Below are 115,343 nucleotides of genomic sequence, written 5' to 3'. Positions count from 1 at the left end.
AATCAGGATACTCCTTCAGCAGAACTAGTATTTACTGGATAGTTTTACATCTTAATAAATATTTATCGAGTCTTTAAGACATGGGAGTTAATTGGTTTTTCTTTTCGGATTTATTTTATTTACTGTATAATTATCATTCTTTGTGATTTGAATGTCACTCAATTGCTTTGTGCGTGGGCTATATTAATACTATGCATAACTAAAAAGTCTCCAAAAGTAGAGAGTTATCATGCCATTTAAATATCGAGCAATTACAGCAAATTGTGGTAATGATACCATTGGTATTGATGCCAGTAGGGATCTTGCCGGGAAGATCCAAGAAGATCAGGCCGATTTTTATATTATCAACTGTCAAGAAACCCACTTTGAGAAAACTCAAAAACAACTTGAAGCGGTAATTGGCGAGGGCTATAAAGTACAGTGTTTGGGGCAAATGGCTACCCATACTAAAGTAGATACTCAATTTCATTCAAATACAGGAATAGCAAGCTTTATTGTTTATAAGAAAGAATTGGTTATAAGCGATATAAATTCAAGAGAAGCAAGACGTACTCCTGCAAGTGGTTTTTTGGAAAGAATCAGTAGTGGTGCAGGATTTAATAAAGGAGGATTGGTTACTAATTTTGCCATAACGCGTAACGATGGGGAACGTATTGATATACAAGCGTTAAGTGGGCATTTAGATGCAAGCAGTATGTTGAAGCGCAACCAAGATTGGCATGTGCTTCATAAAAAAACGATAAAAGATGTGCGCAATTGGGATGAACTTGTGGCGGCCTGTCCTAATTTAATGGTTTCAGGATATGATGCGAATACACGCAATCGACTTGATGAGAATAACAAAGAAATTAACATGTGGGAAAGTCCCGAGAAATATCCTGAAATACAGGCACTTGATCGTGTTTCTCTTGCGGCAGCTCGATATAGTGGTAAATCCACCTATGAGCATGCACCAGGCCCGGATCCCAAACGACCGGGTTATGCAGGAGGAGGTATGCTTGATTTTGTGACGATTTATGATGGGGAAATATCCGCAGGAAAGATTGTAACTGATGAGCAAGTTGTAAAACAGATCGAACCCGAGCCCAATTCTGAGCGAGATCATAATGTGATTATCAGTCCACTCCATACCAGCCATAATGTAAGCCCTTTTGAACGTGTTAGGAATCTAATGGCTTCTCGCTTAAAAGGTGTTGCGCCTCTCTTGGCTAAGGAAATTCAAAAAATGGAGGAGACTGAAGAGGGCGCTAAAGATCGATTAGTAGCAATTTATCAACAATATTTAGGCCCAGAGGGTTTTTTAGATAAAGCAATTGCTTTACATCAAAGCAAATTGGAGTGTGTTCAGCAGTTAAAGAAGCTTTCATTGGATGAGCGTTTGCAAGAGCAGGTTTCAAAGACGCTATTTGGTGAACTTGAATGGTGTGCTGTCGATCCAGAAGAATTAGCAGCAAAACAAGAATTAATGAAGGCATTTCTTACTTCACTAGCTGATTGTGAGCATGCGGTAGGAATTAAAGTGCGTTTGGATTGCTATCTTGAGTTGAAAGAAAAGATTGAGAGGAAGGAAAGAATAAATGCGGCTGAAGCGTTTAAAGATGCAGCAGTTCAAAAGTATCAAGAAATTTATATTAATTTTGCAAAAAAATTATATAGCCATACGGATTCGACACCAGAGCTTCAAGGTGCAATGGAGAACTTATTAAAACGACTTGATGCAATTGCTGATCATAGCGGTTATGCTGCATTGAAAAGTCTGGATCCAAAGAAATTGGATCTGTTGACTCATATTGTTGCACAGTGTGATGATAGCTTTAATCCGTCCCATAAAGTTGAAATCGAGGATATGGAAAAAACAAATGAGGAACTAGATAGACTTTCTCATGAGGCAATGGGCAGTTCTTCTCCGGTATGGCGGGCTTTGGCTGAGGCTGTGAAATTTTTTGTATCTATAGTTTCTAAGGTATCACTCGACTCAACGTTGGCTGAACAGGGAGAGCTCGTCAAGAGTAAACAATTATCGGATTCTATAAGACAGTATAGGACTGCTTTGCATGATATGCGCCCCCAAGAGAACAGCGGAAGCGATGACGAAAATATAATGACGTTGGATTGAGTTTTTAAATAAAATTACCGAGATATAGTTTATGGTTTGGGCAGATACCCTAAAAAAAATCAGCAGTAAAACAGCACTTCAAGCGGCTTCTCAATGGGTTGATCGAGCCAATAACCTGCAACTGATTAACAATCAAATCAATTGTGTTTATCGTTTTGAATCTGCGGGAAAGGGATTCTATTTACGCATGACTCATGAGCAGATTAGACCACAAAAAGAACTGCTCGCTGCCATCGATTATCAACAACACTTGCTTCAAAATGATGCTCCAGTTTGTGACGTTCTTGTGTCAAAGAACGGATCTTATATTGAAAGCGTGAGACAAGATGAACTCTTTTTCTGGGCCCAAGTATGCTCTGAAGTACCAGGGACAACCATGCATTTTGGATATCAAAATAAAAATACCTACTTTCTCTGGGGACAAGCTTTGGCGCGTTTACATCGTGCTGCGGGAACTTATCAGGCGAAAGAACATCATTTTAGAAGCTGGAAGGACTTGTGGAATGAAACAGCCGATTACCTTGTTGATGAGGAAACGGCGATTCAGGATTTGTTTCATACCCTTGACCAACGCTTTGAATGCTTGACTTCGAATAAGGTCAATTTTGGCCTCACGCACGGAGATCATCGTCCTGGTAATGTGCTATTTGACGGCAAACAAATCCATTTTATTGATTTTGATGAACCGGTCTATCATTGGTTTATCGCCGATATTGCAAAACCATTTTTAGACTTATGCAGTAGACCTTTTGCTGAATGGGCAGAAAAATTTGCATGGATGATTGAGGGGTATCAGAGTATTTTGCCTATAGACGCGCATTTATTGCAGTCGATTAATGATTTTAGCCAAATGAAGAGTTTGGATATTTATCTTTGGTGCAAATATAATTGGTTCGAACCTACAGCTCCAGGAGGAACGCCAAGAGCGCAATGGTTGAATGAATTGCGTCATATGGCGTTTACTCCCATATTCAATCTTAAATGATTTAACAATTACTTTTCTTACAGTTGCTGTTAGTCAATATTCTAAATTTTCAATAAATATTCCCTTATCTCCCCGCATACTTCATTATCTTCGTTCAACCATCCCATGCTCTTCATTATTTCCTGACTGCGTTTTCCAGTGCCTTGTTTGGAATGTCCTTGAGCATGATCAACTAACTCTTGTAAGGACATATCGTTTTTAACATAGCTGGTAGCAAAAAATGAATACAAACCACACCAGGCTTTTTTATCGGAGGTTAATTTTGCATTATATTTTTGCATAAAATTGCTTTTTAAACGTTCTACCACAAGATGACTATTTAAAAAGTCAATGTTGATAGGATTTCCATATTTTTTAGCTTCAGCCATAATTTGATCAATATGTTCTTGGGGCAAATCAATAGGATTAGGGTAGATCCTGAACGCACGCTGGAGTAAATCAGGCTCTTCAAGTGAGAGAGCCGACTTCATCAGTTCAACAAAACCAGCGGGAACTATATTTTTATTTTCAATATTGGTTAATTCATCTAAGAATCGAGTAAATAAAATAATGCCTTTCCTTTTTGCTTGAGTCAGGGCGATTTTAAGGGTTTCGTCATTGTTTAGTACTGGAATTAAATCCTCTTCAACTTCTCTTACAAAATCAAACCCATCTTCTTTTTTAGAAGACATTTCGTACATGGTACAAGCAATATTATTTGCTAAAAACTTTAATCCTCTAAGAGGGCTATAAAACAAGTCGGATTTGTTCCTGGTTCCTGATTTTAACTCTTCCAGAGTTGGAACATAGGGTAAACTTGTTCCTGAAAAATCTGAGACAACATCCCAAAACATGAAGCCTATTACTGGGGGCTCGGTAGATTGCTCTGGAGGTAATTTAAAATAAAAATGTTCGCTATCATCTATGTAACTCAGAATGCTAATGGGCAAGGAAAATGTAAATGCGGTTGCATATTCATTGATGATATTTTCTACCATTTTTAGCGCAAAACTCTTATCCTTCAAGCGTTCTTTTAAGGTAATAATATCTGGAGGTGTACCAATAACCTTTTGATCCCCTTTGGCGTTATAAATGACAATAGATTCTTCTTGGCAAAGACTTGTAAAATCCTTCGTTACAAGAACATTAATGGTATAGGTGGACTTGCCGGGTTCATGTATTTCGATAGGAACAATTTCAAATCGTTGTGTTTTTAATCCCAGGTCCGTGATTTGATCAAGCAGGAGTTTTTCCGCTTGAATTTTGGCATCCCAATTACCCCATCCTTTGTTTGGAATAAAAAAACATTGGTTTGTGCCTTTAATCTTATAAACATGTTTTTCGGAGCCCCCTCCAATTCGCTCACAATCCGTTTTTTTAAAAGTTTTACCGTTTATAGTTAAGGTGATGTTATGATTTTGTGTATAAAAAAGCTTTAACCATTCTCTCATTTGATGTAGAAAAAAGTTGATTTGCATGGTATTTTGCCATTTGATCAAAATAATGGCAATAATATTTATAAATTGATCGACCTTGCCGATTTTTCATCACATCTAAAATATAACCAAATTATATAGAGGCTTGATAGCCTGGTCTTCACAGAAAAAATACTTGATTTCTTAATTTAAATGAAAGCTATCAGTATCAAGAAAGGCCAAGCTGTGATTGTTATCTGGTTTAATACCAAAAATAGTTTGAGTATTTACCACGAGCAATGCTTGAGATTTGGCTTGCTTTAACTTCTCTGCTTCCTCATCAATTCTGAGATTGTCTTGAGCTAATGTTCGTGCTTTAAGGAGAGATTGTTCCACTTTTTCCCAATTTTTTTCCAGTCGATAACAACAGGCTATATTTAACCAAGCATCAGTTTGAACCTGTCTGTCACTGGTTTGCTCAAGAATCATGACAAACAATTTTCTTGCTTCCGTATACATCTCTTGTTTGAAGCAACACATACCAGCTTGATTGAGTGCAGGAATATGACTTTGATCTAATTCAAGAGTTAACAAATAGAGTTCTTGTGCTTTTAAATATTCTTCACTTTGATACAAATGATGCCCAAATTGAACACAACATTCAGTTAGATTTTCTGAAATCACTTTTTTAAATGCGCAATCCCCTCTAGGGCAATGAGCTAAGGCTTCACTATAATAGTGAATGGCACACATAAAGTGCACGCTGATTTCCTCTTGCATATATTTTCCTGTTGATGATTGATTTAATAGATGCATATATTGTTCATGCCAACTTGCGGCTGTATGTAAAAACTTAGGATTATCGCCACATAGTTCTAAGACTGAAATAAGTGCAATTTGTGCGTCCCTAAGTAAAATAAAACAATTTTTTAAATTGGACTTGAGATAATCTTGAGCTAGTTTCATATAGCTTAATCCCAAATTGTATCGTGCTGACACACAATTAAAGTCAGTCTCAATCGCAGCAAAGTAATAGGAAATTGCTACCTCATTCTGGTTGTTAGCCGCATAACATTGTCCTAGAAGATCAAATGCATCAGGCCAGTTTTCCCGATTTTTTGTGTTCATCGTTAATTCAAAAAATCGGTTCAAATAGGAAATCGCCTCGTTTTTTTCGTCAGACAAAAAACTTGTTTTACCCAGAAGAAAATAAATTTCTGGACTTTCATGATTTAGATTAATTGCTTGGAGGAATAGTTTTTTAGCTTGTATATACTCGCCTTTTTTAAAAGCTTCTACACCTTGTAAATGGAACGAATCAAACATTTTTCCGTCCTTAGAGTAGTTAAATGCTTTTATGTTTTATATGCCAAATACCAGATTAACCCCAAATTTAGAATATAATAAGCCGATGTTTTTGAATAGCCATTGAACTTATGAGGTTATCTAATGGTAATGATACTTGGTATTAGTGGGGTATCCGGTGCAGGAAAATCAACACTAGCTGCGACTCTGGCAAAGGATTTAGGTGCTGTACTCATCAGTTGGGATCAGTTTGATGCTATTTCAATCGCTCCAGAAGATTATGTTGATTGGCATCAACGTGGACGAGATTATCAAGAATGGAATTACTGTGAACTTGCTCAGGTTCTCCAGGTATTGAAGTCAGAAAACTCTATTGTGCACCCTATAACTCTTGAGGTATTGGGACCGACTGAGTTTATTATTTTTGATGCACCTTTAGGTCGTTTGCATCAGCAGACGGGACAATATATCGATTTATGCGTGCATATTGAAGTTCCTTTGGATGTTTCTTTATGCAGAAGAGTGTTGCGTGATTATTCAGAAGAAAATAAGGACAAAAAGGAGCTTTTGGAGGAGTTGGCGTTTTATTTAAATGAAGCAAGAACTTTATTTTTTGATGAAGAACTGAAAAAAAGAGCAGATCTTATTCTTGACGGCATGGCTAAAATTGAGTTTCAACTACAATTCGTTAAGAGTTTTTTAAGTCATGGGCAAAAGAAGTAATGCAATCAAATCTACTTTTTGAACTGAGGCTTTGGTAGGAAAATGAAGAGAATCAGGAGCCCCAAATCCAAATTATCTGGTTTTATTCTCTCCTGTATTAGAGATGGTGCTGCACCTAGTCGTTTTATTGCTATTCGCGACATTTCAGATGAAGGAATATTATCCTTTACGCAAAAAATCACGCGCAAAATAAACGAATTGAAAAATAGCATACTCAGATCTAATGAAAAGAAGTTAGATGAACCAAAGGGATTGATTCACCTAACTTTTTAATCCTTTATTTTCTCATAGGAGATGAAAATGAATTCTGCTCAACCAGCCTATCATAAGCTTTTATCAAACAATCGGTAGCGCATTGTGTCACTCGTTCATAGTCTTCAACAGTTAATACCGTTTCCAAATATTTGAATAGCTTTTCAATAACATCTTCAATTTCTAGACCTAAAAAGGACACACTCGATTGGTTTTCAGAAAATTGCATTCTTAAATGAAGAATAAATTTTTCAGGGGGGGGCGTATGGATAAATGAACGAACAAATGGTTTTAAAAGAATTGAATATTCTTTTGATAAGCTTTTTAGCTTTTCTGACGCCTCGAGAGTTGTTTGTGCATCCTTGGCACTTGCTAATAAAAATAGCTGTACTGCCATTTGAATGGCGGGATTAAATGGTTTCCCTTTATATACTGAACTTTCTTGTTGCAATTTCATGGCAGCAAACAATAAAGAATGGGCCATTTTTGCTAGAGATTTTTCAGCTCTTTTGCCATCTGAATATTCCCCTCTTGAATAAAAATATGCCTCAGCCCATTTTTTGAATTCAGTTAAAAACATTTCACTGTCTTCCCTCGCTTTGGCAATAGGTTGTGGCCAAAGAATTTGCGGCACTGGGCTAGGTTCTGGCATCGATGACACCAAAATAGGGTTATCATCCATCATCATGGGGGCTATTTCAGTGGCAGCGGTACTTAAAAGTTCTAAGCCACTCAATTCAAGGAGCGTATTTCCATTCTCAAAATGTATTGACTCCGAACTGGATGCACTTGTTTGAACCATTTTATCAGCCTTTTTCTTCTTTGTATCAGATAAATCTTCTGTATCTGCATGACTATCATCGGTTTCAAGGTGATGACGTTTTGCTGTTTGTTGTGGGGGTGGGCTATCGAGTAAATTTCGTGCTGATTTAAGCCCTTCCTGAATGGAATCTAGTAGTGTACTGTCAATTGAAAGTTGCTCTCGAAGAATGCGATCTTTGTATCTCTTGGTCAGAATTTTGTTAAACTGAGTATATTCAGCAATAATATCTTTTATTTCTTCTCGTACTGAGCTGGAATTTTGCAAGTTGTTCTTTAAAATAAAAAAGAGTCGCATCTCAGCTTGAAGAAATTTAATCTTATGCAGCTGAAAGTGTGCGATTAGCAGATGCTCTGACTGTTCTTTATTTAAGAGCGCAGGAGGGAGTAATTCAGTGGAATTAATAATTCTTTGAAAGCAAGCACTTGCTTTGCTATAAAGACTCAGTAGATTATCAAGATTTTTGATATTATTTTTTTGTGCAAGCGCATAATGAATGTAACTGGATGCAATGGTTAATAAAGCCTGGTTGTTTTCCAATAAATCAAAAGCAGATACTTTTTTGTAGAGTTTTCTTAAATAGGAGTTAGAGATCTCTTCAAATTGTTCAATATTTTCAGCCAATAAGTCTACTTGATTTGTATCAGCTAAATAATTATTTAAATTGGTGTGTATTTTTTTTAATATTTTCGTTAATTTGGACATGGGTTCCCTTCGATAAAATTGATATTATTTAAAGCCAACAGCACAAGGCTGTTTCACTCTGTTTTTATGAAGGGCGAATTATGAGGCAGAATGATGAAAAAAACACTATCAAAATGACACTTTTTTTGTGACATTGTTCAGTATATAGAATTTCAATGCAGGTTGAATTTTAGAACCCAACCTGTCTGAGCGCTTACATCCCAGAATAATTAGGCCCACCGCCTCCTTCAGGCGCATGCCAGACAATATTTTGTCGCGGATCTTTGATATCACAGGTTTTACAATGAATGCAATTTTGAGCATTGATTTGTAATCTGGGGCCATTTTCCTCTTCAATAATTTCATATACTCCTGCGGGGCAATAACGACCCTCAGGGAATGCATAAGTTTTTAAATTTAAATCTATTGCCAATTGAGGTTTTTTCAAGACAAGATGGCAGGGCTGATTTTCCTCATGATAGGTGTTGGTTAAAAAAACAGATGAAAGCCTATCGAAAGTAAGTACTCCATCCGGTTTAGGGTAGTCAATTTTCTTGGCTTTTCCCGCTGGAATTAAGGTATTGTAATCGGCATGATTTCTCAAGGTCCATGGAGAATAGCCTCGTGTGATATAAGTTTCCAGTGCGGCATTGAGCAAACCTGGAATCAAGCCGTATTTGAATCCTGGTCTTATGTTACGTACCGAATAAAGCTCTTTATTCAGCCAGGAGCTTTTGACTTTCTGGGGGTAGTCAGTAAGTTCAAATGGGGCGAGGTGATCTTGCTGTAATGATTCGAAGCATGCTTCTGCTGCGAGCATACCCGATTGCATGGCTGTATGAATTCCTTTAATTTTAGGAACATTAAGGAAGCCCGCCGCATCACCAATTAATGCACCACCAGGAAAAGTAAGTTTTGGTAGCGATTGCCAACCCCCTTCAATCAGTGCACGCGCACCATAGCTGATTCGCTCACCTCCGGTTAAAACAGGTTGTACCAATGGATGTGTTTTAAAACGCTGAAATTCAGCAAAAGGACTTAACCATGGATTTTTATAATCTAAACCCACTACAAAACCAATGGCAACACGATGATTAGACAAATGATATAGAAATGAACCACCATAGGTTGCGTGATCCATCGGCCAGCCTATGGTATGGATGACTTTTCCAGGTTTATGTTGTTCTGGTTGGACTTGCCAAATTTCTTTTATACCTAGACCATAAGTTTGGGGGTTGGCTTTATCCCTAAGGTGATAACGGGCCATTAGGCTTTGGCTAAGTTGTCCTCGACATCCTTCAGCGAGCAAAGTTTGTTTCGCAAGTAAATGCATTCCAGGTTGGTAATTGTTTGTTTTTTCTTTATTTTTGTCGATGCCTACACTCCCTGTTGCAACGCCAATCACTTGATTTTGATCATTATAAAGTGCTTGAACCGCAGCAAAACCAGGATAGATCTCACAACCCAGAGATTCTGCCTGTTGCGCGAGAAATATGCAAAGCTCACCTAGGCTAATAATATAATTGCCTTCATTATGCATAGGTTTAGGCGTTGGAAGTTTGTAGGCGTTTTTTTTAGTAAGAAAATAAAAAAGATCTTCAGTTACTGCAGTATCTAAAGGTGCATCTTGCCAGGTTTCTGGAAGAAGCTCTTTAAGACTTCTAGGCTCTAAAACCGCTCCAGAAAGAATATGAGACCCGACTTGAGCCCCTTTTTCTAGAATGCAAACTGATAATTCTTTTTGAGCGGCTAAAGCCAATTGTTTTAATTTAATCGCGGCAGATAACCCCGCCGGTCCTGCACCGACGATGATTACATCAAATTCCATGGTTTCGTATTCCACTCGCGCTCCTAACTCTGATTTCAAAAGATAAAATAATCGCTTTTCTATGCTTTAATATCAAGATTTATATTGAAAATTATGAAATCGAGAGTTTTAGTCAAGTGCAGCAGCAGAACCCTGGCTGTAGGGGATTAGGGGGCATACCACTTTATCGATAAATGAGAAATGAATCATCATCTTCACCACAATCAGTTGTTCCTGTAACTGCTGTAACAGTTGAGCGAGTAACGAGAGAAACAAGGCTATGAGGGATACTAAGAACGGTTAGTAATGCACCGGCAACAGTTCCAAGAAGTGTAAAACCTTCAAGACTGAGACTGTTTGCGATGCCTTCTAATGCTGTATTACGATGTTCAGCACTCATCATTATAATTGACGCTAGACCATACAATAGGAAGCCTACGAAATAACATGCAGCAATAACTGCGGTAAATGCCATAAGAGCTGTACCAATAGTAGAAGCTAAAGGATACCAAATCGGTGCCAGTAATTCTCCCGCAAACTCATTACCATTTTGATATCGAGTAAAGAACCCCGGACGTTCTCGATACTTACTTACCGCTCTGTTCATAATTCCCGAGAGGTAATTTTCATCTTCTGCTTCATCGTTTAAATCTAATATTTCGCTTATTTCAAACCAGCCAATTAAATTTAGCATAAAATTCTCTCGATGACTTAACTTTGCGCAGGGTAGCTAATTTTAAGAATACAGTCAATGAGTTATGATCATTAAGAATTTTAGCCTCCTTTTATCGTTTAGGTCAGCATCATTTTTAAGCAATGTATTACTCAGGATTTGATAATCACAGAATCTGCTAAAATAGGCTAAACTGATGGGTAGAATATCCAAAAGGAGCTGGTGAATGAAAACAGTACTTGGTTTATTGCTTCTCAGTTGTTCGATGATGACCTATGCAAATGATACTTCAACTATGGAAGTGAGTGCGAATAATCCTAATTTTGTAGTAACGTTACCTGCTAATCCAACTACCGGATTTCAATGGAAGGTAGTTAGTTTTGATAAAAATTTATTAATCCTCAGCAACAGTACTTATGAAAAGCCAAAGACTAATCTCATTGGGGCTGGTGGACAAATGCATTTCACTTTTGAATTACAGAAGGGGAAAAGTTACCCTGCAAGTACTATGATTGTACTTAAATATGCGCGTTCTTGGGAGCCTGATACTGCAACAGTTAAAAAAATTAAAGTGAATTTTGTAAAAAACTGATAAGAATAAATGCTGAGTTCGTTTCACTGGACATCCAAATTCTGTCAAAGAGAAATAAAAAAAATTTTATCTATTTTCTTTATCCAACGATGCCTCTCAACATGCAAGTGGCAACAAGAGTGTTTTGGGCTCTCTTGGACAAGTTCAGTCATGTTGAAATTTTTGTATTATTTAATACACTCTTAATTAGAATAGTTCGATTAAGAGTATTAACTATAATTATCAGACAATAAGAAAGAGATACTGGAAAATAATAATAATAAGGATGTTCTCTCATGAAAAAAATTATAGTTTGTGGCGCATTGTTTCATTTAAGCTTGGCTCAAGTATATGCCGCACAAACTCCAGCTATTCTTTCTGAAACAATATCTACGAATTCCAAATCTCATCAAGGGATACAAAAAGTAGAGACAACTCACCAAAAAAAGAACACGACCACAAAAACGCGACAATTAGTTGGAATCAATTGTGATTATCGGATTTCTGGTGACACTCAAAAAATTGATAAAGCCTTGGTTGTAAGCTGGGCCGAATATGCTGTACTCCATTCTTTTGATTTTAATTTTCAGTCTTTTGATACCCAGTTGAAAAATTTAAGAGCTTGCTATACTAAAAATGGGTGGGCTAGTTTCGTTAATGCATTACACGATTCAAAAAATATTAATTCAATTAAAACCAAAAATCTAATGGTGAGCAGCGCCTTAGATGGGGAAGTTCAATTTATTGATGCTCAGGAAAATCAATGGCAAATGAATGTGCCCATTAAAGTTCTTTATAAAAATGATAAAGAAGAGGTGACGCATTTTCTTAATGTTTACATAATTATCAGCTGGAGAAACGCATTTAAACTCGGTATAGCTCAAATTGTCGCAACACCACGTGCTACCCCGTTATCTCAAAAAGCAATAACAATAAGAGAAGCGATGAAAGGTTTTTCTTTGAGTGTTACTCAGCAAATGGATAATGTTGAAAACCTACAAAAAAAGGTTGCTTCGTTTCTCACCTCTTTACTCACCAGCGCTCCAATAAAATCTTTTTATGAACTAGATAAAGCGCTAAATCTGCCCGAATTATGTCTAAAATCAGTGCGCGATGATGCACAAAAGGCCCAGCCTTTAGTTGAAGTACAAAAACATCAGGTACAAAATCATAAGAAATCAATGGCAGCTCAGCCAGTAAATTTAGCTTCTAGTGATAAAAAATCTGAGGAAATAGTAGCGATTGAAAATCCCTCCAAAGCCAATGGATTTGAATGGGCTCAAAATCAATTCCTTGCTATTAAATCAGATTTCGTGGATACAAAATTGCCTCAGTTACTCACCTATTTCAAAGAGCAAGGTGCTGTTGGATTGAAGCTTGCATTAGAACATTTAGATAAAATAAAAACGCTGAAAACAGAAAATTTAGACAGCCAACAGAGAGACAGGAAACGTCAACTCGCCGAAAATAAAACAAATCAATGGCATATTAGTTTCCCCATGCAACTAGTCCACCAAAATGATACCAATCAAATTACTCAATTAAATGTAAATTTAACCCTAGGCAGGAAAAACAGTGGTGAGCTTGTCATTTTAAAAACGAACGCTATGCCGACGGTTAATTCCTCATCTTCCAATCATGCTGAAGCTCTGGTATCCAATGCGCATCTCCCTGCGAGTTACCAGCGAGCTGGTTCCATGCAACAGACTAATAAAATACAACCAGTACAAGATTTCGAACATTTGCAAGCCACTCAAGTCCCGAAAATTATTTTTAACACTACTTCTGAACTACTTAAGACTCCAGAAGCAATCAATTGTGATTTCAAAGTTCCGGACGGAATTACCAAGATCGATGAAGAATTGGTGAAAAAATGGGCGGAAAATGCCGCAATTCAATCTTTTGATTTTAACTCGGATTCTATAGATACTCAGCTACAGAAATTAAAGTCTTGTTATACAGCAAAAGGTTGGGAGCACTTTAAGAATGCTTTAGATAAATCAGGAAACATAGAGGCAATTAAATCACAAAAGCTTATTATGAGCAGTAAGGTGAGTGGTCAAACAAAACTCATTGCAACACGGAATAATCAATGGAATATGGAGTTACTTTTACAAGTTGTTTATCAAAACAAACAAATTAAAGTAATTAAATTTTTGAATGTTGACTTAAGCATGGAACGTAAACCTTCTGGCGATTTTGGTATTGCGCGAATTATTGCTACGCTTAATGATCCCGCTAACGCAAATACAGCAGTGACTAATTTATCCAATAAGAACATTGACTCAGTTCAAAAAACGCAACAAGCTCAAGCGGAACAACAAAGGAAAGCAGACTTTATTGATTGTGATTATAAAGTTTCTGCTGAAACTCCTGAAATCAATGAAAACATTATATCGGATTGGGCTCAGTATGCTGTAACAAAATCGTTTAATTTTGACTCCGAGGCCATAGATTTACAATTGAAGAAATTGCAGTCTTGCTATACGGATCAGGCTTGGTATGAGTTTATAAGTTCCTTGGAAAAATCAGGCAACATGAAAACATTCAAAACCAAAAAATTAAGGGCAACAAGCCAAATAGATGGAAAAATACAAATTGTTGAATCTAGAGACAATACATGGACACTAAGCCTTCCTTTAAAGATTAATTATCAATATGAAAATGGGAATGTAATCCAATTACTTAAAATTGATTTAACTATAGGTCGGAAAAACACTGGTGGCTTTGGGATTATCCAACTCAATTCTTCTTTAAGGGTTGCTTCAATTCCAAGGAGCATGGAGCTTCTTGCAAATCCTAAGTATGCATTCGGTTAAAAATGAGAGGAATGGGGTAGGGGGTATGTCCATCCCTAGTGCAGCGGGGGATCTCCTATTGTAACTACAGTGCTACAGCTTAGAGATCTCTCGTTGCACTTGGGATGATGTTGGCTTGTTGTGAACCAAGAATCAAGTTTTGCTGAATTTAAATGGCAAATATCTTGGTTCCCAAAACATATCTGCTACCAATTTTTCCAAATCTGCGTCATGGTTTCTTTGCGCAAGACCAGAATCGATTGCACAACGTGCTACAGCTACTGCTATTTCTTTAGCAACAGTTTGGGCATCATCTAGAGAAGGTAATAAAGGTAAATAACTTTCCTTTTTACTTGGGGCAAATTTACATAATGCATGTGCTGCAGCCAGAATCATTTCTTTGGTTAATTTTGTTGCATTAACAGCAAGTACTCCCAAGCCTATCCCAGGAAAAACCAATGCATTATTGCATTGGGCAATTTGTACCATGCGATTATGGTATTCAACAGCAGGAAAAGCAGTCCCTGTAGCAATTAATGCTCGTCCTTGACTCCATGTTAAAATATCTGCAGGTTTCGCTTCGCATCGTTCATCAGGATTTGATAATGGAAATATAATAGGGCGCTCACAATTAATGGACATCGTTTCAATGATGTCTTGAGAGAAGGCTCCTGGTTGAGCAGAACAACCGATAAGAATAGTCGGTTTAACATGTCTTACGGTATCAGTCAGTGAAGGGTGTTGTTTTTCATTGATAGCCCATGTCTCGATTTCTTTAGAGTTACGAGCATAGCATTTCTGTGCCTCAGTTAGGTCCGGGTCGGTATTGAGCAATAACCCTTGGCGGTCTATGAGCCAAAAACGTTGATAGGCTTCTTCAGGACTGAGTCCTTCGCGAACCATAGCGTCAATAATTTGATCGCTAATTCCTGTTCCTGCAGATCCCGCTCCAAATACCACAATACGTTGCTCATGTAATTTTGAACCGGTTACATCGCATGCCGCTAATAAAGCCGCTAATGTCACTGCACCAGTACCTTGAATATCATCATTAAAGGTACACAGTTGATCTTGAAATTTATCCAGGATGCGTCGTGCATTGCCTCGACCAAAATCCTCCCAGTGTAAAAAGGCGTTGGGGAATTGTTTGTGGATTTCATGAACAAACGTTGAAATGAATTCATCGTATGCAGCTGAATTAATTCGTGGATGGCGGCATCCCAGGTACATGGGATCATTAAGAAGCTCTTGGTTGTTTGTACCTGCATCAAGAAAAATTGGCAGGGTGCGGGTCGGCTCAATACCGCCACATAAACAATAAACCATCAGCTTGGCAACAGGAATATCCATGCCTCCAATCCCTTGGTCCCCAATCCCCAAGACACCTTCTCCATCAGTAACCACGATTACATCAATTTCAGGATTGGAACGATTTTTTAATATTTCATCGATCTGATTTTTATCTGAATGAGAAATATACAATCCCCTGGGCTGCCTGTACTCATGACTAAAGCGTTTTACTGCGGTTCCTACTATAGGGGTATATATTACAGGCAGCATTTCACCTAAATGCCGATTGATTAATTTATAGAAAAGAATCTGATTTTTATCATGTAAGTTATTTAGATAAATATTTTGTTGTAACCTTGTGGTATAACTTGAATATTGTAAGTAGGCGCGTTTGACTTGTTCATCCAGTGTTTCAACCCGATGAGGAAGTTTACCTAACAGTCCAAACTCTTTTCTTTCTTCATTAGTAAATGCTGTACCCTTATTTAATTGGGGCGTAGTGAGGAGTGGTTTACCACAAAGAGAAGTTTCAATATATTGTTCTCCTGTTTGCGGATCACGTAGCAATTTAAAATCAAGCATGGTTATCTCATAAGATGGCGTTAGCAGTTGTCTAATGATAATATCGCTTTTTTGTAGTTTATAATAGGTTGAGTATGAATAAATATTTGGCAGTGCTATTCGTAATTTTAGGACTAACATCTTGTTCGCAAGACAATGAACATTATTACAAATCGCACCCCAATGAGTTGCAACAAGCGATAAAGAGTTGTCCACAAAGACAACCACGGGGCTTGACTTGCGACCAACTCGAGGCCCTTGCCAATCGGATGAACCAACTGGCGTATCAATTACAGCTTAGTCCCCAAGGTTTTGGGAAAAAAATACTGGTCTTGCAGGAAACCATTGCAAAGCAGCAGAACCAATTAAAAACTGAGGCTACTAATGCCAATTTACAAGCCGAGTTAACTAAAAACAAAAGTGACTTAACGGATCATTTGGCAGTAGTAAAATGGTTTGAATCACCAACGAGTTAAAAATGAATGTATTGATAAGTAATGATGATGGGGTTTTTGCACCCGGAATTAATATTTTGGCAAAAGAATTGTCAACTTGTGTGAATGTTGATGTAGTTGCGCCAGATAGAAATCGAAGTGGTGCAAGCAACTCTTTGACTCTGTCTCAACCAATAAAAGTCAAAAAACTGGACAACGGTTATCATAGTGTTGAAGGCACACCGACTGATTGTGTCCATTTAGCAATAACCGGTCTTTTAGAGACTCATTTTGACATGGTTGTTTCTGGAATAAATGATGGTGCTAACTTAGGGGATGATACTCTTTATTCGGGCACTGTAGCTGCCGCAGTGGAGGGGCGCTATTTGGGTTTGCCTGCTCTTGCGATTTCTATGGTGGGAGATAACATTCAACATTATGAAACAGCCGCTATTATTGCCAAACATTTGGTGATGAAATTGAGCAAACACAGCCTTCCTTCACAAACTATTTTAAATATTAATGTTCCTGATATGCCATTACATCAATTAAAGGGTTTGCAGGTAACTCGCTTAGGAACTCGGCATAGCGCGGAACCTATTGTGAAAGACCGGGATCCTAGAGGACGTCCTATTTACTGGATAGGCTTGCCCGGACCACAAGCAGATGCAGGCCCTGGAACTGATTTTTATGCAATAAGCGAAGGGTATGTTTCCATTACACCACTTCATTTGGATATGACGAATTACAAAATGTTTGATCAATTAGCCAATTGGCTCAATGGGATCCGCATCGAATAAAACAATTGTGTTTGAGGTAATAAATGATAGGTACATTTTGCAAAAGATTATTATGTCTTTTCCTCGTCATCACCTTAGTTGGATGTGGTAGCAATTTAGCTCCTGTCACGGAGTTAAAATGGAATCCCTGGCGCCAACAAAAAGTTTATGTTGTGAAACATGGAGATACACTCTTTTCCATCGCGTTTCGTTATGATACGGATTATAGAACTCTGGCACGCTTGAATCATATAAGTCCCCCCTATTCATTAAGGGTTGGGCAGGTAATCAACTTACAAGGTATTATACCAAGACATAGGCAAACAGTTCGTCGAAGCGTTCCAATGAGGCATTACTCTATCAAACCTCAAATAAGACCTTCAGTGATTCGTTCGCCCGCAAATAGATATGCCCGTTCTCCTTCAGGATGGTTGTGGCCTGTTAGTGGACATGTGGTTACCTCCTTTGTTCCTGAACAAGGTAAAAAGGGCATAAATATTGCTTCTAGAAAAGGAGAGAAGGTAATCGCTGCGGCAGCTGGGGTAGTCGCCTATGCTGGAAGTGGCTTGGCTGGTTATGGTAACTTAATTATTATCAAACATAATTACGGCTATTTAACTGCTTACGGGAATAACTCAAAAATTATGGTTTCCGAAGGACAATATGTAAAAGCAGGGCAAATTATTGCCGAAGTTGGGGTTGTAGATCGTAAATATACTGGTGTTCATTTTGAAATCAGAAAATCGGGTATACCAGTCAATCCTTTGAATTATCTACAAAAAGGTTGACAGATAGCTTATAGTTATAGCAACAATAATCTTTGTTTTGAAGTATAATGTAGTTATGGAATAAATTTCGCAACATGACTAACACTATAGGTGAAAAAGAATGCACGAAGACGATGAGTCAATTAAAGAACCGGAACTTAAGGATGGGGAATGGACTGAACCAGACGATGAATCGCTCTTAATGGCTGAAGACATTGATTCGCTTCTTGAAAAAGATGATGAAGATGAAGAGCTTCATGATTTTACAGATGATATCGCATTTCCTACTTTTCGTGGCAAAAATGCACTCAAAATGATGGATGCGACTCAACTGTATTTGAGCGAAATCGGATTTTCTCCTTTACTTAGCGCTGAAGAAGAAGTGCATTATGCAACCCTTGCTCTGAAGGGGGATGTTGCTGCTCGAAAAAAAATGATTGAGTCCAATTTACGTTTGGTCGTTAAAATTTCACGTCGTTATCTTAATCGCGGTTTGCCACTTCTTGATTTAATTGAAGAAGGCAATTTGGGGTTAATGAAGTCCGTAGAGAAATTTGATCCGAAACGTGGTTTTCGATTTTCAACTTATGCCACGTGGTGGATCAGGCAAACGATTGAACGTGCTATCATGAATCAAACCCGAACAATTCGCTTACCTATCCATGTCGTTAAAGAGCTGAATGTGTATCTTAGGGCGGCAAGGCAACTTACGCAAAAATTAGATCATGAGCCTTCACCCGAAGAAATTGCAGAAATGGTTGATAAGCCTCTGGAAGATGTACAAAAGTTGCTGGGGTTAAATGATAAGGTAACTTCTGTAGATACCCCCATAGGCTTTGATGAAAATAAATCACTATTGGATACGATCGCTGATGAAAACAGTGTGAATCCTGCAGAACTCTTAACCAATGAAAATTTACGCCTACATATAGAATCTTTATTGGATAAATTGACTGAAAATCAGCAACAGGTTATTGCAAGAAGATTTGGCCTGAGGGGTTTTGAAAAAGCAACTCTTGAGGATGTGGGTAAGGAAATTGATTTAACACGAGAACGTGTTCGTCAAATTCAAGTTGAAGCATTAAAGACATTGCGTGGTCTATTGGAAAAAATGGGATTAACGCAGGAAGATTTGTTTTAAACTAAATTTTTTATTTTAGCCTGGGCAAAACGAAATAACTTGAGATGTTTTTAGTTTTATTTCGTTTTACTCAGGCTAATTTATTTTAAAAGCTGAAAATAAGGAGAGTAAGCTAATGATAAAAATGATTATATCTGCATTATTAATCTCATCATCAGTAGTCCATGCAGAACAATTAACAACTTTTACAGACATCGCTGATTCAATATCTCAAGGTAAAAAAATTACATTGGTAATGAATATTCAAGAATGCAATGCAGAAAAATTATCTTCGAATTCTATTATAGCCTCAGTACAACCTAATGCCTTTCTTGTTATTGATAACAATCGAATTGCTGCATCAGTGAAGCATTTTACTTTGGATAATCCTCTTGCTCGTGGTAATCCTGTATTTGAATTTGTTAAATACAATATCAATTCAGATGGAAGTGTTTCTATCAAAAAAACCGTAATGAATGCTAATAATTACCAACAATTAGCTAGTTTTCAAATTGAGTGTGCTCTAAATAAGGGATTTAAGGCGTTTTATTAAATCCTACTCAGTAATCGGGTTACAAACCGATGTAAATTTTCTAAAAACCCCTCACTCTAGCCCTCTCCCCAAAGGGGCAAGGGCGAGGGTGATTTACGGACACTCAAAATTTGCTTTAAGCCCTTGCCAGCAGTTTGTGTACTCTTTTTGCATCTGAGGAATACGCATTGCTTGCTCCGTAACTTGCCATACATCCTTTGTTTCAAACATAAAGGCTAAGGTATTTAAATAAAGCTCAGGTTTAAGTTTTTGTGTTGCAGCCTTTTCATAACTTATTTGATCCGGCCCATGGGGTGTCATGCAATTATGAATACTTACCCCACCGGGTAAAAATCCCTCTTTTTTTGCATCATACTCACCTCGAACAAGGCCCATGAGCTCATTCATGTAATTGCGATGGTAGTAAGGCGGTCTAAATGTATGTTCAGCAACCATCCATCGAGGAGGGAAAATGACGAAGTCTAAATTAGCTACGCCGGGTGTATCACTATCTGATGTTAATACTGTGAAAATACTTGGATCTGGGTGATCAAAGCTTACCGAATTAATTGTATTGAATAAACTCAAGTCATAACAATAGGGTGCATAATTACCATGCCAGGCTACTACATTAAGGGGAGAGTGATTGCATTTTGCTGTCCATAATTTATTTTGATACTTACAGATCAGAGTGGCCTCAGTAATACCTTGTTCAAATGCAGCAAGTGGATATTGAAAATGTCGAGGGTTAGCTAAACCGTTTGCGCCTATAGGTCCTAACTGGGGCAGAGTGAGTGGAGTACCGTTGTTTTCACAAAGATATCCTTTGGTTTCAGGACCAACAAGCTCCATTTTGAATTTAACACCGCGGGGAATGACGGCTATCATCCCCGGACATATATTTAATTTGCCAAACTCAGTGTGTAAATTAATTTCGCCAGAGTAAGGAACAAAAAGCATTTCTCCGTCATTATTAGCAAAGTATTTGTTTTGCATGGATCGGGTACAATGATAAAGATATGTATTCACATGCTGACTTCCAGCAAGATGGAACATTCCTTCTACAAAATCAAAATCCTCTTCTTTAAATAAGTCTATGGGAGACCAACGCAAGGGATTAGGTGACTGTTCTGCATGATAGGGTTTAAACAGTTCCATTTCATAGGCTTGATAGTTGCCTTGAACTACAGAAGGTAGTATTCGATAAAGCCAGCTGTGCAAATTATTTTGCCTTGGACGAGTAAAGGCCGTTCCACTTAATTGTTCAGCATAAAGTCCTAAGTTACAGTGTTGTGGTGAATTTTGGCTACTGGGTAAAGCACCTGGAACTGCTTCAGTTTGATGATGATTACCAAATCCTTGCAAATACACTGTTGATCTCCTTTAGCGTTTATGATTCATTGAATAGCTTAGGTGTTTGTACTCGTCATCCCAACTCAACGAGGAAACACCACAATGTAATTCGGGATGATAGGAGCAAATAAAGCACCAAGGCTAGATTTCAAAAATTAAAAACTTAATGTTGGTGGCTACTATAGTCTAAAAAAGTTAAAAATGTCGAGCCTAAATGAAAGTTAAGTTATTCTTTTTAACAAAAGAGCATGTATAATTTATACAAAATTAAATAAGGTTTTGAGGTAGTATTATGGCAGGTCATAGTAAGTGGGCAAATATTAAATTCCGTAAAGGGGTTCAAGACGCAAAACGTGGAAAAATATTTACTAAATTAATTCGTGAGATTACCGTAGCTGCACGTATGGGAGGAGGGGAAGAGTCTTCCAATCCGCGATTAAGAGATGCGGTTAAAAAAGCGCTTGGTGCGAATATGAAGCGTGATACAATTGATAATGCCATTAAACGTGGTGTTGGCGGACTTGATGGTGAAGCAATGACTGCTATGCGTTACGAAGGTTATGGACCTGGCGGCGTTGCGGTTCTCGTAGATTGTTTATCTGATAATAAAAACCGAACTGTCTCCGAAGTGCGTCATGCCTTTACGAAAAATGGTGGCAATTTGGGAACGGACGGTTCAGTATCTTATCTCTTTACCAATCAGGGAGAGATTTTGATGGCATCTGGTCAGTCTGAAGAACAGGTTATGGAAATTGCCATCGATGCAGGAGCCAGTGATGTTTCTGTAGATGAAGGACAAATTGAAGTAATTACTCCTGTTGAGGCCTATCATAGTGTATTAAATGCGCTAACCGAGGCTGGTCTGGAAATTGAACAATCTCATTTAACCATGCGGGCACAAACTTTAGTCCCTATCGACGATGATTCAGCGGAAAGTCTTTTAAAGTTAATTGATATGCTGGAAGACCTCGATGATGTGCAAGAGGTATATAGCAATGCTGAATTTTCAGAAAAATTATTAGAATCAATCAATTAATGAGCATTATTTTAGGGATAGACCCTGGATCAAGGATAACCGGATACGGTCTGATAAAAGAATCAGACCGTAAAATCGAATACATTGATAGTGGCTGTATACGTACTAATCCAGATAGTGAGTTAAGTCAAAAATTATTGCAAATCTATGATGGTATTTGTCAATTAATGGACCATTATTCACCTGCCGAAGTAGCGATCGAACAAATATTTATGCATGAAAATCCTAATTCAGCTTTAAAATTAGGGCATGCTCGTGGCGTGGCGATGGTTGCTGCAGCATCACATCGAGTGAAAGTAAGTGAATATTCAGCGCGTGAAATCAAGCAAATGGTGGTTGGTTATGGGGCTGCAGAAAAAGCTCAGGTAAGCCATATGGTCGTACATCTTCTTGCATTGAATAAGGCACCACAAAAAGATGCTGCGGATGCGTTGGCTATAGCAATATGTCATAGTCATATGCGTCATAATTTATCATCTGTAATTGGCAGACGAGGATTGAGGAGACGGAAGAGATGATTGGTTGGTTGGATGGGCAGATTATAGATAAACATCAACCAGGAAAATTGGTTCTTAATGTTCATGGCGTTGGATACGATGTTGAAACTTCATTAAATACCTTTTTTCAACTAGAAAGCATGAATGGTTCTATTGGATTACACATACATACTGTAGTGCGTGAGGATGCTTTATTGTTATATGGTTTTCTAGAGCGACAAGAAAGAGAGTTGTTCAGAGCGTTAATTAAGGTAAATGGCATTGGCCCCAAAGTCGCTATGTCGATACTTTCTAGTACTACTCCGAATGAGTTTATACAATGTATTCAACAGGAAAATGCCTCTTTTTTAATGAAATTGCCTGGTATAGGTAAAAAAACTGCGGAGCGTTTGGTTGTTGAAATGCGTGACAGTATAAAACAATTTTCTGGATCCGTTTCTAACTCACAGAGTAAGACGATTCCTCTGATGAATGGACCAGATGAAGCAGTGAGTGCTTTAGAAGCTTTAGGCTATAAGCCTCAAGAGGCGTTAAAAGCAGTGAATAAAATAAATGATGGCGCTAAAAGTTGTGAACAGTTAATTCGTGATGCACTACAAATTTTGGCAGTTCGATAAGGTAACAAATGCTTGTTTAGCTGTTTTGTGGCCCGGATTACGCTACGCTAATTCGGCTACAGAAAATAAAAGGTTCGCCTTATTTTTCTTCAATGGGCACAAAAAATCTTACAATTAAACCGGTGCCTTCTTTTGGAGTATCCAACATGAGTCTTCCACCATGTAACTCCGCAATCTGTTGAACTATTGCCAAGCCAAGACCACTACCAGGGCTCTTGTTTCCGAGAACGCGGAAGAAACGTTCAAAAACACGCGATTGCAATTCTGAAGGAATACCTGGCCCATTATCACTGACCTCAAGCATTATTTCATTTTTTAGTTTAGCTAAACGTACTATAATCCGACCATGTTCATTACAGTAGCGTATTGCGTTATCTACAAGATTACGAATTAATATTCCCAGCGCAGTTGAGTTACCATAAATAATTAAATTTTCAGCATCGCTTTCGAATTCAAGGTCAATTTGTTTTTCCACGGCAGCTGGTGCGAGCATGGCGAGTATTTCGCGGGTTAGCCTGCTTAAATTGACTTCATCCTTCTCTTCCATATGAGCCGCTTCGGGTACAAGTCGACTCATAGTAAGTAATTGTTGGACTATATGGGTACTGCGATTAACGCTTGCAATAAGTTTTTGTAATGCCTGGTTTTTTTCTTCCACGTCATTAGAATGCAATGCAACTTGTGCTTGTGTTTTAAGTGCAGCAAGTGGGGTGCGTAATTCATGTGCTGCATCAGCAGCAAATCGTTTTTCGCGTTCAAATCCTTCTTTAAGCCTAAAGAACAATTTATTTAACTCGTCGATCACCGGCTTAATTTCTTCAGGTACCTCATGCAAATCAACCGGTTCAAGATGGCTGGGAGCTCGGTTGGCTACCTCTTCGGCCACTTTATCTAAACTATCTAATCCTCGACCAATAATAATCCAAATTAGCAAACCAGATAATGGAAAAGTTAAAAGCATGATGTAGAGATCATCTTGCGCGATTCGATGACCCAGTTCATTTCGTGTATCGTAACGCTCGGCTAAAACAGTACGGATTCCTGCTTTATCATTGTAGGTAGTGAAAACGCGCCAATCTTGTTTTGATATTTTTTTATCACTAAACCCATCAACTTCAGAGGTTAAAGGAATTTTGGGGGCTGAAGACGAGTGTAACAATAATTTTCCACCATTGGTCCAAACTTGAAAATTAAACTTATCCAGGTAGTTTTCCGGCGGTTCTTCATTCAAAAATCGTTTTTGATAGTAGGTATCAATTTTTTGAGGGATCGTTTCAAGTGCTTCTTGAATTTTAGAGAGAGGACGCTCATGGAGATCATCACCTAATAAGGCTTGATATGAAAGAGCTGAAACGGCCATTAAACTATCTAAGTGATCTTGGATGTCTTTTTGATCTAGGTAATAGTTTCCTATAGCAGTTAATGTGGTCGTTATAGTAATGGCCAACAATAGATTTATGAGAAGAAATTTTCTTATAGATGATTTCACGATACAGCTATACCATCATTTTTTTCTGCCATATACCCAACACCTCTTATCGTCCTAATAAAGTTGGCATTAAGCTTTTTACGTAAATTATGGATATGAACTTCCAACGCATTACTGTCCACATCTTCTTCCCAGCCATAGATACTTTGCATCAGTTGTTCGCGCGATAAAACTTGACCGCTGTTTTCGAGAAGCTTTTGTAACAGTGCGAACTCTCTGCGTGGCACATTAACTAAAACATCATCAACGAATACTGAGTGGGCAGCCGGATCCAGAGTAATATTTCTATATTGCAGCACTGAATCAGCTCGACCTTGTGAGCGTCTGACTAGAGCTCTGATTCGTGCACTGAGTTCATTGAGGTCGAAGGGTTTGATCAGGTAATCATCTGCTCCACTATCCAAGCCTTTTACCCGATCCTCGACTGACTCGCGAGCAGTTAGAATAATCACGGGAGTAGGATTACCATCATGGCGTATACTTTGTAATAATGCGAGTCCGGAGAGTTTAGGTAAGCCTAAATCTAAAATAATTAGCTCAAATGACTCAGATTTTAAAGCAGCACGAGCGGCTTCACCATCTTTAAGCCAATCTACAATATAGCCAAACTGGGTTAATCCAGTTTTGACCGCATCACCAAGTAACTCGTCATCTTCAACTAGCAATAGTCTCATTCTTGCTCCTATTGTTTTTCAAGGCCGGTTTCATCCATATGTTTTGTAAGATAAAAAGCTTGAATTAACACAAAAAGCAGAGTAAAGCCAACCCCACCAAATAACTTAAAGTTAACCCAGGCATCAGTATTGAAGTTATAGGCAACATAAATATTTACTGCACCCATTAAAAGGAAAAATAATACCCATGCCATGTTAAGCCTATGCCATATTTTTCCAGGGAGTGTTACATTGGCTTCCATCATTTTTTGGATTAATGGCTTACTTCCAATATAACCCGAGCTGAAAAAGGCAAGAGCTGAGAGCCAATAAATACCTGTTGGTTTCCATTTAATAAACCAGGGGTTGTGAAAGAAAAGCGTGGCCCCTCCCAAAACCATGATAATGGCGAGGCTTATTAAATGCATTTTTTCATAATGTTGGAATTTTAATCTATAAAAAGCTACCTGACTTACAGAAGCAATCATCGCGATAGCTGTCGCGGTATAGATACCAAAAAATTTGTATACTATAAAAAATAAAACTATAGGAAAAAAATCAAATAGTAATTTCATATATCTTAAATACAATAAAATAAGTTACTTTGATTATAACACAAGTTTTTGTGCTCTCCTCCTTGCTTTATACCAGAAATGAAAAATAATTGTTAATAACGTACAACTATGGAGTTCATAAAAACGATCCGCCTATTTCTGGAACAGAATGATAGAAGCCTAAAATCAAACTCAAATCCTCATCATACTCCAAGGACAAAACTAACCAACGAACAATTTTTGTCCAGAATACAATGGGTCATTCCGCTTAAGTCCGGGGTTTAATGCAATAATACGTTCTATGCTGGTTTTATGTTGTTGGGCAATGGTGCTTAAGCTGTCGCCTTTTTTTACAATATATTGAATGGGTTGATTTACTTTTTTCCATATCACAAGTTGTTGCCCTTTTTGTAATGGTTGATTGCTTGCTAATTTATTCCATATCTGTATCTCTTGGGGACTGACACCATAAGTTTTGATCAGTTTTTGATACGTATCATTTTCTTGAACAATGTGAATGACACGATGATTTCGTACCGCTGTTATTTGATGTTCTAAGGGCATGGTCGCAGCAGCCGGTTCTTTTTTGACAACAGCAGGAGCATTTTTGGTGCTGGGGATTAAAATGGATTGATTGGGACTAATGTGATCAGTTGTTAGCTGGTTTAGTTGTTTGATTAAACTAACTGTTGTGTGATACCGAACCGCAATGTTGTCTAGGCTATCTCCTGGCTGTACGATATGCTTTTCCCAGCTTACCCTTTTGTCCTCAGGAAGATTGGCAAGATTTAAAATAAATTGGTGTACTTTCTCCGCGGGAATAAGCAATTTAATCGGTTTGTGGGGATCAGTGGTCCAACGATTAAATCCCGGGTTTAATTTAATCAACTCTCGATAGCTAATCCCCGCCATTTTTGCAGCGTGGTTCAAATCAATTGGACTTCCTATATTTACTTCCTGGAAATAAGGAACATAGGGGATTTCAGGCAATATTAAGTGATATTGACCTGGATTTTTGATGATTTCCGCTAAGGCAAACAGGCGTGGAACATAAATTTGAGTTTCACTTGGAACTGGTAATTCCCAAAAATTTACTGAGCGACTCCCTGTGCTTTTGATCGCCCGATCAATCGTTCCTTCTCCGGCATCATAAGCTGCTATGGCTAATACCCAATTGCCATTAAAGAATTTATTGAGATACTGGAGATAACTGAGTGCGGCATCAGTTGATGAGCTGATGCTACGTCGGGCATCAAACCACCAATCTTGTTTTAAGCCTAAACCTGCTCCTGTACGTGGCATTAATTGCCATAATCCAGCAGCACCAGCCCCAGAGTATGCAAAAGGGTCAAAAGCGCTTTCAATCATTGGGAGCAGGGCCAATTCACCAGGAAGCTTTCTTTTTTTTACTTCAACAACAATATGATAAATATAGGGTTCGGATTGACGACATACTTTATGGAGATAGCTCGGATGAGCTACCAGCCATCTAATTTGCGCTTGCACTTCAGCTCGTGACGTTTCATGATTTAAAGTGAATTCATTGCGCAATACCACCCATACATCTGGCGCTGCAAGTGCTAATGACCCATTAGTAATAGCAAAAAAAATGAGTAAACAGAATAAAAAGTCTTTTATTTTGAAAAACTTAATTTTCAATGGCTATTACCTATCAATATTATTGGCTATCGAGTTTACTAAAATTAGTTATAGGATTAAACCCTTTTTGCACTCACCTAATCCATAAAGAACGAAATTAATTCTTTCTGGTTAATTATTTGAATGAGTTTTTTTCTTCTCTTAAAACTCTAAATATTTCTAATGAGCTATTTGATGTCGCTCCATGTGTTAATGCGTATTTTTGCACTTCTGCTTGATCAGTACGTAAAAAGGGATTAATTAATAATTCTTGTTCTAACGTTGACGGAAGGGTACAGGAAATGGGGGAGTTTTGTATTTTATCCAAGTATTTTTGAATAGTAGAGTTATTAGGTTCTACTGTATGTGCAAAGCGTAAATTTTGTTGGGTATATTCATGGGCACAAAATATTTTTGTAGTGAGAGGTAATGTTTTAAACAGATTTAGTGATTGGTGCAATTGCTCTAAAGTTCCATCAAAAACACGCCCACAACCCGCTGAAAAAAGTGTGTCACCACAAAACAATAATTTTTGCTGGGGTTCATAATAGCTAATATGGCTTGAGGTATGTCCTGGATTGAGTAAAATTTTGAAAACACATTGTCCCACGTTAATAATTTGATTCTCTTGCACAGTACTATTTATATTGGGAATGCGTGGATCACTTGGACCGTACACTGTGCATGAGCGATAGGCTTTGAGTAATTGACTTACACCACCAATATGATCTTGATGGTGATGAGTTAATAAGATGGCACGCAATTTTAGCTGATTTGCCTGAGCAAATTGCAATACTGGCTCTGCGTCGCCTGGATCAACGCAGTCAAATAAGCCTGTGGTTTTGTCAACAATCGACCAAATATAATTATCTGAAAAAGCAGGGATAGGAAAAATGGTCATGAATGGCTCTCAATAAGGTAAGAGGAAACTCCTGGATTAAAATATACTTTCAGTGAGTTTAATACTATTTGCATTTCTTCTGCTAAGGTAAAAGGAGGATTGATTATCCATAGACCACAACCGCTCATACCCTCTATTGAGTTTGATGTCAGACTAAACTCAATGTGTAAACTATTTTTGGCGTTAATTTCTTTCATACCTCTATTGAGTTTATCCGTTAACTTTTTATTGACCAATGGATACCAAAGGCAAAACACTCCTGTAGCAAAACGAGAATAAGCATGTTTTATTGCCATGGGAATTTCTTTATATTCTTCTTTTACCTCAAACGAAGGGTCAATAAAAATCAGTCCTCTCTTTTCTGGCGGAGGAAGTAATGCGTTCATCGCTACTATGCCGTCAGTATTGCTAAAATGTACCTTTTTATTCAAGCGATGCAATTGGTTCAGTGCTTCAAATTCCCTAGGGTGAAGCTCGCAAAAATACATCCTATCTTGTACCCGTAATTTATTTATGGTTAAAAAAGGCGAACCGGGATAGGATCTTAAAGCATGAGTAGGATTAAGCTTCTTAATGACTTGAATGTAGTCTTGAAAAACAGGAGGAAGTGAATCTCGTCCCGACCAGACCAATTCAATACCCTGTTTGTATTCTTGTGTTTTTTCAGCTTGTTTGTTTTTTAAATCATATAACCCTTTTCCTGAATGCGTCTCAAGATAAAATAGGGGCTTTTCTTTACGAATTAAGTAGTCCAGAAGACGTGTTAAAGCAATGTGTTTGATTACATCTGCAAAATTTCCTGCATGATAGCCGTGTTGATAACTGAGCATGTGGTTCCTAAAACATTTTTAATGATTGTCTACTATACTCTTTTTAAGAGAGTATAAAAGGGGAAAGCTATGGGACTTCACGAAGATTATGATGACCAATCATTCTCTGATTATAATTATGATGATGATATTGACTCTTCAACTCATCGAAAGAACGTGAGACGTATGCTCGAAGAAAAGCTAGAGCGTAAACGTTTAAAAGAGGAGTTTAAAGATGATTTTGATGAGTTGAGTGGAGATTTTGATTGGGATATTTTAGACAAATAATTATTTTAACCCGGGCCTAGACGCTAAACCCAGGGCAAATAATGTTTCAGTGCTTGATTTACATGCTATCTATTTCTTAGAGTTGCGGCTTTAAGAGTATTTTCAAGCAATGTCACTATAGTCATAGGCCCTACACCTCCAGGTACGGGTGTAATCCATGAAACTTTGTTTACTGCATTTTTAAAATCTACATCGCCGCGAATACTGCCATCTGCTAATCGATGAATACCCACATCGATGATTATGTGATCTTTATGAAGCCACTCGGTATCAAGAACATCCATTTTCCCTGTTGCTACGATAACCAAATCAGCGATGTGTACCAATTTTTCTAATTGTTGGGTGAATTTGTGGGCAATTGTGACTGTTGCTCCTGCCAGGAGTAATTCTAAACTCATAGGCCGACCAACAATATTCGATGCGCCAATCACAAGCGCATGCTTTCGTTTAACCTCAATCTGATAATGTTTCAATAAGTTCATGATGCCCAGCGGGGTGCATGGACGTAATAATGGATTACGCTGAGCGAGCCGTCCTAAATTATAGGGGTGGAAGCCATCAACATCCTTTTCGGGTTTGATGTGTTCAATAACGACACGTTCATTTATATGTTTGGGCAATGGAAGTTGGATGAGAATTCCATCAATGTGATCAAAGTGGTTTAAATCATCGATAAGCTTAAGTAATTCTTCTTGAGTTGTTTCTTCAGGTAAGTCAAAGGAGTGTGAGCTAATACCCACCTCAGCACACGCTTTACGCTTGTTCGCTACGTAAACAGTGGAAGCAGGATCGTTGCCAATAAGAACGACAGCTAGGCCAGGTGCTCGATGTGTTTTTTTTAAAAACTCGCGTACGTGTTCTTTTAATATATCTCGACGAAGAGAAGAGACGACTTTTCCATCAATTAGAGATGCTGACATAGTTACCCAGAAGAAAAGCAAGGTAATAAATTATGAATTAGAGGGGTTGGTAATGCAATAGGATTAATGGGGCTAGCGTAATTCATCAAAGCCCAATCATTTCATACATAGCGTGGTGCGCTAGCTATTAAGCCTGTGTCTCAATAAATTGTAGGCCCAGGCTACGATATAACTTCCAACGAAGGTACTAACCGATACGGTTATTCCAGCCAGCAAGCATTGGAGAAAAGAAAAATCATAGGTAATGTATATTGCTCCCATCGTGCCATTAAAGGGCTTGCCTGTATTAAAAATTAAAATCATCAATCCCATAAAAAAGGTAGATGTTCCAGAGAGAATGCCAAGAGATACACCTAAAGAAACGGGATCTATTTTCCCAAATGCCATGATAATTACCTTATGTTTTATAATAACCAATTCCATTATTAATCATTATCCTAGTCATGGGAAGTGGTTCAATAGGTGGGATAAATTAAAAATATACATTCATTAGGATGAAATGTTGTAATTGCAAAGAGAAGGAGCATAAATGACGCAAAAGGTTTACTGAAGCAGTATCATTGACTCATGAGCTTGCTGTGTCTATACTGGAAAATCATTGATTTTATGGTAAATATCGTGGATGAACTGACTGAATTACTTAGACCATCTTGGGGTGCTGAAAAATGGATTTTAGAAGGGTGGAACAAGATTACTGCAGATGAGAAACAACTCATTAAAAATAGGATAAATGAGTTATTTTCCGATGGTTTACCTTTTGAGCTTCAATCTGACAAACTTTTTTATATTTATACATTCTCACTTTTAGCACAGCTCGAAGTTTTGGCCGTTCAAATTCCTCTTAAATTTGAATCCAAAATGTCTACTGAGGAATACAGAGAACGCATGCGTCAACAATTACTTGACGAAATATTTCATGGTTTAGTATTTACTAAAATAGTTTATATGCTGTGTGCGCCTTATGCCTCTCCACCTCCATACAGTCCCCAGATCGAAATTATTTGTAACTATATCCGAAATGAGACGTGTCCCAAAGTAGCGATTATGTTGCTTAACCTTATTGGTGAGGGATGGATCGAAGAAATTTTTGAGAGTTTACATCGATATGGAGTAGCACCAAAAGTATTCAAAACAATTCTAGAAGATGAACATCGCCATGTTTGCGAAGCAGATTTATATCGTGATATCGGATTGCCAGACGTTGACCAAATAAGGCCAAAAATTGCTTATTTGGAAGAACAATTGATAACCAATATTTTTATGCAATATAAATATATGTCGTCAGTATGTGCTTTATTGGGCGTCGAAGGGGTCATTTATTTTAAAGAGTCTCTCAATAAAAAACATACGCAGCAACTCAGTAAAGTGAATCTCCAGCCTAGTGAAAATTGGAAAAACTTTATTGAATTTGCCGATGAGGTATTACCAAGAGTTCAGAATTATACCGAATCAAATCGGGAAGTGGAAATGACCCCCATTCGAAAAGTCTTTATGACTCAGTGGGATGGTCCAAGTGATCCAACCATGACAGGGCAGTTTAGTGTCGATATCTCCTGCCTCGATTTTTTTAATAAAAAATTCGCTTCAGAGACTTTGACTACGTTAATGTTGCAGGCTGTTAGTTCCTGGATGACATTATCCGATCATCATAGAAATTATTTGAGTTTTAGAAAAATCTTTCAAACGAAAGAAGCCTATGTTGGTCTGGTTGTCATGTTACCAGGCTGTGGTGATCATCTAGGCACAATTGTTTTTGAAAATTGTCATAATCTTAGTTTTTATGAATTATCCGCAAAAATTCGAACTATAGTGTCTATGATGGTTTATTGTTATAAGAAGCGCGAACAACTAGAAAAAACAAATCCCCGAGTACAACAGCTCATGAAAGATATGGTTTATGAATATGCTTATAACACTTATCCATATCCACTTGCAGGAACTCCTTATATTACGCTAAGTAATATTGGAGTGTTTGGCTATACCCAATCTATGGCTCCTCTTCGCAAAACCGAGGCCATGAGATTTACAATAATGGAAGTTGACCGAAAACTTGTTTGGCAAAAAGATACCCAATCATTCGAACCTAAAGATATGTTGCCGGTATCCATCAGTGCGGACCATCGTATTTTTGATGGTAATTCTACGGTTCCTAGAATGGTAGAAGAAAGGTTTCAGACTATGTTTGCCAAAATGTGTAAAGAAAAACCTAAAGCAAAACAACCAATACATCAGCAGGAGCAATTACAATTACTTTTAGATCAACTCATTGCAACAAATATTGAAATGGGATACAAGACTTTAATGTTATTGCAAACTTGCTGGTATGATTTTATTTCGATAGAAGAGTGTTATGTAGCGTCCAACTATCATGGTATTGCACAAAACCAGGATCAAACTCGGGAAACGACACTTATCTAATGTAATCAAGTAGAAAGTTGTATATCCATGCAACAATATAACTACTAATGAAAGTGTTCATGAGTACTATAGCTGCACCTAGTGCAGCATTACCCATAGAGGGATTATAGGATAAATACATCGTTCCAACCATGCCTACAATGGGTTTATCAGCAAAAAAAACAAATGCTGCTAGACCCATAAAAAATGAAGCAATTGCTGATGGAATACTAATAGAGATTCCCAGAGCAAGCGGATTTATTTTAGTGAATTCCATGATTTTTTATCCCTATTTTCAATAAGTAATTCATTCTATTATTAATCATTCTTCTTGAGATGGGAAGCTCATTTTTGTCAGAAATTTTAAAGGAGTAACTCAACTATTTTGTTGAAAAATAGGAATAATAAACGATTATTTAGAAAAAGGAGTTTACCATTGAAATATTTCTAGATTAACTGTTCAATAAAGTTCTAATTGCTTGAATAGATTAGGAAATAATGTTAGTTTTTTTAAAAACCAATTTCCTTTCTTCAACCCGCCAAGGGCATGGAGCTCTGATTGAAAAAAACTGCTTTATTTTCATCCTTATTTTCACTGACGGTGCCTGTATATGTTTATGCTCTCGGTTTGGGTGAAATGAAAGTAGAGTCAGCTTTGGGCCAGCCTTTTCTTGCTGAGATTACGCTAATTGATTCCCATAACATTTCTTTGTCGAATATCAGGGTGGGGCTTGCTGATCCACAAAGCTATCAAAGTTTAGGGATTGAGCGCTCTGAAGCTGTTGGTGCTCTTTTTTTCGATGTGAGACAAAATAAACATGGATTTGTTATACAAGTTCATTCCAACGAACGGATGACAGAACCTTATATGCAGCTTATTGTGGACTTAAACTGGCCTAAAGGACAAATCTTTAAAGTTTATACTGTTTTGTTAGATCCACCAGGTTATAAATTAACGAGTACTATGGCGCAAAGTGGTCTAACTTATCAGAGGAAGTTCTCAAATTATCATCAGAATACAAAGGCTTCTTCTGGAGAATATCAAGGTGAGTCTGGGGGGACAAAGAAAAAAGCAATTTATGGTCCTACGGTGTCCAATGAAAATGTATGGCAAATTGCTCAAAGATATAAAACTTCAGACGCAATTTTACCGCAAATTGTTCTTGCTATTGTGGGAGCAAATCCTGGGGCATTTATTGATGGGAATTTAAATGGATTAAAAACGGGTGTTCGTCTTAAAATTCCTTCTGCCAAGGAGTTCCTTGAGGTACCAGCTGATTTAGCTACAGTTGAAGTAATGGCTCATGATAAGTCATGGAATGAAAAAACAACGATCAATCATGTGTTGGCTCCACCCTATATGACAGGACAAACATCCAATGCTGCAACAGTTGAGTACTCTCAAATACCCCCTGTGCCAAAGTTTTCTGAGACCGAAGCTTCTATCCCAGATCATATTCTGTCTTCAATTCCGTCTTTGGTAGCTCCGAAACAAGTAAGTCCAGAACAAAATAGGACACTCAAGGCTGAAATATCAATAACAACTGCTGCAGTAGATTCCTTACGAGAGTCTAATGCTCTGTTGACTGAACAATTGAGTTTTTTACAAGCACAAAATACAAAACTGCAAAAGCAATTGGATGAACGTGATAAAGAACTTCGATTAATACATAACCAAATTCAATCCATGATGAAAGAGCGAATGGCAATTTCAGGACAAGCAAGTTCCATGGACTCAGCCAACAATTCATCTTCCGAATTTTGGCTTATATTCATGCTGTTACTTATTGCTGGAGGAGGTGGTGGAGTTGCTGCTTATTTCTATTTAAAACGATCGGAGCAAGCAAAAAGAAGAGTAGGCTCATCTTCAGCAACCGATACTTCAACCTTAACATCCTCTTCGACCCCGCCCATTATTAGTCTGAAAGAAGGGATGGTTACTCAAGAACCACTGCATGATGTAAAGCCAGAAACTAAATTAAAACAGTCTGAGTTAACTCCTAAGCCTGAGTTACCCCCTGAGCCTGAGTTAATCCCTGAGCCTGAATTAACCCCTGAGCCTGAATTAACCCCTGAGCCTGAATTAACCCCTGAGCCTGAATTAACCCCTGAGCCTGAATTAACCCCTGAGCCTGAATTAACCCCTGAGCCTGAGTTAACCCCTGAGCCTGAGTTAACCCCTGAGCCTGAATTAACCCCTGAGCCTGAGTTAACCCCTGAGCCTAAGTTAACCCCTGAGCCTAAGTTAACCCCTGAGCCTAAGTTAACCCCTGAGCCTAAGTTAACCCCTGAGCCCAAGTTAACCCCTGAGTCTGGATTAAATATAGAGCCTGTTGATGAGTTTGCAGAACAAAATTCTCTTGCGATTGAACCTCAATCCACCACAGCAAATGATGAGCCATTATTGGAAATTATCCCGACTGAAAATGAAAGTAAACCACCTTCTCAAACTAATGAAGACAAAAACTCCAGTGGTGATATAACTCAGGAAGATAATCTTTTGGAGTTTGAATCTGGTCTACACCATGTACTTACAACGAATCCAGCTCCCAAAGAAAATAATTTTCAAGAGCAAATCGGTGAGGATGGAAATAGTGTGGAGTTTGTTCCTTCAGTCCCTGTCGATTTACCACTACAAAAAGAGGATGAAACCAAAAATCTTTCCCCTTTAAAGAACAAGAAGGCATTAGATACACTCTTAGCTCTAGCCAGAACTTATATAGGTATGGAAGATATAGAATCTGCACTGCATTCTTTAAATGAAGTCCTGGAACACGGAAGTCAATCACAAAAAGAAGAAGCACAAAGCTTAATTGATGAGATCAAAGGGAAATCCTAATTTTGCTGTTTTCTTTTCCCAATGCGCTTGGCATCTCCCATCGTAACAGCGTGCTACTGCATATCGATACTTTACTACTCTTAGGATGACGATGATTTACGCTTTGTCTTTACAAGGCTACGCCACAAAGATAATTTTGCTCGCATTTTTCTTGTTTAAAAAATAATCATTTTAAAATATGAATGTACTATAATTACAGGATGGATGAATGATTTTTTAATTTTATGGTGAGGGAATATCATGAGAGCAAAATTGCAGCAGATTGATAGGTTCAATTTGGAATTGCGAGACTTGCAAGAGCGGGTTAGAACCTTGAAGGGCACCTTCTACGAAACATACATGAGAACAGAATTAGAGCCAGACACATATAAATTTAAACAGGAAGTTGATCCCAATGCCCCTGATGAATTTAATCTTGAGCCGGATACATGGAAGGAAGTAGAAAAACAGATATTCGTGCCTCGTGATCCGACTATGGGGGAAAAGAATCAACTTGCAGATCTGGCACAACAAATTAAATTTAAAGAAAGGCAAATCAGTCAATTACAGGATTCTATACAGGTAGCCAAGGTTATGGAAACTGTTTCAGATGTTATAAGTTATCTCGATCCAAAAACGCATAAAAATGACATTGCCAATTTGAAATACTTACAAGAGCAGCATTTTTCTGATTTGCACGCACTCAAAAGTCATATTTCTGGATTGTCACGTGGTCAATCTAGCGTAACACGAGAACTATATGAAGCAATTCAGAAGACCAAAGGAGCTGATATTGATGACCAACTCAGTAAAGTTTCTGAGAAAATAGAAGAAAGAAACAATGTTCATAAAACTGAAAGGTCATTTAACTTTAAATCATTTAAAGAGCAATTACCGCGTGTAAATATTGATGAGGATTCGAGTAACGAGAACAATGATAATTTCACTTTATAACAACATGAGTGATTCTATAGTATTTCTCTACCTCAGGAATATTTTAGAGTTAGAACCTTTGCTGTCATCCCAGGTGCAACTCGGGATCTCGCATCATAGCAACCTGCTACTGAGCGGAAATCCCTCGCTATGCTTGGGATGACGGGAGCTGCGCTAATTCCGCCTACGAAGCCCCCTGACAATTAGCATTCTATTAATCAAAATAGGTTTCGTTTGAAGACTGTATCTGTAAAAGAAGTTTTATCCATAAAAATCCCCATTATTTTTTATTAGCGGTTATTTTATAAAGGGTTTTTCTGCACCAAAAAGATACGTTGCGGTGACTAAAACCTCGTTTGATCGATAAGATCCAGGATTTAAGGATTGTTCTGCCCATGTATTAATCCCATTACCCGAAGAAATAGGGCCTAAATCTTGATAAATATAACCTACTGAAAAAATAAGTTGAGGGAAAAATTGCACATCAATACCTGCACCCACGTTATATGCAAATTCACTGCTATTCGAGTCCCTAAATCCAGGACTGACTCTTGGAGTAACGTTAGTAAAAGCTTCTTCACGATAGTTAGAGACTCTGTTGAATGAACTTCCTATTCCTCCATTAATGTAGGGTGAAAATGCCCCATATCGAAACAGATTAATTTTTCCTGATGCTAATAAAAGATTGGAAGTAAAATCCAAGTTATAAGTGTAGTTAGTAAATTCGGGTAAGGAGTATTGTGTAATTTCACCTTGGATTTGAGTTTTAAAAAAATACTGCCAGAAGACACTTAATGAGTAGGAAGGAAACCAGAAATTACTAGTTTGCCAACGTCGACCGCCAGATGCAGCAATAACTCCTCCATTATTACTACCGACTGAGAGTCGATCATAATCAAAGGGGGAAGGAAACTCTGAACCATTATTTAATTTCATATGAGAATGTAACTGAGGGAATTGGGCTCCTCCTCCAAGAGCTAAAAACCAATTACCTTGAGCATTGAAAATAGATTGTGGTAGTGGATTTTGTATGCTTTCAATATTCTTAGAAAAAGATTGGCTATGGCAGACAAATAATAAAGCGGTGATACCTGGATAAAATAAATTCCATTTCATAATGAGTCTCAAAATTTAAATAATCGTTATAGTAAAGACAGGCACAATTATTGATAATGATTAATTGCAGCATGAGAAAGTATCATGATTGAATGAAATAAATCAATAAAATGGTTAGAAGTTAATTAGGTCTAAAACAGGCTATAGATTGATTCGCAAGTACCCTAAACAATAGCATAATTATTAAAAATCAGAATTTAGACCAAGAGAAATTACTATAATAATTAATAAACTTGTAAATCAATTATGTTAAGGTATAGACAAAACATATACTGTATTATAAATTGGCCCTTTTATCAGGAATAATCAATGCGTATTGCCTTGGTGCTTGAGTACGATGGTAGCCAGTATCATGGCTGGCAAGCACAAACAGGCTTGCATACAGTGCAACAAGCCGTAGAACATGCTTTATCAAAAGTAGCAGATAGTCCTATTTCTGTCGTTTGTGCAGGAAGGACAGATACTGGTGTACATGCTACTAATCAAGTAATTCACTTTGACTGCGATAAGGTACGTAGCATCCGAGCATGGATTCATGGTGCAAACTCATTCCTACCTAAAGATATTTGCGTCAAGTGGGGAAAAGAGTTGTCGGAAGAGTTTCATGCAAGGTATTCTGCTACTGCAAGAAGATATCGTTATGTCATTTATAATGGCGCTATTCGACCTGCTTTATTCCGAAGTAATGTTACTTGGCAATACAGGCAATTAGATCACCGACAGATGCACCAGGCAGCTCAGGTTTTATTGGGAGAGAATGATTTTACTTCATTTCGTTCCGTTGAGTGTCAGTCGAATACCCCTATGCGGAACATCCACAAATTACAGGTTAGCCGTATGGGTGATTTAGTAATAATTGATATTACTGCCAATGCTTTTTTACATCATATGGTGCGAAATATTGCTGGTGTATTAATTGCGGTAGGCTCAGGAAAACATCCTGTATCGTGGGTAGATGAGGTATTAAAAGCAAAAGATAGAAGATTAGGCGCTGAAACTGCCCCTGCCTATGGATTGTATTTAGTGCAAGTGACTTATCCTCAGGAATTTTCTATATTACAGAATAATCCAGGGCCTTCTTTTCTTTTGGAGAAATAATTGAATTTGGCACGTGTACGAGTCAAAATGTGTGGAATGACGCGTAGAGAAGATATCGCACATGCTATTAATCTAGGTGTTGATGCTATAGGGTTGATTTTTTATTCAAAGAGCGCTCGTTGTGTTTCTATAGAACAAGCCAAATTATTATTAAAAGATCTTCCTGCATTTGTAAACTCGGTTGCTGTTTTGGTTAATCCTGAGCAAGATTTTGTTCATCAAATACTAGAGGAATTGCCAATCCAATTATTGCAGTTTCATGGTGATGAAACCGTGGGTTTTTGCCAACAATTTAAGAAACCTTATATTAAAGCCATACATTCTGATTCAGCGGAGCACATTCATCAAGCTGCTCAAAATTTTGTGTCAGCACGTGCCTTATTGTTGGATACACCTTCTGAGACTGTTAGGGGCGGGACTGGAAGTGTTTTTGATTGGAATATTATTCCCCAAAAGGTAGAAAAGCCTTATATATTGGCTGGTGGATTGGATGAGTTTAATGTACTTGAGGCAATTAAATCATGTCACCCTTATGCGGTAGATCTGTGCAGTGGTATTGAGATGTCGCCTGGAATTAAAGATCATGGCAAAATGACTCGATTTATGCAGAAATTATTACAGTAGCCTGGGGTAGCGTAACCTGGAAAATTAGTCCTCTGAACCCGGGTTATGCTGCACCGAAACAACACTTTTGAGCAGTTAATGAAGGTAGATTCATGAATAAAAAAGAGCTTCCTGATGAGCGCGGGCATTTTGGTCCCTATGGTGGTATTTTTGTAGCAGATACTTTGATGTATGCATTAAAGCAATTGGAAGAGGCTTATGCAAAATATCGAAAAGATCCTGATTTTTTAGCTGAGCTTGATGCTGAATTAAAAGATTATGTAGGACGGCCTAACCCCCTTTATCATGCACAACGTTTAAGCAAGGAAATAGGCGGTGCTCAAATTTACTTAAAACGAGAAGATTTGAACCATACTGGGGCACATAAAATTAATAATACGGTAGGGCAAGCGCTACTTGCCAAACGTATGGGAAAAACTCGTGTCATTGCCGAGACAGGTGCAGGTCAACATGGCGTTGCCTCGGCAACAGTAGCTGCTAAATTAGGTTTAGAATGTGTCGTATACATGGGTGCTGAAGATATAAAGCGTCAATCATCTAATGTGTATCGCATGAAATTGTTAGGTGCAGAAGTTGTTCCGGTCACCGCAGGTTCACAAACATTAAAAGATGCGTTAAATGAAGCCATGCGTGATTGGGTAAGTCATATTGATGATACTTTTTATATTATTGGAACGGTTGCTGGACCACATCCTTATCCTCAAATGGTCCGTGATTTTCAAGCGGTCATTGGTATTGAGGCTCGAGCTCAGTTTTTAGAAAAAACAGGACATTTACCTGATGCTTTGGTGGCCTGTGTCGGTGGTGGCTCTAATGCAATCGGTTTATTTTATCCTTTTCTGAATGATTCAACTGTTGCTATCTATGGTGTTGAAGCTGGAGGTAAGGGTTTAGAAAGCGGCCAACATTCTGCTTCATTAATTGCTGGAGCTCCCGGCGTTTTACATGGTAATCGGACTTATTTGCTCTGTGATGAGTACGGTCAAATTAAAGATACTCATTCTGTTTCGGCAGGTCTTGATTATCCTGGTGTAGGTCCAGAACATGCCTACTTAAAAGATACTGGTCGCGTCATTTATGAAGCAATTAATGACGACGAAGCATTGCATGCATTCCGTACCTTAACGCAGGTAGAAGGAATTATCCCCGCTCTGGAATCCAGTCATGCAATTGCTTATGCAATGAAACTTGCTAAAACCATGTCAACGAAGCAAAGCATTATCGTGAATTTATCTGGTCGAGGTGATAAAGACATGCATACTGTGGCTCAAATTGATGGAATTACCGTATGAATCGAATTGATAAAACTTTGATGCGCCTTAAATCTCAAGGCAAAAAAATGCTTAGTCCTTATATTACAGCTGGAGATCCTTATCCAGAGGCCACGGTTAAACTGATGCATGAATTGGTAAGGTCCGGAGCTGACATTATAGAATTGGGTATTCCTTTTTCTGACCCCATGGCAGAAGGCCCTGTTATCCAAAGAGCAATGGAGCGTGCACTTGCTCAAGATGTGCATTGCCATACCGTATTGAACATGGTGAAAGAGTTTCGATTACAAGATCAAGAAACACCCATTGTTCTAATGGGCTATTTAAATCCTATTGAACATTTTGGTTATGAGCTTTTTGCACAACAAGCATCAGAAGTGGGTGTGGATGGAACCATTCTGGTAGATTTACCCCCAGAAGAAGGTGAAGAAGTAGCAAAAGTCTGGCAAAAATATGGTTTATACAGTATCTTTCTGTGTTCGCCTACGACTTCAGATGAGCGAATGGCATTAATTAATCAATATGCCAAAGGATATTTGTACTATGTGTCTTTAAAGGGTGTTACTGGATCGGATCTGGATGTTTCATCTTTAAAATCGCAATACCAACACCGAAAAACACAAACCACACTTCCTTTAATGGTGGGGTTTGGTATAAAAACACCTGAAATGGCTGCAGAGGTTGCTAGTTTTGCAGATGGTGTTATTGTGGGGGCAGCCCTCATTACGCGAATTCTGGAAGCTTACAATACGAATAATGATATATTGCAAGCGGGAGCAGATTTAATTTATTCCATGCGACATGCTATGGATGATTTAAAATGATGGCTTTATGAGTAGGGGCTATCATCAATTCGCCATTTTGACCAGGATAGTAGAATGGTCAACAGACCCTAATAACTGTGGTGGAAAATCTAATGACAGAAATAACTGAAAAACGAGCTCATTTTATAAGACAACTGATTACTGATGAACTGGCGAGTGGCAAACATAAGTCTGTAGTGACTCGTTTCCCTCCTGAGCCAAATGGGTATTTGCATGTAGGTCATGCTAAGTCTATATGCTTGAATTTTGGTTTGGCGCAGGAGTTTAACGGTATTTGTTATTTACGTTTCGATGACACCAACCCCATTAAAGAGGAAGAAGAGTACGTCAATGCGATTATTGAAGACGTGCGCTGGCTCGGCTTTGAATGGTATGCAATGACTCATTCTTCAGACTATTACCATGAGCTTTATGAGTTTGCAGTATTATTAATTAAAAAAGACTTGGCCTATGTTGATAGCTTAAACATGGATGAAATTCGGGCTTATCGAGGAACTTTACAAGAGCCTGGACGCGAAAGTCCTTACAGAAATAGACCAATCGAAGAAAGTTTGGATTTATTTACGCGTATGAAAGCAGGGGAGTTTCCTGATGGTACTCATGTGCTAAGAGCAAAAATTGATATGCAATCAGGTAACTTAAATATGCGTGATCCTGTGATCTATCGTATTCGACATGCACATCATCAACGTACGGGAGATGAATGGTGTATTTATCCTATGTATGATTATGCTCATCCTATTTCTGATGCGCTAGAAAAAATCACGCATTCTTTATGTACATTGGAGTTTCAAGACCACCGCCCACTTTATGATTGGTGTGTTGATAATTTACCGTTACCTGCAAAGCCGATACAAACTGAGTTTGCTCGATTAAATTTATCGCACACAGTCACTTCAAAGCGAAAATTACGTACCTTGGTTGAAAAGAAGGCTGTTTCCGGATGGGATGATCCACGTATGCCTACAATCAGAGGGATGCGTAAACGTGGTTATCCTGCTGCTGCAATTCGTCAATTTTGTGAAGTAATAGGAATATCACGTAGTGATTCAGTAATTGATATGTCCCTGTTAGAGGAATGTGTTCGTGCTGAATTAAACAGAACAGCGAAGCGTGCTTTGTGTGTTATGGATCCTATAAAAGTAGTTATAGAGAATTATCCTGAGGGTAAAGTAGAAATGCTAAAGTCTGCGTACAATCAGCAAGATCCAGATGCAGGCATAAGGGAACTACCTTTTTCTCGAGAGGTCTTTATTGAGCGTTCAGACTTTATGGAAGAGCCACCTAAAAAATACTTTCGGCTATCTCCTGGTTCTGAGGTGCGCTTACGTCATGCCTATGTGATTAAATGTCATGAGGTTGTTCATGATGAACAGGGCAATATCATAGAATTACGTTGTACCTATGATGAAAAAACCTTAGGAAAAAATCCGGAAGATAGAAAGGTAAAAGGGGTTATTCATTGGGTGTCATGTGCACATGCTTATCCTGTAACTGTACTGGAGTATGACCGTCTATTTAACGATCCTAATCCTGGTCGAGAAGAGGATTTCTTCCAATTTTTAAATCATGATTCATTGAAAATAAAACAAGCCTATTGCGAGCCTGCTCTAGCAAATCAGCAATTAGGAGAAGTATTTCAGTTTGAGCGTTTAGGATACTATTGTGTTAATGAATCAAAGGAAGGTCGTGTTTGTGCATTTCATCGTGTCGTTGATTTGAAAGATACTTGGGCAAAATAATAGAGTCTGTTGACAAATCAAGAGCGAGTCAAAATGACGATTTAGAGCCCTAAAAATCCGGGTCACCCTTAGAATAACGAGGGATGAGGTAGCAGTAGTTTCCCTTGGATTTGGGCCAAGATCGTAGAATTGTCAATAGAATCTGAATGAAGGGGCTGATATGTTGCATTTATATAATTCTTTAACCAGAACTAAAGAACCATTTGTTTCCATTTCTCCCGGAAAAATTGGCCTCTATGTTTGTGGTATTACCGTATATGATCGTTGCCATATAGGCCATGCCCGCTCAATGGTTTCTTTTGATGTCATTGTTCGATACCTCCGCTCTCAAGGCTATGACGTTAAATACGTACGTAATATTACAGATATTGACGATAAAATTATTGCGCGCGCGCATGAACGTGCCATACCAATCGATGAGTTGACCGCTCAGTATATTGCGGCAATGAATGAGGACACACAAGCGCTAAAGATTTTGCCTCCGGATGTAGAGCCACGTGCCACAGAACATATCGCGAGTATTATTCAATTAATTGGACGATTACTTGAGAAGGGAAGCGCCTATCTTAGTGAGAATGGCGATGTATGCTATCAAGTTGATTCGTTTGCTGACTACGGTAAATTATCCCACAAAGATCTTGAGGGATTAGTTGCGGGAGCACGAGTAGAAATTGTTAAGGAAAAGCGTTCCCCACTAGATTTCGTTTTATGGAAAAAGGCAAAACAGGGTGAACCAAGTTGGCCCTCACCATGGGGTGAAGGACGTCCAGGTTGGCATATTGAATGTTCTGCTATGGCTATGAGTGAATTAGGTGAGCAATTTGATATTCATGGGGGAGGGTTGGATTTACAATTCCCGCATCATGAAAATGAAATCGCACAAAGTGAAGCGGCTACTGAAAAGCCTTTTGCAAACTATTGGCTGCATGTAGGGATGCTACAGGTTAATAATGAAAAGATGTCCAAATCATTAGGTAATTTTTTTACGATAGCTGATGTTTTAGCCAAACATCATCCAGAGGTTGTTCGCTATTTCCTTTTAAGTAGCCATTATCGCAGCCCATTAAATTATTCCGAAGAAAATTTAGTCAATGCTAAGAAAGCCTTAACACGCTTATACCAGACAATAAAAGACAGTCATAGCATCGCTGATGGTCAATTAGATAATCATTGGATCAATGAGTTTAATCAAGCGATGAACGATGATTTTAATACGCCTGTCGCCCTCTCTGTTCTGTTTCAACTTAGCCATGAAGTAAATAAGAGTCGTTCACCTAATTTGGCTATTACATTGAAGCATTTAGCAGGGGTCATGGGGTTATTACAAGAAGACCCTGAATCTTTTTTACAATCTGGGTTTGCTGAAGAAGACAAGACTGAAATTGAACAATTAATTGCTGAGCGACTTCAAGCTCGTGCTGATCGAAATTGGGGGCGTGCTGATCAAATAAGAGCAGACTTGTTAAGTCGCGGAATTGAGTTGGAAGATGGACCAAATGGGACTACTTGGCGTAGGATGGAATAAGTAGTTTTTTAAATGATACTTCTCATACGAAGCTTGGGTTAGCGTAGCTTAACCCAAGCTACAGTCTTTTTATGGAATACCTTCATCTAATAATAATTGCTTGTCTTTACTTGCTTGAGTCCGGCTTTCTCTAGCACGTAATAAAAAAATAACAATTAAAAGAAATAATAAAAGAAGAACCATCCAACCCATGAGATAAAAACAATCATCTAACGCCAAAGCAGTGGCTTGTCGCGTAAGATAAGCATTTAATTGAGCAGAAGCGTGTTTTCCTTGGAGATGGAATAATTTTGCTCGTTCAAAAAAGAGTTGTGTTTCATGGGAAAAAGCAGTCAAACGACTTCCCAAGCGAAGATGAAAAAAAACTTCCCGTCTATGCCATAATATAGAAAATAAAGCCACTCCTAATCCACTTCCAAGTAATCTTGAGACATGGAAGAAACTGATGCATTCAGCACGCTTTGTCTCAGGAAAGGCGTTTACTGTCAATTGAAAGAGTGGTGATAAAAACAATGCAAGTCCTATACCGGCCAATACTCGCGAAAAAGCTATCCGCCTAAAATCAATTTCCACATTGAAATAAGTGGTATAGAAGCAGGAAATGGCAAAAAATAGTAAGGCGATGAATAATGGGAAAAATGGGTCATATTGTTTCTTATTGATGAGTACAGGGATCCACCCACAAAATGCCATAGTTCCAATGATTAGCGCGATCCAATCAGGAGTATAATTAACATAAAGCTTCAACCATAATGACAATAAGATCACCATTCCAAAATAAAGTGCAAAAAATAAAATGATATAGATCATAGCAAGTGAAAAATAAAAATTCTTAAGCAATTTTAAGTCGATGACCGGATGTTGCGCAGAGCAACTCCGTAAAATAAAAAATATAAAGCTGATGAAACCAGAAAGAAGTAAAAAAGTGATAAAAGGGGAGCGAAACCAATCTAACTCCTGGCCTGTTGTTAAAGCGCTTAAAATAAAAACCATGCTGATGCAGTAATAAAAATATCCGAGCGTGTCAAAATAGGTTTTTTTTACTGGTTCATGATATTTTCTATAGCCATAACCAACATATACAATAAAAAACAGGCAAATCGGTATGTTCGAATAAAAAAGAAAACGCCAATCGTAGATGTAAGCAATCCAGGCGCCATATGAAGCACCAAGTACAGGAATTATTGACAGACAAATCAACACTAAGGAAACGATAAAGACATTATCTTTATTCGTTGAAAGTAAGGGAATGAGTGTATAGGTAATAAGAAGAAACATTGGTCCTGAAGCAAATCCTTCTAAAAACCTAAATAGGATAAAAGAAAAAAAATCACTAGCAGTAGCGCATTCCCATGAGAATAAAGCAGTAAGACTAAGACATACCACATAAAGTTGAATGGGGCTTAAGCGAGTCACAGCGGGTTTGCCTAACGGCACCCCGAGTAAGTTGCCAATACAAAAGAAACTGACAGTATAAGATGTCATATAGGGACTACCGCCCAGATCACTGACAATATAGAGACCCGCCATTATAGGTAAAGTCAGATTTAAAATAACCGCAGCCAATGATAAGAGTAAGATATAGAGAATCATCATTACTTTCCATTTAAGACAACTTGATTGAGCATCAGCGGAGCATTGGCGTATTTCTGAAGATTAGGATCTAAATTACTCTGAATAATATGCGCGATAAGATGCTCATCGCCTATTTCTTCTTTTTGGAAAATATCAGTGACGTAATGAGGCGAACCAGCAGTGGACGTGGGTACCAATGGTCCATCCTGATTCGACAGATTTGCTGTGACCTCAAGGGAAAGACCGATTCGTAATGGAAATTTTTTTAATTCGTCTTGATTTAAAGCAACACGAACAGGCAGTCTTTGTACGATTTTAATCCAATTCCCAGAGAGATTCTCAGGAGGTAATAGTGAAAAAACATTACCTGCGCCTCCTGGTAAACCAACTATTCTACCGTGGTAAACAACACTTGATCCATAAAGGTCAGAAGTAAAGGTGACGTTTTGACCGATACGCATTTTTTTGAGTTGTGTCTCCTTAAAGTTGGCATTGACCCATACTTGATCCAAAGGAATAATGGCCATGAGGGGTTCTTTAGGTGAAATCCACATACCCACTTGAATCGTCCTTTGTGCTACAAGTCCATCTACTGGGGCATAAATTTTACATCGATAGAGCTGGACCCAGGCATTACGTACCTCTTGTGCAGCGGCCTGAACCCAAGGATGTTCGGCAATGGACGTTCCTTGTACAAAAGCGAGCGCTTTTTGGTAATTGTTTTTAGCGCTTTTTAATGCAGCTGTCGCGGCTTTAAGATCATCCTGAGCGTTTTGATAGTCTTCCAAAGAAATCGCTTTGGCGCCAATGACATCATAACGATGTTTGAGGTTTTGCTGGCTTTTTAAGAGTACTGCTTTTCTCACTTCAATTTCTGCAGCTAATACAAATACATCATGGAATGCTTGGCATACATCTCGTACTGTTTTGGCAAGTTTCTTTTTTGCTTTTTCTAGAGCAATAAGAGAATCTGTTTCATTTAATGAAACGAGAAGTTGTCCTTTTTTTACTAGAAAACTATCATCTGTATAAATGCCTGTGACAAATCCTGGTTTTAATGATTTGATGTAAACCTGATTTCCCTGTACGTAAGCATCATTGGTATAGACTTCGATTCTCCATACAAAAAGCCAATACAAAAAAAGGAAAATTAACAGAGCGATGACCATGATTGTAACATAAAAAGAAGGGGACTTTTTTTTCATGAGTTTTTCACCAAGGGTATGGTATTTTGATAGTAACCTCCTCCCAAAGCTTTGGTTAATTTGATCGAGGCAAGGTATTGGTTATAAAGTAAAGCCACATCAACAAGTCTTTTTTGAATCACATCTTCTTGTAACAAATAAACATCAAGTACACTATCTAAACCTTTTTTCTGACGTAAATAACTTAATTCATAACGTTGTTTTGCATACTCAACCACTTGATTTTGTTCCTTTTTTTGTTGATAAATGTCTTCAGCAAATGCGAGTACATCAAGAACTTCTTGAGTACTGAACAGCAGTAAATTATTGTATGCAGCAATTGCTGCATCAAATTGCGCTTTATTTGCTTTGATATTTGCCCGTATGGCACCTGCAGTGAAAATAGGTAAATCAAGCGCGGGTCTAATCGCTGCTGTGCCACTTGATATATCCAAAAATTTTCTCCAACTGGTACTTTCAAGGCCAACAAGGCCAATTAGGTTTACATTAGGATAATATTCTGCCATGGCTGCCCCGGTTTTATAGGCTAAGGCTTTGGCTCGCCAAATTTGCGCTATGAGATCCGGTCTGCGAGCTAAGAAATCTAATGGCAATATTGGAGGAATTTTTAGAGTTTGGGGTAATTTGGGAAGCGCTGAATCAATCGATAGGGGATTATCCGGACCGCGTCCTGCTAGGGTATTAATTAAATGTTTGTTAGCAGAAAGTTCATCATTAATGCTTGATAGTAATTTTCGGGCTTCAAGCAATTGTTCTGAAGTTTCTAATGCAGGTATTTTTGAAGAGAGCCCTTTTTGTACTAATAATTTTTGTAATGTTGCAATTTTTTGGCGTACATTGATTAACTGCGTGAATAATTTTTTTCTTGTAAGATTGGTTTTATATGCAAAAAAAGCTTGAGCGATTGCAGTACTTGTTATTAATTCCACGTCTGCTGCTTCGGCTTCTTGAGCCTTTGCTTCTCCTAGCGCTGCACGGAAAAGATTTCGGTTTTTTCCCCAAAAATCAAAATCATAATTAAATGAAAGTGAGAGATCTAAAAGTGTCGCATTTAAAGGAAATCGATGATTGAATGCCCGATATAATCCGTTTTGACTTATATATTGGCGGTTTTCATCTGCATCAAAAAATATTAAAGGAAATAATAGAGATCGCGTAACCCTTGCTTGCTGCTTAGCAACCGCAACTCGGCTCTTGACCTCTTGAATTGAAGGATTATTCATTAACGCTTCTGTAATCAAAGCATTCAACTCAGGCGTATTATAAGCCACCCACCATTGTCTATTAGGCCATTTTCCTTTGGAAAAAATAGCTTTTTTTTGCAGGTTTTTTTTAATGGAATGTTCCATATTTGGAACGGGTTTTATATTTTTAACTTGGCTTTGTTGCGGTAGCGAGACAGTGCAGGATGCTAATGAGCATAAACTAAAACCAATAAATCCTTTGAACCAAAGCCGCATAAGAAGTCCCTGTTTATTTGGCAGCACATCTTGAATATTTAAAAACAGATCCATTAATCTGTTCTTAGTATTGAAGCCATCTATATCTTATATAGTAACCATTAGTATTTGATTTTCATAGGAGTTTTCTATTGATAAATAGGAAACAAATTTTTTCAGTTTATGTTATCTATTTTTCCAAAAGTGTATCAACTAACTTTGCGTTGTTACCCGAAGAATTTCGGCAAGGGAGGTGTCTCCGATGAGCACACGCTTAAATCCATCATCACGAATATTGGGAGTAGTCGGACGTAGGTAATTTTCCATCGTTTGTAAATTTTCATTGCGGTGGATCATTCCCCTTAAGGTCTCATCAACAGGTATCAATTCATAAATCCCAGTTCTGCCTTTATAGCCTAAGTGATTGCAGAAGTCACAGCCTTTAGGTTCAAAAACGTTTGAAGTGTCTGCGTCAGGTGCTAGTCCCATAAGTTCTTTTTCATCGTCTCTTAATTGATGTGGTGTCTTACATTGGTGACATAATTTTCTGACCAGTCGTTGCGCGATAAGTCCAACAATACTTGATGAGAGGAGAAAGGACTCAACACCCATGTCACGTAAACGAGTTAATGCACCTAGAGCACTGTTTGTATGTAAGGTTGAAAGTACTAAGTGTCCTGTCAGACTTGCCTGAACTGCAATTTCAGCTGTTTCCAAATCACGAATTTCTCCGATCATGACCACATCTGGGTCCTGTCTGAGAATCGCTCTTAAACCTTTAGCAAAGGTCATTTGTACTTTAGTATTAACCTGAGTTTGTCCAATTCCTTCAAGATCATATTCTATGGGATCCTCAATGGTTAGAATGTTACGTGAGACTTCATTTAACTCCGTCAACATGGCATATAAGGAGGTGGTTTTTCCTGAACCAGTGGGTCCAGTAACTAAAATAATGCCATGAGGCTCAGCGATCATTCGTCGCATGGCTTTTACGGTTGGTTCAGGCATACCTAAGAGATTCAAATCCAATTGGGCCGCTTGTTTATCCAGAATTCTTAAAACAACACGTTCACCATGGTTAGAGGGAAGGGTAGAAACCCGAACATCAATATTATGTCCACCAATACGCAGTGAAATACGACCATCTTGTGGAATACGTTTTTCTGCGATATCTAGTTTGGCCATAACTTTAACTCTCGAAATCACTAGAGGGGCTATGGCACGTTGAATTTCTAAAACCTCATGTAACACACCGTCAATTCGATTACGTACTAATACGCGATCTTCATAAGTTTCGATATGAATATCAGAAGCCTTTTGTTTTATTGCTTGAGTAAATAATGCATTCAATAAGCGAATTATTGGTGCATCATCCTGATTTTCTAATAAATCTTCACTCACTGGTAGCTGGCTTGCCAGTAACGAAAGATCCATATCATCCTCCATACCTCCGGCAGCTTCTAATATGGATGATTTTGATTGATAGACATGGGCTAAATGTTGTTGAAATGCAGATTCATCGACTTGCTTTAAAGTAAACTCGCATTGTAATAATCGTTTTATTTCGGCAAGTGCTTGCAATGGGGTATTTGGTAAATAATAAACAAGGACATGGTTATCGCTCATTTCACTGGCAACAACAATCCCATGGTTTTTTGCAAAACTGTATGGGATTTTCAGTGATTTATCTTCATTTACCATAGTTTATTTCGTTGCTAATAAAGGTGGACGATTAAACGGTTTAGGTAATTCTGCCCGTTTTAAAGCAGGCATTACCGTAGAGTTATTACTTTGTACAAATGCATCTTGTGATCTGACCCAATCGAGTTCGTATTGACGAACATTATTATATTTTTCACCCGTCATATGCATCGTATCGCGTTCATTACGTAAAATAATGGGTTTTATAAAGACCATAAGTACACGCTTTTCACGAGAATTAACATTACGTCTAAAGATGCGACCCACACCAGGTATATCACCCAACACAGGTATACGATTATTGTCATTACCAAGACTGTCTTGGGTTAAACCTCCTAGAACAACGATGTCGCCACTATCAACATGAACCGAAGTGACTATACTACTAATTCTAAAGGTAGGGGTAGTTGAAGTCGGAGCAACAACAGGCGGATCCAAAGTGTCATTACCTTGATCGATTTGCATTTGAATGCCTTCGCCACGCGTAATTTGGGGTCTGACATAAAGATGCAATGCAACATTAACCCTATCAAAGGTTGTAAATGGACTCGCTACGGTTGTACCGCCAGCATTATTAGGATAATTAGTCGATGCCACTGAAACCTGCTTACCTACCAATATTTTGGCTTGGCGATTATCAAGAACTACTACCGAAGGTGTTGATAAAATGTTCGCTTTATTTTCTCTTGCCAAGGCATAAATTTGCGCTTGAAAATCATCAAGTCTGGTTTTGCTATTAATTATAGCAAATCCTGGTCTAAAGCTTGCTGGTTTTCCTGTTTGTTGATTGCTACCCCATTCTATGCCTAAATCGTTGACATCTTCTTGATTTATTTCAGCGACCAAAGCTTCAATGAGAATTTGTGCGGGTTTAATATCCAATTGGGAAATTACTCTTTTTAGAATCCGTATTACAGAAGCGGGTGCATTAAGAATAATGGAATTTGTATTGGGCTCAGCAATTATTTGCACTGATGGTTTTGTGGTGCCTTCATTCTGTGAGCTTGCTGAGGTAGTATTTGCAGTGGCCCCAGGTGATGTCAGAGAGGGACTGCCAGCTGGATAAAGAGAGGTCGCCGGACTTTGGGAGTTAGAGCTGTTATTATTACTTACAAGATTAGAAGCAGGATTAGTGCTGTCTAAAGCCGGTCGAGTGATGGTTCCAATGGTTGTCCCAACATTACCGCTGAAATTTGCCTGAGCGATACCGGCAAGAATTGGCACCAGGTCTTCTGCTCGAAGATAGTTCAGATAAACGACTTGAGTATTGGAGTTAAGGCCTGCAGAGCTTTCCTTATCTAGCTTTAATATTAACATCCTAATGCGGATTCTATCCGTTTTAGAACCACTGATTAATAGAGAGTTCGAACGATCATCAGCAGCAACAGTTAATTGCGTGCGTGCTGCGCCCATACTGGGTTGGGTTTTTACTAAATCTTTTAGCGTAGCGGCAATGTCCATTGCTAAAGAATGTTTTAAATGGACCATATCAATACCATTTGCAGATGAGTTATCTACTTGCCTGATAATGTCTGCAAGACTATGAATATTATTCGCTCTTCCTGACAGGATGAGCATATTTGATGGGGCATATGCAGAGATACTACTCCATTGGGGCATTAATGGACGCAAAACAGGAACTAACTGCTCTGCTGGAACATAATGAACCGCTACAACAGCCACCATCATATCATCGCCTTGTGGTGGATGTTTCAGTTCGTTCAGAAGATCGGGTGATTGGGTTTTGGCATCAATATTAGGAATAATTTTAATGACTGCACCACTGGGTATGGCGGCATAGCCGGACACTTGTAAAACTGAAAGGAAAACCTGATAAAGTTCATTATTATTCATTGGAGTTGACGACACAATCGATATTTTTCCTTGAACTCGAGGATCTATCACAAAATTTTTACCAGTAACCCGTGATACTTCAGCGATAACCGCTCGAATATCCGCATTTCTTAAATTCCATATTTGGCCATTCTGAGGGAGTGTTTGTGTTTGCTCAGCTGCGCTCTCATTTTCAGATTGATTCGTTTGTATTGGAGAGGGAACTTGATTGTTATTTTGTTGATTTTTTTTGGCACTGAGCTGTAGGGATATTTTATTCTGCAACTCACGCGCTGTAAGATAATCGCTAATAGGACCTATCTGCACAAGATAAAGTTTTTTATCGGATAGGTTCTTAATTTCTACATGTTCACTAACAAGAGCAGACAATTCCTTTTCACGCTGTTTTGCATCTTTTTCTAAATTAAACGCTCCTGCTTGCAGGTAAAAAGTAGTATTCCCGTTCTTCGTTGTAGTGGAAATATTAATTTCGTTTGCGTGAGTTAACGCAGAGCAAATAAATATTAAAATTATAATTACTATCGAGCGCATTGAAAAACCGCAAAATCATAAGTAAATAACATAATAACTAAATTTATAAACTTACCATAGCTTTTTTGGCGAGTAACGGAAGGTATTTTGAAGCAATTTTCTATTTTGCTTTAAGATTATCTTAATTGTTAATAAATTAATGAAATACGTTGAGTTACTCTTTTATTTTCCTCTGGGATAAATAAAGTTGGATTAAATACCTTATTAGTCCCGGACCATATGACGCTATCCGGGACCTCATTTTTGCTAGGGATTGTAATGTGTATGAGTGTGTGAATCATGGTGCTGGTGTTGATGATGTTGATGTTGATGCTGTTGTGGGTGTTGGTAGGGATGATGTACATGGTGATGAGTAGCGAAGAAACCATTAGGGTGGTTTGCGTGTACGGGATTTGTAACAACTACTGTAGTTTGTGGTGGTTGTGTTGTGGATGGGTGATTGTGTTGGTGTGCGTTTTGCTGATGCCCGTGCGTTCTTGAATTATTCATATTTTTTCATCCTAATTAAATAAAGAATTAATGACGCCTAAGATGATAATGAACACTTAATTGTACATTTTAAATATCATCTTAACGCATTATATGCAGAGAGTTTGGTAAATGTATATGTTTTTCAAACAATTCAAATTTTAAATAATATCACGGCATTAACCTGATTTAGGGCATTGCCTTCTACCCTAATTTTGCAGAAGGCTCTATCCTATTCTAGGGAAGGATTAAGGACAATAAATCGTGTCTATCACTTCTACGAGATCTGCATTGCTCTGATCCTTTAAATCAAAATTACCATGGAGTTCTTCTCCTGATGAACTGATGTAATGTCGTTCAAAAAATCGTGATAATGCTGCGTTTTGTCTCCGAAGTACAAGAGCTGCAGGCATTTCATCAGAATCCGGTAATTGCTCTAACGGATTTTCTGATAAGTCAGCTTCATTTGTTTTTCCTCCGGTAATGAATAAGGTTCTTGTTTTTCTATCGAAAAATTTAGTCATGCGAATCTCCAGGTGAGTGAGTTGGTGATTACATACAACAATTCAGTTGAGCTGATATGGCAGAGCAAGCTCAATAGAGTCTGTTTACAATTCTACTGTCTTGGACAATCCAGGAATTATAAGCAGGCCCTAAACTTTTCTACACGAACGAGACTGTCCCGTCAACATCCTTAGTTGAATAGGTTTTATTATGTAACGTGTTAGTGCTGTGAATACAGTATTTCAATTGGACAATACCGCAGCCAATATTCTTTGTCTCTAAAAGTTCCAGTTCGACATCCTCTTTCAGTGGACCAAATAATGATCGACCCGAACCAAGTAAAACAGGAATCAATGTAATTGTTAATTCATCAATGAGATGCTCAGCAATGAATTTTTGAATAGTGATTCCTCCATCAATATAAAGATGTTTCATTCCTTGATTTGCTAAGCGTTGAACGAGGGCAGTGGGAGATTCAGACGATGAAGAAACGTAATTTTGCAGATGCTTAGGAATATTTACTCCCTTACTACTCATGACTATTACTGGGAGTGTTCCATATGGCCATTCATCAAATGATAATACTTGTTCAAAAGAATGCCGGCCCATGATCAATCCATCAACTGACGCAATAAAGGATTTATAACCACCATCCTCACCTTCGGGTACAAGAGAATTAACTTTCATGAGCCAATCAATAGATCCATCATGGCGTGAGATAAATCCATCAACACTGGTAGCAATAAATACAGAACATTTTATGGACATAACAAAAATATCCTTGTGATTATTTTTGCAAAACATACAGGAAAATGAATTCCACCTGTTTTAACTAACCAGGAAGAATATTACAAATACAATACTCAATATAAACAGTAAAAAATTAATTTTTTGTCGGGTTAATAGTTTTAACAGCGTATAAAGAATTATCCCTCCACCAATTCCATCTGCAATCGATGCAGTAAAGGGAATCATCATAATTGTAACCATACAGGGAGCAGTTTCACTAACATCCTGTAATTTCATATCAGTGAGGTGTTTCATCATACAACACGCTACATAAAGAAGCGCAGGACCTACAGCAAAATTAGGGATCATTCGCGCTAAAGGAGAGAAAAAGAGCATGAGGATAAAGCCGATTGCTATGACGATTGCTGTGATACCACCACGTCCGCCTGCTTCAATACCTGCCGCAGATTCAATATAGGGAGACGTACTCGCTGAACCCAGTAACCCTGCCACAGCAGAAGCGGCTGCATCCACTGTTAAACAGTTACTAAGACGTTTCGCATAATTTTTTTGTTGTTTGAATACAGACGGATTCAATAAACCGATTAATGTGCCTGTTGCATCAAATACAGCAATTAAAAAAAAGGTGAATGTGGCTTTTATGGCGAGCACAGTATTGAGGCCGGAAAAATCAAGCTTTAAAAAAGTAGCCTGCATGGAAGGGGGCATGGAAATTAAACCTTGCCAGGTAGATAAACCCATTAACAAACTTAAAGCAGTAATACTGAGTATTCCGAGGATAATAGCCCCAGGTATTTGAAAAAAATCCAGAATGAGTATCAGAAGAAAACCTAAGAAAAATAATCCGGTTTCAGGACGATTGATTTCGCCAAGACGCATTAAATTATGATTGTCCGCGATTATAATTTGATTATTTTCTAAAGTAATTAGCGCAATTAACAGACTTATCCCTATTAAGATAGCAATTTGTAAATTGTAGGGAATGGCTTCAATTAAAAGACGTCGTAGACTAGTGAGCGACATTAAAAAAAATAAAACACCGGAAAGAAATACAATCGCCAAGGCTTGCTCCCAAGGTATGCCCATTCCTTGTACTACTGTATAGGAAAAAAAGATATTTAAAGCCATACCAGGGGCAATGCCAATGGGGGTGTTGGCAAATAGGCCAGCAAGAAGACAAGCAAAGGCAGTAATAAGGCATGTGGCCGTAAATACGGCTCCTTGATCCATCCCTGCATCATGAAGGATGCTTGGGTTAATGAACGCAATGTAAACCATTGTTAAAAAAGTGGTGATCCCCGCAATGACTTCAGTTCTCAGTGTAGTGTCTTTAAGAAAATAGGCTTTTAACCGTTCCATAATATTTTATTCTTCTATATAAAATTAAATTTTAAGACTAAGCGTAATATGTACTTCTCTTTAAACATACCAAAAATTCAATCCAAAGTATCTATGACTAGTTGATAATTTATAAGTATGAGGGTAATGAATAAATATAAATTATCTATGTGAGTACAGTAATATTAATTGCTGCTAACGTAGGCATCTATTAATAATCTTTGTTTTTGATTCATGCTACAAAGCCACTTTGGAGTCGTATTTTTACCCAGCTTATTTATTATTTGGCTGTTGGCGTCAATTTTTTTATCATCCTATAATTTATAAATTTTGTGCCACACATTTCTTTGGTTTGTCTTGCTTCCGTAATGTAACCACGATGATCAAAAAATGGTTTCGCTGTAATGCTGACATCAGAGAAGAGTTCTGGGATTCCTAAAGCCAATGCTTTATGCTCACGAGCCTCTAGTAAGGCTTTCCCAATCCCTTGATTTTGATAGTCTTTATGCACATACCCGCGATTGAGATAACCATTTTCTTCTAAGTCTGAAAATCCAACAATCTTGCCACTTTCTATATTAATTGCGACAAAGGTATAGTTTTTAGTAAGAGATTTTTGCCACTCAATCAAATTGGGATTTTTAGGGGCCCATGCATCCAGTTGCTCTTGGGTATAATCTTTGCAGTTGACATAGTGGACCGTATCATAAAAAAGCTGGTAGATCTCAGCTTCATCGCCTGGTTCAAAAAGTCTAATATAAAATTTTTGATCGGATGCTCTAAAGGCAGGATAAAATTCTAGGGGTTTTGCACCAGTCCAATGTTTTTTAATTTCAAAGAGTATGCACTCTGCCATTTGTTTTAAATGAGGTAATAAGTTATTCCTGGATGCAACATGAATAAATGCTTGCAAACGTGATAAAACTCTTGGTCTTACCCAATTTTCTTCGCCATTCCATAATGAGTTTTCTGGAGTAGGGCCTGAAGGACCCACTCTGTCTTTTTCTAGAGTGGAATTAAGAAAAGGGAGTGTTTGTTGTAATAACCAAAAACCACAGGCTTCAGTATAAGCCTTAGCATAAGCCAAATCATCTGATGCCGCAGGGATAGTTCGTTTAAGTTCCTCTCGATAAATAATCTCGAGAAGGGATATGGCATCCTCGGGGATCGCTTTAGCACACCAACATGTTGGCATGCTCATTCTAAGATAAGTACCATCCAATAGGGCATTGCGCACAAAGGCCCATTCAAAATCAATCAGTTGTAAATCACCCGTTACTTCATGGTCGAAAACATTATCGGGACAAATATCCCCATGAGTTAAAACAGTAAATGGACCCGGTTTAAGTAATGATTCAATCAGCGAGGTAGACTCATTGATGCATTCTGTAGTTAAAGTCAGATTGAGATTTTTATTCGTTGTACGTAGTTTCTCGATTAAATCAGTACAAGTGAAATCTAAATTTTCCTGCCGCGTTTCGGCGCTCCCATGAATGTGATTTAAAATAGCTTCGTATCGTGCTGTCTTAGCAAAACCTGCCGCATGGAAGCTTCCTAATGCTTTCATAAAACGTCTTAATGCCAGAATTGCCTTATCTCTATACGGAAGTGTTAATGTGTCAACTAAACTTATATGCCGCTTTCCTAAATCTTCGATAAGAATAAATCGATGTTCTTTATCACCCCCATAAAAGTGTGGAACATTATGTATGCTTGGGTGAATTTGATTGGCGAATTCCAGACCGGCCCAGTCGCGGGCAAATCGCGCATAGGCATCTTTGTCATCTGTCTCTGAGTTCTCAGGTAATGATTGTTTGAAAATAATGCTTTTGGGGATGGTGCTCATGTTGCTGTTCAGCATAATTCGTAACACAATATTTCGACGATCTGGTTCACTTAAAAACTGTAATGAATCAATTTCAATTTCTGCCATAAAAACGTGTTGAAGCATTTGGGTGACTTTTTGCAGTATCACTGGATTGATTGTTTGTTGTGTACTCATATTGTATCGCCCCTTAGCGTAACGTTTTCAGCAGAAGCAGATGATGTTTATCCTCACTATACTTAGTGGGTTTAAATCCCGCCTTTTCATAACAGTGAATCGCTTGGTAATTATTAATTTCAGGGTCAACGACAGCAGCACAAAAAGTATTAGCCAGGTTCTCTGTAAACCTATCTAAGATTTGTCTACCTAATCCTTTACCGCGAAGATCACTTGATGCAATAAAGAGATCCAAGCCGACCAATTCATTCAGTTGATATATATCAAATAAGGAATTTTTAGGATGCAAAACACCTTCAGGCAAATGATCTTTGAAACAATAATATTGAATAAAGCCTATGGCTTGTTTATCTAAGTTAATTATAAAACTAGGAACATTATCTTGACCATGAATTCTCGGTAAGTATTTCGTTTTTATTGCCTCAAGTGACCAAGTCGTTCCCCGAGCATACCATTGATTAATGATAGGTTCTTGGAACCAAAAGTAAAGACGGTTGATATCATGTTCACATAAAGGCTTGAAATGGAGTGATTCGCGATGATTCATAATATTCGATTTAACAAGTTACTTTTTAATAACGCGCTTCTTTTTAGACATCGGTACTTCTAGTGTTGTAATTTTAAAGAGATGGGTCAACCATTCGCTTTCATCCCATAGTTCAGCAGAGATGAATAAATAGGGTTTTGCACCTGGATAGGGAATGCCTTCTTCATAGTTACTGATAAATGCCTTGCCCGCATGAGTCGGTTTAACAAATAATTGATCATCACAAACTAAAGCAATTACTTTGTTATCGCAATAAATAGCATATTCGCCAAACATCTTTTTCGCATAGACACAGCCAGCTTTTGCGGTTTGATCCATGATAAAATCGACAGTACTTTGTTTGGAGGCCATTGCTTATTCCTTTGCTATCTCATTTATAAATTCTAAATAAATAACCTGATAATTGGTATTTGCTATTAATTTTTTCTTTGAAATAAAGGGATTGTTAATTTTAATTTATTGATTCTTAGCCAGCAAGGGGAGAGGATAACGTTACATAACTATTTGATTTAATGGTGGCTATGGGTGGACTCGAACCACCGACCTCAGCATTATGAGTGCCGCGCTCTAACCGGCTGAGCTACATAGCCACAAGACGCGTGATTTTGTCGTTTTAATGGAAAATTGTCAATACTGTTATCTTATTTTTTTGGATTTTTTTCATATTATCTCTAAGCTTTTCTATTATCTACCTCTATTAATCACTCTATTTCATAAATTAACTTATGTACGAAAAAAGCAATTGAATGATTATAAAACAAAAGAATAAGGAATAAATATGTGCTTAGGTTTGTTAGCTGTATCCATAACATAGACAGGTTATAAAAAATAGAACAAATAGAATAGGTGCATTCTATATCAGCTTATTGAGCAGGAAAGATTATTTGAGGAACACTTATGGTGAAGTCCTGGGCTCAGCTGCGCTTCACCCAGGCTACATTGTCTTGAGAAAGTTAGATGATAAGTAAATACATAGCACCTGGTCCACGTAATACTTGAACCAATAACTCTTGTTTTTTCTGTTGAGCAATTTGTTGTAACGTTTTAACGTCTTTAACAGGAGCTTTATTTGCAGAGATAATGATGTCTCCGGGTCTTAAACCAGCACGCCATCCTGCACTTGTTTCTGAAGCACCGACAACTTGTACGCCAACGACGTTTCCATGAGGTGGTGTCTCTTGCTCAAAGTTTCTTAATGCCAGTCCGTAAAGGAACGGATTTTCTGATTGCATTTTTTGTTCATGGGATTTAATGTCAGTGACGACCGCATCCAGTGTGATTGTCTTTCCATCACGCTGAACAACCATTTTAACATTGGAACCGACACGCAATAGACTAATGGTAGTCTTTACCTGAGTTGCCTGGGTGATTTTTGTGTTGTTAATTTGAGTAATGATATCACCTGATTTTAAACCAGCACGTTCAGCAGGGGAGTTTGGATTAACTTGTGATACCAATGCACCTTGAAAATCTTCAGGATATCCTAATGAATGAGCAAGCTCTGGAGTTAAATGTTGAACAAATATGCCCATTAAACCTCGATGAATTGAGCCAAATTTGATTATCTGTTGGGCAACATCTTTTGCCATGTTAATGGGGATGGCGAAACCAATTCCCACATTACCACCATAAGGAGAAAGAATTGCAGTATTAATCCCAATCAATTCTCCTTTTGTATTAACGAGTGCACCACCAGAGTTACCAGGGTTAATTGCAGCGTCGGTTTGAATAAAGTTTTCTACACCTTCAATATTTAAATCACTGCGTTTTAAGGCACTGACAATACCAAATGTTGCAGACTGACTATTACCAAAACTGTTTAAACCAAAAGGATTACCAATTGCAACAACAAAATCACCCACTTGCAGCTGATCTGAATCACCTATAGGTAAGGATTTTAAATTGGTAGCATTAATTTTTAATATAGCTAAATCAGTTTCGCTATCACTGCCGATAAGTTTTGCTTTTAAACGTCGACCATCTTGCAACGTAATTGTGACCAGTTCTGCATGACGGATTACGTGATCATTCGTAATAATGATCCCATTTTGTGCATCCACTATGACACCGGAACCTATGCTTTCAAATTTACGTCCTTTTTCGGCATTGGGTTGCTGGCGCTTTTTGTTGTTTTGCGCTTCATCATCAGTGCCAGGTGGTGTTGTATTTGCAGGCAAATAGCCCTGTACTGCAACATTTACAATGGCTGGCATGATGTTTTTCAATGCTGGGGCCAAACTGGGCATAGGAGTAGGGGCTGCTTCATTAGCCGCATAACTGAATGAGGCTGTTATAAGAAGCAGGGTACTTATAATGAACTTGATATGTTTTATCATAATTATTAGTCCTGAGGTTGATCATTAAACCAGATTAAGGTAGCTATTCTACCTGTTTGTGATGCTCTTCGATAGGAATACAACTCATTTTTTAACTCAAAAGTGCATAATTCAGACTGATACACTGCTTTTACACCCTTTGAAGTCAAAATAATTTCAGCAATTAGAGGTAAATTAGCCAACCATTTTCCATTAACAGGCTTGAATGCTTGTTTACTTAAAGGATAATTATCGGCAAACGTTTGGTATACTTCTTCACCCACTTCATAACAGTTTTGACAAATTGATGGTCCTATCCAGGCGAGTACATCGGATGTCAAGCTGTTCATTTTATCAAATGTATTTTCGATAATACCATGAGCTAATCCTTTCCAACCAGCATGAATTGCGGCAATTTCATTACCTTGTACGTTACAAAGCATTATGGGCAGACAATCGGCGGTAAGGATTGCTAAAGGATGATTCATGGATCGGGATATAGAGGCATCCGCATTTCTATTGGGATCCTCTTCAGCAATAACACAATGCGTACTATGCGTTTGATTTAGCCATTGGGGTTCGCCGGGTAAGTGCAACAATTCCACAAGTTGTTGTCTGTTTTGCAACACGTGTTGTTCATTATCACCCACATGCAAGCCCATATTATTGCTGTCATAGGGGGCCTGGCTATACCCGAATAGACGAGTTGTGCTTAAGGCAGTAATATTCTTTGGCGCTGGCCAATTTGCTAGGTTATTCTTCATAATGCTCGTCCAATGTGTTAAGAAGAAATTGAAAGTCATCAGGTATTGGAGCTGTAAACGTCAACTCATTTTCTGTTTTTGGATGATACAATGAGAGCGTACGTGCATGCAGTGCCTGTCGTTTAAAATCTTGGAGTAGAGTTCGTAACTGTTCTGATGCATGGGCTGGAAATCGCATTCGACCTCCATACAACGAATCCCCAACAACAGGATGATTGATGTAAGACAAATGAACCCTGATCTGATGAGTTCGCCCAGTCATTAGATTGACATCCAGTAAAGTAAAATCCTGGTATTGTTTTTTTACTGAGTAATGAGTTATTGCTTGTCGGCCTTGCTCTTGCACGGCCATTTTTAATCGATTCCGTGGATGTCGTCCAAAGCCGGTGTCTATCGTTCCGCCTGAAATAATATGGCCTTGTACTAACGTAATATAATGGCGTTGAATCTCGCGAGCCTGCATTTGACGGATTAAAGAAGTATGTGCAGGTAATGTTTTTGCTACGATTAACAGCCCCGTTGTATCTTTATCTAATCGATGAATAATGCCTGCTCTAGGTAAGTGCTGTAAGGATGGGGCATGATGTAACAAGGCGTTAACCAAGGTATGTTCTTTATTTCCCGCTCCAGGATGAACGACCATGTTTGCAGGTTTGTTGAGTACTAAAATGTCTTCATCTTCATAAACAATATTTAAAGGAATATCTTCAGGGGCACAATGATTGAAATCTTTATCCATTAAAGTGAAATCAACATTGATCTCAATCAAATCACCATCTAAAGTTTTGTCTTTAGGCTTACAGGGTTTATGATTGAGTGTTATTGCGCCGCTTTTAATCCAATTGCTGATTTGTGAACGCGAGTAATCGGGAATTAAGTGCGCGAGTACACTATCAATACGTTGATTATGGTACTCGCGTGGAACAGTTAATTGTTGGTGAATGTGCTCAATCATCAAATTGTTTCAATCTCAACTTCAATGAGACGTCCTCGTAAGGAATTAGGTAATGCTTCATTGATTTGAACAGTGACGAATTGGCCTATTAAATGGGCTGGACCATCAAAATTCACTACTCGATTGCATTCAGTACGACCGGAAAGCTGCTGGGAATCTTTTTTAGCATGACCTGTAACTAATATTTTTTGTGTACTTCCAACCATCGATTGACTGTAACGAGAAGCGTTTAGTAACAGTCTATTTTGCAATATCTGCAGTCTTTGTTTTTTCACTTCCATAGGCGTGTCATCTGGCAAATTCGCTGCCGGAGTACCCGGTCTTGGGCTATAGATAAAGCTAAAAGAGGTATCAAAACCAATTTCATGAACCAAATCCATCGTGTCTTGGAAATCTTTATCTGTTTCTCCTGGGAAACCAACAATGATGTCGGTAGATAAACGAATATCCGGGCGTACCTTACGTAATTTCCTGATCTTGGATTTGAATTCCAAAGCGGTATAACCGCGTTTCATTAAACCTAAAATACGATCAGAACCACTTTGTACCGGTAGATGCAGATGATTAGCCAATTCCGGTACTTCTGCATACGCATTAATTAAATTATCTGAGAACGCCAAAGGATGTGACGTTGTAAAACGAATTCTGCCTATCCCTTCTATAGCAGCAAGATAATGAATTAAAAGAGCCAAGTCAGCGACATCACCATTTTCCATCATACCACGGTAGTCATTAACATTTTGTCCTAATAAATTGATTTCTCTCACGCCTTGGGTTGCTAATTGATAACATTCAGCCAGTACATCATCAAAAGGACGACTAATTTCAGTACCACGGGTATAGGGGACAACACAGAAACTGCAGTATTTACTGCAACCCTCCATAATCGAGACAAATGCAGTTGGACCTTCAGCTCTCGGGGCGGGTAGGTGATCAAATTTTTCTATTTCTGGGAAACTGATATCGACTACTGGCTTTTTCTTTTCCATGCGCGCATTGAGCAATGCTGGAAGTCGGTGTAATGTTTGTGGGCCAAAAACGATATCGACAAAAGGAGCTCTTTTAATGATGTCTTCACCTTCTTGACTCGCAACACAGCCACCTACACCAATCACTACGTGAGGATTTTTGGCTTTATATTCACGCCATTGTCCTAATTGAGAAAAAACTTTCTCTTGTGCTTTTTCACGAATAGAGCATGTGTTGAGTAATATCACATCTGCTTCTTCAACGTGTTCGGTTTTAACTAAGCCATGTGATTGCAGCAAAACTTCTGCCATCTTAGTTGAATCGTATTCATTCATCTGGCAGCCGTTGGTTTTGATGTATAGTTTTTTAGCCATATCAAATCTACTTTAAAAATGTATCTGAGTGTAGCAAAGCAGTCTTGTTTATCCTTCTCCTCCTACGAGGAGAAGGGGCCCAAGAGGGCGGATGAGCGAATAACTAGGATTAGCCTCAATCCTAACCCTTACCCGAAACGGGAGATGGGATTTTAAAATAAATAACAAGACTGCTTTGCTGTACCCAGGTTACTTTATTCCAGGAAGTGTCGTATTATTTCATTAATGTACACTTTGGCAATAAGTTTCTTTAATTTTTGGTAAAATAATTAAAGCAATAAGCATTCCTATTGGAAGAATAGCAAGTCCGGTATAGTACGCTTCCAATGGATATACCCGAACATTCCCATTCAGTTCACCTTTCCACATTCTATCAAGGATAAAACCAATCAGTGGTTGTGCCAGTGCAATACCTATCATATTCATCATGTTCATAAAGCTTAAGCCCGTAGCAACATATTTTCTATTGCATAATTCTTTTGCTACAGTAAATGCAGGTAAAAAACCTGCGGAAAATATACCAAATGCGAACAACAACAGTTCCATATATATTTCGTTACTGATTGGAGCAAAAATGAAAATCGTAGAACAAATAAGTGCACCGATGCATCCGATGTACATAGGTGGTTTGCGTAAGCCAATGCGATTTGAAAAAATTCCCCACAAGGGGCTAGCAATCGCCCAACCGATAAACACTAAAGAAATATAATTTGCAGCGGTCGTCTTGGTGATCTCCATTTTAGTCATCAGGAAGGGAACACCCCATAGGCCGCAAAAAACTGGGGTTGCCATATACATCAGGCCGCCATAGCAAGCAACTAACCAAAGTTGTTTATTTTTTATGAGCGACAGTAAGCTGGGTATTAAAGGTTCTTCCTCAATAGGATGATGATGAGTGATTTCATGATTCTGAGGAGTATCTTTAGCAATGACACTGATTAGGACAGCAAGAACAAGACCAATGGTGCCCATAATGAGCATGCTTTGACGCCAACCAAAACCATCAATCAATAATGCTAAGGGTGCTTCACCACCAATGGCTCCTAACATTCCTATGGTAACCATAAGACCTGTAAGCAAGGCAAAGCGTTGTGAAGAAAACCAATTTGCAGCGAGTTTCATGGTACCTACGGCTGCAAAGGCTGAACCAAAACCTATCATCAATCGGGCGACACAGGCCATAAAAAAGTTATTGGTCATACCAAAGGCAATGGTACTTACGGCACAAACAATAGTAGCTAGGGTTAATAATCGTTGCGGACCGAAATAGTCCATTAATACACCGCCAGGTAATTGCATTGCGGCATAGGAATAGAAATAGACACCCGACAGAATTCCCAATGTTTGGCTGGTAACTGCAAAATCCCTCATGAGTTCATTACTCATAACGCTGGGTGATACTTGTAAAAGACATTCGTAAAAATAAAATAAACAACCTAAGCCCCATACCATCCAAGGCATTATCGATTGAATCCTAAAACTAATTATTGATTCGGACCGTGTATTGTATTGTTCCATGCTTTTATCATTCTCCAAATTCATTTATATGAAATTGATTTTGTATCTACTACTTCAATCATAAAGTAAGAGTTGAGTCTGACTTTGGTCAAGTATTCTGAGGCATTCTTCAATTTAAAGAGGCTCATCTGTAGGCTTACTCCACCTTACTTTTCTGACCATAGCGTACTCTAATTTACTTTGTGAGTATGCGAAGTATGTATTTTGAATAAAAACTGGGAATAGCTCCGTGGGTTAGATTATTAAAACCTCGCGTCACTTGTAAATGCAGTTTTTTAAATTACAAAGTCAACCGGCAACGTTAACACACAAATATATAAATTTCACCATATAAAATATTAACAGTTTGTTTATTATTTGTCTACTGTTCGTTTGGGTCATCAGGGGGTTCAATTACTACACGAGTACCTTTCATGCCATCACCAGGAAGATCAATAAACTCTTCATTAAGCCAACGTGCGTCTTCAATAAACATTCTGACACAACCGTGACTTGCTCTGAAACCTGGTACATCGTAACTTCCATGCAATGCATAGCCTCTAAAAAAATGCATGCAATAGGGCATTAAAGCCCCTCCGTCGTTACCATCAGCTCTTCTTGGGAACACAGTGGACACACAGTCTATATCTTGTTTGCGAATAATTCGAAATGAACCTGTGGGGGTACTACACCCCCCTATGACACCAGGACATTTTCCTATTCCCGATGAAATTGGCCCCCACCAGAGTAACTCTCCATCTTGATCATAGGCAGCCCAAGCTAATTTTTTTTGACTCACATAAATTGCTTTTTCTCCTGTAGATTCAATATATCTCGGAAAAGGAGAAACGTCATAAATTGTTAGTCGATCGATGTTTTTGGGTACAGCGATGGTCATTCCTGGACGCAATGAAGTATTCATGCGGTTAATTCGTCGTACCATATCTTGTTCTTCGGCATTAGGAAATAGTTTTTCCCAACTTTCACCACTTTTTATTTTCATGCAGAAATAATCAGGTGAATTGCATAAAGTCTCACCATACCGTGTATAGGCAAGAGCGAGCTGACTGAATGTTAGTAAAGCAATTGAGACGGTCATTGATATCATATTCTTCATAAATGATCTCAATTAGGGTCATTGTATTCTCTATAGCGGCACTTTAAAAAATAACTTTAAAATGAGATAAGCTTTTATTTGATGCGAATAAATTCAGTAGAAAAAATATTGGGCAAATGGATCTAGTGTTTATACGGAGGAATACTAAGGATAATCCTAAGTGAAAAAAAGGGAAAAGTTACTTATGATTAAATCGGTGCCAAGATGTTAGAAAAGCAGCGAGGTTATATAAAACACAAATCCTCGTAAATTCTTGAGCCACTGAGCTGAAGCTTTTGACCTAAAATTTATATGAGGATCTGTGTTTTTAATTATTTACTAACCTAGAAAGGGTAGAATTGCAAAGTGTCTCATAATTTCCTCTGCTCTGATTCCATATGAACCTGAAGCACCGGGAACACCTACAGTAGTTAGAGCACCATTTGCTGTGTCAAAAACTGGAGCAGATGCTGCACCTACACCCCAGGCTGTTGCAGAGGCTGTAACAGCAGAACTTGGAGTTCCAGTTCCAGTGACAATAAGTGCTAAGTTAGCATAAGCAGTTGTTGGAGGCGTAAAGGTTGTAGCTGTTGCTGTAGTTGCAGGGACTGTTGTTGTGGTTACAGAGTCATAAACTACTGTTGAAACAGTTCCAATTGATGTTTTAAGCGGTGTTACTGCTACAGAGCTAATACCAGTACATGAAGTTGAGCTGTGTGTATTTGAAGCAGCCCATTTGACAGTTACAGTACCATTATAAGCAACGGTTGCAGTAGTTGAGCATGGTCCAGTACTGTCTGATACTACAACAGAAATACTTGAAGCCGTACTTCCAGCGTTGCCTGAAGTAGAGTCCACATTGCCAAGGCCATTAATAATGACGAGTTGTCCACTTGTAACCCCAGCCGCAAAAGCGGAGCTTGATGCGAATAAGGCAATTGCAAGGGTAGATTTTAAAAAGGTATGTTTTAATTGTTCCATTTAAATATTCTTCCTTTGATTAATGATTAAACAACAAAACGTGGAATATACTGCAACCACTCGTGGTAAAGTCTAGCATAAAATTGTAAATCTGTAGTAATTTTCAAAATAAAGTTTTTTCAATTATTTCAGTGAGTTGACAATTAATTGAAATGAGAACAAACACGCGTTGATTCAATGCCCAATGATGGCGCTTGTTTGAAAAAAAGAGAGTGGATAGCGCTCGTCATCCTGAGTACAGCGAGGGGTATTTTCCCCATCGTAACACCATAGCTACAACACGAAAAGTTTCTCGTTGTGCTCGGGATAATTTCCCTGCGCTGTTTATGGCTACATTGATTATCTGTCAAGACGGGCGTGATGAATCCGATTCTGGATGAGCAGGACTAACTTTTTGCCACGCATCATGCAATTGCGCAAGCAATGAATTAGATTGTGCTAATAGTTCTTTGTCATTATTAAGATTGGCTTTTAATAACAAAAATTCGATATGTCCATATAACTGGAGTAAGTTATCTGCTATTTCCCCACCTTGATCACGGTTTAAGCTGTTTTTTAAACCTTCAATGATGCTTAATGCTTTACTGATATGCTCTCCCTTTTCTTGTATTTCCTTGCGTTCAATATTACCTTGTGCTGTAGCAATATGAGTTCGGGCACCTTGTAACAACAAATTAATTAATTCATGAGGAGAAGCAGCATCAATACGAGTTTGTAGTTCAATTGTTTTATATTGATTTATAACTTGTTGATAAGGTTTTTTCATTAATCATGCTCCAATTTATTTGTTGTTATTCAATTTGGGAAGGTTCGACAAGATTTGAGTCAGCGTATTGCTGGTGTTTTGCATCTCTGAAATTAAGAGATCCACGGCGTTCCATTGTTTATAATATCTTTTTTCTAGAGTAATGCTCCGTTCATTAATGCGCTCTTGGATTTCATCTAATTGTTTTGCCTGACTATTTAATCGGTCTATTCTTTCTTCAATTTCCCCATCTTCGTCCACTAAGGACTCCAAATAGCCATCAATCAACGAGGCTAAACCATCACTAATGATAATTTGGCCTCTATTTCCAGCTTGTCCTGCGAGCACATCAATCGATAAGGTACTGTAATCCCCTGTGCCATTTAGAGTAATTCCATCTGTTGAATTAGCTAAAATACCACCTATAGTCCCTGACATACTCACTCCAGGAATATATTCACCTAATATGACATCATATGCTCCTGCTGCGACTTCAGTATCCATGGAATTGATCTTGATGTTTGGATCAGTAGCTGTAATTTTTTTTGCAAATAGATTACCTATTGATTGATAATTAGTATCGATAGCCTTATCCAACATTTCTGGGTCGATTTCTAATAAGCCATGCTTATCCGTGGTAATACCCAAGTCGGCGAGACTTTGAATGGGTCCAACTGGAGTTAATGGAGTGGTGGCCAAGTTATATAGGTTGGTTTTCAATTCTCTAAGTTTACTGTCGCCTTGCAGCACCCCTTTTTTTCTGGTCTCCATATCGAAACCCGTTAAGTTGGTTAGGAATTTCATAAAATCATTATATTTTTTGACGAAATCATTAATTAAACCCTTCGCATGTTCTACATCTTTTTCCAAAGTTAAAGTGATAGTCGTTGCTGGATCAGCTTGTTGTAGATCGAGTGTGACGCCTGTTATTGCACCTTCAATTTGGTTGCTGCTCTCGTTTAGTAGTAATCCATTAATTTTTACCAGGCTATTTTGAGCTGCCATAGTTTGGGTTAAAGGAACATTATTTGTTGTAGGATCATAATTGAGTGCAGCCAGGCTACCGGTAATTTGCATCGCGTAATTTTCACCTGTCTCTGCTGAGGTCAAGGTTAATCTTGAACCTAGACTATCTTGTACAATGGACGCTGTTACGCCTGCATTTGCGGCATTTATTGCATCGCAAATCGCAGTAAGACTGTCGTTTCCTGAAGTAATATTAATTGTTACTGGGGAGGCTGCAGTATTTTGTGTGAACGTTGTATTGTTATTACTGTATGTTCCGAAGTTAATGGTCATACTGCCACTACCCACTGACGTACTGCTGTTGGTGAAATAACCACTGGCGAGACTTTGTGCTTGAGCTAATTGTTGGACTTGTATTTGATATAAGCCTTCAATTGCCTGCCCTGTACCAGTGATGGATGCAGAGACATATCCAGGTTCATTAATTAGGCAATTCATTTGATTAAATTCGCTAATAAAAGATAGAGAATTAAGTGTTGCTTGAAAGGTTGATATAGCACTTTTTAATTGTCCAAAAGCAGACAACTCGGTATTAACAGAATTAAATTTTTTATCATGTTTTAATTGTAATGGCATGAGATCAGCCTTTACCAGGCCTTCAACCATTGATTTAATGTCTAAACCTGAGCCAATACCTGGAGTTGATAGACCCATAATATTCCCTTATCTGTTGGGTAATTTCCTGCGAAATTACTTTATCCATAAATTGCATCAAACATGTTTATCTATAGAACCACTAATTATCCCATCAAGCAAGTTTAGTAAATGCAAATATTCGTCTGAGGGTATTTTGCGAATTATCTTATCCGAGATTTTGTCAGTGACTATAGTTTGCAGAAGACCTGTGGCATGATCGATAGCTTGTTTCGAATCAGTATCCAAATTGAGATCCGATGTGGCACATTTGGTCACAGGCTTAATGTTTTTATCCTTTAGTTTGACTGAATCTGTCTGTAGCAATTTATTATTCGCTGGGGGAATCGATTCCATAGTCATTTTTTTACTCCTTTCCCTTGATTGGTACCATTAATCATTGGGATACAAATAAGCCGAAAGCGGCCAAAGCCGCATTTCGGTTTTTACTTCTTTTTTTACAACTATCCTAACAAGGATAGAACAGATTGTGGCATCGCATTTGCCTGAGCCAACATGGCTGTTCCAGCTTGTTGCAGGATTTGGTTCTTAGTTAAATTAGCCATTTCTGCAGCATAATCAGTATCTTGAATACGGCTACGTGCAGCAGACATATTATCGGATACGTTTTCCAGGTTATTTACTGTTGCATCAAGTCGGTTTTGCAAAGCACCTAATGAAGAACGGTTGGTGGTAATACTGTCCAAAGCAGCACCAATTCTCAATATGGCTTTTTCTGCACCAGCTTGAGTAGTAATATCGATTATATTAACTCCATTAGTATCCAAGCTAATACTTGATAAACCGATATCTGCTGTTGTTCCACCCACAGTAATGGCTTCAGGAGCACTCATAGTGATATTTCCTCGTAATGTTGAGGCAAATGATCCACCGGTGACGCTTAATCCATTAGTACCGGCAGTGAATCCAGTACCACTTTCTGTAACGGAGATATTTCTTCCATCTGCTGCAGTTAAACTCATAGTTGTACCATTGAGTGTGGCCACAACACCTGTTTGTTCGCTAGATGCATTGATTGCATCCAAAAGGGAGTTGTTGCTTAATGCAGTAGAGACGTCTTGGTTAATAAATATGTTAACACCATTAATACTCAGGTTATAAGTATCACCGGCTGCACCACCGATCGCACCAACAGTTGCGCTACCAGTTGTTGAAGCAGTTACTGTCAGCCCAGAGATGCCTGCTGCGTTTAGGGCAGCTGCTTTAGCAAATGCTGAAGAGCTGTCTTGCCCATTTGCTGCACCAACATAGTTTGCAGAAGAACCAATACTCACTGCTGCACTAGAACCAAGAGCAATAGTAATATCACTTGCAGCACTGGCGCTTACTGTGCTTCCTGTTTGATAAGCAATATGACCTATATCTGCAGATGCAATACTGTTTATCGAAAATGTGATTGTTTCACCAGAGTTAGCACCAACTTGAAGTGAAGCATTAGTATATGATCCATTCAATATGGTTTGGCCGTTGAATTGGGTGTTGTGAGCGATATCATCCATTTCACTCAAAAGGTTGTTTACTTCATTTTGTAATGCTTCACGGTTTGCTTGGCTATAGGTTCCGTTTGCAGATTGAAGTGCTAACTCTCTCATGCGTTGTAAGAGGTCAGTTGATTCTTGCATCGCACCTTCAGCTACCTGAGCAAGTGAAATACCGTCATTAGCATTTTTCACAGCTTGATCCATACCGCGGATTTGTGAGGTCATATTTGTTGCAATTGCTAATCCTGCAGCATCATCTTTAGCACTATTAATTTTTAGACCAGATGATAATCTCTGTATCGCAGTAGCCATAGCACTACTGGATTTAGATAAGTTACGCTGCGCAAGTAACGAAGGTACGTTGGTATTAATAATTTGAGCCATAATTATAGTCTCCTCAGACCTGAATCCCTGGTTTGGGACATTTGTTATTTGGCAAATTCCTTTTTTACATGCAAATTCACCGTACGCAAAAAGGTTATCGGACACAAGGCAAAAAACTTTAGGCTTATACCTATTTTTTTTCAAAAAAATGGAAAATTTGTTTATTAAAATGAATGAGTTGTATTTTTGTTCAATTCGTGTTTGTTTCTATTATCTAGTTGTTTTGTTGTTCCCAGAGCGATTTGAAGAGGTAACCTTGATAATAGGCCATCCACCACCCATTTTTTTAAGAAAAGAAGCAGGCATACTTGATATGGATTTAAGAATATTTTTTTCTGTGTATAATATTGTGATTCTATAATATTAGGTTCCAATTATGAGTTGGTTTAAAAAATTATTGCCTTCAAGAGTGAGTACTGACTCTTCCCAAAAAAAAGGAGTTCCTGAGGGTTTATGGCTTAAATGTTCAGGTTGCAATGAAGTTCTCTATAGTACTGAATTAGAAAGAAATTTAATGGTCTGCCCATCCTGTAACTTTCATCACAGGATTTCCGCACGTGTCCGAATCCAACAATTCCTCGATGAGGGTGGCCAAGAAGAAATCGCCGCATCATTGGAACCACAAGACCGCTTAAAATTTAGGGATTCGAAAAAATATAAAGATAGAATTTCACAAGCTCAAAAAGCAACTGGTGAGAAAGAAGCTTTGATAATTGTCAAAGGAACCTTGTTGCAGCAGCCTGTTGTTGTTGGTTCTTTTGAGTTCAATTTTATGGGGGGCTCCATGGGGGCTACAGTAGGGGAGAAATTTGTTCGTGCAATTCAAGTAGCAACAGCAGAACAAAGACCCTATGTTTGCTTTACTGCAAGCGGTGGCGCACGAATGCAAGAAGGACTTTTTTCTTTAATGCAAATGGCTAAAACTTCAGCTGCTCTGGCAAAATTTGCAGAGCTTGGATTACCTTTTATTGTGGTTCTAACTGATCCAACAATGGGAGGGGTTTCTGCAAGTTTTGCAAGTCTTGGTGACGTGATCATTGCTGAACCGAATGCATTAATTGGTTTTGCTGGCCCAAGGGTTATTGAGCAGACCGTAAGACAAACATTACCTGAAGGGTTTCAGCGAAGTGAGTTCTTGTTAGAACATGGACATATTGACATGATTCTTGAACGGAAAGATATCCGTCCAGTTGTTGCAGAGTTGATATCTAAATTAACGCGCAAAGGCGCAGGTGATTCAGTTGCCAAAGCTATCTCATATTAGACCCCTTACAGTGTTTCAAAAGAAATCTATCGACGAGTGGTTATATGATTTAGAAACTAGAAATACACAAGAGATACAACTTGGTTTAAAACGTATTATGGAAGTTGCGCAAAAATTAAGCCTGCAACTTCCAGGTTGTCCAGTGATTACTGTTGCTGGGACTAATGGAAAAGGTTCAACGGTAACATCTCTTGAAACAATTTATCATGTTGCAGGATATAAGGTAGGTGCCTATACCTCACCTCATCTTATTCAATTTAATGAACGTATTCGTGTTAATTTAACTCCCATTTCTGATGATGATTTATGTCAGGCTTTTAGTGTTATTGAAGAACTTCGTGGAGAAGTTCTTCTAACTTACTTTGAAATGACTACTTTGGCTGCATTGTGGTATTTCAAAAAAATGGACTTGGATGTTGTAATTCTTGAAGTTGGATTAGGGGGGCGCTTGGATGCTACGAATATTGTTGATGCAGAATTGTCCATCATTACTACAATCGATTTTGACCATCAAGATTATTTAGGTACTACGCTTGACGCGATTGGTTATGAGAAGGCAGGGATACTCCGCACTGGTAAACCGTTTATTTATGCGGATATTAGTCCACCTGACTCAATCATTGATGTCGGGATGCAACTTTCTGCACCTGCTTATTTTCTTGGACAAGAATTTTCGATTCAAGAACAAGAGTCTGTCTGGAGTCTTCATTTTAATGAACAACTTAAACTCGCTTCTGTTTCTGGATTGCCTAAACCTTCAATACAATTGAAATCAGCAGCAGCTGCAATTACTGCCTGTCTGTTGCTATCACATGATTTGCCAGTGACGCATAGCCATTTTCAAGTTGCGATGCAGCGTATTTTTATTCCTGGACGTTTGCAATTGCATAAGGACACCGTGAGTACTTTATTTGATGTGTCTCATAATCCTCAATCTGTAAAATTGCTAGCAGATACTGTATGCACATTAAAAAAAGCAAAAGTACATGCGGTATTCTCAGCTTTAAAAGATAAAGATATTTTGGGTTTGATTCGACCATTAAAGGATTGCGTTGATTGTTGGTATCCTGCACAATTGGATGGCAAACGTGCTGCCAGTGCGGATTTGTTACTTACATTTTTTAAGGATGCAGAAATTCCTGTGGATATTTGTTATAATAATCCACTTGTAGCTTTTGAAACTGCATTGAAGCAAGCTAAACCTGGTGACTTAATTGTTGTTTACGGGTCTTTTTTTACTGTGAGTCATGTTATGGCTAATAGGAGATTCAATGAAATTAGTAATTGATGAGAAGCTAAAGCATCGTTTAGTTGGTGTGGCTGTTGTTTTATCATTAGGAGCAATTTTCCTACCTGCGATGATGAAGAAGTCGAGCCAACGTCTTGAAAATAATTTTAGTGTTAATGTGCAGTTACCCCCCAAACCAACAACTCCTAATGTCGTAATGACAAATGAAAAGGAGATGTTTAAAACCATAAAAGTGGCTAAGATTGAAACTCCTGATTTAGGGAAAAAAGGCTCCGATCTTGGTAAAGAAGATTTTATTCAATCCATTCAAGTTGCTGATAATGCAGCTGTGGATGCTGCTGTTCCTGTTGCCAAAGCAGCGTCAATGCCTAAGGTCGCATCGACCCCTAAAGTGGATTCAATAGCAAAACCAATTGAACTGGCATTGAGTAATGCAGCAAATAATGTAGTTAAAAAACAAGTCAAACCCGTGCCTAGTAAACCGGTTCGGCCTGTTGCACGAGTACAAGTACAGCCGAAAAATAAACCCAATGTAGCAAAGGCAAATACCACCCGTTTAAATAAGAAAGATATTTATGCAGTTCAATTGGCTTCGTTTTCACAATTGAATAATGCCCAAGCTTTAGTTAATAAATTACGCAGCAAGGGTTATAAAGCAAACTATATCAAAACTAATGGAAGACAAGGGGCTATTTATAAAGTCTATGCAGGACATTCACCGGTTAAAAGTGACGTCATGAAATTAAAAAATCAATTAGCAAGTGCCATGCAGCTGAATGGCTTTGTGGTTAATACCGGGGTGAGCTAATGCAAGCACAATGGGTTGATATTATTTTAATAATAGTAATTGGCTTATCCACTATAACCGGCTTACTCAGAGGATTTATTAAAGAATTTATTGCCTTAGGAGTATGGGTTTTAGCTATTTGGGCAGGCTATAACTACTCAAACGCACTTAATCCTTATCTGCAACCTTATATTCAAGATCCCTCCATTCGTAGCATAGCTGGTTTTGTTATCATTGTTCTTGGTGTTTTAATTACAGGCGGTATCGCTAATGCGATACTGGGCCTCTTTTTAAGGGGTAGTGGCCTGGGGGCTATGGATAAAGTTTTAGGTGGAATGTTTGGTTTTGCTCGCGGGGTTCTTATTCTTTCCCTTGTCTTCGCAGTGCTCAGTATGACCTCGTTGCCTTATCATCAATATGTTCAGACTTCCAGGGTTTATAATCAACTGTTACCTGTTATAAACTGGATTTCTGGATATTTACCAGGACTTATAAATAAAGCCAAACAGACAGTATCGGTAAATGAGTCCTTTAAGCTGATTGATATAGTCCCTGAGACTTAATGTATTCATAGACTGCTTCAGGGAGCTTGTTTTTTACATCAGCTCCCTTTTTTATTTCTTCACGAATGGACGTGGAAGAAATTTCATAGTGGCCCGCATCAAATAAAAAAACTCTTCCAGCATGAGTGCTTAAAAGGTCATGTTGGTTTTTAACTTCATACTGTTCCAAAAATTTTTTCATGATTACCGGAATGGGTTGATTGGAAAACTCAGTTCGATTGATTACCAATAAGTTAGCTAAAGTAATAATTTTCTCCCATTGATACCAATTGGGTAATGAGATAAAAGCATCATAGCCAATAATTAACGTTATGGATGAGTTAGAATATTCCGTCCGGAAGCTTTTCAATGTTTCAACCATATAGGATGGAGTATCTCGTTCTACTTCACGTAAATCGAGTCTAAAGTAAGGTATTTTTTTTATAGCCAATTTAATCATTTCTATTCTTTGATTATTATTGGCGAGAGTAGGGGGCTTTATCGTTGGTGTTTTACAAGGAAGAAAAATATAGGAATCAAAATTAAAATGCTTTTGGATTGTCATGCTGGCCTGTAAATGACCATTATGTATCGGATCAAATGTACCTCCCAAAATAGCTATGCTGTGCATACGTCACCTGTTAAATTTCCCAGACAGAGTGATAGAGCAGCATTTTCAAGAGAACTCCATACTAGAGTATTGAGATTTGATTTAATTCGTTCGTCTATGGAATAACAGTAGCGATGAAGTTGTTGTAACATGGTCTTATTGAGTCGATTAGAACATGCTTTATAAAGATTAACGCGCTGAGGCCAAATTTTAAGTTGAGTGCAAGCACTTTGAGCATCAATTTTTTGTTCCATTAAATAGGACAATTGCATGATTAGGCGTATTTCTTGACTGATTATCCACAGAACTAAAGTGGCTTCGGTCTTATTATTTGCTGCATGACGTAAAATCTGAATCGCTTTATCGCTTTGGCCAAGCAGACATGCATCAACCAGTTCAAAAAGATCATGATCGCATTGATTGGATAAATGCTCTAAAGCTTGTTGTGTATCTACCTTACTGTTGGGAGCACAAGATAAGGCTATTTTTTCAACAACCTGGGAACAAGCCAGCATATTTCCCTGAGTGTATTGATGAATTAATTCAGGAACCTGAGGATCATAGCTCATTGAGTTTTTCTTTAATTGTACGGCTATCCAACTTTTGATTGCCTCTGAATTCAGTGGGTAGGCTAGTGTAAGAATGGCCTGCTCATGAGAAGATAACCATTGCAATTGCTTCGCAGGTACATTGGGTGCCCTAATAACAATAAAGCAACGGGAATTTACCGAATTAAGGTATTCAGAAAGAATTTTTTTTCCAGTAGCATCTATTGATTTCTTATCATAGAAAATGTTTAAGAGTACTGTCTCTGAAAATAAGGAGTAACTGTTCGCCTCTTCCTTTACAATACTCCAATCGTCCACTGATTGGATAGATATGATTTTTTCATCATAATTATAATTTTTTTTAATTGCTGATTTTATGGTTATTAAAGAATCTTCTAACAAGTAATTATCCTGCCCAATAATTATGTAGAGCGGTGCAATTTTTTTTTGTACTTGTTGGGCAAGCAATTGTTGTCTGATTTGCATGATAATTTAGCTTAAGCCTGTGTATGTGATATTGGATAAAGAACAGTGTGCGACTCATGGTGATAGCGTAGTCTGGAAACTTTTGCCACCATCCTGAGAGCAACGAGGGATCTCCATGCTATAGCAGAGTGTTACTATAGCAGATCCCTAGTTCCAGTTGGGATGACGTGAATTTCCGTTCGCTGCACCCAGGCTACAATACTCCAATATCTCCTGTGGTACTTCTCTCCTCTTCAGACTAATTTATTTATCTGGGCGGAGGAGGGGGCAAATGACCAAGTCGATAAATGATTTGGGTCACTGCATCTTGCTTCATTTCTCCAATCAAAATACTTTCTTCATCTTTAGAGCCAAGAATTCGGTCATTATTTAATGTAAGTTCTCGAGAAATATTGATTTGACCAGGAACCGTTACAACCTGGCCTGCGCGTGTTTTCAAAGAAAATAATACGGTTAGGGTTAAAGTATATTGCCTAGGATTCGTGCTTGCTCCAACACTGATAATCTGTTGTTGCAGGTTTACTTCATTAATCATCAGCCAATATTGCGCACGAGAAGGATCCGAATTAACTTCAATTTTTGATCCCTCAAGTCGGGACTCGAGTATTGAGATAAATTGCTTGTCATTATTCTCAGAAATAATGGCTACATTATTAAGCCAACTCGGTGCATTGCTTATCCCTCGTAAATGAAAGCCACATGCCGAGAGTAATAAAACGAGTATAAAAGGAACTGTACTGCGTAAGGTTGAAAAGGGTCGTATTTGTTGCTTTTGATGTCCCGCGGATTGTTCTCGAAGAAGATACGGGACATTGGAAGAAGAATCAGAATAATGAGGCTTCATTAGCTAACAACCAAGTTAATTAATTGTCTATGTGCCACAACAATTGCTTTTTTTACTGTTTTATCAGCAAGAAAATCTTTTGCATGTTGTTTTGCTGCAGCAATTAAAGCCTCTTCTGTCGCATCAACGCTGGCGGTAAATTGAGCTCTTAACTTTCCGTTAACCTGAACTACATAATCCACTTCATCAGTTTTTAAAGCACCTTTATCAACTCTAGGCCAATTAGCGTCAATAATTGCTTTTTCAAAGCCTAATTGTTGCCAGATGTGATGTGCAATATGTGGTGTTATAGGAGCCAATAATCGCAACAGAATACTTAGACTGGAATGAATAAAGAACTTATCTTCTTCGGTTTCTATTGCGTAATTGGATATTTCATTAAACAGTTTCATACAACCTGAAACTACTGTATTGAATTGATTTCGATCATAATCATGCGTTGCTTGGGCAAGAATTTGATGCACGACATGACGTGATTTTTTTAAGCGGCTTTCTGCTTGTTGCCAGTTCACATGTCCATTGCCACTCAGGATGATATCATTCACTTCAATGAACATATTTTGGTGCTGGTAAGCAAAAGCCCAAATTCGTTTTAAGAAACGATGAGCGCCTTCCACAGCTGTATCTGACCATTCCAACGATTGCTCTGGTGGGGCTGCAAACATAACAAATAATCGAGCTGTATCTGCACCATAAGTATCAATCAGATTGTTTGGATCGACGACATTACCTACGGATTTAGACATTTTATGTCCGTCTTTTAAAACCATGCCTTGGGTTAGTAGGGCTTTAAATGGTTCGTCTGAATTTACTAAACCTTCATCACGCATTAATTTATGAAAAAAGCGGGCATAGAGTAAATGCATCACAGCATGTTCAATACCACCAACATATTGATCTACAGGAGTCCAGTATTTTGCTCGATCATCAAGCATTGCGTTTTCCTGGCCTTTACATGCAAAACGGGCATAATACCAAGATGACTCAACAAAAGTATCAAAGGTATCCGTTTCACGATATGCATCCTGACCACATTTAGGGCAGCTTACATTGACGAATTCTGGGCATTGAGCTAATGGTGAACCGGTTCCCGTAAATGTCACGTTTTCTGGAAGAACCACGGGAAGCTCTTCATCTGGAACAGGAACAGTACCGCATTGGTCACATAAAATCATGGGAATAGGTGTTCCCCAGTATCTTTGTCTCGATACACCCCAATCACGTAATCTGTAGTTAATCGTTGCTTTACCTACATCATGTTCTTCAAGGTAGCTGGTTATAGTTTCTACTGCTTGAGAAGAACTTAAGCCATCGAACTGACCTGAATGAATCAATGTACCTTCTCCTGTATAGGCAGATGCATTGAAATCATGTTTTGTATCATTTGCAGGTTTAATGACTTCCTTAATGGGAAGTTGGTATTTACGTGCAAATTCCCAGTCTCTTTGGTCGTGTGCTGGGACCGACATTACTGCTCCCGATCCGTATTGCATGAGTACAAAATTTGCAACCCATATAGGGAGTTCTTCACCGGTTATGGGATGGATTGCTGTCATGCCTGTAGCCACGCCTCGTTTTTCCATGGTAGCAAGTTCCGCTTCAGCCATTTTGGTGCCTTGGCAGCTATCAATGAATTCTTTGACTTCTTTACGGGTACTGGCTGCTTCTTTAGCAATGGGATGATCGGTTGCTATGGCAAGATAGGTTGCACCCATTAAGGTATCAGGACGTGTTGTGTATATTTTTAAGCGTTTAGGATAATTATTAACGTTAAAATGAATTTCAGTCCCGGTGGAACGACCAATCCAATTGCGTTGCATTTGTTTTACTTGTGCCGGCCATTCGTCCAATGTATCCAGTGAGCTGAGTAACTCATCAGCATAAGCCGTGATTTTTATAAACCATTGAGAAATTTCTTTTCGTTCAACAAGCGCGCCAGATCGCCAGCCGCGTCCATCAACGACTTGTTCATTTGCCAAAACAGTTTGATCTACTGGATCCCAATTCACTACCGCATTTTTTTTGTAGACTAAACCTTTTTCAAATAATCGAATGAAGAACCATTGTTCCCATCGATAATATTCAGGTGAACAAGTACAAATCTCACGTCTCCAATCATAAGCATTGCCTAGACGTAAAAATTGCTTTTTCATAGACTCTATATTTTTTCTGGTCCATTCAGCCGGTGGAATTCCGTTTTTGATGGCCGCATTTTCAGCGGGCAAACCAAAAGCATCCCAACCTATTGGTTGAAGTACATTTTTGCCCAAAGCACGCTGATAACGAGCAATAACGTCTCCAATGGTATAGTTGCGAACATGGCCCATGTGCAATGTTCCACTCGGGTAGGGGAACATGGATAAACAATAAAATTTCTCTCTGTTTAAATCTTCTGAAACGTTAAATGATTGTTTTTTATGCCAATACTGTTGAGCTTGTTCCTCAACTTCTTGTGGTATATAGGTATTATCCATAGTCCAGTTTTTTAAGTGACTCTAAATCTGCTAAGGATAACTCCTCTTGTGTCTGCCAGCAATAGATTATTATTCGAATAAGCGACGAAGTTGAATAAAAAGTATAAAAATAATGAAAAATGCACAAAAAATGAGGGATGGGTACTCATGCCATATAATCCAAGGAGTCAAACCTTCTGCAGGGAGTATACTGCTTTGTAGGACACCAGGACTAAATGGAGGAAGACTTTCTATTATATCTCCACCTGAGTCAATGACTGACGATAGTCCATCATTATTGACGACTACTTGATATCGTCCTGTAAGCAGAGAAAGCACTTGGGCCATTTGTAGTTGTTGGTAACTGGCTAATGAATGCCCAAACCAACCATTGTCACTTATTGAAACAATCCATTGAGCTTTAGGCATTTGTTCGCGCAATAGCTTGGGGTAAGCAATCTCATAACAAATGAGGCTTGCTATGGGATGATTTTCAATTCGAATCAGGGATTGTTTTCTTTTTCCTGGTAATAAATTAGGTTCAGGTAAATGAAACCAATGATTGATTCTAACCAAAGGTTTTGGAATATATTCTCCAAAAGGAACAAGTTGTCGTTTAAGTTTTTTACCTTTGGCTTGCCCAAGCGTAATCACTGCGTTGTAATAATTTGTTTCCCTATCATTTGTAGGTTGTAAAATACCTAACATAAGTGCGCTTTTTGCTTTTAATGCTTTGTTATTCAGCCTAAGTAAATATTTATCCAAATAACTTGCGGGAAGTGGTATGGCAGACTCGGGCAAAATAATTAATTGTTTTCCTAGGAGTTTGTTGATTGCCTTTTCATAGTACTCCAGCAGGTTCCAAAATAAGGTTTCATCCCATTTATCGCGCATGGATAAATTGGCTTGAACAGCACCAATACTTATAGGTTCTTGTTTGACTTTTGACCATGAAATGTTTTTTAACAGCATTGGACTGATAAGAATCAGTACAATGGCAATTAAATAATGGTAACGCCTCGGAGAGTTTTGTGACACCGCTAAGGTGAGTAATGCTGAAATGAGGACACAAACTAAACTTAGCCCATAAATTCCTAAAATGGGAGCAATATATTTTATTGGTGTATCAATAAGCGGTGTTCCTACTAACAACCAAGGGAAGCCGGTAAATAAATTAGCACGGCAATATTCACTCAAACACCATAAGACACAAAATAAAACTAGAGACAACAACTTCCGATTTTTGAGTTCAAACACTTTATATAGGTAAGCAACTAAGGCAGGGAAGAGCGAAAGATACATAATGAAAATTAATGTAACCAATCCTGCAAGGCAATAATTGAGTTGACCATAATCATGGATACTGACTATGACCCAAGAAACCCCAAATCCGAAATAACCCATCCCGAAAAAAAATCCTAGAGAAAGGCCTTGTTTTCTAGAGCAATTTTGGAGGCTCGAATAAAGAAATGCCAAACTCAATAGTGTCAGCCCTGGTATATGAAAAGGAGCAAAACCAAAGGGTGCCAGCAGACCTGCTATAAATACAAAAAAGTATTTAATAGAGCCAAGACGAATTGAGGAGTTTAATGGGATAGAATTGGCTAAAGCAGTTTGCTTCATGAGTTGTAAAAAAAATATAAAAAGATAAGATAATGTAGTCCTCTGCTCAGGTCAAGGATTAGTGGAGTATTTTAGTAACAATTCACATCAGCTCACTGAAAAGTCATGTATGCCTCATTATTGTTCAATTTGGGGTTCAATCAGGCTTTTCGCCAAGATTCATAAATGTCGGAAATAATTGCATATTTTAGAATTCCGGCTGAATTTTCATCTCCAGCCATTTGGGTTATTTTTTTAAAACATAAGTCCCCGGTGCATCACAAAGTGGTCTTATATCTTTTGCAGGATTACCGAAATCAGGCGGTTTCTTTTTGGAGCTTGAGAGATCTGCAAGCCATTTTTCCCAAGCTGGCCACCAGGAATTTTTAAAATGAGGGGCTTTTTCCAACCAAACGTCAGGTGATAAATGTTTGTCATCGATCTTATGAGTTAGCATCTGATAGCTTCGTCCTGATTCACCAGGTTTATTAACAATGCCAGTATTGTGTCCGGCGTTAGTCAATACAAAGGTAATATCGCTATCAATGAAGTAATGAATTTTATAAACAGATTTCCAAGGTGCTATGTGATCTTTTATGGTGCTTACGACAAAAGTTGGTACTCTGATGTCGGCAAGATTGATCGTGTCATCAAGTATTTTAAAACGTCCCTCAACTAAGTCGTTATTTAAAAATAAACTACGTAAATACTCGCTATGCATTTTGTAGGGCATTCGTGTAGTATCATAATCCCATGCCATTAAGTCACTGACCTCCTGTCGTTTACCCAATAAATAATCATAAACCAGACGAGACCAAATGAGATCTATAGACCGTAACATACTGAACGCCCCAGCCATTTGAGACCCGTCCAGGTAGCCTTTTTCCCACATAATGTCCTCAATGTAAGTAAGTTGGTTTTCGTCAATAAATAACTGCAGTTCACCTGCATCCTGAAAATCAGTTTGGGCTGCGAACAAAGTCATTGTTTTTAATCGATCATCTTCCTTTGCGGCCATTTTTGCTGCAACCATGGATAATAAGGTTCCTCCAATACAATAACCTACTGCATGGATTTTTTCTTTTGGGATAATTTGATTAATTGTATTTAATGCATCCATCACACCATGTATTGCATAATCTGAGAAATCCAAGTCCCGATCTTCAGACGTTGGATTTTTCCAGGAAATCATAAATACAGTGTGCCCTTTATCCACTAAAAATTTAACCATGGAATTGTTAGGTGAAAGATCGAGTATGTAATACTTCATAATCCAGGCAGGGATGATTAATATGGGTTCCGGATAGACAGTGGATGTTGTTGGCGCATATTGGATAAGCTCAATTAATCGATTTCTATAAATAACCTTTCCAGGTGTTATCGCTATGTTTTCTCCCACTTTATAGTGTTCACTACCTGCAGGCGGTAAATTATTTAGATTTCTGGTCACGTCATCAATAAAATTATTCCATCCGTTGATAAAATTCATACCTCCTTCATTAAGTGTCGCATTGATTACTTCAGGATTCATTCCAGGAACATTTGAGGGCGCACAGACGTCCAAAAATTGACGTGTGACAAAATTAACAATATTTTCGTTATGCTTGGAAACCCCACGAAGATGTGTAGTGGCATCATCCCACCATTCTTCAGTTAATAAAAAAGATTGAGCATATACGTTGAATGGAAATTGAGACCATAACTCATTTTGAAAGCGATAATCAGTTTGACGCACTTCGATACAAGGTTTGTTTTCATCCTGGCTCTGTTGCTGTATGTATAACAATAAATGGCCCAATTTTTTGAGTGCTTCTATATTTAAGTTGCCTAGTTTTGCTGGTGAAAAATATAAATAAAGTAACCAATCTGCAAAAGACAGCAAGAGCGTAGCAGGTGATAACCAGTTGCTGAATCGGCTGATTGCCGCATGGAATAGTCTATCGTAACTAAGTCCTGCATAGTCGCATTTTTTTTCTGATTCAGTGGATAGAGGGGCTTGCATATTTCCAACTGATTTTGGATGCTGCTTTTTTGATTTATTCATGACAAGTTCCTTTTGCCAAATCTAAAAGTATTTTAAATATAGTTTTTTTCTAACATTATGCATCAAAAATTGAATTAACTCGATTTTAAAAATAGCATTTTGGAGTTTCTTGGGTATCGATTAGAGAATACTATCCAATTCCCAATATTTTGTGTAGGATGATTGCGTTTTATAATGGAGAGGGATTAAATGTATAATGTAATGATTACTGGTGCAGGGAAAATTGGTAGCTTAATCGCTTGTTTATTATCAGACAGTGGTTCTTACCAGGTCCATTTAGTTGATATAGATTTTAATGGATCAGATGTGAAAAGACTGTTGGAAGCAGTACCCAAAATTAAAACAGTCGCCTTAGATGTTAAAGATCAGCAGTCAACTCAAGCTTATATGGAAAAGCATGATATTGTAGCTGTTATCTCGAGTCTTCCCTATTTTTTAAATACATATGTTGCTGAGGCTGCAAAAGCTGCTAAAGCACATTATTTTGATCTTACGGAAGATACGGCCGTTACAGAAGCAGTAAAAGCGATTGCTCTTGATGCAGAAACTGCCTTTGTGCCTCAATGCGGATTAGCCCCTGGATTTATCAGCATTGCCGCGAATAGTCTCATGCAGGAGTTTGAAGAGAGTTTTCATGTGAAATTACGTGTAGGTGCTCTTCCACAAAATGCAAACAATGCACTTCAATATTCATTAACTTGGTCTACTGATGGCGTGATCAATGAATACGGTAACCCTTGTTACGCAATTAAATATGGAAAAGCTGTAACTTTAGCACCTTTGGAAGGATTAGAAACCATTCAAATTGATGGTTGTGAATATGAAGCGTTTAATACCTCTGGTGGTCTGGGAAGTTTGGCAGAGATGCATGCTGGTAAAGTGCAAACCATGAATTATAAAACAATGCGTTATCCAGGCCATTGTTCTAAGATGCGTTTATTAATGAACGACTTACGATTAAATCAAGATAGACCTACTTTAAAACGCATTTTAGAAAATGCCATTCCCAAAACTTATCAAGATCTTGTGATAGTTTATGTTTCTGTTGAAGGAATGAAACGTGGTGAGTTGACAGAAAAAAATTACGTGAAAAAGATTTATCCCGAGGAAATTTGTGGTTTGGAATGGTCCGCAATTCAAATAAGTACCGCTTCAGGTGTTTGCGCGGTGGTGGACTTGGTGCTGGGACAATCTAATGAATATAAAGGCTTGGTATTGCAAGAAAAATTCCACTTGTCTGCAGTTTTAGAAAATCGCTTTGGTCGCTATTACGCGTAACCTGAAATATCGTTGCACTGTTCCCGGGTTCACCTAGTTGTATCCGGGTTACCATGGAGATAATGAATGGATATATTAAAACGCTTGAAAATTCATGCAGTTAATCCAGGTGCCTATAGTGGCCAGGGTTGGCAAAGTGGAGTTCATGAGCATAAATTAATCTCTTATAATCCAGCAAATGGTGAAAAGCTTGCGGAAATAGCAACCTGCACCCTGGATGATTATGAAGAGGTAATGACCCGTGCACAGCATGCGGCACATGAATGGAGGAAAATTCCTGCTCCCAAAAGAGGTGAAATAATACGGCAAATTGGTCAGTCATTGCGCGATCATAAGGATGCTTTAGGCAGTTTGGTTTCTTTAGAAATGGGCAAATCCAAGCAAGAAGGGGATGGTGAAGTTCAGGAAATGATTGACATCGCTGATTTTGCAGTAGGTCAGTCACGTATGTTATATGGGAATACCATGCATTCGGAACGTCCTCAACACAGAATGTATGAACAATGGCATCCGTACGGTATTGTGGGTGTTATTTCAGCATTTAACTTCCCAGTCGCAGTTTGGTCTTGGAATGCTTTTCTTGCGGCCATTTGTGGTAATGTCACTGTGTGGAAACCTTCAGCAAAGACACCTTTGTGTGCTGTAGCCGTTCAGCATATTTGCAATGATGTGTTGGCAGCTAATGGATGCCCTGAAATATTTAGTCTGGTGATTCCGGAAGATCATGATGTAGTAGAGACTTTGGTTAATGACCAGCGGATACCGCTTATTTCATTTACAGGTTCAACGGCAGTAGGAAAGCAAGTTGCCGCAAAAGTTGCTGCCCGCTTAGGTAAGACTATTTTAGAGTTAGGTGGCAATAATGCGATAATTCTTGATGAGTCAGCTGATCTTCATTTAGCAATTCCAGCGATTGTTTTTGGAGCAGTGGGTACTGCAGGTCAACGATGCACTTCTACTCGACGTTTGTTTGTTCATCATTCCAAATATGATTATGTTGTTGAACGCTTACGTTTTGCTTATGAGCAGATAACAATTGGCGATCCTTTAGATAAAATAAATCTTATGGGCCCTCTAATTGATAAACAAGCCGTAGACCAATTCAATAAAGCAATCGCCCGAATCAAAGAAGCAGGGGGGCGAATTATCTCTGGTGGCGAGGCTGTTCATCGACCAGGCTTTTTTGTACAACCTACATTAGTATGTGATGTAAAAAACCATTGGGATATTGTACAAGAAGAAACATTTGCCCCCATTTTATATGTTATGCCTTTTCAAACAATTGATGAAGCGATTGCTTTACAAAATCATGTACCGCAGGGGTTATCTTCTGCCATGTTTACTCAAAATTTAAAAAATGCAGAGCATTTTTTAAGTGCTTGGGGGAGCGATTGTGGTATAGCCAATATTAACATCGGTACTTCGGGTGCCGAAATTGGCGGTGCTTTTGGTGGAGAAAAAGAAACCGGTGGTGGTCGTGAGTCAGGCTCTGATTCGTGGAAAGCCTACATGCGTCGACAAACCAATACGATAAACTGGGGAAATGAACTGCCTTTAGCCCAGGGTATTCGTTTTGATTTAGTTTAATAAGTAGCAACTGTGCCCGGGTGAAGCGAGGCGTAACTCGGGTAATTTAATCTGCCATAAGAACCCGGGTTACGCCTCGCTTCGCCCAGGCTACATTTTAATTAACGAGGAAGAAAGAAATGCATGGACCTTTTTTTATAAAAAAAGTCGCAGTTCTGGGAGCAGGCGTTATGGGGGCACAGATTGCCGCGCACTGTGTTAACGCAGGTATTGAAACCTTACTTTACGATTTAGCGTCCAAAGAAGGAAACACGAATGCACTAATTGATAAAGCAATAGCTAACTTAGGGAAATTGAAACCTGCTCCGCTTGCAACAGCTCAAACTGCAGCGTTAATGCAAGCACGAAATTACGAACAACACCTCGCTGATTTATCTTCATGCGATTTAATTATTGAAGCCATTGCTGAACGTTTGGATTGGAAAGAGGATTTATACAAGCGAATTTCTCCATTTTTAGCAGAACACTCTATTTTAGTGAGTAATACATCTGGTTTAAGTATTGATTCTTTATGTTCTGTTTTACCTGAAATGCATAGAAGAAATTTTTGCGGTGTTCATTTTTTTAATCCTCCGCGTTACATGCATCTTGCTGAGCTTATTCCTGCCAAAACTACTGATAAGGAATTGGTAGATAATCTTGAAACTTGGTTAACTCGTTATTTGGGTAAAGGAGTGGTGCGCGCCAAAGATACTCCGAATTTTATTGGTAATCGTATTGGTGTATTTTCACTCTTAACGACCTTGCACCATGCTTTTGCTATGGATATGGGATTAGATGAAGTGGATGCATTAACAGGTCCTTTGCTGGGAAGACCGAAGTCTGCGACTTTTCGTACCATGGATGTTGTTGGTCTAGATACCATGGAACATGTAATCCATACCATGCAACAACAGTTGCAAGATGACCCATGGCACTCTAGTTTTAAACTTCCGGAATGGCTCACTAATCTTATTAAAGAGGGGCATTTAGGACAAAAAACTGGCCAAGGTATTTATAGGAAAAATGGTAAGGTTATTGAAGTTTATGATATTAAATCGGCGACTTATCGCCCCGCTCAACCTGCGGTAAATGATGAGTTAAAAGCCATCATGAGTGAGTCTGATCCTGCTGTACGCATGCAAAAACTTATTACTTCCAATAACAAGCAAGCACAATTCTTGGCAAGCTGCTTCAGAGATTTATTTCATTATTGCGCCTATCATCTTAAGGCCATTGCGGATAATGTTAGAGACGTTGATTTGGCAATACGTTGGGGTTTTGGATGGGTGCAAGGACCATTTGAAACATGGCAATTAGCTGATTTAACTCGAATGACACAGTATATTGACCAAGCCATAAAGGATAAATCATCTCTTAGTACAGCCGAATTACCTGGATGGTTGTTTGAAATTGATGCCTTCTATACAGAAGAAGGGGCTTATTCGCCACAAATGAATGATTATCAGCCTCGAAGCCAATTGTCTGTTTACCAACGTCAATACTTTCCTGACCGCGTCATTAAGCAAACAGCTCATTCTACACCTGTGATTTATGAAAATGAGGGGGTGCGCTTATGGAATTTACAAGATGATGTCGCTGTAGTGAACTTTAAAAGCAAGGCGAATACAGTAGGGCAGTCAGTTCTTGATGGACTGGAAGCGGCGGTTGAAATTGCAGAGAAACAATGTCGTGGTTTGATCGTTTATCAAAACGACGCGACTAATTTCTGCTCGGGTGCTGACTTACGTGGTGTCCTGAATTTAATTAAAGACAACAAAATGCATGCTTTGGACGACATGATTGCCCAATTTCAACGTGTGGCTTTACGTTTGAAATACAGTTCCATCCCAACAGTAGCGGCATTGAGAGGACGTGCTCTTGGTGGTGGTTGTGAATTAATGATGCATTGTGATGCTGTTGTTGCTGCCTTTGAGGCTTATCCAGGACTCGTTGAATTTGGTGTTGGAGTGATACCTGCTGGTGGTGGATGTAAGGAAATGGCAATGAGGGCAGCCCAACTGGCTCCCAAAGGCGATTTAATGACAGTACTTCAAGGTTACTACCAACAAATTGCCACTGCACAAGTTGCAGGCTCAGCAGCTGATGCAATGGAGATGGGGTATTTGCGTAGTACAGACAGCTATGTGATGCACGCTGATGAAGTACTCTACGTTGCTTTGGCCAAGATTAATTTTATGCATGCAGCGAATTATCTGCCTCCTTTAAAGACACAATTTCAAATCGCTGGAATTGAAGGTAAAGCACGATTACAAGCAGGGTTAGTTAATTGGTTAGAAGGTGGTTTTATTTCTCAGCATGACTATTTTATTGCTACGGAATTGGCAACAGTACTTTGCGGTGGCAATCTCAATCAAAACACTTTTGTTGATGAAAACTGGATGCTCAAATTAGAGCGAGAAGCGTTTATGACTCTAGCTGCATCACCATTAACTCAAGCGCGGATTAGTCATTTATTAGAAACTGGCAAGCCGTTACGTAATTAAGGGAGATTTAAAAATGACTAATGTATATATAGTTGACGCATTACGTACTCCTGTTGGTAAAGCACCCCGTGGTGTATTTAAGAATACTTTACCCGATGATTTATTGGCTCATGTGATCAAAAATTTAATGGAGCGTTATCCATCTGTGAATCATCAAGAAATAGGGGATGTTGTCATAGGTTGTGCTATGCCTGAGGCAGAACAAGGTATGAATGTGGCTCGCATTGCTGCATTACTTGCTGACTTACCCCAATCTGTTCCTGCCATGACAATCAATCGTTTTTGTTCTTCTGGAGTGCAAAGTATTGCTACCGTTGCAGAGACTATACGTAGTGGCGACATACACTTGGCTCTAGCAGGCGGCGTTGAAAGCATGTCCATGGTACCTTTAGGCGGAAACAAATACACAGCAAACCCTGTTATATTCAATAATGAAGACATCGCGATTGCGTACGGGATGGGGATTACTGCAGAAAATGTTGCAAAACGCTGGGAAATTACTCGAGAACAACAAGATGAGTTTGCTGCTGAAAGTCATAAAAAAGCAGTAGCGGCTCAGCAACGAGGTGATTTTAAAGCGGAAATTAGTCCCATAGAAATTACTTTAAGACAGGCTGATTTAGCGAGCTCGACAACCATAGAAAAGAAAAAGTGGATCAATGATGATGAAGGACCACGAGCAGATACTTCCTATGAAGTCATTTCTAAATTAAAACCTGTTTTTGCCGCCAGAGGAACAGTCACGGCAGGAAACAGTTCACAAACCAGTGATGGAGCAGGTATTGCTTTGCTGGCCAGTGAACAGGCTTTGCGCCAATATAATTTAAAACCAATAGGACGATTGATGAGTTATGCCGTAGCCGGTGTTCCTCCTGATATTATGGGAATTGGCCCCATAAAAGCCATTCCGGCTGCCTTAAAGCGAGCAGGTATTACTTTAGACCAGCTCGATTGGATAGAGCTTAACGAGGCTTTTGCCGCTCAGGCTCTGGCAGTAATTAAAGAACTTGATCTTCCACGAAGCAAAGTAAATCCCTTAGGGGGGGCTATTGCCCTAGGACATCCCTTAGGTGCTACAGGAGCAATCAGAACAGCTACTTTATTGCATGGTCTGAGGAGGATTAAAGGACGATATGGTATGGTAACGATGTGTATTGGAACGGGCATGGGAGCCGCTGCAATATTTGAAGCTTTATAGAATAAGGCTGAACAGTTACTACTGAAAACTATTATTTAAGCGTAGGTTGGGCCTTGGCCCAACTTTTTGAAAATATTTGCCCAATTTGAAATTTTATAAAGGAACAGTGTTTTTTTAAACGTTGGGCCAAAGCCCAACATTTGTTGTAGTCTTTTGAAGGGCCAGGCTTTAAAGCGGGAACCTATAGATTACATGTTGTAAAGAAAAGATTTTTAATTAGGAAATCGCTTAGTTTTTATCGCGGAAAATGATGCGGCCTTTAGTTAAGTCATAGGGAGTCAACTCGACTTTAACTTTATCACCAGTCAAAATTCTAATGTAATTTTTACGCATACGACCAGAAATGTGGGCAGTGATAACATGTCCATTTTCTAATTCAACACGAAACATGGTGTTGGGTAGGGTATCTATAACAGTACCAGCCATTTCTATATGATCTTCTTTTGCCATAGGTCTCTCAGTGATGTACCAAATTTATAATGTTTATTGTGTATGTATACTGCACTAAAATGAAGAAAATGGCAATCCAAGCATGTCAAAATTTAACTATTATGTCATTCTGTAAGGACAGTTTTCCTAAAAATAATTTATTAAGATAAGTTCGAGCCTAAATTTTTGTTCATGTGAGTTAATTGAGCTATCATCTCGGTTATAAATACATCGCCAACATAACTCAAAAAGTGTTTTTCTTTACTCGCTTCTGCCGGACTCGGTCTAATCAGTCCACTCAAATCAAATTTATACTCTTCTTTTTTTAACTCGTTGATTAGCCGCTTAATTTGATCTGGGGTCGCATTGTGTTCGAAAAGAGTCTTAGCTGTATTGATAAAATTTTGCATGTCTTTATCAAATTTTGTTTTATCAAGGGCGTATTTTCTTTTTACTTCAAGTGTATCAGTCAAAGCGGGTTCTTTAGGTGGCTTAGGAACTTTTTTCCAACCGTCACTGGTTAAACCAAATCGGATATTTTTTACCATATCATGTTCTTGTGAGTAATATGAAACGGTCATGAATCCTCGAAAATTATCATCTTCTCTGATTAAAAATACGGCTTTAGTTTCTTTTTTCTTGGCATCGCTGTTTTCCAAAATCTTATGTAATTGATCCTCCTTCATTTTTCCAAAAATAACAGGAACCTTTGACACAGTTTTTGATTCCATAGGAAAATACTCCAGGTTGTTTACCGCATTACATTATCATCTCATGAGGTTATAATCGTTTGAAATGAAAATGAATGATTCGCCTTGTATAATGATAGTACATGATTGTTACTATTTGAAATATTAAGGCAAGGTGATATTCCATGAACCCTGCTTTGTAGGATGCTCTAATGATTGGCGCAGCAGATGAAGAAATTCTTTACGTTCAATAATTTTAGCGCCCAGACTTTGTAGATGATTGGTGGGAATTTGGCAATCAATAAAATCAAAATTCCATTTTGCCATAGTTTTGCATAAATAATAAAAAGCAATTTTTGATGCATCCGTTAGCTTATGGAACATGGATTCACCAAAAAAAACGCGCCCTAAGCTGAGCCCATACAGACCTCCGACCAATTCATTTTTATACCATATTTCAAAAGAATGCGCATAACCCATTGTATGCAACTGGGTATATGCCTCAATCATTTCTTGAGTAATCCAGGTATTATTCATACGACCAGAGCAAGTGGCACATGCCATCATGACCTCTCTAAATACAGTATCTACAGTAAAGCCAAAGGGTTTTTTTAGAGATTTTTGCAAACTATGCGATACCTTGAATTCAGTAGGAATTAATATAAGTCTTGGATTTGGGGACCACCAAAGAATAGGTGTTCCTGGTTCATACCAGGGAAACACTCCTTGTCGATAAGCTTGAAGTATACGTTGAGGCGATAAATCCCCCCCAATGAATAATAAACCCTGATCATCACTCGTTTCTGGATTTGGAAAGGAGTAGATTTCATTATAACTCAATACAATCTCCTAGATTTATCTGGGATTTTTTCTCTCATAGGACCTTTTTGTATTCTACAATTATTATAAACAAGAATTGGAGGAAACAATTGGATTATTTGTATAGTTTAGGAAATATTTTAATTCTTCTTAGTCTTAGCTTTAGGAAAGTGCTTATTATTCGCACGATTTTTGTGCTATCTGATTTATCTTTTTTACTTTATGGAGCATTGGCTAATGTTCCTCCTGTTGCTTTTTGGGCTATCGCATCATTAATTATTAATTTTGTGCAGATTGGCATCTTGTTAAGAGACATGATGCCTAGGGAATTACCTTATGATTTGCAACAAATAAAAGATTTATTTTTTTCAAATATGCAAACGAGTGATTTTATTCGTTTGATTAAAATAAGTCATAGAGGTACTTCAAGTAACGAAAAGATATTAATGAAGGGAAATCCCGTAGAAAATCTCATGTTGATTACAAAAGGGAAAGTTTATATCGAAGTGGATGATGGTATTCTTGAGTTAGGCCCTTATCACTTTATTGGTGAGATGAGTTATTTTAGAGATGGGAAAGCGAACACTACAATTCATGCACGAGAACCTGTAGATTATTTATATTGGCGATATACTGATTTGCATCGCTTGCAAGAAAGAAAACCACCTTTATTTATGAAAATGGTTGAGGCTATGGGAAAAGATATTATGTTGAAAATGCTCAAACAACAAAAAGCCCCAGAGTCATCATAAATAGTATAATCTGCATTTGGCACAGCGGAAGTTCTCTAGCCCCGAAAGAGCAGAGACTCCCTTGGTAACATGCTGCTACCGTAAGGGACCCTGCGTTACATACGGATGACAGCAAAAAAATTCGATAAGTCCTCAAAAGATCTAAATTTTTCCTAAATTCAAATCTAAATATTGTTCTGCATCAAGGGCGGCCATGCAACCAAAACCAGCTGAGGTAATAGCTTGTCGATATACATGGTCTGCCACATCGCCACAGGCAAATACACCAGGAATTGAGGTGCTGGTCGCCATTCCTTCCAGTCCTGATTTAATGACAAGATAACCATTATTCATAAGAAGCTGGTCTTTAAATAAATCGGTATTAGGTGTATGTCCTATCGCAATGAATACGCCATCGACATTTAATAATTCTTTGGCATCATTTTGTACATTTCGGATTAAAGCGCCAGTTACTTTTTTACCATCTCCAATCACTTCATCAAGAGTAGAATTCCAGATGATTTTAATGTTACCGTTGCGGGTTTTTTCAAAAAGTTTATCCTGGAGAATTTTCTCAGCGCGCAGACTGTCTCGTCGATGTACTAAAGTAACACTAGACGCAAGGTTTGATAAATAAAGTGCCTCTTCTACTGCAGTATTTCCACCACCAATAACACAAACTGCTTTATTGCGGTAAAAAAAGCCATCGCAAGTGGCACAGGCAGAAACCCCTCGACCTTGATAAGCTGATTCGGACTCTAATCCCAGATAACGTGCAGAAGCTCCTGTTGCAATGATTAGTGCATCACAAGTGTAGGTATCGCTATCCCCATGAAGAGTAAAAGGTGCTTGTGTTAAATTCGCTTTAACAATATGATCAAAAATAATTTGAGTGTCAAAGCGTTCTGCATGCTTTTGCATACGCTCCATTAGGGCAGGGCCTTGTAATCCCTCTATATCACCGGGCCAATTATCTACATCGGTAGTGGTCGTTAGCTGACCTCCTGGTTGCATTCCAGTAATTAAAACTGGATGAAGATTGGCTCTTGCGGCATAGACTGCAGCAGTATAACCTGCTGGTCCTGAACCGAGTATAATTAAGCGATGATGATTGCTTGAGCTCATTGTCTCTGCCTTCCTTAATATTTTAATATTTTGTGTTAAGATGGCGAATATTATGACAAAAACAAAGATATGAAAATACCTATGGAAAAACAACAGTCAGGAAAAAAATCGAGCGGTTCTAAAAATCATATGCCTAGCTATGTTGTAAAGCGGCTTAGCGAGGGTAGTTTTATATTAATTTTAACAAGTGCTCTTTTTGTGCTCTTGTCATTACTCACTTATAAAATCAGTGATCCTGGATTGTCACATGTTTCTCGAGCTGGAACTGTTGTTGCAAATTCGGGTGGACAAGTAGGTGCTTATATTGCGGATGCACTTTATTTTGTATTCGGATATTTTGCTTATTTGGTACCGATTGCTTTTGTTTATATTTCCTGGGCTCTGTTACACGATGTACGCGCTCTAAATCGACTAGATAAACGTGTTTTAGTACTTCGTTCCGTTGGCTTAATGCTCATGTTTGCAGGAGGTTGTGGCTTATTAAGCCTTGAAGCAGAAATGAATCAATTGGATTCCATCCATGGTGCCGGGGGATTTATAGGACAAGCTGTTGGTGGCGGTTGGTACCAAATGCTCAATTTGCATGGAGCAAGTTTAGTTCTACTCGCTATGCTTTTGGTAGGAACTACCTGGTTGACAGGCTTGTCTTGGATAAAAGCAGTTGAGTTGATTGGTTTTTATACTTTATTCGTTGTGAATTATATTACTAAAACCACACACAAGGCACTATCTGTTATTAAATCACGAGTTCAACAATCAAAATCAAATGTGATCCCTAAAGCACCGAAGATTCCTCGAGAAAAGCCTGCTCCTAAATTATTTAAGCCCAAAGCAGAGAAAGAAAAAGAGGAGAATATTCCTCCTGTTTTAATTACTCAGGAAGTGAAGCCGGAAATTGTCAAACCGGTTAAAGAAGTAAAAGAAATCCGTATCCCCAAAGTGAGCACTTCAGGTGATTTGCCATCCCTAAGCTTATTGGATAAAGGTCAACCCGGTAAACCTATGGGTGGATATACGCACCAGGAACTAGAGAATTTATCACGCGAGGTAGAGCAACACTTACTCGATTTTGGTATCCAGGCGGGTGTAGTAGCCGTGCATCCAGGACCCGTCGTAACTCGTTTTGAGTTGCAATTGGCTGCTGGTGTCAAAGTGAGCAAGCTGACCGCTTTAGCTAAAGATCTGGCGCGTTCTTTATCCGTAATTTCAGTTCGTGTTGTTGAAGTCATTCCAGGTAAAACGGTAGTGGGTTTAGAATTACCCAATCATTCACGAGAGATGGTTCGACTGTCGGATGTATTATTAGCGGATGTATACCAGCAGGCCCATTCGCCTGTTACCTTGGCTCTGGGGGTAGATATTGCAGGTCACCCTGTGGTTGTTGATTTAGGGAAAATGCCTCATTTATTGGTCGCTGGAACAACAGGCTCCGGTAAGTCAGTGGGTATTAATGCCATGATTTTAAGTATCTTATTTCAGGCAACTCCGGACCAGGTTCGTCTCATTATGGTTGATCCCAAGATGCTGGAATTATCTGTTTATGATGGCATTCCGCATTTATTAACTCCCGTTGTTACTGATATGAAAGAGGCTGCCAGTGCTTTGCGTTGGTGTGTTGAAGAAATGGAGCGTCGTTATAAGTTGATGGCTGCTTTAGGTGTAAGAAATTTGGCAGGTTTTAATAGCAAAATCGCCGAAGGCATCGCCAATGGGCAACCTATCGTTAATCCTTTATGGAAACCTGTTGACTCAATGGATGAAACAGCCCCAGAGCTGGAACCTTTGCCCTATATTGTCGTCGTCATTGATGAGCTTGCTGATATGATGATGGTCGTGGGCAAGAAAGTGGAGCAGTTAATTGCTCGTATTGCTCAAAAAGCACGCGCTGCTGGAATCCATATGATTCTTGCGACTCAAAGACCTTCTGTAGATGTTTTAACTGGGTTAATTAAATCAAATATTCCGACTCGAATGTCATTCCAAGTTTCATCAAAAATTGATTCTCGTACTATATTAGATCAACAGGGTGCTGAACAATTACTAGGACATGGTGACATGTTGTATTTAGCACCCGGAAGTGGGGCGCCTTTACGAGTTCATGGTGCTTTTGTTGATGATAAAGAGGTACATCGCATTGCGGATGATTGGCGTGCTCGTGGGGAGCCTGATTATATCGATGATATTTTGAAATTAACGGGTGACGGTAATGAGGGCGGTTCTGATGAGGACGGTCAATCTGCCGAGGATGATGATCCTCTTTATGATCAAGCGGTAGAATTCGTTATCCAAACACGGAAGGCCAGTATTTCTGCAGTACAGCGACGACTAAAAATAGGCTATAACCGGGCAGCTCGTATGGTTGAAGAAATGGAGCGAACAGGAATTGTGGGCCCATTAGATGGTGGTTATCGAGATGTCTTAGTGTCATCCGTGACGGAGGATTAATTATGAAAAAAATATTAACCGTATTACTTTTAAGTATTTCAACTGCGGTATTTTGTGAAACGCCTGATGTATTGCTTCAGGCTAAATTAAATGGAATTCGCTCAATGACTGCCGTGTTTAAACAAGCAGTGAAAGCAAAGCAGCGAGTAGTCTCTCGTTCATCAGGAACAATGGCATTACAAAGGCCGGGTCGATTCCGTTGGCAAACGGTGCAACCTATGGCGCAATTAATGGTTGCTGATGGGCAGAAAATTTGGGTTTATGATAAAGATTTGGAGCAAGTAACGGTCAAAACGCAACGAAAAGGTTTAGGGGGTACTGCTGCTTTATTCTTAAGTGGTTATGATAATACAGTTACCCGAGACTTTAATGTGACTCAAAGTAATGTGGGTGACGACTTGGTTTTTGATCTAAAATCAAAATCACCTAAAGCAAATTTTCAACGAATCAAACTGGTGTTTCGTCAAAATAACCTAACTGGTTTGGAGTTATATGATCAATTGGGCCAAGTAACTACGGTTCAATTATCTCAAATTAAAACAAACCCTAAATTGGCAGCTAGCTTGTTCCAATTCAAAACGCCTAAAGGGGTTGATGTGGTTCAGCAATGAGTTTGTTTAAGACAATGCCTCAACCACCACTGGCAGAACTTTTAAGACCCAATAGTCTGGACGAAGTGATTGGACAAAGTCATTTATTGGGTGAAGGTAAATCATTGCGGCTTAGTTTTACGAGCAAAAAACTTCACTCAATGATTTTATGGGGACCTCCAGGAGTCGGTAAAACAACAATTGCTCGTATTGCTGCTGAAGCATTTGATAGTGAATGGATAGCGCTTTCTGCGGTGTTTTCCGGGGTTAAGGATATTCGTGCGGCAGTTGAGAAAGCGCAGGAAAATCTAACTCATGGTAAACACACTATACTGTTCATCGATGAAATTCATCGCTTTAACAAAGCGCAACAAGATGCACTATTACCTTACACAGAATCGGGTTTAGTAACTTTTATAGGGGCTACAACTGAAAATCCTTCTTTTGAAGTGAATTCCGCCTTGTTGTCACGTGCTCAGGTTTATGTTTTAAAATCTTTGACTGATGAAGAATTGAGACAACTGTTTCAAAAAGCTTATCAAGCCCTCTTATCTCCTATTCAATTCGACGATGATGCGCTGGACATGCTCATTGGGTTTGCTGATGGTGATGCCCGACGATTATTGAATAGTTTAGAACAATTACATGGCGCATGTACTGCAATGAACAATGTGCATGTCACTAAAGAATTTGTGATGAATGCTTTGGCAGAACAAGTCAGACGTTTTGATAAAGGTGGAGAAAATTTTTACGATCAAATTTCTGCTTTACACAAATCAGTACGTGGTTCTAATCCTGATGCTGCTCTCTATTGGCTTTGTCGTATGTTAGATGGGGGTGTCGACCCCAGTTATTTAGCGCGACGGATTGTTCGAATGGCTTGGGAAGATATTGGATTGGCTGATCCTCGAGCAATCCAAATAGCAAACGATGCTGCTGTAACCTATGAACGATTAGGCTCTCCAGAAGGAGAGCTTGCACTAGGACAGGCTGTCATTTATCTGTCAATCGCTGCAAAAAGTAATGCAGGATATGTTGCTTTTAATCAGGCGATGGATTTTGTTAAACGTGATAAATCACGAGAGGTTCCTGTCCATTTGCGTAATGCACCTACACGTTTAATGAAAAAACTAGGTTATGGAAAAAAATATCGTTATGCCCATGATGAACCGCATGCATATGCGGCTGGAGAACATTATTTACCGGAAGGAATGGAGGAGCCCGGTTGGTATAAACCAGTACCACGCGGTTTAGAAATTAAAATTGCAGAGAAACTTGCATTTCTAAAATCGTTGGACGAGAACAATTCAGAGTCATAATCCAGGTATTGGTCGTTCAGGTACCAGATAGGGAATCCGACAATTAGGAGCATAAATGGATTTCTAAATGCCCTGGTCCCGCTGCGTATCATCAAGTCTACACGACACAACCTCACTTTAATTTTTTCTTGGGGGAGTTGGTGGCATATGATCGAGAAGCGATTTTTTTGAATCTGTTTTAATTTCAAGAGAGGAATTTGGCCAAAGACCAAACACTGTGTTTACTGCTGACTTTAATACATCAAAGTCTCTATGTTGTGCAAAACAAGGATGGGAGCTTGCTAACTTGAGCATGGCTGCCTTGTCCTCAGAAGGTAGTTTGTCCACAATCTTCAAGATAGAGCGGACTGCATTTGCTCGAAGATCTTTAATTTCTTCTTTTGATGTTAATAATTTCAATGCCGCATCAAATGAATTTAATTGTTTTTTAAACTCAACCAAGTTATTTGTTTCTGCAAAAAATATGGCATCTTTAAGTTTAACTCCAGTCAAATTTGCTCCTGAAAAATTAGCACCTACTAATATTGCTCCATTTAAATTTGCATTGGTTAAGTTGACATTCTGTAGAGTGGCATTAGTAAAATCCGCGCCTACTAGTATCGCCGAAGTTAAATTAGTTCCAGTAAGGTCTGTTCTAATTAAATGTGCGCCTGTTAAATTCGCTTCGGAAAGGTCACAGAAGAATAAACTAGAGAATTGAAAATTTGTAGATGTAAGAGCAGCATTGCGAAAACTTGAATTAAAAATTTGTGATTTTAGAAAATTTGCTTGGCAAAAGTCTGCTTTATTAAAATTACAATGCTGGAAAGAACAATCAGTACAACTCGTTTGTTGAAAACATGATTCGGAAAAATCAACGTAATCGTAGCTGCAATTTTTAAAATCAGCATAAAGGAAATCGCTGTTTTTTACTTTTTCCTTGGCAAGTTTCATATTGAGATAGAGGACTTTGGAAAATTTTTTTTGAGAGTACTCTGGTTTTAGATGGGGCTGAGGAAGCTCTTCTTTCTGTGATTGGTTGGGGGAGGATGCGGAAACGGTTATTTCTTCTTTAGCTTTGATTAAATCTTTACTAAATGACGTAACAAAATCTTTTATGTATTTCTTTTTATCTATAGTGAGTTCGGCACATATATCAAAAGGAAGACCATTAATACGAAGGTTTCCCAGATCAATTCCTCTGGTTTGGGCAATTGCTCGCGCAAGCCAACCATTAACAGCTGCTGTACCTCGGACCAGAAGAATTTCTTTAGAAAGACAGTAAATTAATTCTGCAAGACCTTCTAAAAACTCTTGCTCCGATTTTTGGGGTTTCATGGTCTCTTTTAGTAATTTATCAAGCTCATCTAATTTTTTTTCATAATGTCCCTTGCTTTTAGTACCCCATGCTGCTGATGCTTTGAGTATATGTACTTGTCCATTTGAATCTTGTATGCCCCAGGCAGTAAGTTTCATATCAGAGGGATCTTTCGAGAGTGTTTCATAAATTACAAGGGGGTTTTCTACATCTTGAGAGATAAACTCATTTGTCCTCAATTGAGTTTGTCCCAATCGCTCATGTGTTTTTTTATCAAATAATTCACTCTGTGAACTAATGAGTTGTGAAATAATACTAAATAGGTTTTCTCCATCACCTTCTTTTAGAAGAAAATCAAGGGCATATACATCCTCATAATTCCGATACTCATTTCTTATCATGCCAAAAAAATTGAGGTTTCCCCATGATTTGGATGTCTGCTCTAGCTCTACCGCAATATCAGCTCTTTTTGTTCGAGCAAAATCATATAACTCTCTTAAAGTGCATCCTTTTTTAACCATCGAAGAAAGTGCTTGCTCTGCTTCAATTGATCGTGCGGTCCACTTCTTTTGATCGGTATTTTCAAACATATTCAATCGGGCTGGTTCCGTGCGTGCAGTTTGTTCTGGTTCAGCCTGTTCGGTTTTGCCTAAGGTCATAAATATCTCGCTCGTTCTACCCGTATTTTCATGCTCATTGAGCTTGACGCCAAACAAGAGAAGAACAGATTAAAAATTAGTGCTACTGTATTAATTATAGATGCAATTCGAAGCAGTGATTGAAACAAGAGCATCGTGGTTGTTAATGAGTCGGATATTATTTTCGATGTAAAAATTTTGTATTTTTGAATAAGTGTTGTTTCAAAGGATGCCGCTAAATTTAAGAAACTAAATTTTTTACCACTTGTCTTGATATGATATTTTTTAGATGAATTGCAAAAAATGATTTAATTTTCATCAATAAAAAGAAGAAATAGTGATTGATTAATTGCATGATTTTAAATGTATTTTCATTTTAACTTAAATTTGTTACAGTCTTCTTATTAATTATAATAATTTCATCCAGTATGCATTATTCTAATTACCAAACATGTGCTGTAAGACCACATATACCTCTTTCTGAATGGGATATTTTATCCAGCCTCCCTACGGCTTTGGTAATTATTAATTCTCAGGGGCGTATCGTATGGCTAAACCCGCCAGCTGAAGCAATGCTCGGATATGGATTACTTGATTCTTTATGGTTGGATGTGATTTTACGTGCTTTTGTTCCTCGCGCTGATGACGGCCATGAAGTTTCTCTTGCCGATGGTCGCCGTGTCCATGTAGCCATCGCAACTTTGGACAGTTTACCTGGCATATTAGTCAGTTTAACGGATATCACTGCTACAAGAGATTATGAGAAAGCCAAAGAAAATGAAAAGCGATTAGTCTCGATTGGTACAATGACTGCACAGCTCGCACATCAAATCAGAACTCCCTTGGCTTCTGCGATGTTGTACACAGAGCATTTGAATAATCTTCCTGATTTGGATGTTCGTACCCAAAATTGGATTCATCGATTGCAAGAATGCCATACCAGTATTGAACAGCAAATTCAGGACTTATTACTTTTTGCGCGAGGTACTACAATCGAGCCAACGCGTATGGATATGAATTATTGGTGCTCGTTACTGGTACAACGCGCACAACCTTATGTATTGGCCCGTAATGTAACATTCAATGTGAATAATCAGTTAGTTACTCTCGAATCATTAATTCATGCAGAGTCATTAATTGGTGCAGTTTTAAACTTGGTGATCAATTCATTGCAATCTGATGCAACAGAAATTAATTTAACACTTGCATCTATAGATGATTCAGGTATACAAATATCAGTAGAGGACAATGGAAAAGGAATGACTGAAGAGGTGAAGAGCCAGGCTTTTTCACCTTTTTATACTACAAAAGCGCAAGGCAATGGTTTGGGTTTGGCCGTTGTTTATGCGGTAGTAAAAGCACACGGCGGTCGAGTGAGCCTGGAGTCTACAGAAGGAGTAGGTACACAAGTTAATTTGTTTTTGCCGTAATATGTTGAGTCGTCATCCTGAGTAGACGAAGTACCCCTGATTTAATTTTTGATTAAAATACAGGGAGCACTTTGTCGCCTTGGGATGATATCCTTTTTATAACACTTAGAAAAAGGACTTTTTATGAGTCACGTCTTAATCGTTGAAGATGATCCAGTATTAAGGGAAGCGCTGGCTGAAACAATGACTATTGCTGGCCATACATATATTACTGCTAAAGATGGCAAGGAAGCTCTAGCCCTTCTTGAAATCCATAATCCATCGGTCGTATTAACAGATATTCGCATGGATGAACTTGATGGAAATCAGCTACTAGCAGAAATCCAAAAAAGAAGACTTGGATTGCCAGTGATTTTGATGACCGCTTATGGATCGGTACAAGATGCAGTGAATGCACTTCATCATGGTGCAGTAGATTATTTACAAAAGCCATTCAGTGCTCAGTTGTTAACTGAAAAAATCAATCAGTACATTAAAGTAGAGCTTGATGAAGACACTGGGGAACCCATTGCTAAAGATCCTAAAAGCCAGGCTTTGTTGACTATGGCATTGAAAGTAGCTCAATCAGATGTTGGTGTGATGATTAGTGGAGAAAGTGGGACAGGAAAAGAGGTTTTAGCCCATTTTATTCATGATCATTCACCGCGAAAAAAGCAACCCTTTATTGCTATTAATTGTGCTGCAATTCCCGAGCAAATGCTCGAGGCTACTTTATTTGGTTATGAAAAGGGTTCATTTACTGGGGCTTATAAATCAACTCCTGGTAAGTTTGAACAGGCGCAGGGAGGGACTTTGCTTCTTGATGAGGTGAGCGAAATGCCATTAAGCCTGCAAGCGAAACTGCTTCGTGTTTTACAAGAGAAAGAAGTCGAACGTATCGGTGCCAATAAAACAATTAGTTTGGATGTACGCATACTGGCTACAACCAATAGACAGCTAAAGGATGAGGTCAAAGCGGGTCGTTTTAGAGAGGATTTGTTTTATCGTTTGAATGTTTTTCCTTTGCAGTGGCACCCTTTACGTGAAAGAAAAAATGATATTATTCCTTTAGCAAACTATCTGATTCGCAAACATTGTCAGCATAAGCAGCCGGTAGTCCCGGTGATCTCTCCAGCAGCTCAGAAACTGATGTTGGCTTATCCTTGGCCAGGAAATGCGAGAGAATTAGATAACGTAATTCAACGGGCATTAGTATTACAAACCCAAGGTATTATCGAAGCAGAGCATTTACAATTGTCATTAACCACTACCTTAATTCCTGAAACTAGCCCGGCTGCTCACAGTAAAAATTTACAAATTCATGAATTTGAATTGATCGAAAAAACTTTATTGGAGAATGAAGGAAACAGACAAAAAGTAGCTGCCTTGTTAGGTGTCAGTGAGCGAACATTACGTTATAAACTAGCAAAAATGCGCGAAGAAGGGTATACAGTATAAAAAGTTTTATAGTTTGTAGCTGGGGGAAGGCGCGCAGCCGGAACTCGGGTTACACCTGCAAAGACTAAAAGGATAATTACTAAATACTTATGAGGTAAATAGGGATATGAATGATATTAATACAGTTAATCTGTTAAACCAAATAAAGACAATGTCTGCGAAGGCTGAAGGCGGGATTATTGATACAGAGAGTAACCCATCTCCCTTTGGTACAGTATTTCAACAGGCCTTAAATCAAGTCAACGATTTAAACCAAACTGCAGATGCGTTAAAAACTCGTTTTGAAATAGGTGATCCTAATGTCAGTTTAGGGGATGTAATGATAGCAACCCAAAAGTCCAACTTGGGGCTTGAGGCTACTGTTCGAGTTCGTAACAAAGTGGTGCAAGCATATCAAGACATAATGAATATGCCAGTATAATTAGGAGCTTGATATGGCATTGGCTGATAGTGCATCAACGGTAGCAGCAAAATTTGCAAATCTATCTATTGCCCGACAAATTGGTTTACTAGTAGGGATTGCTGCAAGCATAGCAATTGGTTTAGCGGTAGTGTTATGGTCTCGCGATCCAAATTATGTGCCTTTATACACCCAAATGAATGCGCGTGATGCAGCTGAGGTGGTATCTGCACTGGAACGCAATGGTATTGATTTCAAGATTGACGGAAACAACAGCATGGTTATGGTTGCAGCAGATAACCTGCAAAATGTGCGTCTTAAATTGGCAATGGAAGGATTACCCCGAGAGCCGGTCGGTTCAGAAGAGCTTTTTTCTAGTTCCAACGCGTTTAATAGCAGCCAATTTATGGAAAATGCACGTTATAAACAAGCCTTGGAAGCAGAGTTGGCACGTACTATAAGTAAATTTAATGACATTAAATCAGCCCGAGTCCATCTCGCAATTCCACGTGAGTCCGCTTTTGTCCGTGATGCTCATGAACCTAGTGCTTCAGTTTTTCTTGATGTATATTCTGGTTTGGAGCTTAAAAAACATACAATTGCCGCCATTGTGAATTTAGTTGCATCCAGTATCCCCAATTTATCTGCTAGTCGGGTTACAGTGGTTGATCAAGACGGGCAGTTATTAAATGAAGGTGGTGGACAAACCCTCTTTTCAGATACGGAGCGCTTTTTAGATTACAGACAAAATTTGGAACATCAATATGCGCAAAAGATTCAAGATATTCTAACGCCAATACTGGGTTATGGTCGTGTTAGAGCAAAAGTTTCTGCTGATGTCGACTTTACCAGTTACGAGCAAACACAAGAAATGTTTAATCCCGAACAGCCTTCTTTACGTAGTGAGCAGACTATGGAAGAAAAGCGTAGTTCTTCAAATGATGCGGTGGGTGTCCCAGGTACTTTATCTAATATACCGCAAAATAATCCAGCTCTTGCTCCCAAGAGTGCTCCCCCTAAAAATGCGCCACCACAAGCGCAAGCAGCCTCTGATTCAAATCAATCCACGGATTTACGTACGCAAAGTACCAAAAATTTCGAGTTGGATAAAACAGTGAGTCATACTAAAAATCAGCCAGGAACAATTAAACGACTCTCTGTAGCCGTTTTGGTTGACAATCGAGCAGTAATGGATGAAAAGACTAAAAAGATGACGAAAACACCATTGACCGCTAAGGAAATCAATCAAATTAAATTACTGGTTGCTGATGCAATTGGATTAAATGCTCAACGTGGTGACAGTTTGAATGTAATCAATTCTGATTTTGTTAAACCCGATCCTATAGCAGCTATCCCTGAGGAGCGTTTTTGGCAGAAAGAAATTTTCTGGTCCATCGTGAAGCAAGCAGCAGCAGCTGTATTTGTTTTAGCACTAATTTTTGGTGTGCTAAGACCCATGCTGAAGACATTAGCAAGTAACCGAAACGTTGTGAATGTTCCGAGTGATGATCAGCCTATAGGTGATTTAACCTATGATGGGACAATCTCAATTAAAGATGCAAATGATTATGAATCACAATTAAATTTATTACGTCAAGTTGTTGATAAGGAACCCAAACGGGTAGCACAGGTTGTTAAAAATTGGGTTGATCGGGGGTAGTTATGGATGGAATAGAGCGTGCAGCCATTTTGTTATTAAGTATGGGTGAAAAAAATGCTGCGGAAGTATTAAGACATCTAGAGCCGAGGCAAGTACAAAAGGTTGGTGTTGCAATGACGACACTCAGTAATGTGACTAAGGCTAAAATGGAAAATGTTTTGGTCGAATTTACCAGTGCGATTGGGGAACAGACAAGCTTAACAGTAGATACAGAACATTATTTACGTACAGTACTCATTGAGGCATTGGGACTCGAAAAAGCGACTCCATTTATTGATCGAATTCTTGTATCTGATAAAGACAGTGGACTTAATCGCTTAAAGTGGTTGGATGGTCGCTTAATTGCTGATGTGATTCGTAACGAACACCCGCAGATTATAGCAACCATATTAATTCACTTAGATAGTGAACAAGCAGCTGAAGTAGTACGCTATTTTAGTGTGGAAAAAAGATCAGAAGTTTTATTACGTATGTGCAATATTGATACAGTTAAGCCCGAGGCTATCTCAGAGCTAGGACAAGTCATTGAAAAGCAACTCAGTGGTCAAAAGGTCAGTAAAACTGCCTCAGTAGGAGGAATTAAGAGTGTTGCGGATGTGATAAATTATTTCGATGGTGCAATGGAAGAGGAAGTGCTGAATAAAATTAAAGATTGGGATCAGGAACTGAGCGAAAAAATCCGCGATAAAATGTTTGTATTTGAAAATTTGGTCGATATGGATGATCGAAGTATGCAAACTTTATTGCGTGATGTGACCCCTGAACAATTAAAATTGGCTTTAAAAGGGACGACAGAACCCACTAAAGAAAAAATATTTTCTAATATGTCCAAACGTGCTGCTGACTTATTGCGTGAAGACATTGAATTACAAGGTCCCGTTAAGGTTGTTGATGTAGAGCGTGCTCAACGTGATATATTAGCAATAGCAAAAAGTCTTTCCGAAGAAGGTAAGATTGCACTGGGTTCTAAAGGTGGAGATGAGATGATTTAGTTGTAGCTTGAGAATTAGCGCAACGCAACCAAGTCATCTTGAATGAAGCGAGGGATCTTCATACTGTAGGAGGGTGTTAGGGGAGGGCGATCTCTCGTTTCACTTGGGATGACGACACGTTATTGTATGATTTCAGGATGATAAGTATATGTCAGATAAATTTGAACCCTTCTTAAAGAAAAAAGGGAGTGAACAAGGGTTTAGTGCTTGGGAATATGAATCGATTTTCAATAATGAACCGAAAGTAGAGGTCAATGAGGAAGAGCGTTTTCTCGCTGAATGTGAACGATTAAAAAATGAAGCTATAGAAAAGGGTTATGCCGAGGGAATGCAACGGGCCCAGGCTGAAATCGATGAGAAGAGAAAACAGTTTGTGCGTTGGTTTGATATATTAAAAAATCCGGTAAAACTTCTAGATGAACAAGTAACACAAGAAATAATTCAAACAGTAATTTGGTTAAGCCAGCATTGTATTGGGGTTGAATTATCTGCACATCCTGAACAATTGAAAAATTTACTCCATAAGATCAAATCGGAATTACCCTCCGTAAAAGCCTACAAAGTACTTGCCATGCATCCAGAAGATGTGAATTGGGTTCAAAATGAGTTTGGTGAAAGGGACATCGACGGATTACATGAAATTTTGCTAGCAGATCCTTTATTAAATCGAGGTGATTTTTATCTAAAGGGTGATTATAGTGAATTAGATGGTCGGATACATACTCGTTTAACGACCTTATTTGCCAAATATATAACTGAAGATAATCCGATTGCACCTATTAAAGATCAGGATTGATCGATGAAAATTTACGAGTCTCGTTTGGTTAAAGTACTGTCTGAAATTCGCGAAAAGAAGCAATTAGGATTATTGCATTGCGGTCGAATAAGCCGGGCTGTAGGACTCACTCTGGAAGCCAAAGGTTTTAATCAGCCTGTTGGCGCACGTTGTTTTATTACTATCGATGAATCACATAGTATTGAGGCGGAAGTAGTTGGCTTTGGAAATGATCGTGTTTATTTGATGTCCATAGGTGCTATCCAGGGTCTTGCTCCAGGTATGATTATTACGCCAACTGGACGTGTTGCTCAAGTTGAGGTAGGAAATCAACTATTAGGACGAATTGTCAATGGTTCAGGAGTACTTATAGATGGGGGCCCTCATCTTGAGTTAAATGAAACATATCCTTTAATTAGTCCTGCCATTAATCCTTTAAAAAGAGCGGTAATTGATACCCCTTTAGATGTGGGCATACGAGCAATTAATGGATTACTTACTGTAGGACGTGGTCAGCGAATAGGCTTATTTGCAGGATCTGGAGTGGGAAAATCTGTTTTGTTAGGGATGATGACTCGTTTTACCAAAGCAGATGTAATCGTTGTTGGATTGATTGGAGAGCGAGGTAGAGAAGTCAAAGAATTTATTGAGGTAAATTTAGGTCCAGAAGGCTTAAAGCGTGCAGTTGTCGTAGCTGCTCCAGCAGATGAAAGTCCCCTGATGCGCTTGCATGGTGCTAAAGTCGCTACAAGTATTGCGGAGTATTTTCGTGATCAAGGCAAACACGTCTTACTCCTCATGGATTCTTTAACTCGTTTTGCACAGGCACAAAGAGAAATTGCTCTTTCAATAGGTGAAGCACCGGCAACAAAAGGTTATCCACCATCAGTATTTGCCAAATTACCCAAACTCGTTGAACGTGCAGGTAATGGAGAACCAGGAAGTGGTTCGATTACAGCATTTTATACTGTGTTAACTGAGGGGGACGATTTACAAGATCCTATTGCCGATGCCGCGCGCGCTATTTTGGATGGGCATATCGTTTTAAGTCGATCTATTGCTGAAGAAGGACAATATCCTGCTATTGATTTGGAAGCTTCTATTAGTCGAGTCATGCAAGCTATAGTATCTGAGCAACAGATGGCTGATATGTTATTATTCAAAAAGAACTTATCACTTTATGAAAAGAATAAAGATTTTATTTTGCTTGGAGCTTATACCAAAGGAAGTGATCCAAATCTTGATAAGGCCATTCAAGCCAGAGATAAAATTCGAGAATATATGGAACAAGGCATTAATGAGCGGTTTGATTTCAAGGAAAGTATCGATATGTTATCCCATTTAGCCTCCTCTTTAGGAGTTAAAGGATGAGTCAGCGACTAGAGCGTTTAAAACAACTTTTGCAAATTAAAAAGGACGCAACTTATGCTGCCTACCAAGATCTTTTAAAAGCACAGGAACAATTTAAACAAAATAAAATGAAACATGAGCAACTGGTGAATTATCGACAGGATTATTTAAAGCAAGTTGAGAAAATTGGTGAACAAGGAACGGTCATTGCTCGACTACGTAATCGCATCGATTTTATTAGCCATTTGGATAATGCTTTAATACAATTGAATGCGCATTTAGCTTATTTAGGAAAGGTTCGCGCTAAGGCTGAACTTAATTATAAACAAGCGAAAATTTCTGAAGAAGGAGTCAGTCACTTGGTAGAGCGGGTTAAAAAGAGCGAGCAGATTAAATTACAGCGCATTGAGCAAAAAGAAAATGATGAGTATGCGCAAAAGCAATGGTATAGTAAAAAAATCAATGAGTAATCGAACACGTACCGTGAACAAAGTACTTAAAAGAATTTGGCTGTTTATAGCTGTCCTGATCATTTTTATGGCTGTATTATCCAGCATTTTTCGTTCTCTAACTCCCTGGGCAAAAGAATATAAAAGGGATGTAGAACATCATCTATCCATTTTAATAGGACAACCTGTAACCATTCAAACCATGGAAACAGGATGGTATTGGTTCCAACCCGTGCTTAAATTGAATCAAGTCACTTTGGGCGACGATTCCACACATAATTTTCGTATCAATAAATTGTTAGTAGGCATTAACTTATTTAAATCCTTATGGAGTTGGCAGATACAACCAGGGGTTCTCTATATTGATGATATGCATCTAAATTTGAGAGAAATAGATCAACATTGGTCTATCGATGGTGTTACAACAGACTCACTCAATAGCGGTGATATGACTCCAGAGAAAACCAAACAAATTTTAATCTGGTTATCACAGCAAGAACATTTAATTATCAGACGTGTTTCAGCCTATTTTCATTTTAGTGATGGTGGATTGATTCCTGTTAATGGTTTAAACATATCAGTAGCAAATAGTAGTGGACATTATAAGTTTAAGGGTGAAGCACGACTTGAACAAACAAGCAGTACTGATTTTCAACTCTTAGGTGATGGATACTTCGATCCCGAGCACTTTGAGGATATTGAAGGACAGTTTTATTTTTCTGCCAAAAATATAGTCCCTGCCCAGTGGCAAAGTCTATTTCCGAAGACCACACAACATTTAGAAGGAGGTAAGGGCAATATTAATTTATGGCTTGATGTGCATCATGGTGCAGTTTCCTCAGTACAAGCACAGGTATCCTTTAAGCGACTTGCTTGGAGGCTTTTGAATAATCAACAAAGTCAGCTGATTCAATCATTCTTTGCTAATCTTTCTTGGAAACCTGATAATGCGGGTTGGCAGCTTCACATTGATCCAATCAAATTACGTATTGGTGGCGTGACTTGGCCTGAGAATCAATTATTAGTTAAATACAATAGGGAACAACGAAGTTATCTATTTTATGTAAAATCGCTCATTATTGAATCATTGTTGTCAAATGCCATTAACTGGCCGAAAAGCATCCAGAGTTTACTGGACATGAAACCACAAGGAGTCTTAAAAGATACCCAGGTCCTTATAACATTAAATGATAATGTTTCAGTTATTCCTCCTATTCCATTTTTTAGTACGGTTGCAAATGAGCACTCACAATCAGAATCCTCAACTTCTCTGGCTGCAAATCAAAATAACATTAATATCATGCAAAAAAGCAAAAGCATGTTTTCCATTAATGACTATTCAATGAATTATTTTTTAACACGATTTGAGCAGATAGGATGGGATGCTAAAGACAGTATTCCCAAGGTAAAAAATCTTTCGGGAGTGATTAATTGGCAACCTGACCAGGGACGTTTAGAGCTTGATTCCGAAAACACATCAATTAAAGTTAAGGGGTATCCTGAGCAAACATTGACCATACTCAATGGCGCCCTTGACTGGAAAGAATTAAGTGATGGATTACGAATTAGTATGGACCGATTTGTAATCAATCAACCTGAGTTGACATTAAGTATACAAGGCGCCGTCGATCAGGTGACTCGCCATTCTGTAGGTCATATTCGTTTTGGTGCGGAGTTTGCTGGCAAAAATTGGCAGCAATGGACCGTGTTTCTACCTAAAAAATACATGAAGCCCAAATTGTATCACTGGCTCAAAAATGATGTGAAACGCATTGCAAATGCTAGTGGAAAAGTGAGACTTAATGGTTTAGCTAAAGATTTTCCCTTTGATGACAATACAGGCGAATTCGCGATAGATAGTTATGCGAGCGGAGGGGAGATTGCAATTAATTCCCAATGGAAGGTTGTAAAAGAGATTGATGGATATATTCATTTGAAAAATCGTAACCTAAATATTGATATAGTTCATGCTAATTTTCAGGGGGTACCTACAAAAGATATGCACTTACGCATTGCTGATATAGGTAAGAATAAAGAAAACTTATTGGTAAATGGCACAATTGATTCATCAGTACAAAAAATGATGAATTATGTTTTAGCTTCCCCACTGAAGCATAAGTTGTCTCTTTTAAAAATGCTTTCGATTAAAGGTTCAGCCTTACTTAATTTAAGTGTACTCGTTCCTTTATATCCAGAAAATGATGAGGTGCTTGCTAAGGGAAATGTAGCATTTAAAAAAAATACGATAATGGTCAATTATGAGTTAGCTCAATTTGCTGTACGAAATTTATCGGGTCAGTTGATGTTTAATGAAACTGGAGTAACGGATAGTTATTTGTTCGCTGATATCTTGGGGCACCCAATGAATATCAAAATACAATCAGCTAAATTGCCCAATCCTGCGACGACGATTGCTATTAATGGAAAGTGCTCGGTTGACTCGTTGAAAAATCAATTCAAATTGCCCTTATTCGATTTATTGGCTGGTTCCTTTGAAGCGAATGCTTTATTAAAGTTAAGTGACAAACCTACGGAGGCGGATAGCATTAGTTTTACTAGTTCTTTGGAGGGACTCGATGTTAACTTACCCGCACCTTTAGGTAAAAAATCAGATGCAAAAGTACCCTTAGAGTTAAACCTTGAACTCAAAGCGAAAAAAGTAATTCGTATTCGAGGTCATTATGACAAACGTTTAAGTTCTGATTTATTGTTTAAAAATTCCAAGGAGGGGTATGCATTTGATTCTGGGCAATTACGATTAGGCAGTGAAAATGCTGTAAATCAAAATTTACCTGGACTTTCTGTTGTAGGTACTTTACCGGGATTTGATTTAGAAGAATGGAAAGAAATATACAATCAATTTTCTTCAGCAAAAACCGACAGCTCTATCTTATCTAATCTACGAATTATCAATGTAACTATAGAGAAATTCGGCTTTTTGAAACAACAATTTAATACAATGGTTGTTAAAGCAAAAATACTACCTAATAAAGATTGGTCTTTTAATTTACAACAAAAAAATATTGCAGCGGATTTAATTTATCATCCACCTGCAAATGAATTAAGCGGTCATGTTCGTTATTTACATTTGGATAAAATTGATACTGCAGGCGATGATCGAGCTGAAGCGACTGAACTTCATCCGAATCAAATACCAAACCTTAATTTACGCATTGACAATTTATCTGTTGGGAAAGTGCAAGTTGGTGATTTAACTTTAAAAAGCCAATCGACAGCTGAAAAATGGAAAATGGAATATTGTCAAATAAATTCTCCGGTATATCAGTTAAATGCCCAGGGTGAGTGGACTCAAAAAGAGAATTTAAATCAGACTAATCTTGATATAAAACTGAATATTACTAATTTAGCTAAAACTTTAGAACGTTGGAATGTAACACCAGCTGTGCATGCCAAAAAAGGCTATATGGAGTTCCATGGTGGTTGGAAAAATAGTTTGTATCAATTTTCTCTTGCTTCTCTAAAAGGATCTATGTATTTACAACTTAAAAATGGAAGAATTACTCATTTAAGCAAGGAGACCGAAGAAAAATTAGATTTGGGTAAATTATTAAGTATCCTCAGCTTGCAGACTATACCGCGTCGCTTGCAACTGGATTTTAGTGATTTAGCTCATCAGGGATATAGTTTTGATATTTTTCAAGGAACTTTCGTTGTGAATAAAGGAATTATGGGGACACAAGACAGCTACCTTGATGGTCCTGTTGCTTATGCAGGCATGAAAGGAGATCTTGATTTGGTCAAACATACTTATGATCTGAATTTGAAAATATCGCCCCACATCACTGCAAGCTTGCCTGTTGTGGCGACTATTGCGGGTGGTCCTGTAGCAGGTGTTGCTGCTTGGGTGGCGAATAAAATTATTAATCAAGGTATGCAAAAAATTTCTGGATACAGTTATAAAATTTCAGGGCCATGGAATGAGCCTGTTGTGCAACAACTTAATATCGTAAAGAAATTAATAAAAAAGGAAGAGCAGAGCTGAGAGACCGTAGCCTGGATTAGCGCAGTGTAATCCAGGTTTATATGCAAGGCCCCGAATTACGCTGCGCTAATCCTACGAAGAAGAATTAAATGTTACATCTTATATTTGATCGTTATTGGGATATTTGCTTATTGAAAGATAGCCCAGAAAATACGCCTTACTCTGTTACTCGAATGGTTTTGAGTGGCGTTTTGTTGGCATTACTTATGACGCTCGAATGGAATTATTCTTATTTTAATTCTTCTGAAGATATGGTAAATAATCTATTTATTTCTGTATGCTTAGTCATTTCTTATATTATTTATACTTATCTCATTTTGTATTTTAAAGGATTGACTTCACGGCTCATACAAACAGTCACCTCATTATATTGTATCAATATCATCATCCATATATTAGTTATTCCTCTATTGATCCTCGCACCTTATTTATCGCTTATTCATTTAAGACATCCTTTATTTTTATTTATGGGTATTGTCTATTTATTCTTAAGTCTAGGCTTGTCTGTTTGGCAATTTGTTATTACAGCACATATTTATAAGTACGCACTAAGCACAACAGCGATTCAATCGGTATTAGCTGCATTTGGCTTAATTGCGGTTAATATTTTAACAGTTTCTTTTTTACAATGAGATTAGGATTATCATGCACATACATATTTTAGGTATAAGCGGAACTTTTATGAGCGCCCTTGCTTTGCTGGCGCGTGATGCCGGATATAAGGTTACTGGAAGTGATGCAAACTGTTATCCCCCAGTAAGTGATTTGCTTGCAGCAAAAGGAATAGCCTGGACTGAAGGCTATGATGATACTACCTTAGCTTTACAAGCCGATTTGATTATTGTAGGTAATGCAATAAAAAGAGGTATGCCTGTACTTGAAGCAGTTATTGAATCAGGGAAACCATACACTTCTGGACCGCAATGGCTTGCTGAAAATATTTTACCCAGATATCAAGTAATAGCAGTTTCTGGTACCCATGGAAAAACGACGACCACTTCAATGATAGCCTGGATTCTACATCAAGCAGGTCTTAATCCCGGTTTTTTAATTGGTGGGGTATCATCCGATTTTAAAACGAGCGCATGCCTAGGCTCAGGCAAATGGTTTGTAATTGAAGCAGATGAATACGATAGTGCTTTTTTTGATAAACGTCCCAAGTTTATGCATTATCGTCCCAGGATTGCTATTTTAAATAATCTGGAATTTGACCATGCCGATATTTATCCTGATTTGGCAGCAATCCAATTACAATTTCATTATCTATTACGAACAATCCCTGCGAGTGGTGTTGCAATAAAACCCCGAGATGATAAAGCACTGAATGAGGTCATGGCACGTGGTCAATATTCACGAGTTGAAGAACTGGCTTTGGATGGCAACGCTCAATGGTCAGCACAATTGATCGAAGAGAACGGTTCAGCATTTAAAGTATTGTATCAAGGTGAAGAGGTGGCGGAAGTCAGATGGCCTTTAATTGGGCGTTTTAATGTGGAAAACGGTTTAGCCGCTCTCGCAGCAAGTGTTAATGCAGGTGTCAGTCCCAAAATCGCTGCTGAGGCGTTAGAACGTTTTACTCCAGTAAAACGTCGTTTGGAGGTACGATCGAATAAGCATGGCATCACTGTTTATGATGATTTTGCACATCATCCTACGGCGATTATGCGAACAGTTGATGCTTTAAAACGAAGTAACAGGCATCAACGCATATTTGCAGTATTAGAGTTTGCATCGTATACCATGCGTACTGGTGTTCATGCTGATGAAATGGCTCATGCATTAAAACCTGTTCACGGTGCCTATGTTTTAGAGCCACATGATTTTAATCTGTACGAAACGCTTAGCAACTGGACCTGTCCTTATAAAATATGTAAAAGCCACGATGAAATAATTAATGAAGTAACGAACATAGTGCAAG

At 38.4% G+C, this 115,343-nt stretch carries 98 protein-coding genes and 1 tRNA gene (2 of these 99 running past the window's edge); 47 read left to right on the top strand and 52 right to left on the bottom strand.

What is annotated here, in order from left to right:
• The 3 genes from ACF8MK_RS15670 to ACF8MK_RS15660 form a co-directional block, all read left to right on the top strand.
• On the top strand, positions 1-42 hold the final stretch of the coding sequence (locus ACF8MK_RS15670) for a hypothetical protein (protein ID WP_392537442.1). 1,044 nt of this gene lie to the left of the window's left edge; the window shows 42 of its 1,086 coding nt (coding positions 1,045-1,086); its start codon lies beyond the left edge, outside the window; it ends in the stop codon at positions 40-42.
• A gap of 187 nt (positions 43-229) precedes the next feature.
• Positions 230-2,116: a hypothetical protein gene (locus tag ACF8MK_RS15665; protein ID WP_392537441.1), complete on the top strand. Its 1,887-nt coding sequence runs from the start codon at positions 230-232 to the stop codon at positions 2,114-2,116.
• Between the two features lie 31 nt (positions 2,117-2,147).
• A complete protein-coding gene (locus ACF8MK_RS15660) occupies positions 2,148-3,101 on the top strand; it encodes a phosphotransferase enzyme family protein (protein WP_392537440.1) in 954 nt (317 codons plus the stop codon).
• 41 nt (positions 3,102-3,142) lie between these two features.
• Here the strand turns inward: ACF8MK_RS15660 and ACF8MK_RS15655 are convergent, their stop codons facing one another.
• Both ACF8MK_RS15655 and ACF8MK_RS15650 read right to left on the bottom strand, forming a co-directional pair.
• Positions 3,143-4,558, bottom strand: coding sequence for a hypothetical protein (locus ACF8MK_RS15655; protein ID WP_392537439.1), 1,416 nt, complete (start codon positions 4,556-4,558; stop codon positions 3,143-3,145).
• A 141-nt stretch (positions 4,559-4,699) separates the two neighbouring features.
• The gene (locus ACF8MK_RS15650) at positions 4,700-5,821 is read right to left on the bottom strand and encodes a tetratricopeptide repeat protein (RefSeq protein ID WP_392537438.1); all 1,122 of its coding nucleotides are present in this window, start codon (positions 5,819-5,821) and stop codon (positions 4,700-4,702) included.
• 123 nt (positions 5,822-5,944) lie between these two features.
• Between ACF8MK_RS15650 and ACF8MK_RS15645 the strand changes: the two genes are divergently transcribed.
• Positions 5,945-6,523 (top strand): AAA family ATPase, encoded by a 579-nt coding sequence (locus ACF8MK_RS15645; protein WP_392537437.1) that lies wholly within the window; start codon positions 5,945-5,947, stop codon positions 6,521-6,523.
• A gap of 277 nt (positions 6,524-6,800) precedes the next feature.
• On the opposite strand, the gene ACF8MK_RS15640 is transcribed toward ACF8MK_RS15645, so the two are convergent.
• From ACF8MK_RS15640 to ACF8MK_RS15630, 3 genes are all read right to left on the bottom strand, one after another.
• A complete protein-coding gene (locus tag ACF8MK_RS15640; RefSeq protein WP_392537436.1) occupies positions 6,801-8,300 on the bottom strand; it encodes a hypothetical protein in 1,500 nt (499 codons plus the stop codon).
• Positions 8,301-8,493: 193 nt separating this feature from the next.
• Positions 8,494-10,122 carry an electron transfer flavoprotein-ubiquinone oxidoreductase gene (locus tag ACF8MK_RS15635; protein ID WP_392537435.1) on the bottom strand — a complete coding sequence of 543 codons (1,629 nt, stop codon included), beginning with the start codon at positions 10,120-10,122 and terminating at the stop codon, positions 8,494-8,496.
• A 148-nt stretch (positions 10,123-10,270) separates the two neighbouring features.
• The gene (locus ACF8MK_RS15630; RefSeq protein ID WP_392537434.1) at positions 10,271-10,780 is read right to left on the bottom strand and encodes a hypothetical protein; all 510 of its coding nucleotides are present in this window, start codon (positions 10,778-10,780) and stop codon (positions 10,271-10,273) included.
• 205 nt (positions 10,781-10,985) lie between these two features.
• Here ACF8MK_RS15630 and ACF8MK_RS15625 point away from each other — a divergent pair, with 205 nt between their 5' ends.
• Positions 10,986-11,351, top strand: a complete 366-nt coding sequence (locus ACF8MK_RS15625) for a protease inhibitor I42 family protein (protein WP_392537433.1) — start codon at positions 10,986-10,988, stop codon at positions 11,349-11,351.
• A gap of 275 nt (positions 11,352-11,626) precedes the next feature.
• The gene (locus ACF8MK_RS15620; RefSeq protein WP_392537432.1) at positions 11,627-14,149 is read left to right on the top strand and encodes a DotI/IcmL family type IV secretion protein; all 2,523 of its coding nucleotides are present in this window, start codon (positions 11,627-11,629) and stop codon (positions 14,147-14,149) included.
• A gap of 132 nt (positions 14,150-14,281) precedes the next feature.
• Here the strand turns inward: ACF8MK_RS15620 and ACF8MK_RS15615 are convergent, their stop codons facing one another.
• Positions 14,282-16,000: an NAD-dependent malic enzyme gene (locus ACF8MK_RS15615; RefSeq protein ID WP_392537431.1), complete on the bottom strand. Its 1,719-nt coding sequence runs from the start codon at positions 15,998-16,000 to the stop codon at positions 14,282-14,284.
• A 74-nt stretch (positions 16,001-16,074) separates the two neighbouring features.
• On the opposite strand from ACF8MK_RS15615, the gene ACF8MK_RS15610 reads away from it, so the two are divergent.
• The 5 genes from ACF8MK_RS15610 to ACF8MK_RS15590 all read left to right on the top strand — a co-directional run bounded on the left by ACF8MK_RS15610 (position 16,075) and on the right by ACF8MK_RS15590 (position 19,632).
• A complete protein-coding gene (locus ACF8MK_RS15610; protein ID WP_392537430.1) occupies positions 16,075-16,455 on the top strand; it encodes a hypothetical protein in 381 nt (126 codons plus the stop codon).
• Positions 16,456-16,457: 2 nt separating this feature from the next.
• Positions 16,458-17,213: a 5'/3'-nucleotidase SurE gene (surE, locus tag ACF8MK_RS15605; protein WP_392537429.1), complete on the top strand. Its 756-nt coding sequence runs from the start codon at positions 16,458-16,460 to the stop codon at positions 17,211-17,213.
• A 23-nt stretch (positions 17,214-17,236) separates the two neighbouring features.
• Entirely contained in the window at positions 17,237-17,980 is a 744-nt protein-coding gene (locus ACF8MK_RS15600; RefSeq protein ID WP_392537428.1) for a peptidoglycan DD-metalloendopeptidase family protein, read from the top strand.
• 100 nt (positions 17,981-18,080) lie between these two features.
• On the top strand, positions 18,081-19,100 hold the full coding sequence (rpoS, locus tag ACF8MK_RS15595; RefSeq protein WP_028381925.1) for an RNA polymerase sigma factor RpoS: 1,020 nt from the start codon (positions 18,081-18,083) through the stop codon (positions 19,098-19,100).
• Between the two features lie 115 nt (positions 19,101-19,215).
• Positions 19,216-19,632 carry a VirK family protein gene (locus ACF8MK_RS15590; RefSeq protein WP_392537427.1) on the top strand — a complete coding sequence of 139 codons (417 nt, stop codon included), beginning with the start codon at positions 19,216-19,218 and terminating at the stop codon, positions 19,630-19,632.
• A gap of 93 nt (positions 19,633-19,725) precedes the next feature.
• Here ACF8MK_RS15590 and hmgA read toward each other — a convergent pair whose 3' ends face one another.
• The gene (gene hmgA, locus ACF8MK_RS15585; RefSeq protein WP_392537426.1) at positions 19,726-20,982 is read right to left on the bottom strand and encodes a homogentisate 1,2-dioxygenase; all 1,257 of its coding nucleotides are present in this window, start codon (positions 20,980-20,982) and stop codon (positions 19,726-19,728) included.
• Between the two features lie 274 nt (positions 20,983-21,256).
• Here hmgA and ACF8MK_RS15580 point away from each other — a divergent pair, with 274 nt between their 5' ends.
• The 3 genes from ACF8MK_RS15580 to ruvA are packed head-to-tail and all read left to right on the top strand — an operon-like array spanning position 21,257 to position 23,114.
• A complete protein-coding gene (locus ACF8MK_RS15580; protein WP_265702405.1) occupies positions 21,257-22,000 on the top strand; it encodes a YebC/PmpR family DNA-binding transcriptional regulator in 744 nt (247 codons plus the stop codon).
• On the top strand, positions 22,000-22,518 hold the full coding sequence (ruvC, locus tag ACF8MK_RS15575) for a crossover junction endodeoxyribonuclease RuvC (protein WP_028381922.1): 519 nt from the start codon (positions 22,000-22,002) through the stop codon (positions 22,516-22,518). The genes ACF8MK_RS15580 and ruvC overlap by 1 nt, the downstream gene beginning before the upstream one ends.
• Positions 22,515-23,114, top strand: coding sequence for a Holliday junction branch migration protein RuvA (gene ruvA / locus ACF8MK_RS15570; protein WP_392537425.1), 600 nt, complete (start codon positions 22,515-22,517; stop codon positions 23,112-23,114). The genes ruvC and ruvA overlap by 4 nt, the downstream gene beginning before the upstream one ends.
• A gap of 79 nt (positions 23,115-23,193) precedes the next feature.
• Here the strand turns inward: ruvA and ACF8MK_RS15565 are convergent, their stop codons facing one another.
• The 6 genes from ACF8MK_RS15565 to ACF8MK_RS15540 form a co-directional block, all read right to left on the bottom strand.
• Positions 23,194-24,603, bottom strand: a complete 1,410-nt coding sequence (locus ACF8MK_RS15565; protein WP_392537424.1) for an ATP-binding protein — start codon at positions 24,601-24,603, stop codon at positions 23,194-23,196.
• A complete protein-coding gene (locus ACF8MK_RS15560) occupies positions 24,600-25,277 on the bottom strand; it encodes a response regulator (RefSeq protein ID WP_182393300.1) in 678 nt (225 codons plus the stop codon). The genes ACF8MK_RS15565 and ACF8MK_RS15560 overlap by 4 nt, the downstream gene beginning before the upstream one ends.
• Positions 25,278-25,285: 8 nt before the next feature.
• Positions 25,286-25,831 (bottom strand): septation protein A, encoded by a 546-nt coding sequence (locus tag ACF8MK_RS15555; RefSeq protein WP_392537423.1) that lies wholly within the window; start codon positions 25,829-25,831, stop codon positions 25,286-25,288.
• 201 nt (positions 25,832-26,032) lie between these two features.
• Positions 26,033-27,469: a LysM peptidoglycan-binding domain-containing protein gene (locus tag ACF8MK_RS15550; RefSeq protein WP_392537422.1), complete on the bottom strand. Its 1,437-nt coding sequence runs from the start codon at positions 27,467-27,469 to the stop codon at positions 26,033-26,035.
• A gap of 115 nt (positions 27,470-27,584) precedes the next feature.
• Positions 27,585-28,349 (bottom strand): hydroxyacylglutathione hydrolase, encoded by a 765-nt coding sequence (gene gloB, locus ACF8MK_RS15545; protein ID WP_392537421.1) that lies wholly within the window; start codon positions 28,347-28,349, stop codon positions 27,585-27,587.
• Entirely contained in the window at positions 28,346-29,179 is an 834-nt protein-coding gene (locus ACF8MK_RS15540; RefSeq protein WP_392537420.1) for a 23S rRNA (adenine(2030)-N(6))-methyltransferase RlmJ, read from the bottom strand. Before ACF8MK_RS15540 ends, gloB begins: the two co-directional genes overlap by 4 nt.
• A 69-nt stretch (positions 29,180-29,248) precedes the next feature.
• Here ACF8MK_RS15540 and ACF8MK_RS15535 point away from each other — a divergent pair, with 69 nt between their 5' ends.
• Entirely contained in the window at positions 29,249-29,446 is a 198-nt protein-coding gene (locus ACF8MK_RS15535; RefSeq protein ID WP_265702397.1) for a PA3496 family putative envelope integrity protein, read from the top strand.
• A gap of 65 nt (positions 29,447-29,511) precedes the next feature.
• Here the strand turns inward: ACF8MK_RS15535 and folD are convergent, their stop codons facing one another.
• Together folD and ACF8MK_RS15525 are read right to left on the bottom strand one after the other, a co-directional pair.
• Entirely contained in the window at positions 29,512-30,366 is an 855-nt protein-coding gene (gene folD / locus ACF8MK_RS15530) for a bifunctional methylenetetrahydrofolate dehydrogenase/methenyltetrahydrofolate cyclohydrolase FolD (protein ID WP_392537419.1), read from the bottom strand.
• Positions 30,367-30,486: 120 nt separating this feature from the next.
• Positions 30,487-30,789 carry a hypothetical protein gene (locus tag ACF8MK_RS15525; RefSeq protein WP_392537418.1) on the bottom strand — a complete coding sequence of 101 codons (303 nt, stop codon included), beginning with the start codon at positions 30,787-30,789 and terminating at the stop codon, positions 30,487-30,489.
• Between the two features lie 195 nt (positions 30,790-30,984).
• Here ACF8MK_RS15525 and ACF8MK_RS15520 point away from each other — a divergent pair, with 195 nt between their 5' ends.
• The gene (locus ACF8MK_RS15520; RefSeq protein WP_392537417.1) at positions 30,985-32,784 is read left to right on the top strand and encodes a 2-oxo acid dehydrogenase subunit E2; all 1,800 of its coding nucleotides are present in this window, start codon (positions 30,985-30,987) and stop codon (positions 32,782-32,784) included.
• On the opposite strand, the gene ACF8MK_RS15515 is transcribed toward ACF8MK_RS15520, so the two are convergent.
• Entirely contained in the window at positions 32,777-33,040 is a 264-nt protein-coding gene (locus ACF8MK_RS15515) for a hypothetical protein (RefSeq protein ID WP_265702392.1), read from the bottom strand. The two genes, ACF8MK_RS15520 and ACF8MK_RS15515, sit on opposite strands and share 8 nt — an antisense overlap.
• 282 nt (positions 33,041-33,322) lie before the next feature.
• Between ACF8MK_RS15515 and ACF8MK_RS15510 the strand changes: the two genes are divergently transcribed.
• Both ACF8MK_RS15510 and ACF8MK_RS15505 read left to right on the top strand, forming a co-directional pair.
• Positions 33,323-35,602, top strand: a complete 2,280-nt coding sequence (locus ACF8MK_RS15510) for a FimV/HubP family polar landmark protein (RefSeq protein WP_392537416.1) — start codon at positions 33,323-33,325, stop codon at positions 35,600-35,602.
• A gap of 240 nt (positions 35,603-35,842) precedes the next feature.
• Positions 35,843-36,535 (top strand): hypothetical protein, encoded by a 693-nt coding sequence (locus ACF8MK_RS15505; RefSeq protein ID WP_392537415.1) that lies wholly within the window; start codon positions 35,843-35,845, stop codon positions 36,533-36,535.
• A gap of 276 nt (positions 36,536-36,811) precedes the next feature.
• Here the strand turns inward: ACF8MK_RS15505 and ACF8MK_RS15500 are convergent, their stop codons facing one another.
• Positions 36,812-37,630, bottom strand: coding sequence for an outer membrane protein (locus tag ACF8MK_RS15500; RefSeq protein ID WP_392537414.1), 819 nt, complete (start codon positions 37,628-37,630; stop codon positions 36,812-36,814).
• Positions 37,631-37,939: 309 nt separating this feature from the next.
• On the opposite strand from ACF8MK_RS15500, the gene truA reads away from it, so the two are divergent.
• The 6 genes from truA to cysS all read left to right on the top strand — a co-directional run bounded on the left by truA (position 37,940) and on the right by cysS (position 44,714).
• Positions 37,940-38,728: a tRNA pseudouridine(38-40) synthase TruA gene (truA, locus tag ACF8MK_RS15495; RefSeq protein WP_058387607.1), complete on the top strand. Its 789-nt coding sequence runs from the start codon at positions 37,940-37,942 to the stop codon at positions 38,726-38,728.
• Complete coding sequence (locus tag ACF8MK_RS15490; protein WP_392537413.1) at positions 38,729-39,352, top strand: phosphoribosylanthranilate isomerase; 624 nt, start codon at positions 38,729-38,731, stop codon at positions 39,350-39,352.
• Between the two features lie 92 nt (positions 39,353-39,444).
• Positions 39,445-40,644, top strand: a complete 1,200-nt coding sequence (gene trpB, locus ACF8MK_RS15485; protein ID WP_392537412.1) for a tryptophan synthase subunit beta — start codon at positions 39,445-39,447, stop codon at positions 40,642-40,644.
• Positions 40,641-41,447 carry a tryptophan synthase subunit alpha gene (gene trpA, locus ACF8MK_RS15480; RefSeq protein ID WP_392537411.1) on the top strand — a complete coding sequence of 269 codons (807 nt, stop codon included), beginning with the start codon at positions 40,641-40,643 and terminating at the stop codon, positions 41,445-41,447. The genes trpB and trpA overlap by 4 nt, the downstream gene beginning before the upstream one ends.
• 92 nt (positions 41,448-41,539) lie before the next feature.
• A complete protein-coding gene (locus ACF8MK_RS15475; protein WP_392537410.1) occupies positions 41,540-43,189 on the top strand; it encodes a glutamine--tRNA ligase/YqeY domain fusion protein in 1,650 nt (549 codons plus the stop codon).
• A gap of 160 nt (positions 43,190-43,349) precedes the next feature.
• A complete protein-coding gene (gene cysS / locus ACF8MK_RS15470; RefSeq protein ID WP_392537409.1) occupies positions 43,350-44,714 on the top strand; it encodes a cysteine--tRNA ligase in 1,365 nt (454 codons plus the stop codon).
• Positions 44,715-44,783: 69 nt separating this feature from the next.
• Here cysS and ACF8MK_RS15465 read toward each other — a convergent pair whose 3' ends face one another.
• The 24 genes from ACF8MK_RS15465 to ACF8MK_RS15350 all read right to left on the bottom strand — a co-directional run bounded on the left by ACF8MK_RS15465 (position 44,784) and on the right by ACF8MK_RS15350 (position 71,869).
• Complete coding sequence (locus ACF8MK_RS15465) at positions 44,784-46,310, bottom strand: MFS transporter (protein ID WP_392537408.1); 1,527 nt, start codon at positions 46,308-46,310, stop codon at positions 44,784-44,786.
• Complete coding sequence (locus ACF8MK_RS15460) at positions 46,310-47,494, bottom strand: efflux RND transporter periplasmic adaptor subunit (RefSeq protein WP_392537407.1); 1,185 nt, start codon at positions 47,492-47,494, stop codon at positions 46,310-46,312. The genes ACF8MK_RS15465 and ACF8MK_RS15460 overlap by 1 nt, the downstream gene beginning before the upstream one ends.
• Complete coding sequence (locus ACF8MK_RS15455) at positions 47,491-48,954, bottom strand: efflux transporter outer membrane subunit (RefSeq protein WP_392537406.1); 1,464 nt, start codon at positions 48,952-48,954, stop codon at positions 47,491-47,493. The genes ACF8MK_RS15460 and ACF8MK_RS15455 overlap by 4 nt, the downstream gene beginning before the upstream one ends.
• A 192-nt stretch (positions 48,955-49,146) precedes the next feature.
• Positions 49,147-50,634: a GspE family T2SS ATPase variant LspE gene (gene lspE / locus ACF8MK_RS15450; protein ID WP_392537405.1), complete on the bottom strand. Its 1,488-nt coding sequence runs from the start codon at positions 50,632-50,634 to the stop codon at positions 49,147-49,149.
• Positions 50,635-50,637: 3 nt separating this feature from the next.
• Positions 50,638-53,019 (bottom strand): GspD family T2SS secretin variant LspD, encoded by a 2,382-nt coding sequence (lspD, locus tag ACF8MK_RS15445; protein WP_392537404.1) that lies wholly within the window; start codon positions 53,017-53,019, stop codon positions 50,638-50,640.
• 246 nt (positions 53,020-53,265) lie between these two features.
• Positions 53,266-53,508, bottom strand: a complete 243-nt coding sequence (locus tag ACF8MK_RS15440; RefSeq protein WP_392537403.1) for a hypothetical protein — start codon at positions 53,506-53,508, stop codon at positions 53,266-53,268.
• Between the two features lie 227 nt (positions 53,509-53,735).
• Positions 53,736-54,011, bottom strand: a complete 276-nt coding sequence (locus ACF8MK_RS15435) for a hypothetical protein (protein ID WP_392537402.1) — start codon at positions 54,009-54,011, stop codon at positions 53,736-53,738.
• Positions 54,012-54,150: 139 nt separating this feature from the next.
• Positions 54,151-54,759 (bottom strand): dihydrofolate reductase family protein, encoded by a 609-nt coding sequence (locus ACF8MK_RS15430; protein ID WP_392537401.1) that lies wholly within the window; start codon positions 54,757-54,759, stop codon positions 54,151-54,153.
• Positions 54,760-54,819: 60 nt separating this feature from the next.
• Positions 54,820-56,100 carry an NCS2 family permease gene (locus ACF8MK_RS15425; protein WP_392537400.1) on the bottom strand — a complete coding sequence of 427 codons (1,281 nt, stop codon included), beginning with the start codon at positions 56,098-56,100 and terminating at the stop codon, positions 54,820-54,822.
• A 259-nt stretch (positions 56,101-56,359) separates the two neighbouring features.
• Positions 56,360-58,081, bottom strand: coding sequence for a GNAT family N-acetyltransferase (locus tag ACF8MK_RS15420; protein ID WP_392537399.1), 1,722 nt, complete (start codon positions 58,079-58,081; stop codon positions 56,360-56,362).
• A gap of 13 nt (positions 58,082-58,094) precedes the next feature.
• A complete protein-coding gene (locus tag ACF8MK_RS15415; RefSeq protein ID WP_392537398.1) occupies positions 58,095-58,628 on the bottom strand; it encodes a GNAT family N-acetyltransferase in 534 nt (177 codons plus the stop codon).
• A gap of 18 nt (positions 58,629-58,646) precedes the next feature.
• Entirely contained in the window at positions 58,647-58,979 is a 333-nt protein-coding gene (locus ACF8MK_RS15410) for a TfoX/Sxy family protein (protein WP_392537397.1), read from the bottom strand.
• Positions 58,980-59,141: 162 nt separating this feature from the next.
• Positions 59,142-59,218, bottom strand: a tRNA-Met gene (locus ACF8MK_RS15405).
• A gap of 363 nt (positions 59,219-59,581) precedes the next feature.
• Entirely contained in the window at positions 59,582-60,964 is a 1,383-nt protein-coding gene (locus tag ACF8MK_RS15400; RefSeq protein ID WP_265702367.1) for a Do family serine endopeptidase, read from the bottom strand.
• Positions 60,965-60,969: 5 nt separating this feature from the next.
• Positions 60,970-61,707, bottom strand: a complete 738-nt coding sequence (gene pgeF / locus ACF8MK_RS15395) for a peptidoglycan editing factor PgeF (RefSeq protein ID WP_392537396.1) — start codon at positions 61,705-61,707, stop codon at positions 60,970-60,972.
• Entirely contained in the window at positions 61,697-62,662 is a 966-nt protein-coding gene (rluD, locus tag ACF8MK_RS15390; protein WP_392537395.1) for a 23S rRNA pseudouridine(1911/1915/1917) synthase RluD, read from the bottom strand. The genes pgeF and rluD overlap by 11 nt, the downstream gene beginning before the upstream one ends.
• Positions 62,662-64,005: a tRNA (N6-isopentenyl adenosine(37)-C2)-methylthiotransferase MiaB gene (gene miaB / locus ACF8MK_RS15385; protein ID WP_392537394.1), complete on the bottom strand. Its 1,344-nt coding sequence runs from the start codon at positions 64,003-64,005 to the stop codon at positions 62,662-62,664. Before miaB ends, rluD begins: the two co-directional genes overlap by 1 nt.
• A 222-nt stretch (positions 64,006-64,227) precedes the next feature.
• Positions 64,228-65,523: an MFS transporter gene (locus tag ACF8MK_RS15380; RefSeq protein ID WP_392537393.1), complete on the bottom strand. Its 1,296-nt coding sequence runs from the start codon at positions 65,521-65,523 to the stop codon at positions 64,228-64,230.
• A gap of 361 nt (positions 65,524-65,884) precedes the next feature.
• Positions 65,885-66,619 (bottom strand): L,D-transpeptidase, encoded by a 735-nt coding sequence (locus ACF8MK_RS15375; protein WP_392537392.1) that lies wholly within the window; start codon positions 66,617-66,619, stop codon positions 65,885-65,887.
• Positions 66,620-66,937: 318 nt separating this feature from the next.
• On the bottom strand, positions 66,938-67,579 hold the full coding sequence (locus ACF8MK_RS15370) for a hypothetical protein (protein WP_392537391.1): 642 nt from the start codon (positions 67,577-67,579) through the stop codon (positions 66,938-66,940).
• 346 nt (positions 67,580-67,925) lie between these two features.
• Positions 67,926-68,345, bottom strand: a complete 420-nt coding sequence (gene fliS / locus ACF8MK_RS15365; RefSeq protein WP_265711739.1) for a flagellar export chaperone FliS — start codon at positions 68,343-68,345, stop codon at positions 67,926-67,928.
• A 15-nt stretch (positions 68,346-68,360) separates the two neighbouring features.
• Positions 68,361-70,004 carry a flagellar filament capping protein FliD gene (gene fliD, locus ACF8MK_RS15360; RefSeq protein WP_392537390.1) on the bottom strand — a complete coding sequence of 548 codons (1,644 nt, stop codon included), beginning with the start codon at positions 70,002-70,004 and terminating at the stop codon, positions 68,361-68,363.
• A gap of 57 nt (positions 70,005-70,061) precedes the next feature.
• Complete coding sequence (locus ACF8MK_RS15355) at positions 70,062-70,346, bottom strand: flagellar protein FlaG (RefSeq protein WP_058459256.1); 285 nt, start codon at positions 70,344-70,346, stop codon at positions 70,062-70,064.
• A gap of 101 nt (positions 70,347-70,447) precedes the next feature.
• Complete coding sequence (locus ACF8MK_RS15350) at positions 70,448-71,869, bottom strand: flagellin (RefSeq protein WP_392537389.1); 1,422 nt, start codon at positions 71,867-71,869, stop codon at positions 70,448-70,450.
• 376 nt (positions 71,870-72,245) lie between these two features.
• Between ACF8MK_RS15350 and accD the strand changes: the two genes are divergently transcribed.
• From accD to ACF8MK_RS15330, 4 genes are read left to right on the top strand one after another with little or no spacing between them, the layout of a single operon-like run.
• The gene (gene accD, locus ACF8MK_RS15345) at positions 72,246-73,133 is read left to right on the top strand and encodes an acetyl-CoA carboxylase, carboxyltransferase subunit beta (protein WP_265702354.1); all 888 of its coding nucleotides are present in this window, start codon (positions 72,246-72,248) and stop codon (positions 73,131-73,133) included.
• Positions 73,111-74,421 carry a bifunctional tetrahydrofolate synthase/dihydrofolate synthase gene (gene folC, locus ACF8MK_RS15340; protein WP_392537388.1) on the top strand — a complete coding sequence of 437 codons (1,311 nt, stop codon included), beginning with the start codon at positions 73,111-73,113 and terminating at the stop codon, positions 74,419-74,421. Before accD ends, folC begins: the two co-directional genes overlap by 23 nt.
• Complete coding sequence (locus ACF8MK_RS15335) at positions 74,405-75,190, top strand: SPOR domain-containing protein (RefSeq protein WP_392537387.1); 786 nt, start codon at positions 74,405-74,407, stop codon at positions 75,188-75,190. Before folC ends, ACF8MK_RS15335 begins: the two co-directional genes overlap by 17 nt.
• Complete coding sequence (locus tag ACF8MK_RS15330; RefSeq protein ID WP_265702351.1) at positions 75,190-75,732, top strand: CvpA family protein; 543 nt, start codon at positions 75,190-75,192, stop codon at positions 75,730-75,732. Before ACF8MK_RS15335 ends, ACF8MK_RS15330 begins: the two co-directional genes overlap by 1 nt.
• Here the strand turns inward: ACF8MK_RS15330 and nadD are convergent.
• The 6 genes from nadD to ACF8MK_RS15300 form a co-directional block, all read right to left on the bottom strand.
• The gene (nadD, locus tag ACF8MK_RS15325; RefSeq protein ID WP_392537386.1) at positions 75,701-76,342 is read right to left on the bottom strand and encodes a nicotinate-nucleotide adenylyltransferase; all 642 of its coding nucleotides are present in this window, start codon (positions 76,340-76,342) and stop codon (positions 75,701-75,703) included. The genes ACF8MK_RS15330 and nadD overlap by 32 nt on opposite strands.
• The gene (gene holA, locus ACF8MK_RS15320) at positions 76,330-77,355 is read right to left on the bottom strand and encodes a DNA polymerase III subunit delta (RefSeq protein ID WP_392537385.1); all 1,026 of its coding nucleotides are present in this window, start codon (positions 77,353-77,355) and stop codon (positions 76,330-76,332) included. The genes nadD and holA overlap by 13 nt, the downstream gene beginning before the upstream one ends.
• A 247-nt stretch (positions 77,356-77,602) precedes the next feature.
• Complete coding sequence (gene lptE / locus ACF8MK_RS15315; RefSeq protein WP_392537384.1) at positions 77,603-78,199, bottom strand: LPS assembly lipoprotein LptE; 597 nt, start codon at positions 78,197-78,199, stop codon at positions 77,603-77,605.
• Positions 78,199-80,673 (bottom strand): leucine--tRNA ligase, encoded by a 2,475-nt coding sequence (gene leuS, locus ACF8MK_RS15310; RefSeq protein WP_392537383.1) that lies wholly within the window; start codon positions 80,671-80,673, stop codon positions 78,199-78,201. Before leuS ends, lptE begins: the two co-directional genes overlap by 1 nt.
• Positions 80,674-80,742: 69 nt before the next feature.
• On the bottom strand, positions 80,743-82,275 hold the full coding sequence (gene lnt / locus ACF8MK_RS15305; protein ID WP_392537382.1) for an apolipoprotein N-acyltransferase: 1,533 nt from the start codon (positions 82,273-82,275) through the stop codon (positions 80,743-80,745).
• Between the two features lie 226 nt (positions 82,276-82,501).
• A complete protein-coding gene (locus ACF8MK_RS15300; RefSeq protein ID WP_392537381.1) occupies positions 82,502-84,298 on the bottom strand; it encodes a PHA/PHB synthase family protein in 1,797 nt (598 codons plus the stop codon).
• A gap of 189 nt (positions 84,299-84,487) precedes the next feature.
• On the opposite strand from ACF8MK_RS15300, the gene ACF8MK_RS15295 reads away from it, so the two are divergent.
• From ACF8MK_RS15295 to ACF8MK_RS15280, 4 genes are all read left to right on the top strand, one after another.
• Complete coding sequence (locus ACF8MK_RS15295; protein WP_265702343.1) at positions 84,488-85,576, top strand: saccharopine dehydrogenase family protein; 1,089 nt, start codon at positions 84,488-84,490, stop codon at positions 85,574-85,576.
• Positions 85,577-85,642: 66 nt separating this feature from the next.
• A complete protein-coding gene (locus ACF8MK_RS15290) occupies positions 85,643-87,163 on the top strand; it encodes an aldehyde dehydrogenase family protein (RefSeq protein WP_392537380.1) in 1,521 nt (506 codons plus the stop codon).
• 119 nt (positions 87,164-87,282) lie between these two features.
• Entirely contained in the window at positions 87,283-89,649 is a 2,367-nt protein-coding gene (locus ACF8MK_RS15285; protein WP_392537379.1) for a 3-hydroxyacyl-CoA dehydrogenase/enoyl-CoA hydratase family protein, read from the top strand.
• A gap of 13 nt (positions 89,650-89,662) precedes the next feature.
• Complete coding sequence (locus ACF8MK_RS15280; protein ID WP_392537378.1) at positions 89,663-90,847, top strand: acetyl-CoA C-acyltransferase; 1,185 nt, start codon at positions 89,663-89,665, stop codon at positions 90,845-90,847.
• A gap of 228 nt (positions 90,848-91,075) precedes the next feature.
• Here the strand turns inward: ACF8MK_RS15280 and infA are convergent, their stop codons facing one another.
• The 3 genes from infA to aat form a co-directional block, all read right to left on the bottom strand.
• Positions 91,076-91,297 carry a translation initiation factor IF-1 gene (gene infA / locus ACF8MK_RS15275; RefSeq protein WP_019233117.1) on the bottom strand — a complete coding sequence of 74 codons (222 nt, stop codon included), beginning with the start codon at positions 91,295-91,297 and terminating at the stop codon, positions 91,076-91,078.
• 140 nt (positions 91,298-91,437) lie between these two features.
• Positions 91,438-92,007, bottom strand: a complete 570-nt coding sequence (locus ACF8MK_RS15270) for a hypothetical protein (protein ID WP_392537377.1) — start codon at positions 92,005-92,007, stop codon at positions 91,438-91,440.
• Positions 92,008-92,130: 123 nt separating this feature from the next.
• Entirely contained in the window at positions 92,131-92,805 is a 675-nt protein-coding gene (aat, locus tag ACF8MK_RS15265) for a leucyl/phenylalanyl-tRNA--protein transferase (RefSeq protein ID WP_392537376.1), read from the bottom strand.
• Positions 92,806-92,894: 89 nt separating this feature from the next.
• On the opposite strand from aat, the gene ACF8MK_RS15260 reads away from it, so the two are divergent.
• Positions 92,895-93,536 carry a Crp/Fnr family transcriptional regulator gene (locus tag ACF8MK_RS15260; protein WP_392537375.1) on the top strand — a complete coding sequence of 214 codons (642 nt, stop codon included), beginning with the start codon at positions 92,895-92,897 and terminating at the stop codon, positions 93,534-93,536.
• 141 nt (positions 93,537-93,677) lie between these two features.
• Here ACF8MK_RS15260 and trxB read toward each other — a convergent pair whose 3' ends face one another.
• Positions 93,678-94,640: a thioredoxin-disulfide reductase gene (gene trxB / locus ACF8MK_RS15255; protein ID WP_392537374.1), complete on the bottom strand. Its 963-nt coding sequence runs from the start codon at positions 94,638-94,640 to the stop codon at positions 93,678-93,680.
• Between the two features lie 81 nt (positions 94,641-94,721).
• Here trxB and ACF8MK_RS15250 point away from each other — a divergent pair, with 81 nt between their 5' ends.
• Genes ACF8MK_RS15250 through ACF8MK_RS15240 form a run of 3 tightly spaced genes read left to right on the top strand, consistent with a single transcriptional unit; the run spans position 94,722 to position 98,994 of the window.
• A complete protein-coding gene (locus ACF8MK_RS15250; RefSeq protein ID WP_392537373.1) occupies positions 94,722-97,085 on the top strand; it encodes a DNA translocase FtsK in 2,364 nt (787 codons plus the stop codon).
• A gap of 2 nt (positions 97,086-97,087) precedes the next feature.
• The gene (lolA, locus tag ACF8MK_RS15245) at positions 97,088-97,696 is read left to right on the top strand and encodes an outer membrane lipoprotein chaperone LolA (protein WP_392537372.1); all 609 of its coding nucleotides are present in this window, start codon (positions 97,088-97,090) and stop codon (positions 97,694-97,696) included.
• Positions 97,693-98,994 carry a replication-associated recombination protein A gene (locus tag ACF8MK_RS15240; RefSeq protein ID WP_392537371.1) on the top strand — a complete coding sequence of 434 codons (1,302 nt, stop codon included), beginning with the start codon at positions 97,693-97,695 and terminating at the stop codon, positions 98,992-98,994. Before lolA ends, ACF8MK_RS15240 begins: the two co-directional genes overlap by 4 nt.
• 117 nt (positions 98,995-99,111) lie before the next feature.
• Here ACF8MK_RS15240 and ACF8MK_RS15235 read toward each other — a convergent pair whose 3' ends face one another.
• Entirely contained in the window at positions 99,112-100,950 is a 1,839-nt protein-coding gene (locus ACF8MK_RS15235; protein WP_392537370.1) for a pentapeptide repeat-containing protein, read from the bottom strand.
• A gap of 407 nt (positions 100,951-101,357) precedes the next feature.
• Here ACF8MK_RS15235 and ACF8MK_RS15230 point away from each other — a divergent pair, with 407 nt between their 5' ends.
• From ACF8MK_RS15230 to mpl, 11 genes are all read left to right on the top strand, one after another.
• The gene (locus tag ACF8MK_RS15230; protein ID WP_392537369.1) at positions 101,358-102,359 is read left to right on the top strand and encodes a sensor histidine kinase; all 1,002 of its coding nucleotides are present in this window, start codon (positions 101,358-101,360) and stop codon (positions 102,357-102,359) included.
• A gap of 123 nt (positions 102,360-102,482) precedes the next feature.
• On the top strand, positions 102,483-103,796 hold the full coding sequence (locus ACF8MK_RS15225; RefSeq protein WP_392537368.1) for a sigma-54-dependent transcriptional regulator: 1,314 nt from the start codon (positions 102,483-102,485) through the stop codon (positions 103,794-103,796).
• 106 nt (positions 103,797-103,902) lie between these two features.
• The gene (gene fliE / locus ACF8MK_RS15220; protein ID WP_392537367.1) at positions 103,903-104,217 is read left to right on the top strand and encodes a flagellar hook-basal body complex protein FliE; all 315 of its coding nucleotides are present in this window, start codon (positions 103,903-103,905) and stop codon (positions 104,215-104,217) included.
• Between the two features lie 13 nt (positions 104,218-104,230).
• Positions 104,231-105,856, top strand: a complete 1,626-nt coding sequence (fliF, locus tag ACF8MK_RS15215; RefSeq protein ID WP_392537366.1) for a flagellar basal-body MS-ring/collar protein FliF — start codon at positions 104,231-104,233, stop codon at positions 105,854-105,856.
• Between the two features lie 2 nt (positions 105,857-105,858).
• Positions 105,859-106,848, top strand: coding sequence for a flagellar motor switch protein FliG (gene fliG / locus ACF8MK_RS15210; RefSeq protein WP_265702327.1), 990 nt, complete (start codon positions 105,859-105,861; stop codon positions 106,846-106,848).
• A gap of 148 nt (positions 106,849-106,996) precedes the next feature.
• The gene (locus tag ACF8MK_RS15205; protein ID WP_392537365.1) at positions 106,997-107,644 is read left to right on the top strand and encodes a flagellar assembly protein FliH; all 648 of its coding nucleotides are present in this window, start codon (positions 106,997-106,999) and stop codon (positions 107,642-107,644) included.
• 3 nt (positions 107,645-107,647) lie between these two features.
• Positions 107,648-108,994, top strand: coding sequence for a flagellar protein export ATPase FliI (fliI, locus tag ACF8MK_RS15200; protein WP_392537364.1), 1,347 nt, complete (start codon positions 107,648-107,650; stop codon positions 108,992-108,994).
• A complete protein-coding gene (gene fliJ, locus ACF8MK_RS15195) occupies positions 108,991-109,443 on the top strand; it encodes a flagellar export protein FliJ (protein WP_392537363.1) in 453 nt (150 codons plus the stop codon). The genes fliI and fliJ overlap by 4 nt, the downstream gene beginning before the upstream one ends.
• Positions 109,403-113,425, top strand: coding sequence for a YhdP family protein (locus tag ACF8MK_RS15190; RefSeq protein WP_392537362.1), 4,023 nt, complete (start codon positions 109,403-109,405; stop codon positions 113,423-113,425). Before fliJ ends, ACF8MK_RS15190 begins: the two co-directional genes overlap by 41 nt.
• A gap of 89 nt (positions 113,426-113,514) precedes the next feature.
• Positions 113,515-114,057, top strand: coding sequence for a hypothetical protein (locus ACF8MK_RS15185; RefSeq protein WP_392537361.1), 543 nt, complete (start codon positions 113,515-113,517; stop codon positions 114,055-114,057).
• Positions 114,058-114,070: 13 nt separating this feature from the next.
• A protein-coding gene (gene mpl, locus ACF8MK_RS15180; protein ID WP_392537360.1) for a UDP-N-acetylmuramate:L-alanyl-gamma-D-glutamyl-meso-diaminopimelate ligase crosses the window boundary here: on the top strand, positions 114,071-115,343 show its 5' portion. It continues 92 nt past the right edge of the window; 1,273 of the gene's 1,365 nt are visible here — the first part of the coding sequence; the start codon lies at positions 114,071-114,073; the stop codon falls past the right edge of the window.

The organism is Legionella sp. 227 (assembly GCF_043161935.1).
Lineage (GTDB): Bacteria > Pseudomonadota > Gammaproteobacteria > Legionellales > Legionellaceae > Legionella > Legionella sheltonii.
Note: the sequence above shows the minus strand (reverse complement) of the source record. Positions and strands in the feature narration are given on the sequence as shown.

Bases quoted from the DNA above. Each gene is read 5' to 3' on its own strand.
- ACF8MK_RS15665 (WP_392537441.1), top strand. From the start codon at position 230: ATGCCATTTAAATATCGAGCAATTACAGCAAATTGTGGTAATGATACC.
- ACF8MK_RS15660 (WP_392537440.1), top strand. From the start codon at position 2,148: ATGGTTTGGGCAGATACCCTAAAAAAAATCAGCAGTAAAACAGCACTT.
- ACF8MK_RS15655 (WP_392537439.1), bottom strand. From the start codon at position 4,558: ATGCAAATCAACTTTTTTCTACATCAAATGAGAGAATGGTTAAAGCTT.
- ACF8MK_RS15650 (WP_392537438.1), bottom strand. From the start codon at position 5,821: ATGTTTGATTCGTTCCATTTACAAGGTGTAGAAGCTTTTAAAAAAGGC.
- ACF8MK_RS15645 (WP_392537437.1), top strand. From the start codon at position 5,945: ATGGTAATGATACTTGGTATTAGTGGGGTATCCGGTGCAGGAAAATCA.
- ACF8MK_RS15640 (WP_392537436.1), bottom strand. From the start codon at position 8,300: ATGTCCAAATTAACGAAAATATTAAAAAAAATACACACCAATTTAAAT.
- ACF8MK_RS15630 (WP_392537434.1), bottom strand. From the start codon at position 10,780: ATGCTAAATTTAATTGGCTGGTTTGAAATAAGCGAAATATTAGATTTA.
- ACF8MK_RS15625 (WP_392537433.1), top strand. From the start codon at position 10,986: ATGAAAACAGTACTTGGTTTATTGCTTCTCAGTTGTTCGATGATGACC.
- ACF8MK_RS15620 (WP_392537432.1), top strand. From the start codon at position 11,627: ATGAAAAAAATTATAGTTTGTGGCGCATTGTTTCATTTAAGCTTGGCT.
- ACF8MK_RS15615 (WP_392537431.1), bottom strand. From the start codon at position 16,000: ATGCTTGATTTTAAATTGCTACGTGATCCGCAAACAGGAGAACAATAT.
- ACF8MK_RS15610 (WP_392537430.1), top strand. From the start codon at position 16,075: ATGAATAAATATTTGGCAGTGCTATTCGTAATTTTAGGACTAACATCT.
- surE (WP_392537429.1), top strand. From the start codon at position 16,458: ATGAATGTATTGATAAGTAATGATGATGGGGTTTTTGCACCCGGAATT.
- ACF8MK_RS15600 (WP_392537428.1), top strand. From the start codon at position 17,237: ATGATAGGTACATTTTGCAAAAGATTATTATGTCTTTTCCTCGTCATC.
- rpoS (WP_028381925.1), top strand. From the start codon at position 18,081: ATGCACGAAGACGATGAGTCAATTAAAGAACCGGAACTTAAGGATGGG.
- ACF8MK_RS15590 (WP_392537427.1), top strand. From the start codon at position 19,216: ATGATAAAAATGATTATATCTGCATTATTAATCTCATCATCAGTAGTC.
- ACF8MK_RS15580 (WP_265702405.1), top strand. From the start codon at position 21,257: ATGGCAGGTCATAGTAAGTGGGCAAATATTAAATTCCGTAAAGGGGTT.
- ruvC (WP_028381922.1), top strand. From the start codon at position 22,000: ATGAGCATTATTTTAGGGATAGACCCTGGATCAAGGATAACCGGATAC.
- ruvA (WP_392537425.1), top strand. From the start codon at position 22,515: ATGATTGGTTGGTTGGATGGGCAGATTATAGATAAACATCAACCAGGA.
- ACF8MK_RS15560 (WP_182393300.1), bottom strand. From the start codon at position 25,277: ATGAGACTATTGCTAGTTGAAGATGACGAGTTACTTGGTGATGCGGTC.
- ACF8MK_RS15555 (WP_392537423.1), bottom strand. From the start codon at position 25,831: ATGAAATTACTATTTGATTTTTTTCCTATAGTTTTATTTTTTATAGTA.
- gloB (WP_392537421.1), bottom strand. From the start codon at position 28,349: ATGACCATTTTTCCTATCCCTGCTTTTTCAGATAATTATATTTGGTCG.
- ACF8MK_RS15540 (WP_392537420.1), bottom strand. From the start codon at position 29,179: ATGCTCAGTTATCAACACGGCTATCATGCAGGAAATTTTGCAGATGTA.
- ACF8MK_RS15535 (WP_265702397.1), top strand. From the start codon at position 29,249: ATGGGACTTCACGAAGATTATGATGACCAATCATTCTCTGATTATAAT.
- folD (WP_392537419.1), bottom strand. From the start codon at position 30,366: ATGTCAGCATCTCTAATTGATGGAAAAGTCGTCTCTTCTCTTCGTCGA.
- ACF8MK_RS15525 (WP_392537418.1), bottom strand. From the start codon at position 30,789: ATGGAATTGGTTATTATAAAACATAAGGTAATTATCATGGCATTTGGG.
- ACF8MK_RS15515 (WP_265702392.1), bottom strand. From the start codon at position 33,040: ATGGAATTCACTAAAATAAATCCGCTTGCTCTGGGAATCTCTATTAGT.
- ACF8MK_RS15505 (WP_392537415.1), top strand. From the start codon at position 35,843: ATGAGAGCAAAATTGCAGCAGATTGATAGGTTCAATTTGGAATTGCGA.
- ACF8MK_RS15500 (WP_392537414.1), bottom strand. From the start codon at position 37,630: ATGAAATGGAATTTATTTTATCCAGGTATCACCGCTTTATTATTTGTC.
- truA (WP_058387607.1), top strand. From the start codon at position 37,940: ATGCGTATTGCCTTGGTGCTTGAGTACGATGGTAGCCAGTATCATGGC.
- trpB (WP_392537412.1), top strand. From the start codon at position 39,445: ATGAATAAAAAAGAGCTTCCTGATGAGCGCGGGCATTTTGGTCCCTAT.
- trpA (WP_392537411.1), top strand. From the start codon at position 40,641: ATGAATCGAATTGATAAAACTTTGATGCGCCTTAAATCTCAAGGCAAA.
- ACF8MK_RS15475 (WP_392537410.1), top strand. From the start codon at position 41,540: ATGACAGAAATAACTGAAAAACGAGCTCATTTTATAAGACAACTGATT.
- cysS (WP_392537409.1), top strand. From the start codon at position 43,350: ATGTTGCATTTATATAATTCTTTAACCAGAACTAAAGAACCATTTGTT.
- ACF8MK_RS15465 (WP_392537408.1), bottom strand. From the start codon at position 46,310: ATGATGATTCTCTATATCTTACTCTTATCATTGGCTGCGGTTATTTTA.
- ACF8MK_RS15460 (WP_392537407.1), bottom strand. From the start codon at position 47,494: ATGAAAAAAAAGTCCCCTTCTTTTTATGTTACAATCATGGTCATCGCT.
- ACF8MK_RS15455 (WP_392537406.1), bottom strand. From the start codon at position 48,954: ATGCGGCTTTGGTTCAAAGGATTTATTGGTTTTAGTTTATGCTCATTA.
- lspE (WP_392537405.1), bottom strand. From the start codon at position 50,634: ATGGTAAATGAAGATAAATCACTGAAAATCCCATACAGTTTTGCAAAA.
- lspD (WP_392537404.1), bottom strand. From the start codon at position 53,019: ATGCGCTCGATAGTAATTATAATTTTAATATTTATTTGCTCTGCGTTA.
- ACF8MK_RS15440 (WP_392537403.1), bottom strand. From the start codon at position 53,508: ATGAATAATTCAAGAACGCACGGGCATCAGCAAAACGCACACCAACAC.
- ACF8MK_RS15435 (WP_392537402.1), bottom strand. From the start codon at position 54,011: ATGACTAAATTTTTCGATAGAAAAACAAGAACCTTATTCATTACCGGA.
- ACF8MK_RS15430 (WP_392537401.1), bottom strand. From the start codon at position 54,759: ATGTCCATAAAATGTTCTGTATTTATTGCTACCAGTGTTGATGGATTT.
- ACF8MK_RS15425 (WP_392537400.1), bottom strand. From the start codon at position 56,100: ATGGAACGGTTAAAAGCCTATTTTCTTAAAGACACTACACTGAGAACT.
- ACF8MK_RS15420 (WP_392537399.1), bottom strand. From the start codon at position 58,081: ATGAGTACACAACAAACAATCAATCCAGTGATACTGCAAAAAGTCACC.
- ACF8MK_RS15415 (WP_392537398.1), bottom strand. From the start codon at position 58,628: ATGAATCATCGCGAATCACTCCATTTCAAGCCTTTATGTGAACATGAT.
- ACF8MK_RS15410 (WP_392537397.1), bottom strand. From the start codon at position 58,979: ATGGCCTCCAAACAAAGTACTGTCGATTTTATCATGGATCAAACCGCA.
- ACF8MK_RS15400 (WP_265702367.1), bottom strand. From the start codon at position 60,964: ATGATAAAACATATCAAGTTCATTATAAGTACCCTGCTTCTTATAACA.
- pgeF (WP_392537396.1), bottom strand. From the start codon at position 61,707: ATGAAGAATAACCTAGCAAATTGGCCAGCGCCAAAGAATATTACTGCC.
- rluD (WP_392537395.1), bottom strand. From the start codon at position 62,662: ATGATTGAGCACATTCACCAACAATTAACTGTTCCACGCGAGTACCAT.
- miaB (WP_392537394.1), bottom strand. From the start codon at position 64,005: ATGGCTAAAAAACTATACATCAAAACCAACGGCTGCCAGATGAATGAA.
- ACF8MK_RS15380 (WP_392537393.1), bottom strand. From the start codon at position 65,523: ATGGAACAATACAATACACGGTCCGAATCAATAATTAGTTTTAGGATT.
- ACF8MK_RS15375 (WP_392537392.1), bottom strand. From the start codon at position 66,619: ATGAAGAATATGATATCAATGACCGTCTCAATTGCTTTACTAACATTC.
- ACF8MK_RS15370 (WP_392537391.1), bottom strand. From the start codon at position 67,579: ATGGAACAATTAAAACATACCTTTTTAAAATCTACCCTTGCAATTGCC.
- fliS (WP_265711739.1), bottom strand. From the start codon at position 68,345: ATGAAAAAACCTTATCAACAAGTTATAAATCAATATAAAACAATTGAA.
- fliD (WP_392537390.1), bottom strand. From the start codon at position 70,004: ATGGGTCTATCAACTCCAGGTATTGGCTCAGGTTTAGACATTAAATCA.
- ACF8MK_RS15355 (WP_058459256.1), bottom strand. From the start codon at position 70,346: ATGACTATGGAATCGATTCCCCCAGCGAATAATAAATTGCTACAGACA.
- ACF8MK_RS15350 (WP_392537389.1), bottom strand. From the start codon at position 71,869: ATGGCTCAAATTATTAATACCAACGTACCTTCGTTACTTGCGCAGCGT.
- accD (WP_265702354.1), top strand. From the start codon at position 72,246: ATGAGTTGGTTTAAAAAATTATTGCCTTCAAGAGTGAGTACTGACTCT.
- ACF8MK_RS15335 (WP_392537387.1), top strand. From the start codon at position 74,405: ATGAAATTAGTAATTGATGAGAAGCTAAAGCATCGTTTAGTTGGTGTG.
- ACF8MK_RS15330 (WP_265702351.1), top strand. From the start codon at position 75,190: ATGCAAGCACAATGGGTTGATATTATTTTAATAATAGTAATTGGCTTA.
- nadD (WP_392537386.1), bottom strand. From the start codon at position 76,342: ATGCACAGCATAGCTATTTTGGGAGGTACATTTGATCCGATACATAAT.
- holA (WP_392537385.1), bottom strand. From the start codon at position 77,355: ATGCAAATCAGACAACAATTGCTTGCCCAACAAGTACAAAAAAAAATT.
- lptE (WP_392537384.1), bottom strand. From the start codon at position 78,199: ATGAAGCCTCATTATTCTGATTCTTCTTCCAATGTCCCGTATCTTCTT.
- leuS (WP_392537383.1), bottom strand. From the start codon at position 80,673: ATGGATAATACCTATATACCACAAGAAGTTGAGGAACAAGCTCAACAG.
- lnt (WP_392537382.1), bottom strand. From the start codon at position 82,275: ATGAAGCAAACTGCTTTAGCCAATTCTATCCCATTAAACTCCTCAATT.
- ACF8MK_RS15300 (WP_392537381.1), bottom strand. From the start codon at position 84,298: ATGAATAAATCAAAAAAGCAGCATCCAAAATCAGTTGGAAATATGCAA.
- ACF8MK_RS15295 (WP_265702343.1), top strand. From the start codon at position 84,488: ATGTATAATGTAATGATTACTGGTGCAGGGAAAATTGGTAGCTTAATC.
- ACF8MK_RS15290 (WP_392537380.1), top strand. From the start codon at position 85,643: ATGGATATATTAAAACGCTTGAAAATTCATGCAGTTAATCCAGGTGCC.
- ACF8MK_RS15285 (WP_392537379.1), top strand. From the start codon at position 87,283: ATGCATGGACCTTTTTTTATAAAAAAAGTCGCAGTTCTGGGAGCAGGC.
- ACF8MK_RS15280 (WP_392537378.1), top strand. From the start codon at position 89,663: ATGACTAATGTATATATAGTTGACGCATTACGTACTCCTGTTGGTAAA.
- infA (WP_019233117.1), bottom strand. From the start codon at position 91,297: ATGGCAAAAGAAGATCATATAGAAATGGCTGGTACTGTTATAGATACC.
- ACF8MK_RS15270 (WP_392537377.1), bottom strand. From the start codon at position 92,007: ATGGAATCAAAAACTGTGTCAAAGGTTCCTGTTATTTTTGGAAAAATG.
- trxB (WP_392537374.1), bottom strand. From the start codon at position 94,640: ATGAGCTCAAGCAATCATCATCGCTTAATTATACTCGGTTCAGGACCA.
- ACF8MK_RS15250 (WP_392537373.1), top strand. From the start codon at position 94,722: ATGGAAAAACAACAGTCAGGAAAAAAATCGAGCGGTTCTAAAAATCAT.
- lolA (WP_392537372.1), top strand. From the start codon at position 97,088: ATGAAAAAAATATTAACCGTATTACTTTTAAGTATTTCAACTGCGGTA.
- ACF8MK_RS15240 (WP_392537371.1), top strand. From the start codon at position 97,693: ATGAGTTTGTTTAAGACAATGCCTCAACCACCACTGGCAGAACTTTTA.
- ACF8MK_RS15235 (WP_392537370.1), bottom strand. From the start codon at position 100,950: ATGACCTTAGGCAAAACCGAACAGGCTGAACCAGAACAAACTGCACGC.
- ACF8MK_RS15230 (WP_392537369.1), top strand. From the start codon at position 101,358: ATGCATTATTCTAATTACCAAACATGTGCTGTAAGACCACATATACCT.
- ACF8MK_RS15225 (WP_392537368.1), top strand. From the start codon at position 102,483: ATGAGTCACGTCTTAATCGTTGAAGATGATCCAGTATTAAGGGAAGCG.
- fliE (WP_392537367.1), top strand. From the start codon at position 103,903: ATGAATGATATTAATACAGTTAATCTGTTAAACCAAATAAAGACAATG.
- fliF (WP_392537366.1), top strand. From the start codon at position 104,231: ATGGCATTGGCTGATAGTGCATCAACGGTAGCAGCAAAATTTGCAAAT.
- fliG (WP_265702327.1), top strand. From the start codon at position 105,859: ATGGATGGAATAGAGCGTGCAGCCATTTTGTTATTAAGTATGGGTGAA.
- ACF8MK_RS15205 (WP_392537365.1), top strand. From the start codon at position 106,997: ATGTCAGATAAATTTGAACCCTTCTTAAAGAAAAAAGGGAGTGAACAA.
- fliI (WP_392537364.1), top strand. From the start codon at position 107,648: ATGAAAATTTACGAGTCTCGTTTGGTTAAAGTACTGTCTGAAATTCGC.
- fliJ (WP_392537363.1), top strand. From the start codon at position 108,991: ATGAGTCAGCGACTAGAGCGTTTAAAACAACTTTTGCAAATTAAAAAG.
- ACF8MK_RS15190 (WP_392537362.1), top strand. From the start codon at position 109,403: ATGCGCAAAAGCAATGGTATAGTAAAAAAATCAATGAGTAATCGAACA.
- ACF8MK_RS15185 (WP_392537361.1), top strand. From the start codon at position 113,515: ATGTTACATCTTATATTTGATCGTTATTGGGATATTTGCTTATTGAAA.